The sequence below is a fragment of the uncultured Aggregatibacter sp. genome (genome assembly GCF_901873365.1).
Taxonomy (GTDB): Bacteria; Pseudomonadota; Gammaproteobacteria; order Enterobacterales; family Pasteurellaceae; genus Aggregatibacter.
Window position 1 is genome coordinate 1 of sequence record NZ_CABFLM010000082.1, and the last position, 97436, is coordinate 97436.

The 97436-nt window shown below is 42.7% G+C and carries 104 protein-coding genes and 2 pseudogenes; 52 read left to right on the forward strand and 54 right to left on the reverse strand.

Annotation, left to right across the window (positions count from 1 at the left end):
• The first annotated feature begins 157 nt into the window (after positions 1-157).
• From hybO to hybG, 7 genes are all read left to right on the forward strand, one after another.
• Positions 158-1306 (forward strand): hydrogenase 2 small subunit, encoded by a 1149-nt coding sequence (hybO, locus tag QZ106_RS07180; RefSeq protein ID WP_295975988.1) that lies wholly within the window; start codon positions 158-160, stop codon positions 1304-1306.
• A gap of 1 nt (position 1307) precedes the next feature.
• A complete protein-coding gene (hybA, locus tag QZ106_RS07185) occupies positions 1308-2348 on the forward strand; it encodes a hydrogenase 2 operon protein HybA (RefSeq protein ID WP_109103798.1) in 1041 nt (346 codons plus the stop codon).
• Entirely contained in the window at positions 2341-3567 is a 1227-nt protein-coding gene (hybB, locus tag QZ106_RS07190) for a Ni/Fe-hydrogenase cytochrome b subunit (protein ID WP_111294487.1), read from the forward strand. Before hybA ends, hybB begins: the two co-directional genes overlap by 8 nt.
• Positions 3567-5276, forward strand: coding sequence for a hydrogenase 2 large subunit (gene hybC, locus QZ106_RS07195; protein ID WP_295975990.1), 1710 nt, complete (start codon positions 3567-3569; stop codon positions 5274-5276). Before hybB ends, hybC begins: the two co-directional genes overlap by 1 nt.
• The gene (locus QZ106_RS07200; protein WP_295975991.1) at positions 5276-5755 is read left to right on the forward strand and encodes a HyaD/HybD family hydrogenase maturation endopeptidase; all 480 of its coding nucleotides are present in this window, start codon (positions 5276-5278) and stop codon (positions 5753-5755) included. The genes hybC and QZ106_RS07200 overlap by 1 nt, the downstream gene beginning before the upstream one ends.
• Before the next feature lie 232 nt (positions 5756-5987).
• Complete coding sequence (gene hybE, locus QZ106_RS07205) at positions 5988-6497, forward strand: hydrogenase-2 assembly chaperone (protein WP_295975993.1); 510 nt, start codon at positions 5988-5990, stop codon at positions 6495-6497.
• Between the two features lie 30 nt (positions 6498-6527).
• Entirely contained in the window at positions 6528-6803 is a 276-nt protein-coding gene (gene hybG, locus QZ106_RS07210) for a hydrogenase maturation factor HybG (protein WP_295975995.1), read from the forward strand.
• 640 nt (positions 6804-7443) lie between these two features.
• Here hybG and QZ106_RS07215 read toward each other — a convergent pair.
• The 4 genes from QZ106_RS07215 to QZ106_RS07230 all read right to left on the reverse strand — a co-directional run bounded on the left by QZ106_RS07215 (position 7444) and on the right by QZ106_RS07230 (position 10270).
• A complete protein-coding gene (locus QZ106_RS07215) occupies positions 7444-8037 on the reverse strand; it encodes an FMN-dependent NADH-azoreductase (protein ID WP_295975997.1) in 594 nt (197 codons plus the stop codon).
• Positions 8038-8262: 225 nt separating this feature from the next.
• Positions 8263-8586: a zinc ribbon domain-containing protein YjdM gene (locus tag QZ106_RS07220; RefSeq protein ID WP_295975999.1), complete on the reverse strand. Its 324-nt coding sequence runs from the start codon at positions 8584-8586 to the stop codon at positions 8263-8265.
• 93 nt (positions 8587-8679) lie between these two features.
• Positions 8680-9543 carry a DMT family transporter gene (locus tag QZ106_RS07225; protein ID WP_295976001.1) on the reverse strand — a complete coding sequence of 288 codons (864 nt, stop codon included), beginning with the start codon at positions 9541-9543 and terminating at the stop codon, positions 8680-8682.
• A 43-nt stretch (positions 9544-9586) separates the two neighbouring features.
• Complete coding sequence (locus QZ106_RS07230) at positions 9587-10270, reverse strand: TIGR01621 family pseudouridine synthase (RefSeq protein ID WP_295976003.1); 684 nt, start codon at positions 10268-10270, stop codon at positions 9587-9589.
• 133 nt (positions 10271-10403) lie between these two features.
• Between QZ106_RS07230 and QZ106_RS07235 the strand changes: the two genes are divergently transcribed.
• From QZ106_RS07235 to QZ106_RS07270, 8 genes are all read left to right on the forward strand, one after another.
• Positions 10404-11312 carry a lysine exporter LysO family protein gene (locus QZ106_RS07235; protein ID WP_295976156.1) on the forward strand — a complete coding sequence of 303 codons (909 nt, stop codon included), beginning with the start codon at positions 10404-10406 and terminating at the stop codon, positions 11310-11312.
• 15 nt (positions 11313-11327) lie between these two features.
• Positions 11328-12785, forward strand: coding sequence for a cardiolipin synthase (gene cls, locus QZ106_RS07240; protein ID WP_295976005.1), 1458 nt, complete (start codon positions 11328-11330; stop codon positions 12783-12785).
• A 90-nt stretch (positions 12786-12875) separates the two neighbouring features.
• Entirely contained in the window at positions 12876-13562 is a 687-nt protein-coding gene (gene can, locus QZ106_RS07245) for a carbonate dehydratase (protein WP_021615355.1), read from the forward strand.
• Between the two features lie 152 nt (positions 13563-13714).
• Entirely contained in the window at positions 13715-15403 is a 1689-nt protein-coding gene (locus QZ106_RS07250) for an ABC transporter substrate-binding protein (protein ID WP_295976009.1), read from the forward strand.
• Entirely contained in the window at positions 15403-16368 is a 966-nt protein-coding gene (locus tag QZ106_RS07255) for an ABC transporter permease subunit (RefSeq protein ID WP_295976011.1), read from the forward strand. Before QZ106_RS07250 ends, QZ106_RS07255 begins: the two co-directional genes overlap by 1 nt.
• Entirely contained in the window at positions 16358-17245 is an 888-nt protein-coding gene (locus tag QZ106_RS07260) for an ABC transporter permease subunit (RefSeq protein ID WP_295976012.1), read from the forward strand. The genes QZ106_RS07255 and QZ106_RS07260 overlap by 11 nt, the downstream gene beginning before the upstream one ends.
• Before the next feature lie 6 nt (positions 17246-17251).
• Positions 17252-18304 (forward strand): oligopeptide/dipeptide ABC transporter ATP-binding protein, encoded by a 1053-nt coding sequence (locus QZ106_RS07265; RefSeq protein ID WP_295976013.1) that lies wholly within the window; start codon positions 17252-17254, stop codon positions 18302-18304.
• Positions 18305-18313: 9 nt separating this feature from the next.
• Positions 18314-19126: an ABC transporter ATP-binding protein gene (locus tag QZ106_RS07270; protein WP_021615360.1), complete on the forward strand. Its 813-nt coding sequence runs from the start codon at positions 18314-18316 to the stop codon at positions 19124-19126.
• Positions 19127-19222: 96 nt separating this feature from the next.
• On the opposite strand, the gene rsmI is transcribed toward QZ106_RS07270, so the two are convergent.
• A complete protein-coding gene (gene rsmI / locus QZ106_RS07275) occupies positions 19223-20071 on the reverse strand; it encodes a 16S rRNA (cytidine(1402)-2'-O)-methyltransferase (RefSeq protein WP_295976014.1) in 849 nt (282 codons plus the stop codon).
• Positions 20072-20145: 74 nt separating this feature from the next.
• Here rsmI and QZ106_RS07280 point away from each other — a divergent pair, with 74 nt between their 5' ends.
• The 4 genes from QZ106_RS07280 to dolP all read left to right on the forward strand — a co-directional run bounded on the left by QZ106_RS07280 (position 20146) and on the right by dolP (position 23475).
• Positions 20146-21864, forward strand: coding sequence for a penicillin-binding protein activator (locus tag QZ106_RS07280; protein ID WP_295976015.1), 1719 nt, complete (start codon positions 20146-20148; stop codon positions 21862-21864).
• A gap of 7 nt (positions 21865-21871) precedes the next feature.
• Positions 21872-22231 (forward strand): YraN family protein, encoded by a 360-nt coding sequence (locus tag QZ106_RS07285; protein ID WP_295976016.1) that lies wholly within the window; start codon positions 21872-21874, stop codon positions 22229-22231.
• Positions 22232-22236: 5 nt separating this feature from the next.
• A complete protein-coding gene (locus tag QZ106_RS07290; protein ID WP_295976018.1) occupies positions 22237-22821 on the forward strand; it encodes an SIS domain-containing protein in 585 nt (194 codons plus the stop codon).
• A 66-nt stretch (positions 22822-22887) separates the two neighbouring features.
• Positions 22888-23475, forward strand: coding sequence for a division/outer membrane stress-associated lipid-binding lipoprotein (gene dolP, locus QZ106_RS07295; protein ID WP_295976019.1), 588 nt, complete (start codon positions 22888-22890; stop codon positions 23473-23475).
• 96 nt (positions 23476-23571) lie between these two features.
• Here dolP and folK read toward each other — a convergent pair whose 3' ends face one another.
• The 3 genes from folK to dksA form a co-directional block, all read right to left on the reverse strand.
• Positions 23572-24078 carry a 2-amino-4-hydroxy-6-hydroxymethyldihydropteridine diphosphokinase gene (gene folK, locus QZ106_RS07300; RefSeq protein ID WP_295976021.1) on the reverse strand — a complete coding sequence of 169 codons (507 nt, stop codon included), beginning with the start codon at positions 24076-24078 and terminating at the stop codon, positions 23572-23574.
• Complete coding sequence (gene pcnB, locus QZ106_RS07305) at positions 24071-25528, reverse strand: polynucleotide adenylyltransferase PcnB (RefSeq protein ID WP_295976023.1); 1458 nt, start codon at positions 25526-25528, stop codon at positions 24071-24073. The genes folK and pcnB overlap by 8 nt, the downstream gene beginning before the upstream one ends.
• Positions 25529-25643: 115 nt before the next feature.
• Positions 25644-26081, reverse strand: a complete 438-nt coding sequence (gene dksA / locus QZ106_RS07310; RefSeq protein ID WP_021615370.1) for an RNA polymerase-binding protein DksA — start codon at positions 26079-26081, stop codon at positions 25644-25646.
• A gap of 299 nt (positions 26082-26380) precedes the next feature.
• Here dksA and QZ106_RS07315 point away from each other — a divergent pair, with 299 nt between their 5' ends.
• From QZ106_RS07315 to QZ106_RS07350, 8 genes are all read left to right on the forward strand, one after another.
• Complete coding sequence (locus QZ106_RS07315; RefSeq protein WP_295976025.1) at positions 26381-28810, forward strand: DNA internalization-related competence protein ComEC/Rec2; 2430 nt, start codon at positions 26381-26383, stop codon at positions 28808-28810.
• A gap of 41 nt (positions 28811-28851) precedes the next feature.
• On the forward strand, positions 28852-30603 hold the full coding sequence (gene msbA, locus QZ106_RS07320) for a lipid A ABC transporter ATP-binding protein/permease MsbA (RefSeq protein WP_295976028.1): 1752 nt from the start codon (positions 28852-28854) through the stop codon (positions 30601-30603).
• Positions 30604-30621: 18 nt separating this feature from the next.
• On the forward strand, positions 30622-31602 hold the full coding sequence (gene lpxK / locus QZ106_RS07325) for a tetraacyldisaccharide 4'-kinase (protein ID WP_295976030.1): 981 nt from the start codon (positions 30622-30624) through the stop codon (positions 31600-31602).
• Positions 31603-31608: 6 nt separating this feature from the next.
• Positions 31609-31788 (forward strand): Trm112 family protein, encoded by a 180-nt coding sequence (locus QZ106_RS07330; RefSeq protein WP_006717924.1) that lies wholly within the window; start codon positions 31609-31611, stop codon positions 31786-31788.
• Between the two features lies 1 nt (position 31789).
• Positions 31790-32563: a 3-deoxy-manno-octulosonate cytidylyltransferase gene (gene kdsB, locus QZ106_RS07335; RefSeq protein ID WP_295976033.1), complete on the forward strand. Its 774-nt coding sequence runs from the start codon at positions 31790-31792 to the stop codon at positions 32561-32563.
• 234 nt (positions 32564-32797) lie between these two features.
• Positions 32798-34627, forward strand: coding sequence for an excinuclease ABC subunit UvrC (gene uvrC / locus QZ106_RS07340; protein ID WP_295976157.1), 1830 nt, complete (start codon positions 32798-32800; stop codon positions 34625-34627).
• A gap of 85 nt (positions 34628-34712) precedes the next feature.
• The gene (argR, locus tag QZ106_RS07345) at positions 34713-35186 is read left to right on the forward strand and encodes a transcriptional regulator ArgR (protein ID WP_295976035.1); all 474 of its coding nucleotides are present in this window, start codon (positions 34713-34715) and stop codon (positions 35184-35186) included.
• A gap of 6 nt (positions 35187-35192) precedes the next feature.
• Positions 35193-36083 (forward strand): TIGR01777 family oxidoreductase, encoded by an 891-nt coding sequence (locus QZ106_RS07350; protein WP_295976036.1) that lies wholly within the window; start codon positions 35193-35195, stop codon positions 36081-36083.
• Positions 36084-36654: 571 nt separating this feature from the next.
• Here QZ106_RS07350 and QZ106_RS07355 read toward each other — a convergent pair.
• The 5 genes from QZ106_RS07355 to greA form a co-directional block, all read right to left on the reverse strand.
• A complete protein-coding gene (locus QZ106_RS07355; protein ID WP_295976038.1) occupies positions 36655-37167 on the reverse strand; it encodes an NlpC/P60 family protein in 513 nt (170 codons plus the stop codon).
• A gap of 167 nt (positions 37168-37334) precedes the next feature.
• Positions 37335-38189 (reverse strand): 3-deoxy-8-phosphooctulonate synthase, encoded by an 855-nt coding sequence (gene kdsA, locus QZ106_RS07360; RefSeq protein ID WP_295976041.1) that lies wholly within the window; start codon positions 38187-38189, stop codon positions 37335-37337.
• Between the two features lie 9 nt (positions 38190-38198).
• Positions 38199-39098: a peptide chain release factor N(5)-glutamine methyltransferase gene (gene prmC, locus QZ106_RS07365; RefSeq protein ID WP_295976043.1), complete on the reverse strand. Its 900-nt coding sequence runs from the start codon at positions 39096-39098 to the stop codon at positions 38199-38201.
• 44 nt (positions 39099-39142) lie between these two features.
• Complete coding sequence (prfA, locus tag QZ106_RS07370; protein ID WP_295976045.1) at positions 39143-40225, reverse strand: peptide chain release factor 1; 1083 nt, start codon at positions 40223-40225, stop codon at positions 39143-39145.
• A 156-nt stretch (positions 40226-40381) separates the two neighbouring features.
• Positions 40382-40858 (reverse strand): transcription elongation factor GreA, encoded by a 477-nt coding sequence (greA, locus tag QZ106_RS07375; RefSeq protein ID WP_295976047.1) that lies wholly within the window; start codon positions 40856-40858, stop codon positions 40382-40384.
• A gap of 152 nt (positions 40859-41010) precedes the next feature.
• Between greA and dacB the strand changes: the two genes are divergently transcribed.
• The 5 genes from dacB to QZ106_RS07400 all read left to right on the forward strand — a co-directional run bounded on the left by dacB (position 41011) and on the right by QZ106_RS07400 (position 47259).
• Entirely contained in the window at positions 41011-42453 is a 1443-nt protein-coding gene (gene dacB, locus QZ106_RS07380; RefSeq protein ID WP_295976048.1) for a serine-type D-Ala-D-Ala carboxypeptidase, read from the forward strand.
• A 94-nt stretch (positions 42454-42547) separates the two neighbouring features.
• Entirely contained in the window at positions 42548-43417 is an 870-nt protein-coding gene (locus tag QZ106_RS07385) for a DMT family transporter (protein ID WP_295976049.1), read from the forward strand.
• Between the two features lie 527 nt (positions 43418-43944).
• A complete protein-coding gene (locus tag QZ106_RS07390; RefSeq protein ID WP_295976051.1) occupies positions 43945-44283 on the forward strand; it encodes a hypothetical protein in 339 nt (112 codons plus the stop codon).
• Positions 44284-44296: 13 nt separating this feature from the next.
• Positions 44297-45856 carry a glutamine-hydrolyzing GMP synthase gene (gene guaA, locus QZ106_RS07395; RefSeq protein WP_295976053.1) on the forward strand — a complete coding sequence of 520 codons (1560 nt, stop codon included), beginning with the start codon at positions 44297-44299 and terminating at the stop codon, positions 45854-45856.
• 203 nt (positions 45857-46059) lie between these two features.
• Positions 46060-47259, forward strand: coding sequence for a site-specific integrase (locus QZ106_RS07400; RefSeq protein WP_295976054.1), 1200 nt, complete (start codon positions 46060-46062; stop codon positions 47257-47259).
• A gap of 29 nt (positions 47260-47288) precedes the next feature.
• Here QZ106_RS07400 and QZ106_RS07405 read toward each other — a convergent pair whose 3' ends face one another.
• The 39 genes and pseudogenes from QZ106_RS07405 to QZ106_RS07595 form a co-directional block, all read right to left on the reverse strand.
• On the reverse strand, positions 47289-48059 hold the full coding sequence (locus QZ106_RS07405; protein ID WP_295976056.1) for a hypothetical protein: 771 nt from the start codon (positions 48057-48059) through the stop codon (positions 47289-47291).
• Between the two features lie 2 nt (positions 48060-48061).
• Positions 48062-48574: a hypothetical protein gene (locus QZ106_RS07410; protein WP_295976057.1), complete on the reverse strand. Its 513-nt coding sequence runs from the start codon at positions 48572-48574 to the stop codon at positions 48062-48064.
• A gap of 9 nt (positions 48575-48583) precedes the next feature.
• Positions 48584-49633: a hypothetical protein gene (locus QZ106_RS07415; protein WP_295976058.1), complete on the reverse strand. Its 1050-nt coding sequence runs from the start codon at positions 49631-49633 to the stop codon at positions 48584-48586.
• A gap of 32 nt (positions 49634-49665) precedes the next feature.
• On the reverse strand, positions 49666-50034 hold the full coding sequence (locus QZ106_RS07420) for a hypothetical protein (protein ID WP_295976060.1): 369 nt from the start codon (positions 50032-50034) through the stop codon (positions 49666-49668).
• A gap of 13 nt (positions 50035-50047) precedes the next feature.
• Positions 50048-51196 carry a hypothetical protein gene (locus QZ106_RS07425; RefSeq protein ID WP_295976061.1) on the reverse strand — a complete coding sequence of 383 codons (1149 nt, stop codon included), beginning with the start codon at positions 51194-51196 and terminating at the stop codon, positions 50048-50050.
• Between the two features lie 53 nt (positions 51197-51249).
• A complete protein-coding gene (locus tag QZ106_RS07430) occupies positions 51250-51711 on the reverse strand; it encodes an enoyl-CoA hydratase (protein WP_295976063.1) in 462 nt (153 codons plus the stop codon).
• Positions 51704-52327, reverse strand: a complete 624-nt coding sequence (locus QZ106_RS07435; RefSeq protein ID WP_295976064.1) for a hypothetical protein — start codon at positions 52325-52327, stop codon at positions 51704-51706. The genes QZ106_RS07430 and QZ106_RS07435 overlap by 8 nt, the downstream gene beginning before the upstream one ends.
• Positions 52327-54318 (reverse strand): tail fiber protein, encoded by a 1992-nt coding sequence (locus QZ106_RS07440; protein WP_367259975.1) that lies wholly within the window; start codon positions 54316-54318, stop codon positions 52327-52329. The genes QZ106_RS07435 and QZ106_RS07440 overlap by 1 nt, the downstream gene beginning before the upstream one ends.
• Positions 54311-56296: a hypothetical protein gene (locus tag QZ106_RS07445; RefSeq protein ID WP_295976066.1), complete on the reverse strand. Its 1986-nt coding sequence runs from the start codon at positions 56294-56296 to the stop codon at positions 54311-54313. The genes QZ106_RS07440 and QZ106_RS07445 overlap by 8 nt, the downstream gene beginning before the upstream one ends.
• The gene (locus QZ106_RS07450; protein WP_295976068.1) at positions 56297-56647 is read right to left on the reverse strand and encodes a hypothetical protein; all 351 of its coding nucleotides are present in this window, start codon (positions 56645-56647) and stop codon (positions 56297-56299) included. It abuts the gene before it with no gap.
• Positions 56648-56685: 38 nt separating this feature from the next.
• Positions 56686-57174: a hypothetical protein gene (locus tag QZ106_RS07455; protein ID WP_295976069.1), complete on the reverse strand. Its 489-nt coding sequence runs from the start codon at positions 57172-57174 to the stop codon at positions 56686-56688.
• Between the two features lie 53 nt (positions 57175-57227).
• On the reverse strand, positions 57228-58235 hold the full coding sequence (locus QZ106_RS07460; RefSeq protein ID WP_295976070.1) for a N4-gp56 family major capsid protein: 1008 nt from the start codon (positions 58233-58235) through the stop codon (positions 57228-57230).
• Between the two features lie 25 nt (positions 58236-58260).
• Positions 58261-59115, reverse strand: a complete 855-nt coding sequence (locus QZ106_RS07465) for a hypothetical protein (protein WP_295976071.1) — start codon at positions 59113-59115, stop codon at positions 58261-58263.
• Positions 59116-59191: 76 nt separating this feature from the next.
• Entirely contained in the window at positions 59192-59377 is a 186-nt protein-coding gene (locus QZ106_RS07470) for a hypothetical protein (RefSeq protein WP_295976074.1), read from the reverse strand.
• An 87-nt stretch (positions 59378-59464) separates the two neighbouring features.
• The gene (locus QZ106_RS07475) at positions 59465-68455 is read right to left on the reverse strand and encodes an LPD38 domain-containing protein (protein ID WP_295976075.1); all 8991 of its coding nucleotides are present in this window, start codon (positions 68453-68455) and stop codon (positions 59465-59467) included.
• Positions 68456-68513: 58 nt separating this feature from the next.
• Complete coding sequence (locus QZ106_RS07480) at positions 68514-70709, reverse strand: hypothetical protein (RefSeq protein ID WP_295976078.1); 2196 nt, start codon at positions 70707-70709, stop codon at positions 68514-68516.
• Positions 70710-70711: 2 nt separating this feature from the next.
• Complete coding sequence (locus tag QZ106_RS07485; protein ID WP_295976080.1) at positions 70712-72259, reverse strand: TerL; 1548 nt, start codon at positions 72257-72259, stop codon at positions 70712-70714.
• Positions 72249-73061, reverse strand: coding sequence for a terminase (locus QZ106_RS07490; protein WP_295976082.1), 813 nt, complete (start codon positions 73059-73061; stop codon positions 72249-72251). Before QZ106_RS07490 ends, QZ106_RS07485 begins: the two co-directional genes overlap by 11 nt.
• A gap of 53 nt (positions 73062-73114) precedes the next feature.
• Positions 73115-73378 (reverse strand): hypothetical protein, encoded by a 264-nt coding sequence (locus tag QZ106_RS07495; protein WP_295976083.1) that lies wholly within the window; start codon positions 73376-73378, stop codon positions 73115-73117.
• The gene (locus QZ106_RS07500; protein WP_295976085.1) at positions 73375-73659 is read right to left on the reverse strand and encodes a hypothetical protein; all 285 of its coding nucleotides are present in this window, start codon (positions 73657-73659) and stop codon (positions 73375-73377) included. Before QZ106_RS07500 ends, QZ106_RS07495 begins: the two co-directional genes overlap by 4 nt.
• Positions 73571-73918 (reverse strand): DUF2570 family protein, encoded by a 348-nt coding sequence (locus tag QZ106_RS07505; protein WP_295976087.1) that lies wholly within the window; start codon positions 73916-73918, stop codon positions 73571-73573. Before QZ106_RS07505 ends, QZ106_RS07500 begins: the two co-directional genes overlap by 89 nt.
• Complete coding sequence (locus QZ106_RS07510) at positions 73891-74433, reverse strand: lysozyme (protein ID WP_295976089.1); 543 nt, start codon at positions 74431-74433, stop codon at positions 73891-73893. The genes QZ106_RS07505 and QZ106_RS07510 overlap by 28 nt, the downstream gene beginning before the upstream one ends.
• Positions 74414-74671: a hypothetical protein gene (locus QZ106_RS07515; protein ID WP_126471394.1), complete on the reverse strand. Its 258-nt coding sequence runs from the start codon at positions 74669-74671 to the stop codon at positions 74414-74416. The genes QZ106_RS07510 and QZ106_RS07515 overlap by 20 nt, the downstream gene beginning before the upstream one ends.
• A 352-nt stretch (positions 74672-75023) precedes the next feature.
• Complete coding sequence (locus QZ106_RS07520) at positions 75024-75869, reverse strand: P22AR C-terminal domain-containing protein (protein ID WP_295976094.1); 846 nt, start codon at positions 75867-75869, stop codon at positions 75024-75026.
• A 313-nt stretch (positions 75870-76182) separates the two neighbouring features.
• Positions 76183-76524: a hypothetical protein gene (locus QZ106_RS07525; RefSeq protein ID WP_295976096.1), complete on the reverse strand. Its 342-nt coding sequence runs from the start codon at positions 76522-76524 to the stop codon at positions 76183-76185.
• A gap of 291 nt (positions 76525-76815) precedes the next feature.
• A complete protein-coding gene (locus QZ106_RS07530) occupies positions 76816-77109 on the reverse strand; it encodes a hypothetical protein (RefSeq protein WP_295976099.1) in 294 nt (97 codons plus the stop codon).
• A 30-nt stretch (positions 77110-77139) separates the two neighbouring features.
• Entirely contained in the window at positions 77140-77835 is a 696-nt protein-coding gene (locus QZ106_RS07535) for a hypothetical protein (protein ID WP_295976100.1), read from the reverse strand.
• A gap of 64 nt (positions 77836-77899) precedes the next feature.
• Positions 77900-78625 (reverse strand): TIGR02642 family protein, encoded by a 726-nt coding sequence (locus QZ106_RS07540; RefSeq protein ID WP_295976102.1) that lies wholly within the window; start codon positions 78623-78625, stop codon positions 77900-77902.
• Entirely contained in the window at positions 78622-79224 is a 603-nt protein-coding gene (locus QZ106_RS07545) for a recombination protein NinG (protein WP_295976104.1), read from the reverse strand. The genes QZ106_RS07540 and QZ106_RS07545 overlap by 4 nt, the downstream gene beginning before the upstream one ends.
• Positions 79225-79420: 196 nt before the next feature.
• A pseudogene (locus tag QZ106_RS07550) lies at positions 79421-79591 on the reverse strand (GTP-binding protein); the annotation flags it as partial.
• On the reverse strand, positions 79588-79791 hold the full coding sequence (locus tag QZ106_RS07555; protein ID WP_295976106.1) for a hypothetical protein: 204 nt from the start codon (positions 79789-79791) through the stop codon (positions 79588-79590). The gene QZ106_RS07555 and the pseudogene QZ106_RS07550, both read right to left, overlap by 4 nt.
• 76 nt (positions 79792-79867) lie before the next feature.
• Positions 79868-80293: a recombination protein NinB gene (locus tag QZ106_RS07560; RefSeq protein WP_295976108.1), complete on the reverse strand. Its 426-nt coding sequence runs from the start codon at positions 80291-80293 to the stop codon at positions 79868-79870.
• Entirely contained in the window at positions 80293-80898 is a 606-nt protein-coding gene (locus QZ106_RS07565) for an N-6 DNA methylase (RefSeq protein ID WP_295976109.1), read from the reverse strand. The genes QZ106_RS07560 and QZ106_RS07565 overlap by 1 nt, the downstream gene beginning before the upstream one ends.
• Positions 80899-81116: 218 nt before the next feature.
• The gene (locus QZ106_RS07570) at positions 81117-81650 is read right to left on the reverse strand and encodes a phage N-6-adenine-methyltransferase (protein ID WP_295976110.1); all 534 of its coding nucleotides are present in this window, start codon (positions 81648-81650) and stop codon (positions 81117-81119) included.
• On the reverse strand, positions 81647-82291 hold the full coding sequence (locus QZ106_RS07575; RefSeq protein WP_295976111.1) for a replication protein P: 645 nt from the start codon (positions 82289-82291) through the stop codon (positions 81647-81649). Before QZ106_RS07575 ends, QZ106_RS07570 begins: the two co-directional genes overlap by 4 nt.
• Positions 82288-83118: a hypothetical protein gene (locus QZ106_RS07580; RefSeq protein WP_295976113.1), complete on the reverse strand. Its 831-nt coding sequence runs from the start codon at positions 83116-83118 to the stop codon at positions 82288-82290. The genes QZ106_RS07575 and QZ106_RS07580 overlap by 4 nt, the downstream gene beginning before the upstream one ends.
• Positions 83118-83348 carry a helix-turn-helix domain-containing protein gene (locus tag QZ106_RS07585; protein WP_295976115.1) on the reverse strand — a complete coding sequence of 77 codons (231 nt, stop codon included), beginning with the start codon at positions 83346-83348 and terminating at the stop codon, positions 83118-83120. The genes QZ106_RS07580 and QZ106_RS07585 overlap by 1 nt, the downstream gene beginning before the upstream one ends.
• Positions 83349-83390: 42 nt before the next feature.
• Positions 83391-83666: a CII family transcriptional regulator gene (locus tag QZ106_RS07590; protein ID WP_295976117.1), complete on the reverse strand. Its 276-nt coding sequence runs from the start codon at positions 83664-83666 to the stop codon at positions 83391-83393.
• Between the two features lie 20 nt (positions 83667-83686).
• Positions 83687-83890, reverse strand: coding sequence for a YdaS family helix-turn-helix protein (locus tag QZ106_RS07595; protein WP_005651305.1), 204 nt, complete (start codon positions 83888-83890; stop codon positions 83687-83689).
• A gap of 123 nt (positions 83891-84013) precedes the next feature.
• Between QZ106_RS07595 and QZ106_RS07600 the strand changes: the two genes are divergently transcribed.
• Both QZ106_RS07600 and QZ106_RS07605 read left to right on the forward strand, forming a co-directional pair.
• Complete coding sequence (locus QZ106_RS07600) at positions 84014-84769, forward strand: S24 family peptidase (protein ID WP_295976119.1); 756 nt, start codon at positions 84014-84016, stop codon at positions 84767-84769.
• 18 nt (positions 84770-84787) lie between these two features.
• Positions 84788-85270 carry a helix-turn-helix transcriptional regulator gene (locus tag QZ106_RS07605; RefSeq protein WP_295976120.1) on the forward strand — a complete coding sequence of 161 codons (483 nt, stop codon included), beginning with the start codon at positions 84788-84790 and terminating at the stop codon, positions 85268-85270.
• A gap of 322 nt (positions 85271-85592) precedes the next feature.
• On the opposite strand, the gene QZ106_RS07610 is transcribed toward QZ106_RS07605, so the two are convergent.
• Positions 85593-85763: a DUF1508 domain-containing protein gene (locus QZ106_RS07610; protein ID WP_295976123.1), complete on the reverse strand. Its 171-nt coding sequence runs from the start codon at positions 85761-85763 to the stop codon at positions 85593-85595.
• A gap of 14 nt (positions 85764-85777) precedes the next feature.
• On the opposite strand from QZ106_RS07610, the gene QZ106_RS07615 reads away from it, so the two are divergent.
• From QZ106_RS07615 to QZ106_RS07700, 18 genes are all read left to right on the forward strand, one after another.
• Complete coding sequence (locus QZ106_RS07615) at positions 85778-85999, forward strand: hypothetical protein (RefSeq protein ID WP_295976126.1); 222 nt, start codon at positions 85778-85780, stop codon at positions 85997-85999.
• Positions 86000-86289: 290 nt separating this feature from the next.
• Positions 86290-86679: a hypothetical protein gene (locus QZ106_RS07620; RefSeq protein WP_295976128.1), complete on the forward strand. Its 390-nt coding sequence runs from the start codon at positions 86290-86292 to the stop codon at positions 86677-86679.
• Between the two features lie 334 nt (positions 86680-87013).
• Positions 87014-87301, forward strand: a complete 288-nt coding sequence (locus tag QZ106_RS07625; RefSeq protein WP_295976130.1) for a hypothetical protein — start codon at positions 87014-87016, stop codon at positions 87299-87301.
• Positions 87279-87443, forward strand: coding sequence for a hypothetical protein (locus tag QZ106_RS07630; RefSeq protein ID WP_295976133.1), 165 nt, complete (start codon positions 87279-87281; stop codon positions 87441-87443). Before QZ106_RS07625 ends, QZ106_RS07630 begins: the two co-directional genes overlap by 23 nt.
• Positions 87444-87445: 2 nt before the next feature.
• Positions 87446-88402 carry a hypothetical protein gene (locus tag QZ106_RS07635; protein WP_295976135.1) on the forward strand — a complete coding sequence of 319 codons (957 nt, stop codon included), beginning with the start codon at positions 87446-87448 and terminating at the stop codon, positions 88400-88402.
• Between the two features lie 6 nt (positions 88403-88408).
• A complete protein-coding gene (gene bet / locus QZ106_RS07640; protein WP_295976136.1) occupies positions 88409-89194 on the forward strand; it encodes a phage recombination protein Bet in 786 nt (261 codons plus the stop codon).
• Positions 89191-89802, forward strand: a complete 612-nt coding sequence (locus tag QZ106_RS07645; protein ID WP_295976137.1) for a YqaJ viral recombinase family protein — start codon at positions 89191-89193, stop codon at positions 89800-89802. Before bet ends, QZ106_RS07645 begins: the two co-directional genes overlap by 4 nt.
• Before the next feature lie 8 nt (positions 89803-89810).
• On the forward strand, positions 89811-90269 hold the full coding sequence (gene ssb / locus QZ106_RS07650) for a single-stranded DNA-binding protein (protein WP_295976139.1): 459 nt from the start codon (positions 89811-89813) through the stop codon (positions 90267-90269).
• Positions 90270-90286: 17 nt separating this feature from the next.
• On the forward strand, positions 90287-90469 hold the full coding sequence (locus tag QZ106_RS07655; protein ID WP_295976142.1) for a hypothetical protein: 183 nt from the start codon (positions 90287-90289) through the stop codon (positions 90467-90469).
• Positions 90470-90505: 36 nt separating this feature from the next.
• Positions 90506-91135 carry a polymer-forming cytoskeletal protein gene (locus tag QZ106_RS07660; protein ID WP_295976143.1) on the forward strand — a complete coding sequence of 210 codons (630 nt, stop codon included), beginning with the start codon at positions 90506-90508 and terminating at the stop codon, positions 91133-91135.
• Between the two features lie 317 nt (positions 91136-91452).
• A complete protein-coding gene (locus QZ106_RS07665; protein WP_295976144.1) occupies positions 91453-92736 on the forward strand; it encodes a DNA cytosine methyltransferase in 1284 nt (427 codons plus the stop codon).
• Positions 92733-93254, forward strand: coding sequence for a DUF551 domain-containing protein (locus tag QZ106_RS07670; RefSeq protein WP_295976146.1), 522 nt, complete (start codon positions 92733-92735; stop codon positions 93252-93254). Before QZ106_RS07665 ends, QZ106_RS07670 begins: the two co-directional genes overlap by 4 nt.
• 41 nt (positions 93255-93295) lie before the next feature.
• Positions 93296-93934, forward strand: coding sequence for a hypothetical protein (locus QZ106_RS07675; protein ID WP_295976148.1), 639 nt, complete (start codon positions 93296-93298; stop codon positions 93932-93934).
• Positions 93935-93981: 47 nt separating this feature from the next.
• Positions 93982-94398 carry a hypothetical protein gene (locus QZ106_RS07680; RefSeq protein ID WP_295976149.1) on the forward strand — a complete coding sequence of 139 codons (417 nt, stop codon included), beginning with the start codon at positions 93982-93984 and terminating at the stop codon, positions 94396-94398.
• Positions 94399-94470: 72 nt separating this feature from the next.
• Positions 94471-95340 (forward strand): SPFH domain-containing protein, encoded by an 870-nt coding sequence (locus QZ106_RS07685; RefSeq protein WP_295976150.1) that lies wholly within the window; start codon positions 94471-94473, stop codon positions 95338-95340.
• 232 nt (positions 95341-95572) lie between these two features.
• On the forward strand, positions 95573-95731 hold the full coding sequence (locus QZ106_RS07690; RefSeq protein WP_295976153.1) for a hypothetical protein: 159 nt from the start codon (positions 95573-95575) through the stop codon (positions 95729-95731).
• Positions 95732-95747: 16 nt separating this feature from the next.
• Positions 95748-95933, forward strand: coding sequence for a hypothetical protein (locus QZ106_RS07695; RefSeq protein ID WP_295976160.1), 186 nt, complete (start codon positions 95748-95750; stop codon positions 95931-95933).
• A gap of 5 nt (positions 95934-95938) precedes the next feature.
• Entirely contained in the window at positions 95939-96118 is a 180-nt protein-coding gene (locus QZ106_RS07700) for an AlpA family transcriptional regulator (protein WP_295976155.1), read from the forward strand.
• Positions 96119-96405: 287 nt separating this feature from the next.
• Here QZ106_RS07700 and QZ106_RS07705 read toward each other — a convergent pair.
• A pseudogene (locus tag QZ106_RS07705) lies at positions 96406-96930 on the reverse strand (NAD(P)H-dependent oxidoreductase).
• Positions 96931-97436: the final 506 nt, after the last annotated feature.

Sequence of the window (97436 nt, forward strand, 5' to 3'; positions counted from 1 at the left end):
AGAATAGCTCTCAATTAATCTGTAAAAACAAAAGGTTACATCTTATATTCAGATAAAAAATAGGGATATTCTTGATGACGATCAAATAATGTTCCACCTTATGAGCATATCATAGCACCGATAACCATATATAAAATGTGTGAATTGGAGTGAATATATGCAACGAAGCGATGGATTATTTTCTGCCTTAGCCGATGTTTCCCGCCGGGATTTCATGAAATTATGTACCGCACTTGCGGCAACAATGGGGCTAAGTAGTAAAGCCGGTGCGCAAATGACAGAAGCCTTGATGGCGCCTGCTCGTCCGCCGGTGTTATGGATTGGTGCACAAGAGTGTACGGGATGTACTGAATCTCTGCTACGTGCCACCCACCCAACAGTAGAAAACTTGGTATTGGAAATGATTTCCTTAGAATACCACGAAACGCTTTCTGCAGCCTTTGGGGAACAAGCTGAAGATAACAAACACAACGCCATGCATAAATATTATGGCAAATATGTTTTAGTCGTCGATGGTTCCATTCCGGTGAAAGACGGTGGTGTTTATTGTATGGTCGCCGGGAAACCGATTGTAGAACACATTCAAGAAGCGGCAAAAGGTGCTGCAGCCATTATTGCCATCGGTTCTTGTGCAGCATGGGGCGGTGTGCCATCTAGTGGTGGTAACCCAACCGGTGCAAGCAGCTTATCCGAAGTGTTACCTAAAGGCACGCCGGTCATTAATATTCCGGGTTGCCCGCCAAATCCACACAACTTCCTTGCAACTGTCGCTTACATTCTGACTTATAAGAAATTGCCGGCAATGGACAAACTTAATCGTCCGCTATTCGCTTACGATCGCTTAATTCACGAAAACTGCTATCGCAGACCGCACTTTGATGCAGGCCGCTTTGCCAAAGAATACGGTGATTACGGTCATCGCAACGGTTGGTGTTTATACCATCTTGGCTGTAAAGGTCCGGAAACTTACGGTAACTGCTCTACTTTAGAATTCTGTGATGTCGGTGGTAATAACTGGCCGGTCGGTATTGGGCACCCTTGCTATGGTTGTAACGAAAAAGGTGTGGGCTTTACTAAAGGCATTTTCCAATTAGCCGGTGTAGAAAACCCAACACCACGCGTTGAAAAACCAGATGTCAATAACACCGAAGGTTCAGGTGCAACCATGACCGCTATTGGTTTATTAGGCGGTGCCGCGGCAATACTCGCCGGCGTGAGTGTGGTGACTTTACGCGAATTAAGCATTCAACATAAAGCCCGTGTCGAAGCCAACGCGGCAGAGAAAGAACAACATACAGGTAAATAACATGGATAGACGAAAATTTCTAAAAGCCGGTGTGCTTGGCGGAATTGCTTCCACCTTGCCTGTGTCGAGTGCACAGGCATCGGAAGTGGTTGAGCCTATTCCCGGTGCGCTTGGAATGCTTTACGACTCTACCCTTTGTGTAGGTTGTCAGGCATGCGTGGCTGAATGTCAAAACGTGAACCATACACCGGTGAATCCAAAAGGCGATCAGACTTGGTCAAATAACGACAAACTCACGCCGTTTACCCGCAACATCATTCAAGTTTGGAGCGATGGCGACGGTAAAAACAAAGACCAATCGGAAAATGGCTATGCTTACGTGAAAAAACAATGTATGCATTGCGTTGACCCAAACTGTGTTGCGGTTTGCCCAGTTCAAGCCCTTACCAAAGATCCCAAAACCGGTATCGTGAAATACGATCCTGACATTTGTACCGGTTGCCGTTATTGCATGGTAGGTTGTCCTTTTGATGTACCAAAATACGACTATGACAATCCATTCGGTGAAATCAGCAAATGTGAACTCTGTAACCAAAAAGGTGTTGAACGCCTAGATAAAGGCGAATTGCCGGGTTGTTGCCATGTTTGCCCAACGGGTGCCATTATTTTCGGTACAAGAGAAGAATTATTGGCGGAGGCCAAACGCCGTTTAAGTTTATTACGCGGTACTGAATACGATTACCCGCGTCAACACGTCAATAGTACGGATAAATACCGCGCTACCGTGCCGGCATATCAATACCATATTTACGGTGAAAAAGAAGGCGGCGGAACACAAGTCCTAGCCTTAAGTGGAGTACCATTTGAAAATCTTGGCCTACCACCTTTAGATGAAGTGGCAACGGGAAGTCGTGCAGCGCATTTACAACATTTCTTGTATCGTGGTTTAGCGTTGCCGTTAGTGGCACTTGCCGGTCTTACCTTTATGACTTACAAAAATATGCATGGCGATAAAATTGCCGAGCGTATTGCAGCACAAAAAGAAGCCATGCGTCAGGCACGCAAGGAAATTGAAGAAGCGGAGGATGAGCATCATGAGTAATCCACGTCCGGTGGGCGGTCGCCTTGTTTCTGCCGCAATTCTCTTTTTTGCACCACTTGCCGTACTTTGCGTTTTATTAATTTTAAAACGTTTGGTTTTCGGTATCGGTTCCGTGACCGCACTTAATGGCGGTTATCCTTGGGGTTTATGGATTGCCTTTGACTTGCTTGTCGGTACAGGTTTTGCCTGTGGCGGTTGGGCATTAGCTTGGACTGTGTATATTTTCAATAAAGGGAAATATCACGCTCTTGTGCGCCCGGCATTGCTTGCCAGTCTCTTCGGCTATTCCCTTGGCGGTTTGTCCATTACCATTGATATGGGACGTTATTGGCATTTACCCTACTTCTACGTTCCGGGACAGTTCAATACCAATTCCGTGCTGTTTGAAACAGCATTTTGTATGACGGTGTATATCATTGTTGTCACCTTAGAATTTGCACCGGTGTGGCTTGGTTTCCTTGGTTTGAAGAAATGGTTTAATAAACTCAATAAAATCATGTTCTTCATTATTGCGTTGGGTGCCTTATTGCCAATGATGCACCAATCTTCAATGGGTTCCTTGATGATTGTAGCGGGACACAAAGTTCATCCGGTATGGCAAAGCTATGAAGTGTTACCGATTCTCTCCTTGCTTACTGCTTTCATTATGGGCTTCTCTATTGTGATTTTTGAGGGTTCTTTAGTTAAAGCGGGTCTTGCAGGAAAAACACCGGATGAACGTCATTTATTTACTCAATTAGCACGCGTTACCGCAGGATTAATTTTCTGTTTCTTAGCAGTGCGTTTTGGTGAGTTGATTTATCACGACAAACTGCAAATGGTTGTGGGTTTCGATAAATTAACTAAATTTGAAGCATGGATGTTCTGGATGGAAGTCTGGTTGATGGTATTACCGTTACTTACCCTCTTCCTCGGAGAGAAAAAATCAGATTCCCGTTGGTTATTTATTTCGGCATTAAGCATGTTACTCGGTGCAGCATTATGGCGTATGAACTACTCGCTTATCATGTATAATCCGGGCAACGGCTATCAGTATTTCCCATCTGCGGAGGAATTGCTTATTTCAATCGGCTTCGTTTCTATTGAAGTATGTGCCTATATTTTAATCATTCGTTTATTCCCTGTATTACCGGTATTTAAAGAAAAACATACCGAAGACTCAGAAAAAATTATTGCCGAAAAAGCGGCATTCAGCAAAAAAGTTAGCGGAGCAGAATAATGTCAGAAAAAAAACGTATCTCAATTGACCCAATTACCCGTATTGAGGGGCATTTACGTATTGATTGCGAAATTGAAAACGGCGTCGTCACCAATGCTTGGTCATCCGGTACCATGTGGCGCGGTATGGAAAATATCGTAAAAGGTGCCGATCCACGTGATGCATGGATGATTATGCAACGTATCTGTGGCGTATGTACCACAGTACACGCGATTATCAGCGTGCGTGCCGTAGAAGATGCCATCGGCGCTAAAGTGCCGGTGAACGCACAATATATTCGTAACATGATTCTTGCCGCACACACGATTCATGATCATATTGTGCATTTCTATCAACTCTCCGCCATGGACTGGGTAGATATCACTTCTGCCTTAAAAGCAGATCCGGAAAAAGCGGCTGATATGCTAAAAGGTGTCTCTACATGGTCATTAAACAGTGCCAATGAATTCCGCAATGTACAGAAAAAAATTCAAGCATTAGTAGATAGCGGACAACTTGGTATTTTTGCCAACGGCTATTTCGGTCATGCTGCAATGAAGTTGCCACCGGAAGTAAACCTTATTGCTGTGGCGCACTATTTACAGGCTCTTGAATGTCAACGTGATGCTAACCGTGTAGTAGCATTGCTCGGTAGTAAAACACCACACATTCAAAACTTGGCTATCGGTGGTGTGGCAAACCCAATTAATTTGGATTCACAAGCCGTACTTAACCATGAACGCCTCATGTTTGTGAAAGCCTGTATTGATCGTTTAGGCGACTTTATCAACCAAGTTTATAAAATCGATGCAGCTGTATTTGCGGCTTTCTATCCGGAATGGTTCAGCCTCGGTAAGACATCCGGCAACTACTTAGCCGTACCGGAATACCCGATTGATGCGGACAATTCTAAATTCATGTTGAAAGGTGGTTATGTAGAAAATGGTGATTTATCCACCATCCGCGTCATTGACCAACAAAAAGACGAATTTGTCGTAAAAGGCATTAAAGAAAGCGGTAAACACGCTTGGTATGAAGACGATGAGCCATTAGAGCCTTGGGCGGGTTTAACTCGTCCAAAATACACAGGCTGGCAAGACGACGGTAAATATTCTTGGGTAAAAGCACCAACGTTCTACGGCAAAGTTGTGGAAGTGGGGCCTCTCGCCTATTTAATCTGCGGATTAGCCTCTAATGACAAACCAACCGTTAAACATTTTAACGAAGTAAAAGACATTTACGAAAAATTAACCGGCAACACGTTAGCCACCGAGCAATTACACTCTACCCTTGGACGCATTATCGGTCGTACCGTACACTGCTGTACGCTAAATGACGTTTTAGGTACGCAATGGCAAATGCTCATTGATAACATTGCGAAAGGCGATACTACCGCTTATATCAAAACTGATATTCCGGCAAGCGGTGAATTCCGCGGTGTCGGTTTCGGTGAAGTACCACGCGGTATGCTTTCTCACTGGGTGGTGATCAAAGACGGTCGCATTGAAAACTATCAAGCAGTTGTACCATCTACATGGAATGCCGGTCCGCGTAATGAACAAGACCAAATGGGCCCTTATGAACTTTCCATTATTGGTACACCGGTGGCAGATCCAACTAAACCATTGGAAGTGGTTCGAACCATTCACTCTTTCGACCCTTGTATGTCTTGTGCCGTGCACGTAGTTAATACCGAAAATGGTGAAGTGACTGAAGTGAAGGTGTTGTAATGAAGCCATTAATTCTTGGCGTCGGCAATATTTTGTTAAGCGATGAAGGTGTCGGTGTGCGCGTGGTGCAGGAGCTTGAAAAACGCCCTGAAATTCAACCGCACTTTGACATCATCGATGGTGGCACTTGTGGCATGGAATTACTGGATGCGATGGCAAACCGCGAGCATTTGATTATTGTCGATGCCGTGCTTGCTAACAAACAGCCAGGCGAGATTATCGTGTTGCATGACGAACAAGTGCCTACCTTTTTCTCACGCAAAATCTCGCCACACCAACTCGGCATTTGTGATGTACTTTCCGCTCTCAAACTGACGGATGAATTTCCACAAAATCTTTGTCTCATCGGTATCCAGCCGGAATCATTAGAATCCGGAATTGGCTTGACGGAAACGATACAAAAAACATTACCGAATGTTTTTGTAGCCTTGAATCAAGTGATTACTGAATATGGTTTGAATCTAGACTCTCCTCTTTAGAAAAGAGGGACGGGGGAGATTTGACTTAATTAATAGAGACAAGTGTTAAATCTCCCCTAACCCCTCTTTACGAAAGAGGGGAACTTTCTTTAAAGTTTCGCTTGCTATGCTTTAATCTTATTGATATTGACAAACAACCCCTGATAGCGCGTCTCTCTGATACGTGCTTATTTTATTAATACTTCTGGCACACGTTATAGAACGCACGCCACTATTTTGTGAAAAGTTAACCATGTACCGACACGAAAAAACATCTGAAAATTCGACCGCACTTTTAAACTCTGTTTCTGGCTTTGAAGAAAATCCAACGGAGATTTTCCTTGCCAAAATGCAAAAAATTATTCCTGAAATGCAAGATCTCCCTTTCTTTCATAAAGGCATCGAGTGTTTCTGCCCTAAATTTGTTTTATTTGAAGATCAATGGATCGGCTCAGTGTTAACCCCATGGATGATTAGCGTCGTTATTCTGCCGGGCCCGCAACAAACGTGGGAACCGCGAGAGTTAGGGGATAAAATCACCGTTCAACTGCCTTACAAAGCCCTTACTTTCACAGTCAGTGGCATTGAAACAGTACCACAATATTTAAGCTGTTCCTTGCACTCCCCGCTTGATCCGAATCTTACCAATGAACAAGCCATCCAACTGACACAGGATTGCCTACGCATGATTTTATCCATGCCGACCAAACAAGCGACGTTTGATCCAGATCGCCGCAATTTATTTAAAGCAATGGTAAAATAAGCGAAAATTTTTAATCGGAGTAAATGAATTATGTGTTTAGGTGTGCCCGGTCAAATTGTCAAAATCGGCGACAGCGCATTACAACTTGCCACCGTGAATGTTTGCGGTGTGCAACGTGATGTGAATATTTCCCTTATCTGCAGTGATGACCCCAAACCTCTGCTTGGCAAATGGGTTCTCGTCCATGTTGGTTTCGCGATGAGCATCATTGATGAAGAAGAAGCCAAACAAACCCAAGAAGCCCTTCTTGCTATGAGTCAGCTGGAACATGAAGTGGGTGATTTTAGGGGATTGAATCAGGAGTGATTTAAGGGAAAGTGCGGTTGGGATTTTGAGTGTTTTTTAAAGTGAAAAATGGTTAGGAATTTGACCGCACTTTGTTAATCAATTAAAGAAGACCAAATCAGATAGCGCGCGTCTCCCGACGCGTGCTTGTAACTCCCTCCTACTGGCGCAAGCGTCCTTCGCTTGTGCTTTTTGATTTCTACAAATATATATTTTCAGCACAAGCGTGGACGCTTGCGCTATCGTATGGTCGTGTATCAAGAAGCGAACGCCATTTATAAGTTAATCCATATTAAAAATCCACCGCACTTTTTTAGTGCGGTGGATTTATTCTCTCTTTTTTAGATTTCGTGCAACAAGTTGCACGCTACGGTGATTTTTTCGTTTTTGTAGCGTGCATCTTGATGCACGAAGGGTTTTTAACCTCTCAATACCTCCCGCTGGCGCAAGCGTCCTTCGCTTGTGCCTTTTTGATTTCCTCAAATATATATTTTCAGCACAAGCGTGGACGCTTGCGCTATCGTATGGGTCGTGTATCAAGAAGCGAACGCTATTTATAAGTTAATCCATATTAAAAATCCACCGCACTTTTTTTAGTACGGTGGATTTTTCCTCTTTTTTAGATTTCGTGCAACAAGTTGCACGCTACGTTTTTTACTGATTAAAGTGCGGTCGCGATTTTATCAATTTCGGCTTTGGCGTGTGCCTGTGCTTTGGCAATCGAATCAGCGCCCAAGCCAATGCCTTCTGAATAAACGAATTGTACGTCGGTAATGCCAACAAAACCTAAAATGGTTTTTATGTATGCCGTAACATGATCCGTTGGTTGATTTTGATGGAAGCCACCAAATGCAGATAACACAATGGCTTTTTTACCTTTTAATAAACCTTCCGGGCCGTTTTCGGTATATTGAAATGTTACACGTGGACGCGCGATAAAATCAAAATAGCTTTTTAATTGTGTCGGGATGTTGAAATTATACATCGGCGCATTGATCACTACGATATCTGCCTTTTGAATTTCCGCCACCAATTCATCAGATAACGCCAATAAGGCATTTTCAGCTTCTGTACTTGGTTGACCACGAACGGCTGTGGCTGCCGTTGCATCAAAATGCGGTAATGCGTTTTTAGCAAGATCACGCACAACAATATTATTGTTATCGCCAAGCTTGCTAACCAAATAATCGGACAATTGATTGGTTTGTGAATTGTCTGCCAAAATACTGGATTTTAATACAAGAATATTGCGCATATTTTTTCCTCTTGAAATAGTGAATAAAAAGTGCGGTCATTTTAATGGGTATTTTCGAAAGATAAATAGGGCTTTTAGAAAAGCATTATTCATGATCCGTTAATAATCCGAATGACAATTTAAACGCTATCATTCCTTCATTTATCACGAAAACTCACCGCACTTTTAAAAGGATAGCGACCCTAAAAGATGACATCACACTATCGTGCTTAGCTCACCATTGGCTTATGCCTTTTTCAAAAACTCTGATTTCAGCATAATTTTGCCGCAATCCACGTTGTGATCGCCGCGGGCGAGGCTGATGCCTTTAAATTTAGTGCCTTTCTTTAATACTTCGGAAGATCCTTTAAGTTTTAAATCTTTGATGAGCAGCACATCGTCACCATCGGCGAGGAGATTGCCGTTACTGTCTTTGACGATGAGTTGATCGTCATCATGCTCCTCGGCTTCATTGCCGGTCCATTCATGGCCGCAGTCCGGGCAGACAAATTGGATGGAATCGTGATACGTATTTTCGCCTTTGCAAGATGGGCAAATTGGATAGTCCATGTGTTTCCTCATTATTTAACAGTAGAATAAAAATTGAAATGCGCGCTATTGTAACGGAACAACACGCATTTTGGGGAATTATTTAGCCCTGTTTTATCTGCGTATTTTTGCCAATAGGCTAACGGAAACAATAATGACCAACGAACCGATCCAGAAATTAAGCGTCGGCACGTTGTGCCAGAACAACCAGTCGCAAATGCTGGAGAAAATCACGCCGGTGAAAGCAAATGGTGTGATGACATTGGCCGGAGCATATTTGAAAGCGCGGGTCAGCAATAATTGGAAAATCAGGCCGAAACCGCCTACCAATAATAAAAGTACAAAACCCTGTGCGGAGGGGATTGTCCATTGTGTGGCGAAAAATAGCGGTAACAAAAGGGAACCCAATAAATGGAAGTAAAACACGATATTTTTCGGCGAATTGTGCTTGTTGAGCTCTTGTAGGCTAATAAATGCCATGGCGGCGAGAAATGCCGCGCCCAAGGCATAACCGATGTGTTGTAGTTCAAAATGCTTGGAAGAATCCGTCAGCATGATAATGGAGACGCCCGCAAAACCAAGGAAGCTACACGCCAGCACTTTTAGCGGGGTTCTTGTTCGTAACACAAACAACAATAAAGGGACAAATAACGCCGAGGTATTCATCAATAACACGGCGATAGAAATCGGTAAGTATTTGATGGCGTAGAACGTCAGCAACATACTGGCAATGCCTGCTAGGTTACGCATAACAAGAAACGGCCATTGGCTGAGTTCGACCTTAAAATCACCGTCACGAATCATAAACGGCAATAAAAAAATAAAGCCGATCAAAAAGCGGGAAAATAAAATTTCGCTGGATGGCAATTCATCGGAAGCATATTTTACAAATACGCCCATTAAAGCGATGCTGATATAAGCCAACACCATACAGATAATGGCTTTTTGATATGAAGTGGCAGTGAGTTTTTTCGACATGAAGACGTCCTCGCGATGATGGCTTAAAAGTGCGGGCAGATTTTCAAACGTTTTTTTCCTTATTGGTATGAACAACGGTTTCGATAGTTGCCCAAAAACGTTGAAAAAACTCACCGCACTTTTCTCTCTCTTGAAATTCGGGGCTGGTGCTAATTTGAACCGCCTTTCCGAAATAGTCAAATGATAATTGATAGGCGTGCAAATAGGTGCGGTCCGCCACCTCTCCGCCATATAATTCGTCACCTAAAATCGGACTCCCCAAACTTTTCATGGCAACGCGAATCTGATGGGTTTTACCGGTTTTAGGATACAGAATGAATAAACGCAAATTCGGTGCCAAGCTGTGTGAAACAAAATCGGTAATGGCGGGATTTTCTTTGCTTTGACAGAGTTTCCACGCACCACGACGGGCTTTTTGCATATCGCCGCTAATTCTGCCCTGCTTTTTCTTCGGTTTTTGGGTGGCTAGCGCTAAATAGGTTTTCTGAATCTGATGTTCGGCGAACTTACGCGACAACGTCATAGCCGCCTTTTCGTTTAGTGCCAATATCAACAAGCCGGACGTCACTTTGTCCAAACGATGAACCAACCAAACCTGCGGCACGCCCAATTGCTGCGCCACAAGCCGAGTTAACCCCACATCGGCATCATCTTTATGTACGCTTATTCCGTTAGGTTTATTTATTACAATAAAATCAGGATGTTGGAATACAATTTGAAATGTCATGACAGAAAAACCTCAAGAAATGATGCGCTGAATGATACCATGAAAGCAACGGCGGAAACTGCCTGCAATTAGGTGAGAAAACAGAAAAGTGCTATACTTCCCGCACTATACTCGTTTCATGCTGTCGTCAATTATGTTGGAAAGTTTGCTCATTATTTTAGTGCCGATGCTTATCGGCTACGCCTTTAAAATCAAAAATACAAAAATATTACAACAATTTGGCAAAATCACCATGCTACTGTTGTATATAATCTTGTTCATTATGGGCGTGTCCCTTGGGCAATTAGATAATTTGGCACAGCAATTGCCACAAATTGGTGTGTATGCCCTGACATTTATTGTTTTCATTCAAGGGCTAACCTTTCTCGGTTTATTTATCTATGACAAACTTTCCCCACTGCCTTTAACTAAAACAACGGAAAAAATGCCCTCCCGTTGGCGGATTGTGTTGGATTCGTTGAAATTATGTCTGGTAGTGATTGTTGGCTTTTTTATCGGGTTATGGGGCAAAGGTTGGGTGAGCCTGCCGTTTGGTTCCAGCACTTATGTGTTAGTCGTGTTGATTTTTTGCGTCGGTATACAATTACGCAATAACGGTATTTCTATTCGTTCCGTGTTTTTTAATCAACGCGGCATGATAACCGGTGCCATTTTTGTTTTAACGTCACTCCTTGGTGGCATTATCGGTGCGCAAGTGCTCAATGTCCCCATCGTGCAAGGGCTCGCGGTGTCTTCAGGGTTAGGCTGGTATTCCCTTTCCAGTGTCACCTTAAACAACGCATGGGGACCGATTTGGGGTAGCATTGCGTTTTTTAATGATTTATCCCGTGAATTGATGAGTTTATTTATTGTGCCGTTATTTATGCAACATTACCGCTCCACCGCAATAGGCTACACAGGTGCCACCGCCATTGATTGCACGTTGCCGATCATTCAAAAAGCCGGTGGCGTGGAAGTCTTACCATTGGCGTTTAGTTTTGGCTTTATTACCAATATTGCACCGCCTATTTTATTGGTCTTTTTTACCTCGGTTCCTTTATAGGGTTTTCATTTTTTTATGACAATTGAACAAATTCTCGCTTATATCATCCCCATTTTGGTTTGGATAGTCACCATCACCATCACCTTACGCTTAGTAATAAAAAAACAATCTGTCCCGACCATGCTCTCATGGTTGATTGTCATTTATGTGTTTCCTGTGGTGGGCATTATCGCCTATTTAATTTTTGGTGAAATCAATCTCGGCAAGCACCGGGCTGCCATGTTTGAGCAACTCAAGCCTAAATACATGGATTGGTTCAAACACCTTTCTCATTGTGATAATTTGATCAATACGCAAACCAACCTGCTCTACCGCCCGATTTTTGATCTTGCCAATCAACGCCTTGGCGTGCCTTGTCTTTTAGGCAATGAATTGCATATTTTGGATACGCCCGAAAGCATTATGCGAAGCATCATTCATGACATCAATCAGGCAGAAAAATCCATTAATATGGTGTTCTATATTTGGTCTGCTCAAGGCTTGGTAAATGAGGTAACACAGGCATTAATCAACGCTCGACAACGTGGCGTGGCAATTCATATATTGTTGGACTCGGTAGGCAGCCGCCCTTTCTTAAAAAGCGCCGAATGCCAAGCCATGCGTAATAACGGCATTGAAGTGACGGAAACCTTGCACGTGAATTTATTCCGTATGTTCTTTAATCGCATTGATTTACGCCAGCATCGCAAGATTATTGTCATCGACAATCAAATTTCTTACACCGGCAGTATGAACATGGTAGATCCGAAATTCTTCAAGAAAAATAGCAATGTTGGCGAATGGATTGACATTATGGTGCGCATTAACGGCCCGGTATCTTCGGTGCTAAACGGCTTACACGCATGGGATTGGGAAATTGAAACCGGAGCCAAACTTCCGTTAGATGTGCCTGATTGCCCGCTTTTGCCGTTGGAACAAAACAACTCTCATGCAGTACAAATTCTCGCCACCGGTCCTTGTTTTCCTGATGATTTAATGGCGCAATCACTGTCGATTGCGATTTTCTCGGCGCGTAAAAGCATTGTGATCACTTCGCCTTATTTTGTGCCAAGCCATAATATTGCGGAAGCTTTGCGTATTGCGGCTTTACGTGGTGTGGAAGTTTCCATCATTCTACCCAAAGAAAACGACTCCCTCATGGTGCATTGGGCAAGTCGTACCTTCTTCGATGACTTACTCGCTGCCGGCGTGAAAATTTATAATTTCAACAAGGGTTTACTGCATACCAAAAGTATGTTGATCGACAACCGATTGGCATTGGTCGGCACCGTGAACATGGATATGCGCAGTTTCCTGCTGAATTTTGAAGTCACCATGGTGGTGGAAGATCCGGCATTTGCGAACGAAATTTCTTTATTACATGAAAGTTATATTAAAAACTCGGAATTAGTCGATTATGTTACATGGAGCACGCGCTCCGTTTATCAGCGTATCATCGAAAAGCTCTTTTTCTTATTTAGCCCGCTTTTGTAAATATCGCGTCCAATATCACTTTATTCCGTCACCACGCATAATCTGCGCTATACTAAGCGCCTCTTTTGAGAAACAGGAGAAGAAAAAAGAATGAAAAGAATAGAACAACTCTTTGCAAACAACTATCAATGGGCGACACAAATGAAAGAGGAAAAATCCACCTACTTTCAAGAACTGGCCGAACATCAACAACCGCACTATTTATGGATTGGCTGTTCAGACAGCCGTGTGCCGGCAGAAAAATTAACCAACCTAGAACCCGGCGAACTCTTCGTACACCGCAATGTGGCAAACCAAGTCATTCACACGGATTTCAACTGCTTATCCGTTGTGCAATATGCGGTCGATGTTTTAAATATCGAGCATATCATCATTTGTGGGCATACCAATTGTGGTGGGATCCATGCGGCCATGAATGATCAAGATTTAGGATTAATTAACAACTGGTTATTACATATTCGTGACATTTGGTTTAAACACAGCCATTTACTGGGTAATTTATCACCGGAACGCCGAGCCGATATGCTCACAAAACTAAACGTGGCAGAACAAGTCTATAACCTCGGAAGAACATCCATCATTAAAAATGCGTGGAAAAGCGGGAAAAAACTGTCCTTGCACGGTTGGGTATATGACGTAAATGATGGATTTTTAGTGGATCAAGGCGTCATTGCCACCAGCCGAGAATCCTTAGAGATTTCCTACCGTAATGCCATTTCGCGATTACTCAAATTAAATGAAGATGAAATGCTGAAAAAGCAGCATGAACAAGAATAATCTCTGATTGGGCGGTCTTAGCACGGCTTAAAGTGCGGTCATTTTTCGAGGCAAATCGTGGCAAATTTCAAGAACGGGCATATTCGCTAGAATATCCCCGGAATATAGCTTAAAATTTAACGTTTATTTTCATCTTTTAACTCATGTTTATTATGCGGTATAAAAAACTCGTTATGTCTGTTTGTTGGTTCGCGTTTATGGTGAATACGGTTGTTGCCGCACCGCGCGTGCCTGAAGAACTGACGGATAACGGATTAATTTATTGCACTCACGCTTCCGGTTTTTCCTTCAATCCGCAAACCTCGGATGCCGGCACAAGCATGAATGTGGTAACTGAACAGATTTATAATAAACTTTTCGAGATATCCAATACGGCGATTCCAACGCCCATTTTGGCACAATCTTATTCTATTTCACCTGATGGCAAGATTATTACGATTTATCTGCGCAAAGGCATTAAATTTCATCATACCGATTGGTTTAAACCGACCCGTGATTTTAATGCCGATGATGTGGTGTTTTCATTAAATCGTGTGCTGGGCTATGAAACCTATTTGCCAACGCTGGAACAAAGTGCGGTGGATTATAAAAATCCGCAATATCGCATTTTTCATGAACAAGCGAAAAAAGTGCGTTTTCCTTATTTTGAAAGCATTAAGTTAAATCAAAAAATCGAATCGGTGAAAGCGTTAAATCCGCACACAGTGCAAATTACCTTATTTAAGCCGGATGCCTCCATTTTGTCTCACTTAGCCAGCCAATATGCCATCATTTTCTCGCAAGAATATGCTGTGCAACTTAATGCGGACGATAATTTAGTGCAACTTGATTTATTACCGGTCGGCACCGGCCCGTATAAAGTCAAAAATTATTTCCGGAATCAATATGTGCGGTTAGAAAAAAACGAGGATTATTGGAAAAAAGACGCCAAAATTAAAAATATTATTATTGATTTATCCACGGATCGTACTGGGCGCTTGGTAAAATTTTTTAATGGCGAATGCCAAATTGCGTCCTATCCTGAAGTCAGCCAATTAGGTTTATTGAAGGAAAACGACAAACGCTATTATGTCAAAAGTGCGGAGGGCATGAATTTAGCCTATTTAGCCTTTAATTTTCAAAATGCTGTCATTCAAGATGAACAGGTTCGCCGTGCTATCGCACAAGCCATTAATCGCCAACGCATTATCAAAACCATTTATCACAATACGGCAACTGTGGCGAATAACATTATTCCGAATATTTCTTGGGCATCCAGCGTAAATACGCCGGATTTTGCTTATGATTTTAATCCGAGCGAAGCCAAGAAAGTCTTACAAGATAAACAGCTCCATTTGAATATGTGGGTGTTAAATGAAGAGCAGGTTTACAATCCGGCGCCACTGAAAACTGCAGAATTGATTAAAGAAGATTTAAATAACGTTGGGGTGAACGTAACGATTCGTTCAGTAACGCGGACTTTTCTCATCGACCAGCTGAATAAAAAATCAGAAAACTACGACATGATTTTAACCGGTTGGTTAGCCGGAAACCTCGACCCTGATAGCTTTATGCGACCTATCTTAAGCTGTAACTCGGCCAGTGAAATGACGAACCTCTCCAATTGGTGTGATGAAGATTTTGATCAGTTGATGGATAAAGCATTAGACAGCCCTAATTTATGGGAGCGTGCCCACGCCTATAATCAAGCACAAGAACTTATTCTCTCCAAGCTGCCGATTGTCCCATTGGCGAATATGAAGCGGGTGCTGGTGGTAAATTCACGTGTTCGCCATATTGAAATGAATCCTTTCGGCAGTTTAAATTTCTCGACATTATCATTGCGTAAAGGAGAGAAATAATGTTGCATTCTTTTCTTCGACAAGGTGTTTTCCTGCTGTTAACGGCGTTTATGCTCTCTTTGCTAAGTTATGTGATTTTGATGCAAGATCCATTGAATGCCGAACTGGCTACGCCACACTTTTATCAGGGGTATATTCACTATTTAAACCGTCTTATGCACGGCGACCTTGGCATCAGTTATAACGGCGGTGATCCATTAAAATCCACCATTCTTACGGTGTTGCCGCCCACACTTGAGTTATGTTGTTGTGCGATTTTATTGGCCGTTATTTTTGGCATTCCCCTTGGGATACTGGGCGCTGCCTATCAAACGCATTTTATTGGAAAAACGATCCGCACTTTATCGGCTATTGGCACCGCCTTGCCGGTATTTTGGATAGCACCGATCTTATTGTATTTCTCCGCCATTAACGCTTGGCAAATTTCCGCCATCGGGCAATATAACCTCCTCTATGAAATCAAACTGCTGACCGGTTTCCCTCTGATTGATGTCTGGTTTGTTGATGCTCCGTATCGCATTAAAATGATTCAAAACGTCTTACAACATTTGGCACTGCCAACGTTAGTTCTCAGCATTTTACCTATGATGGAAATCGTACGTTTGGTGCAACAACGTGCCGAAATCGTGCTTCAACAAAATTATGTTAAAATCGTCACTACTCGGGGTTGGTCAAAATTGACCATATTGCGCAAATATGTGTTGCGTAATACGTTGCCCTTACTCATTCCACAAATGACTCGCCTGTTCACCTTGATCATCACGCAATGTATGCTGGTTGAAAATACCCTCGGTTGGCCGGGCATTGGGCGTTGGCTAATTGATGCGGTCACACAACAGGATTACAACAGCATTTCTGCCGGTATAATTACTATCGGGCTTTGTATTATTTTTATCAAAATTCTTTCGGAAACGCTTATTTTCATTGCTGATCCGTTAAATAAGAAGGGATGGTATGCGAAGTAAAGATCCAAAAGACTTTCGTGAAACGGGCACACTAAAACACATTTGGTCACTGTTCCGCCAAGATCGCATTGCGCTCTTTAGTTTCTACGCACTTTTGTTATTAATTTCGACCGCACTTTTGAGCCCGTTCATTGCGCCTTATTCTGCAGAGACGCAATTTATCGGACGAGAATTAATGCCACCCTCTTGGGCGGCAAACGGAGAAATCGCCTACTTCCTCGGCACAGACGATATTGGTCGCGATGTGCTAAGCCGTATTATCGTTGGAAGTACTTATACTGTGGGGGCATCACTCATTGTGATGATCACAACGGCAATTCTTGGCGGCGGATTAGGCATTTGGGCAGGGATGTCACAAGGAATACAATCACGCATTTTAGGCCATTTATTAGATACGTTTCTTACCATTCCCGTCCTTCTCGTCGCCATTATTATTGCGACATTAATGGAACCCGGTTTGCTCAATGCGATGCTTGCCATTACCTTAGCGCTACTGCCGTATTTTGTGCATGAAATTTACCGCAGTATTCAACTAGAATTAAAAAAAGAATATGTCTTAATGTTACGCTTAGACGGCATCTCAAAATGGGCTTTATTGAAAAGCACGATCTTGCCAAATATCGCCGTGCAATACATTCAAGAAACCTCTCGCGTCTTCACGATCGCCATTTTGGATATTAGCGCCTTAAGCTTTATCGCCTTGGGTGCTCAACGCCCGGCACCAGAATGGGGCGCAATGATCCGCGATTCTTTAGAATTGATTTATTTAGCACCATGGACGGTACTCCTTCCCGGTTTTGCGATTATTTTCAGTATTTTAATTGGCTTGATGTTTTCTAACGGATTATGTCGTGCCATTAGCAAATATTACGAGTAGGTCATTATGGTTCTTTTGGATATTCGCAATCTTCGGATTGATATTAAAACGTCAAACGGATTAATTCGCATCGTTGATAACGTCAGTTTCACACTGAACGAGGGCGAAATTTGTGGCTTAGTGGGTGAATCCGGCTCCGGCAAAAGCTTAATTGCCAAAGTCATTTGCAATGCCTTTAAAGATTCCTGGATTGTTACCGCCGATCGTTTCCGTTTTAACGACGTTGAACTGCTCAAACTCACGCCGACCCAACGCCGCCAAATTGTGGGCAAAGAAATTTCCATGGTTTTCCAAGATCCGCTCACCTGCCTCGATCCAAGCCAAAAAATCGGCAAGCAGCTGATTCAAAACATTCCGGGATGGACGTTCAAAGGGCATTGGTGGCAACGTTTATTCGGTTGGCGAAAACGCCGCGCTATAGAATTATTGCACCGTGTCGGCATTAAAGAACACAAAGACATCATGCGCAGTTATCCCCATGAGTTAACCGAAGGGGAAGGACAAAAAGTGATGATTGCCATTGCTGTGGCAAATCAACCGCGCTTGCTCATTGCTGATGAACCGGCCAATTCCGTGGAATCCATTACGCGCGTACAAATTTTCAAGCTATTATCCAGCATGAATCAAAACCAAGGCACATCCATTCTACTGGCCAGCAATGACATCAACAGCATTAGCGAATGGTGTGATGCGTTTGTGGTGCTTTACTGTGGGCAAAATTCAGAGTCCGGCCCCCGAGAAGCGATTTTAGAGAATCCTCATCATCCCTACACACAAGCGTTGCTACATTCGATCCCCGATTTTACGCAGCCGCTGCCTTTTAAGAGCCAGTTAGGCACGTTAAAAGGCTCGGTTCCGCTACTTGAAGAAATGCCGCTGGGTTGCCGCCTTGGTCCACGTTGTCCTTTTGCGCAAAAAAAATGTATTACGAAACCGACCGCACTTCGGGTGAAACAACATGAATTTTATTGCCACTTTCCGATTAATTTACGGGAAAAGAAAATAAAAGAAGCCGAAGTGCCGCAGCCATTAACGCTCAGCAATGACACGCAGGAATAAAAGAACGAAATGCACTTACTACACGTTGAAAACCTGACAAAAACCTTCAAAAAAGATCTTGACCTGTTTGGCGACGGTTACTTTCATGCCGTGGAAAATGTGAGCTTTACCTTGGATGCCGGAAAAACATTGGCCATTATCGGGCGTAACGGTTCAGGCAAATCCATGTTGGCTAAAATGATTGTCGGCATTACTGAACCCACTTCAGGCAAAATCTTATTTCAAAATCAGCCCTTGATTTTTGGTGATTATACTTACCGCGCCAAGCATATTCGTATGGTTTTCCAAGATCCTAATACCGCCTTTAATCCGCGGCTTAATGTTGGTCAAATACTCGATGCGCCGTTGCTGTTAACCACATCACTTAATGAGCAGCAACGTACTCAAAAGATTTTTGATATCTTAACCTTAGTCGGGATGCACCCTGATCACGTGACGATTAAAATCAATACGCTTTCTATTAGTCAGAAGCAGCGTATTGCCCTTGCCCGTGCGTTAATTCTGGATCCGCAAATTATCATTATTGACGATGCCCTTGGCTCATTGGATGCAACGGTCAAAACACAGCTCACCAACTTAATGTTATCGTTACAAGAAAAATTCGGACTAACCTATATTTATGTGGGGCAACATTTAGGCATCATCAAGCATATTGCCGATGAAGTGTTAGTAATGGAAGAGGGTAAGATGATTGAATATGGCGACACTTATTCTTTATTTACTTCACCGCAAAGTGATGTGACCAAACGCCTGATCGAAAGCCATTTTGGCAAAATTTTAGACGAAACCTCTTGGGGAGAGACGTTTTTACCGATGATCTAATCGCAAGGTGCGGTAGATTTTCACCGCACTTTCACTTGTGCCCAAGTTGCGACATCTTGCGCAAACTTAACCTTGCCAATACATCGCTTGCACGTATTAACGCAATAATTCCAAGCCAAACTGATAAAGCTGATTTTTCTTGTAGCCATACAATTCCGCCACAATGGCAGCGGCTTTTTTCAACGGCAATTCTTGGCTAATTAAGGTTAGCGCGTGCATGGCTTGCGAAGAGATCGCTTCTACTTCATCTTCCTTTGGCTCGCCTTCAACAATAACCACCATTTCGCCTTTGGTACGATTCGGATCTTGCGCCAACCAAGCGATTAAATCGGCTAATTTGTCGCCATAGATTGTTTCCCATGTTTTGGTAATTTCACGCGCCAACACCACATAACGCTCGCTGCCAAAGACACTTTGCATATCCGCCAGACTGTCTAAAATGCGATGTGTGGATTCATAAAAAATCAAAGTGCGGTCTTCTTTTGCCACGTTTTTTAATTTATCCACGCGGGCTTTGCTTTTTGCCGGTAAGAAGCCTTCAAAACAAAAACGATCGGAGGCAATCCCCGAAGCACATAACGCCGTAATCGCCGCACAGGCACCCGGCAATGGCACAACCTGAATCCCCGCTTGCCGGCATTGACGCACCACATGAAAACCGGGATCACTGATTAATGGTGTACCGGCATCAGAAATTAACGCAATATTCACGCCTTGTAAAAGTTTTTCGACTAACGCACCGGCTTTTTGCTGTTCATTATGATCATGTAAGGCAAAAAACGGCTTTTTAATACCGTAATGGGCTAATAATAAACCGCTGTGTCGGGTATCTTCTGCTGCAATGAGATCGACTTGTTGAAACGTTTCCAGCGCACGTTGTGTAATATCTTGTAAATTGCCGATAGGCGTTGCGACGATATATAAAATTCCGTTTGAATTGCTCATTTAAACTTCTTTTATTTGCTTTTAGTTAGGGAGATAAGTAAGATCGCTCCAACTGTTTAACCAATGGAGTAATTATGTCTATTCTATTACAACGCATTAATTTAAAAAATCGATTAATGCCTTTTTTGTTCACGCTAATTTTAGCCGGCTGTAATGCCAATTTTATGGGGAACAGCTTCACCAGTGAACTCAAAAAAGATGCGAATGCAAGTTCTGAATTTTATATGAATAAAATTGGGCAAACACAAAAAATCGAAGATCAACAAACCTACAAATTATTAGCCGCGCGTGTACTCGTGACGGAAAACAAAGTGCCTCAAGCCCAAGCGCTATTAAACGAATTAAGCACACTCAATCCAGATCAATTATTGGATAAATCACTTATTGAAGCGCATATCGCTGCCGTACAAGGCAACAATCAACACGCTGAAGATTTATTACGCCGTGTGGATTTAACGCAATTAAGCAGTTCCCAGGTTGGCCGTTATTATGCGGTGAAAGCGCGCATAGCGGAAAACAAAAACGCCATTATTGATGCGGTGAAAGCACGTATTCAAATGGATCAAGTGCTCACCGATGTACCTCGAAAACAAGAAAATAATGACCGCACTTGGGCGTTATTACGTCAAGCGAATCGCGGTTTATTAAATAATACGCCGGATGAAGGCAATTTAGCCTTAGCCGGCTGGTTGGCGCTCGCCCGTGCTTATAATGATAATTTAAGTCAGCCAACCCAATTAAGCCAAGCTTTGCAAAATTGGAAATCGGCTTATCCGAATCACTCTGCGTCTTATTTATTCCCAACGGAATTACAAGGCTTATTCAATTTCCAACAAACATCACTTTCTCAAGTCGCCTTGCTTTTACCGCTAAGTGGTAATGGTCAAATTCTCGGTAACACCATTAAATCCGGTTTTGATGCCGCCAAAGGCGACAATACCGCTGTTCAAGTGCAGGTTTATGATACCGTTGCGACCCCTATCAACGATATTATTGCGCAAGCTAAACAAGCCGGTGTTCGTGCGATTATCGGACCTTTGCTAAAACAAAACGTAGATAGCGTATTAAATAATCCGTCTGCTATTCAAGGCATGGACGTTCTTGCATTGAACTCTACACCAAATGCCCGTGCTATTGGTCAAGTTTGCTATTATGGCTTATCTCCTGAAGATGAAGCCGAATCGGCCGCCAATAAAATGTGGAAAGATGGCATTCAAGTGCCAATGGTTGCGGTGCCACAAAACGATTTAGGACAACGTACTGCGACAGCATTTAACATTCGTTGGCAACAACTTTCCGGTACTGATGCGAATATTAAATATTACAACCAAACCGGTGATGTCGGTGTCGCGTTACAAGGCCAAAACGTACAAGGCCTTTATGTTGTTGCAAAAAGTGAAGAGTTGGCTGATGTAAAATCGGTGATTGATAATAGCGGCAGCAATATCAAATTGTATGCCAGCTCACGCAGCAACTCCTCCAATAACGGACCAGAATACCGCTTGTTAATGAACGGGCTACAATTTAGTGATATTCCGTTCTTCAAAGACACGGATTCTGCGCAATATCAAAAAATTGCCACCAATACTAACGGCGACTACTCGTTAATGCGTTTATACGCCATGGGAGCTGACGCTTGGTTGTTAATTAGTCATTTCAATGAACTACGCCAAGTGCCGGGTTATCAAATTGACGGCTTAACCGGTAAATTAAGCGCAGGTCCGAACTGCAATATCGAACGTGATATGACTTGGTTCCAATATCAAAATGGTGGCATTCAAGTATTAAACTAAGTTAAAAGTGTTTTCTCTAAAACGTCAACAAGGGGCGAGATTTGAACACAAAGCTCGCCTCTTTTTAGAATCTCAAGGCTTAACTTTTCTCGCGGCTAATCAGAATTTCAAATGCGGTGAATTAGATCTCGTCATGTTAGATCAAGACACTATCGTGTTTGTCGAAGTCCGCCAACGTAAAAACGATCACTTCGGCTCTGCCATAGACAGTGTGGATTGGAAAAAACAACAGCGTTGGATGGACGCTGCTGCACTTTGGTTGGCACAGCGGAAACAAAGTTTAGAAGATACAGACTGCCGTTTTGACTTAGTCGCCTTCGGCAAATCCGACCAAGATATCCAATGGATCCCCAACTTTCTTGATTAATCACTATGCTAAATAAACTCAATGATTTATATGAGGAAAATATTAAAACTCATATTTACGCCAAAAGTCTGTTAAGTACACAAATTGTCGAGGCGGCACAACGCATGATCAGCTGTCTCTTGCAAGGCAATAAAGTGATTGTGTGCGGAGAGGGGCGTTCTTATATTAATGCCCAATGCTTAGTGGCGAATTTATTAAATCGTTACGAATTAAAACGCCCGAGCTTTCCTTCTGTTTTATTGAGCTTAGATAGTGCGGTCAGTTCTACCTTTATTTCTGATCTTGCCTTAGAAAAATTATATCAACACCAATTTAACGCCACTGCGAAAAAAGGCGATATGCTAGTGGCATTCGCACCTTTAGGTAATGAAAAGAACGTGCTCAATATTATTACGCATGCGGTCAATAAAGACATTACAACTCTTGTTTTAACCGGCAGCAGCCACGATCATATTCAAGGCATTTTGACCGAAAACGATTTACACATCGCGGTGCCAAGCGCAAAAGAAAGCCGATTGTTGGAAAATCACTTATTTATTATTAACAGTATTTGTGAACTTATTGATTTTAAACTCTTTTCTCATTCATAGCTTGACAAAAACCGTCCATTCAAGCCACACTAGCGCATAATTACCACACAGACAAAGGAGACAATGATGCTAACAAGTCCATTAAAAAAACTGGTTCTTGTGTTAACGACAGCCTGCTTACTACAAGGTTGTGTTGCCGCTGCGATTGGTGGTGCTGCGGTTGCCGGTGCGACAAAAGTTGCCACCGATCCTCGCACCATGGGAACGCAAATTGACGATGAAACGTTAGAACAACGCGTCTATTCCGCCATCAAAAAAGATCCTCAAATTAAATCGGAAGCGCGTATTAGTGTCACTGCGTATAGTGGTCGTATCTTATTAACCGGTCAAATACCAAATGAAAGTTTGCGCGACGTTGCCACAGGATTAGCCAAAGGCGTACAAAACGTCAACGATGTTTATAATGAAGTTCGTGTAGGAGAAAAAGTCAGTTTTACTCAAATGAGCAAAGATGCTTGGATTACCAGCCAAATTAAATCTAAAATGCTTGTTGATTCCAAAGTGAAAACCAGTGACATCAAAGTGGTAACAGAAAATAATGAAGCCTTCCTCATGGGCAATGTGACCCAAGATCAGGGCAATGCTGCCGCGGAAATTGCGCGTAATGTTTCGGGTGTAACCAAAGTTGTCAAAGTTTTTAATTACTTAAATTAACATTCAAGGCGACGCTTATACGCCACTGTTCTTATATGACAAAAAGGTGCATAGCGCACCTTTTTATTTGCCTTTGATTTACGTATTTAAGTGCGGTCAATTTTCGAGGTGAATTTCATTTTTGTGTTTCACAATCACCATATGATGATCCGCAAATTTCTGCGCAAGCATTTGGATTGATTGTCCATTTGGCAACACAAGATGCGGGGCGATCTCAACCAATGGAATGATCACAAACTCGCGCTGATGCATATCATAATGCGGCACGGTCAGGCGTTCTGACTGAATAATGTGATCAGCGTAAAGCAAAATATCCAAATCTAATGTACGCTCTCCCCAACGGCGCAGACGAACACGACCTTGCTCATGCTCAATGCGTTGCAATTCATCTAACAATGCCAGCGGCGCAAGTGAGGTTTCCAAACAGGCAACTGCATTCACATAATCCGGCTGATCTTGTGGCCCAAGTGGCTTACTTTGATAAAAAGAACTCACCGCCGTTAATCTTGAATCAGAAAGCTCATTTAACGCCTGCAATGCGGCTGTCAGTTGCGCCTGAGGATGTTCAAGATTACTCCCTAAGGCAATATACACCTTATTCATGACTCACCTTTTTCGCAGAATGATGTCGCTTACGACGATGATATTTCCGTTTTTTAGGCTGACTCGGTAACGCTTTTACCAAATCTTGTCGTTGGCTTTCGTTGCTAAATTGGTATTCATGCCACCATGCCGCCAATTCCACCGCTTCACCACCCTCAATTTCTGCGCGTATAACCAATAAATCAAAGCCGGCACGAAATTTTGCTTGCTCAATGGCACGTTGTACAGATTTTGGCGTACGTTTTAAAAACTGTAATTGCAATAACCAAATTTCACGAATAACGGCCGTATGGCGACGCGGTACGGCTAAACTTTTACACAATTGCTCAAGTACATCATTTGAGGCTAACGCATAAGCATCGTAATTATTCAGCCCCCCTTCATTTTTTAACACCTCAACCCGTTCGCGTAAGGGATACCAAAAAAAGGCGGCAAATAAAAATGCCGGATTGATGGGGAGTTTGTCCGCCACGCGCTCATCCGTTGAAGTTAGCGCACGCAAAATCATTTTTTCCGTCATGCTATCTTCATACTCAGTAAAATAGGGCGTTAATAATGGGAAAAGTGGCTCAAACAAACCGTATTGACGTAATAGCCGATAAGTTTTGACACCGTAGCCACTTTGCAATAGCTTCAAGCTTTCTTCAAATAAACGTGCCGGTGGAATATTTTTGAGCAAATGGGCAAGGGATTTAATCGGCGCATCACTGGGTTTATCCAAGAACATATCCAATTTCGCCATAAAGCGAATAGAACGCAACATCCGCACCGGATCTTCCTGATAACGGGTAACCGGATCACCAATTAAACGCAACTTTCCATTTTTTAAATCGTCAATACCGTTGAAATAATCTTTCAACGTGTTGTCTTGTGGATTGTAATACAGCGCGTTTACACTAAAATCACGGCGTTCCGCATCTTGCTCCAAGGTGCCATACACGTTATCACGCAACAGCATGCCTTCTTCGCTTTGCTTGGCAAGCTTCTCATTATGATGTTCTGCATGGCCGGCGCGAAATGTCGCCACCTCAATAATCTCACGTCCAAACATCACGTGCGCTAAGCGAAAACGTCGCCCCACTAAACGGCATTGACGCTGAAAAATCGCCTGAATCTGTTCCGGACGGGCATTGGTCGCCACATCAAAATCTTTCGGTTTTTTACCGAGCAATAAGTCACGCAAACAGCCACCGACCACATAGGCTTCATACCCTTGGCGTTGCAATTTTTCCACCACCGCCAATGCATTACGATTAAACATACGCGGCGTAATGCCATGCACGGATGCCTTAATGCTATGTTTGCAATCTTTTTTAGGAGTGTTTCTTTTATTGTGGGATGAACCCTGAACCTTGTTTTTTACAGGTTCAGTCACTGTGATAGAGGGTCTTTTAGGTGAGGTTTTAACATCATGTTGAGTAGCCGAATGTTTTTGGCTTTTCTTACTCAAAAGATTTTTAATATAGGTAAAAATAAGACATCTCCGTTTATCAGAAAAATAACGTGAAAGTGCGGTCGAAAAATAAGGTGTTTTTTGACCGCACTTTTATCTGTTTTGAGTCGAATTAACCGACCATTTGTTTTTCGCGAATTTCCGCTAATGTTTTACAGTCGATACACAAATCTGCCGTTGGGCGCGCCTCTAAGCGTTTAATCCCGATTTCTACGCCACAAGATTCGCAATAACCAAAATCGTCGTTATCTAATTTTTTTAAGGTACTTTCGATTTTTTTCATTAATTTACGCTCACGATCGCGAGTACGCAATTCCAAGCTAAATTCCTCTTCTTGCGTTGCTCTATCAGAGGGATCCGGAAAATTAGACGCCTCATCTTGCATATGCGCAACAGTTCGAGACGCTTCATCTCTAATTTGATCATGCCAAGCTTGAAGGATTTTTCTGAAATGCAGCACTTGCTGCTCATTCATATACTCTTCGCCTTTTTTCTCTTTGTACGGCTCAACACCGGCTAACGCTAATAAGCTCAAAGACGCTTTACTCATTTGTATCTCCTAATAAAAAACGCATCCATTTAACACGTCTAAAACGCCACTTATCTGTGTTGCTTTTACGGATTATCAAAGTAACACCAAAATTAAAACAGACCCTAGTTTTTGAAAGGCGTAATAAATAACAGAACTTCCTCAAATGATCAAATGAATTTACGTTTCATTTCATCGTTTTTACCTTAATTTTTCTAAATTTGCGATCTTGCACGCATTATTGATTCGCCGGTTTATCTCTCCCCTCGGTTTCCTTTCATATTACGCCTTGAGTTAAATAATAAAGTGCAGTTAAAAACGTGACTATTTCATTAGATAAATTCGCCGGTTGCCTGATTTTCAGCGGATTAACACTGCTCGTTTTACCGGATAATTGGCTTTTATCATGGGAAATGGGTGCCTATATCGCATTTCCGATATTACTTATAATGTTACTGTGTTATTGCCTTAAATTAACGCGTTTATCCACCTTCCTTACCTATTGTTTATTGTGTTTAGTGCAACTGGTTTATGTACATTACCCTGCCCTGTCACTTCTTCAACAAGCGGATAATATCGCCTATCTGCCGAACCCCCTTCACACCGAATTCACCGTGCAAGAAATATTACATCAACAAGATTTTCAAACACTGGTCATTGTCGCCAAACTCGCTGAGCATTTGCCGGAACAGCGAATTTATGCGCAATGTAAAGCGCCACACAAAGTAAAAATTGGTGAGCGCTATGCAGGAGATTTACGTCTGCGCCCCCTTTCTTCTCGTTTAAATATGCACGGCTTTGATCGCCAACAATGGTACTTTAGTAAACGCATCACTGCGTGGGCAGAAGTGAAAAGTGCGGTCAAAATAGATCACGTTTTTTCATGGAGGCAAAACGCACTTCATCATGCGCTCAAGCAAACAGAACTGTTATCTCAACAAGGGTTATTATTAGCGCTTGGTTTTGGCGAACGGGCATGGCTTAAAAACGCCACATGGCAAATTTATCAAAAAACTAACACAGCGCACTTGATCGCGATTTCAGGATTACATATCGGCTTGGCGATGATGTTAGGCTTTGCCTTGGCACACTTACTCCAATTTACGTTTCCAACCCATTACATCACCCCAACCTTTCCTATTTTCTGCGGCTTCATGTTAGCCCTGCTTTATAGTCAACTTGCAGGTCTGGCAATCCCCACGCTACGCGCCATCATTGCCCTTGCTTTGCTCTACGCTATTCAGCATTTAAGACTGCATTGGACGGTGTGGCAACTGTTATTACGAGTGGTCGCACTACTGATTTTTATCGATCCGCTCATGTTGCTTTCCACCAGTTTTTGGCTATCCGTGGGCGCGGTCACCTGTTTGATTATTTGGTATCAATGTTTCCCACTCTCCTTATTACACTGGCGCGGCAAACCACTCACGAGTTCCCCTTGGCGAAAAGTGCGGTACGTTTTCGGTTTATTTCATTTGCAACTCGGTTTGCTTTGGTTATTCACGCCGATTCAATTGTTCTTTTTTAACGGCATTTCCTTAAACAGTTTTATTGCCAATCTTATTGCCGTGCCACTTTATAGCTTCATTTTAGTGCCGTTGGTGCTGTTTGCTGTGCTCACCCAAGGAAGCTGGAATACATGGTGGCTTGCCAATGATCTGGCAGAAAAAATCACCGCACTTTTAGCCCCGTTGCAGGATCATTGGCTGGCTATTTCTCTTCCCCACAGTTTATGGATTACGCTTGTTTTAACCGGCCTGTTTTTAGGCTTTCTTCATTACGTTTATAAACCCCAGAAACCCCTTTCTTCTACATTGGAATTAGCAAAACTCACTCGTTTAAAGGGATTTCACCTCGCTGCTGAACGCACTTTGAGTTTACCGTTACAAAAGACAATTTATGGCTTAGGTTGCGGATTGATTGTGTTTTGCAGCACCACATTAGCGCACCACTACCTTTCCCGCCCAAATTGGCAATTGGATACCTTAGATGTGGGGCAAGGATTAGCCACCTTGATCGTGAAAGATGGCAAAGGCGTGCTATACGACACCGGCTCAAGTTGGGAAAGCGGCAGTATGGCGCAGTTAGAAATTCTGCCTTATTTACAGCGACAAGGCATTCAGTTGGAATGGCTGATTTTAAGCCATGATGACAACGATCATTCGGGCGGTGCTCGTGCGATGTTGAGCGCTTATCCCGACATTCAACTGACCACCGCTTCGCAAAAACGCTATGGCGAAAAAAACACGGCAGAAAACGACCGCACTTTTTGCCTTGCCGGCAAACAATGGGCATGGCAGGGCTTGCGCTTTACTGTACTCTCCCCCGATAACATCCTGCCCCGTGCGGAAAATCCCGATTCCTGTACGCTGCTCTTAACCGACGGCAAACACAATATTTTACTGACAGGCGATGCCGATCTCAGCGTGGAATACAACATTTTACCCAAGCTAGATAAAATCCACGTACTACAAGTAGGACACCACGGCAGCAAAACCTCAACAGGAGAAGCATTAGTGCGCCACACACAGCCGGATATTGCGCTAATTTCCAGTAGCCGTTGGAATCCTTGGCATTTTCCCCATCAAACGGTTGTTGACCGATTAACGCGACACCATGCTCAACTTTATAACACGGCAGAAGCCGGACAAATCCGCTTATTATTTGAAGAAAACGACATCAAAATTCAAACGGCACGGGCGGAATTTTCGCCATGGTATCGCAGATTAATTGGCTTGAAGGGTAAATAAAGGTACAATGCGCCATTATTTTTGACCCAACGACAGATATTATGACGCAAGATCAAGATCTTTCCACCCTGCAAACCTTCAAGCGATTATGGCCGACCATTAGCCCTTATAAAACCGGTCTTATTGCCGCCGGCATTGCATTGGTGCTCAATGCGTTAACCGATTCCGGTTTAATTTTCTTACTTAAACCCTTGTTAGACGAAGGCTTTGGCAAGGCAGATGCCTATTTCTTAAAGCAAATGTCGGTTTTTGTGGTATTGCTGATCATTTTTCGCGGTATTTCCGGTTTTATTTCTAACTATTGTTTAGCGTGGGTATCCGGCAAAGTGGTGATGACCATGCGTCGCCGTTTATTTAAACACTTAATGTTTATGCCGGTCGGTTTTTTTGATAAAAACGCGACCGGAAAACTCCTTTCCCGCATCACTTATGATTCTGAAGTGATAGCCAACGCCTCTTCAGGTTCCTTGGTGACCATTGTGCGCGAAGGCGTATATTTGATTTCCCTGTTAGGCATCATGCTTTATACCAGCTGGCAACTGTCGGTTGTATTGCTGATTATCGGCCCGATTATCGGCGTGTTAATCAGTTTAGTGTCGAAGAAATTCCGTAATCTTAGCCGTAATATGCAAAACTCCATGGGTGATTTAACCTCCACCACAGAGCAAATGTTAAAAGGGCATAAAGTGGTACTGTCTTTCGGCGGGCAAGTTATCGAGGAAGAACGTTTCAATCAAGTGAGCAACGATATGCGCCGTAAAGGCATGAAAATGGCGGCGGCCGATGCCATTGCCGATCCTGTGGTGCAAATCATTGCCTCCTTTGCCCTTGCCGCCGTGTTATACCTCGCGAGTTTCCCTTCCATCATGGATCAAAACTTAAGTGCGGGCACATTTACCGTTGTTTTCTCTTCCATGCTTGCCTTAATGCGCCCGTTAAAATCCTTAACGAACGTCAACGCCCAATTCCAACGCGGTATGGCAGCCTGTCAAACCTTGTTCGGTATTTTGGATATGGAAACGGAAAAAGACACGGGTACGCATAAAGCGGACAATGTGAAAGGCGACCTTGAATTTAAAAATGTCACCTTTCGCTATGAGGGCAAAGAAGAACTTGCCTTGGATAATATTTCTTTCCACATTCCTCATGGCAAAACGGTGGCATTGGTGGGGCGTTCCGGTTCCGGTAAATCTACCATCGCGAATTTAGTGACCCGCTTCTATGATGTGACTCAAGGTGAAATTCTATTAGACGGCGTGAATATTCAAGATTATCGCCTATCAGATTTACGCGAAAATTGCGCCGTTGTCTCCCAACAAGTGCACTTATTCAACGATACCATCGCCAATAACATCGCTTATGCAGCGAAAGATAAATATAGCCGTGAAGAAATCATCAACGCAGCAAAAGCGGCTCATGCCATGGAATTTATCGACCATTTAGAAAATGGTTTAGATACCGTTATCGGCGAAAATGGCGCCAGCTTATCCGGCGGTCAACGCCAACGTTTAGCCATTGCTCGTGCCTTATTACGGAATTCACCGGTGTTAATTTTAGATGAAGCGACCTCCGCTTTAGATACGGAATCCGAGCGTGCGATTCAAGCCGCATTGGAAGAAATTCAAAAAGATCGTACCGTTTTGGTGATCGCGCATCGTTTATCCACCATTGAAAAAGCGGACGAAATTCTTGTCATTGAAAACGGACAAATTAAAGAACGCGGCAACCACCAAGCCCTATTGGCACAAGGCGGTGCGTATAAACAATTACACGGCATGCAGTTCAGTCAATAATTAACCTAAGGAGAAAGTATGCAGTTTTGGTATTCCCGTTCGTGGATCACATGGCTACTCTGCCCTTTCTCTTTGTTATTTTGGCTGATTAGTACTCTTCGTCGAGCGCTCTTTCGCTTTCATGTCTTAAAATCCTATCGCGCACCGGTTCCCGTCGTGGTTGTCGGCAATTTATCTGTGGGCGGAAACGGAAAAACACCTGCGGTGATTTGGTTAGTTGAGGAACTCCGCAAGTGCGGTCTGAATGTTGGGGTGATTTCCCGTGGTTATGGTAGCCAAACGAAAACCTATCCTTTGTTGGTTACGCCGAGCAGTGATCCGGTACAAGCCGGTGATGAGCCGGTTTTAATTGCCACACGGACCCACGCCCCGGTTTGCATTTCACCAAATCGCCAACAAGCCATCGAATGTCTATTACAACATGCGTCTTGTGATGTCATCATTAGCGATGACGGCTTACAACATTACAAATTACAGCGTGATGTTGAAATCGTAATCATGGATGCTCAGCGTGGTCTAGGTAATGGTTTCTTGTTGCCGGCAGGCCCGCTACGCGAATTGCCGAGCCGTTTACAATCCGTCGATTTCATTATTACCAACGGCGCAGAAAATCAATACAGCGATGCGGTGATGCTGTTAAAACCACAATACGCCGTCAATTTAGTGACCAAAGCGCAACGTCCGTTAAATGAATTTAACCACGCCACCGCTATTGCCGGTATCGGCAATCCGCCACGCTTTTTTGCGATGTTAGAACAACAGGGAATCACCTTAAGCGAAACTCAAGCCTTCCAAGATCATCAGGCTTTTACCGCCTCTTTGTTTGATAAATTCGATAAAAATCAACCGCTCTTCATGACCGAAAAAGATGCGGTGAAGTGTCTCGCCTTTGCGCAAGAAAATTGGTGGTATGTGCTGGTAATCACGGAAATCCAAGGGGATAAAACACAGCTATTGATTCAAAAAATCGTGCAAAAGTGCGGTCAAAAATCAACGTAAAACACCATGAACAAACAATTATTGGATATCGTGGCTTGCCCAACTTGCCATGGACATTTGGAATACGATGAGCAACATCAACGTTTAATTTGTCGCATTGAAAAGCTTGCCTACCCGATCAAAAACGGTATTCCGATATTATTAGCAGAACAGGCAGAAACATTAAGCCAATCAGAGGAACAATAACATGACCCAATTCACCGTAATCATTCCCGCCCGTTACGCCTCCAGCCGTCTGCCGGGCAAACCGTTAGCAGACATTGCCGGCAAACCGATGATTCAACATGTTTTTGAACAAGCTAAGCAATCCGGCGCCAGCCGAATCATTATCGCGACCGACAATGAGCAGGTGGCAACCGCGGCTAAAAATTTTGGTGCGGAAGTGTGCATGACGGCAGAAAGCCACAATTCCGGTACAGAACGCTTGGCTGAAGTGGTGGAAAAACTGGCGATTCCCGACAACGAAATCATCGTGAATATTCAAGGCGATGAACCGCTTATTCCGCCGGTGATCGTCAAACAAGTGGCAGAAAATCTCGCCAAATACCCTGTTAACATGGCAAGCCTTGCGGTCAATATCGACGAGCCTGAGGAATTATTTAATCCCAACGTGGTGAAAGTGCTAACGGATAAAGACGGCTATGTGCTTTATTTCTCCCGTGCAGTGATTCCTTGGGATCGTGATCAATTCGCGCAAATGGATGGCGTGGCCAAATTGCAACTGAACACACAATACCTGCGCCACATCGGCATTTATGCTTATCGCGCCGGTTTCATTAAACAATATGTGCAATGGCAACCGACCGCATTAGAACACATCGAAAAACTGGAACAGCTACGCGTGCTTTGGAACGGCGAAAAAATTCATGTAGAACTCGCCAAAGAAGTACCTGCGGTGGGCGTGGATACCGCCGAAGATCTGGAAAAAGTGCGGTCGATTTTGATAAAGAAATCACATTAAAGAAAATACTCCCCTCTTTAGAAAAGAGGGGCTGGGGGAGATTTGACAGACGGAATTAACGGAGAAAATAATGTGTTTCTCAATGCAATTAAGCAATTTATAATTTTGTATTGCTATCAGGAATAACAAATCTCCCCTAACCCCTCTTTAGAAAAGAGGGGAATTTGCTTTAAAAAAGCAAAGACGATAATGTTTAAAATCATTTCAATATAAAATCCAACTTAATCATTCATGATGACTTTCGACGCTAAAAAATTCCTCGCTAACGTACCGCACTTACCGGGCGTTTATCGTATGTATGACGATAGCAACACGGTGATTTATGTGGGTAAGGCGAAAGATCTGAAAAAACGCTTATCCAGTTATTTTCGCAAGCAGTTAAACAGCAAGAAAACAGAGGCGTTAGTGGCATCAATTCATCATATTGAAACCACGATTACCACCTCGGAAACAGAAGCACTCCTGCTTGAGCACAATTACATCAAAACCTATCAGCCGCGTTATAACGTGTTGTTGCGCGACGATAAATCCTATCCGTATATTTTATTAACCAAAGAAACGCATCCTCGTATTACGTCTTATCGCGGCTCGAAAAAAATCCAGGGAGAATATTTCGGCCCTTATCCCAATGCCGGCGCGGTGCGTGAGACCTTGTCTTTGTTGCAAAAGCTGTTCCCTATTCGACAATGTGAAAACTCCGTATATAACAACCGCTCTCGCCCTTGTTTGCAATATCAAATCGGGCGTTGTCTTGCCCCCTGCGTAAAAGGTTATGTAACAGACGAAGCCTATGCACAGCAAGTGAATTTTGCCCGCTTGTTCTTACAGGGGAAAGATCAACAAGTGTTGGATCATTTGGTCAAACAAATGGAACAGGCAAGTCAGCAACTGAATTTTGAAGAAGCAGCGCGGATTCGCGATCAAATTCAGGCGGTGCGCGCGGTAATTGAAAAACAATTTGTCGCCAACGATCGCCATGATGATATTGATATTATCGCCATCGCCTACCAACTTGGCGTGGCTTGTGTTCAGGTGTTGTTTATTCGTCAGGGTAAGATTTTAGGGAATCGTAGTTACTTTCCGAAAGTACCAAGCAATACCAATCTGGCAGAACTCACTGAAACCTTTGTTGGGCAATTTTATCTACAGGCACACCAAGGCAGAACTATTCCGAATACCATTATCGTGGATCAAAAACTGGAAGAAAAAGCGGATTTGGAAACCTTGTTAAGCGACCAAGCGGGGCGAAAAGTTATCATTCAAGATCATGCCAAAGGTGATAAAAGCAAATACCTGCAACTTGCGCAAATGAATGCCAAAGCCGCGTTAGTGACCAAGTTAAAACAATCTACCTTGCAACATGATCGCTATGCCGCCCTGCAAGAATTACTCGGCATTGATGTTATCAAACGCATGGAATGTTTTGATATCAGCCACACGATGGGCGAACAAACTATCGCTTCCTGCGTGGTGTTCAATCAAGACGGGCCGCTAAAATCCGATTATCGTCGTTTCAACATCAGCGGCATCACCAAAGGCGATGACTACGCGGCTATGGAGCAAGCACTGTTAAAACGCTACGACAAAGATTTGGAAGAAGACAAAATCCCCGACATTATTTTTATTGACGGCGGCAAAGGGCAACTCAACCGTGCGCTACAAGTGTTTGAAAATCTCAAGGTAAAATGGAATAAAAACCGACCGCACTTAATTGGCGTTGCCAAAGGCGTCGATCGTCGTGCCGGCTTGGAAACCCTAATTTTAAGCAAATGGGATAAAGAATTGCATTTGCCATCGGACAGCCTCGCGCTCCATTTAATCCAACATATCCGCGATGAAAGCCACAACCACGCCATCAGCGGACACCGTAAGAAACGCCAACAACATTTCACCCAAAGTGGCTTAGAAAGCATCGAAGGCGTAGGCGCCAAACGCCGCCAAGCGCTCCTCAAATACCTTGGCGGCTTACAAGGCGTTAAAAATGCTACCCTCGATGAAATCGCCTCCGTCCCCGGCATTTCAAAAGCGTTGGCAGAAAAGATTTTTGAGACGTTGCAGCATTAAGACTTGCCACGCAAAATAAAGAATGATTTGCTAAAAAGATAATTTTTATGCAAAATCCGTTTATATTTATCTTGCTGGAATTCGTATGCTTAACAAACCTAACTCGCTTCTACAGGCGTTTAAAGACTTATTGCGTCAAGAAAAATTCGGCTCGCAGAGCGAAATTGTGGCTGAATTGCAAAAACTCGGATTTCATTCGATTAATCAATCGAAAGTCTCCCGAATGCTCACCAAAGTCGGGGCGGTACGCACGCGTAATACTCGCATGGAAATGGTGTATTGCCTTCCCACTGATCTCACCGTACCACAAGCCGCCAGTTCACTGAAAGATTTGGTGTTAGATATTGATCATAACAATATGCTGATAGTGATTCATACCAGCCCCGGCGCGGCACAACTCATTGCTCGTTTACTGGATTCGATCAGTAAAGCCGAAGGTATTTTAGGCAATATTGCCGGGGACGATACCATTTTTGTCACCCCAACCCGCGATACCGACATTCAGCGATTATTTGCCAAAATACAGGCATTATTTGATCATTCAAATGAATCCATTTAGACGCTTATGAGAATTCTTATTACCGGCGCAACCGGCTTTATTGGCTCGGCCCTCGTGCCGCAACTTTTGGCGCGAAATCATCACCTCACCGCATTCGTGCGCGATATTTCAACTGCGCAAGCCAAACTCCCCGCTTCTCCCAACATCGAATACATTAATACACTGGATTATTTTCAACATTTAGATCAGTTTGATGCCGTCATTAATCTGGCCGGTGAACCGATTTTTCACCGTCGTTGGACGGATGAACAAAAACACCGCCTAAAAGACAGTCGCGTTGCTTTAACGCAACAACTGGCGGACTTAATTAATCGCAGTACGACACCACCTTGTTTTATCTCAGGTTCCGCGACCGGTTATTATGGCGATGGTCAAGAGCAGGTTTTACATGAGAGAAGCGCACCGGCAATAAACTTTATCGGTGAATTATGCCAAGCTTGGGAAGCAGCGGCATTACAGGCTCGCACGCGCGTTTGTATTATGCGAACCGGCATGGTCCTTGGCAAACAAGGCGGGGCGTTGGCTAAAATGATACCGCTCTATTCTTGTTGTCTCGGTGCGAAACTAGGTTCCGGGCAGCAATATTGGGCATGGATCGCCCTTGAGGATATGGTAAACGCGATGTTATTTTTACTCGAACACGATACTTGCCAAGGCGTATTTAATCTCGTTGCGCCACACGCCATTCGTCAAAAAGACTTTCACGCTATGCTAGGACGTGCGATGAAACGTCCTCAACAGCCCTTTGCCGCACCGGCATTGATGTTGAAATGTCTTCTTGGGGAACGCGCCTCGCTATTACTGGACAGCCAGCATATTCAGCCTCAACATTTACTTGCGCAAGGCTTTCAATTCCGCTATCCGACATTGTCATCTTATTTGCCTGACCTGATTTAAGCGTTGCTTCAAACGTCATGGTGGATATTTATGGTCGCACAGTGGAAATTATCCCATTCCGCCAGAATACGCAGAGCCTATTATAGCGTGCAACTTGTTGCACGAAATCGTGAATGCCCGAAAGAGTTAAATAATGTTCCCTGTGTGGTGTGGTCGTGCATCAAGATGCACGCTACACACTGACCTGATTTAAGCGTTGCTTCAAACGTCATGGTGGATATTTATGGTCGCACAGTGGAAATTATCTCATTCCGTCAGAATACGCAGAGCCTATTGTAGCGTGCAACTTGTTGCACGAAATCGTGAATACCCGAAAGGGTTAAATAACGTTCCCTGTGTGGTTTAGTCGTGCATCAAGATGCACGCTACGCACTGACTTGATTTAAGTGTTGCTTCAAACGTCATGGTGGGTGTTTATGGTCTAACCGTGGACATTATCCCATTCCGTCCAAAGACACAGATCCTATTAGCAAAAGTGCGGTGAAAAATGAATATATTTCCTACCGCACTTTGTTGCTATATATAAAAACAGCCGCTTATTATCAAAGCGGCTGTTTACGTTATCTCTAAATTAAAGAACGCGACGAGATTGCGTGTATGTTTTTGCCCAGTAGCTATCATCTAGGGACTCAATGATCACACCACGGCTTGTGCTAGAATGCATAAATCGATTATTACCAATATACACACCTACATGATTATTTTTACGGAAGAAGACTAAATCGCCTACTTTTAATTCATGCTTCTGAATTTGCTTGCCAACATGGCGTTGTTCCGCAGTGGAACGTGGTAATGCTAAACCGTAGGCTTTAAGAAAGGTTGTTTGCATAAAACCGGAGCAGTCGATCCCGCCTTTAGTCAACCCGCCTAAACGATAACGTGTACCTGCCCATTCTTGGTAGATTTTCGCAAGTCGTTTATCGGTAATCTCCGAATATTGACGTGGTTTGTTGGTTTTTAGCGTGGTGCTAATGAGTTGATTTAATTGTTCTTCATCTTGTGCCGAGGCTGTTGAATTTTCAGATGTCGTAGAACAGGCCGTTAATACAAATAGCGGAAGAAGAATAAAAAATTTCTTAAACATAGGTAATCGTCGTTATTTTAAAAGTTATTTATACATAAAAATTCTCGGTGATCCTAGCGTAAAATAAAGAAGAAATCCAGAAAAAGTGCAATTTAATTTCATAAAATTCATGTTTTATCGCCTATATCGTGCATAAAAAGAATTTTATGCACGATATATTGAAGAGACTAGTTAGCTGTATCTAATTCTGGGAAAGATTTCACCAAATCATCCACGGCTTTCATTTGTGAAACAAAGGCTTCCAATTTATCTAACGGTAATGCTGACGGGCCATCACATTTTGCTTTGCTCGGTTCCGGGTGCGCCTCGAGGAATAGGCCAGCCAAACCAACCGCTAAACCGGCACGGGCAAGTTCGGTGACTTGCGCACGACGGCCACCGGAGGCAGCGCCAAACGGGTCACGACATTGCAATGAATGGGTCACATCAAAAATCACCGGACAACCTTGAGAGACGTTTTTCATCACGCTGAAACCCAACATATCAACAATTAAATTGTCATAGCCGAAATTCGTGCCACGATCACACAAAATCACTTTATCGTTGCCGCATTCAGCGATTTTTTCCACAATATTACCCATTTGTCCCGGACTTAAAAATTGCGGTTTTTTTACATTAATGATCGCACCGGTACGCGCCATCGCTTCGACTAAATCTGTTTGGCGAGCAAGAAATGCCGGTAACTGAATAATATCCGCCACCTCGGCAACCGGTTGGCATTGATAAATTTCATGTACATCCGTAATGATTTTTACGCCGAATGTTTGCTTTAACTCAGCAAAAATCTTCAATCCCTGCTCCATGCCCGGGCCGCGATAAGAATGAATGGAAGAACGGTTTGCCTTATCAAAAGAGGCTTTGAATACATAAGGCACACCCAATTTTTGCGTCACTTCCACATATTTTTCACACACTTGCATTGCCATATCGCGGCTTTCGAGCACATTCATGCCGCCAAATAAGACAAAGGGTTTATCGTTGGCAATTTGAATATCGCCTAATTGAATGAGTTTATTTTGCATACGTTTTCCTTATTTATTTTCAGTTTGCGCCCAACAACCTAATGTTACGCGCTCATTATTTCCGTAATCCCGTAAAGTTTCAATCGATGTCCAAAAATTCTCTTGGAAAATCGACCGCACTTTTTCCCCTTGTTGCCAACCATGTTCCACCAACAGATAACCGCCTGTCCGCATAAATTTCGGCGCATTGGAGATAATATGACGTAAGTCCGCATAGCCTTCTTCTTCCGCCACTAACGCCGACAAGGGCTCAAAGCGTACATCTCCTTGGGTTAAATGTTCATCCTTTGCATCAATATAAGGCGGATTACTCACAATCAAATCAAATGTGCCAGTCACCTTGTCAAACCAATGGCTTTGTAAAAAACTGACGTCTAACTGATTTTTTTCCGCATTAGATGTCGCCAAAGCCACCACATTCGGCATGACATCCACTCCGATAATTTCCGGTTGAATGTGTTTTTTTTGCGCAATGGGTTTCAGTTCAGAGGCTAACGCCAAGGCAATCGCCCCCGTGCCGGTACCTAGATCTAAAATACGAAAACATTGGGAATCTTGACCGCACTTTTGTAGCTTTTCAATGGCAATCGCTAGCGCTTTTTCCACCAGAATTTCGGTATCCGGACGCGGAATCAGCGTGCCTGCTGAGACATTTAATGGCAACGACCAAAACTCTTTTTCACCGAGAAGATAAGCGATGGGCTCACCTTGCAAACGACGAGATAAAAGTGCGGTCAGTTTTTCTTGTGTTTTTTCGTCCAACGTTGTCTCTCCAAAAGCCAAAATAAATGCACGCGATTTTTTTGTTACAAATTGCAATAACACTTGTGCATCAGTTCTGCCATTTTCCGTAGGATTCGCCTGATTTAACGCTTGCGCGGCTTGTTGCAGCCATTGTTGGTAGTTCATGTTTGTTCAATAAAAATGAACGAGCCGTTAAGCTCGTTCTCTCGTTAATTCTGTTCGGACAATGCCGCCAACTGATCCGCCTGATATTCGGTGATAATCGGCTGAATCAAATCGTCAATTTTACCATTCATCACTTCATCTAAGCGATAAATCGTCAAGTTAATGCGGTGATCAGTCACACGCCCTTGTGGGTAGTTGTAGGTACGAATCTTATCAGAACGGTCACCGGAACCCAAAAGGTTACGACGGGTATCCGCTTGCTCTTGCGCCAATTTTTCCTGTTCTTGTTGTACTAAACGGGAAGCCAGCACGGACAAGGCTTTGGCTTTATTTTTATGTTGTGAACGCTCATCCTGACACTCCACCACCATGCCGGTTGGAATATGCGTAATACGCACGGCAGAATCGGTTTTATTAATGTGCTGACCACCCGCACCGGAGGCTCGATAGGTATCAATACGCAAATCTGACGGGTTAATTTCCGGCATTTCTGATTCCGGCAATTCCGGCATCACCGCAACAGTACACGCAGAGGTATGAATACGCCCTTGAGACTCAGTTTTCGGTACACGTTGTACACGGTGACCGCCTGATTCAAATTTTAATTGACCATAGGCACCATCGCCGCTCACAAGGGCAATAATTTCTTTAAATCCGCCTTGCTCGCTTTCGTTTTCACTCAGCACTTCAATGCGCCAGCGTTTGGTTTCCGCATAACGGCTATACATACGGAAAAGATCGCCGGCGAAAATCCCAGCTTCATCACCACCTGTACCGGCGCGGATTTCAAGGTAGCAGTTATATTCGTCGTTCGGATCTTTCGGTAATAAGAGAATTTGTAAATGCTGCTCAACTTGTTCCAGTTCGGCTTTGGATTCTTCAATCTCCATTTGTGCCATTTCTTTCATTTCCGGATCGTCAAGCAGGAGCTGCGCTTCTTCTAAATTGGCATTGAGTTGATTCCAACGGCTAAAACTTTTCACCACGTCTTCAAGTTGCGAATATTCTTTGGAATAGGCTCTGAATTTATCTTGATCACTAATGACAGAAGCATCGCCTAGCAACGCTTCAAGCTCTTCATAACGTTCTTTTAAGCTATCTAATTTACTGATAATAGAGGGTTTCATTCTTTAACCTTCGAAGGAAAATGGACAGGGAAATAAAAAAATCGGGGCATTCTAGCACAGAATCGGCTGGTTGTTGAACTTTACAAATAAAGAAAGGCGCTGTTAATGAACATGAGCGCCTTCCAAAAGGGATTTTAAGCCTCTGTTTAGGCGAATTTACACATACTCTACGTCAATAATTTCAAATTCAACCACACCACCCGGTGTTGTGATATTCACCACATCATCCACTTCTTTGCCGACCAATCCCCGTGCAATCGGTGAATTCACCGAAATCAAGCCGTTTTTAATATCCGCTTCATCGTCGCCCACGATACGGTAAGTCACTTCATCTTCCGTATCGGTATTAACTAACACCACCGTCGCACCAAAAATCACTTTGCCGTTATTCGGGATTTTAGTGACATCAATAATTTGGCAGTTCGCAAGCTTGCCTTCAATTTCCTGAATTCGCCCCTCGCAGAATCCTTGCTGCTCACGGGCGGCATGATATTCCGCATTTTCTTTTAAGTCGCCGTGTTCGCGCGCTTCTGCAATGGCTTTGATGATTTCCGGGCGGCGTTCGTTCTTTAAATATTCCAGCTCTTTGCGTAAAAGTTCTGCACCTCGAACCGTCATGGGAATTTGTTGCATATAAGACTTTCCTTAATTTAGATAAAGAAAAACTGTGGGATCGTCATGATCCCCCAGTATAAATTAATCATGTTGCGAGAAAACTTTACTCTCGTCTATTCGAGTACTATTATTGTTCGTCTTATTAAAAATAGCAACAACAAGTCCGAATTATGTCTATGTTTTCACCACGCCGATACTTTTCAAAAACCGTTTTATGTCTCACCCTAACCGCCTCCGTACACAGCTTTGCTGATGTCGATTTAACGCCACATCTCGGCAACTTGCCTGAAGGCGCCAATCTCGCATTTATCGCTAAAAACCTACACCAAGATAAAATTGTCGCCGATTATCACGGGCAAACATTCATGTTGCCGGCCAGTACACAAAAAGTCTTCACCGCGTTAGCGGCAAAACTCGCCCTTGGCGATTCGTTTCAATTTCAGACCGCACTTTTAACCAACGGAGACATTCAAAACGGACAATTAAACGGCGATTTAATCGTCCGTTTCACCGGCGATCCCGATTTAACCAGTGGACAACTTTTTAATTTATTATCAGAACTGAAAAAGCAAAATATCAGTAAAATCACCGGCAATCTCATTTTAGATACCTCCGTATTCACCAGCCATGATCGCGGCTTAGGTTGGATTTGGAACGATTTAACCATGTGTTTTAATGCCCCACCGGCGGCCGTAAACATTGATAATAACTGCTTTTATGTAGATATTGACGCCAACCAACCGCCCGGTGAGCTGGTGAAATTTAACGTGCCGTCACAATATCCGATACAAGTGTTCGGACAGGTTTATGTGGCAGATAAAGACGAAGCGCCTTATTGCCAATTAGATGCCTTAGTGCATGACAACAATCGCTATCAAGTAAAAGGCTGTTTAGCACGCCAAGCGAAACCCTTCGGGTTAAGTTTTGCCGTGCAAGATCCTAATGCCTTTGCAGCAGCGATCATTGAACGTCAGCTCAAACGCCTTAACATTGAATTTAACGGACAAGTACAACAACCCTATCGCCAACAACAAGGGCAAGTATTAGCACAACATTTCTCCAAGCCGTTGCCCGATCTTATCAAAAAAATGATGAAAAAATCCGACAACCAAATTGCTGATGCCTTATTCCGCACGATTGCCTATCAGCAATACAAACGCCCGGCGTCTTTCCAGCTAGGCACATTAGCCATGAAACACGTCTTGGCACAAGTGGGGATTAAATTCGGCAACAGCATTATCGCCGACGGCTCAGGCTTATCCCGTCACAACCTCATCGCACCGCAAACCATGTTACAGGTGTTGGATTACATCGCGAAAAATGAAGAAACGTTGCATCTATTAGACAGCTTCCCTGTTGCCGGTGTGGACGGCACATTAAGTGGACGTGGCTCTTTAATCAATCCGCCATTAGTCAAAAACGTCATGGCTAAAACCGGCGCACTAAAAGGTGTTTATAATCTGGCAGGTTATCTCACCAACGCGCGTGGCGAAAAAATTGCCTTCGTTCAATTTATCAATGGCTACTCCACCGGCGATCTTGAAAGCAAAACCAAACGTGCGCCATTGGTACAATTTGAAAGCGGCGTATATAACGCCTTATATCAAGATTGATTTTGCCGAATCGAAGCAAGAAAAACACCGCAAAAAACCACCGCACTTTTGTTATAATTACACGCCCTACTTTCTTTAATCAGTTATAACATCCATGCAATCAAATCGTTTTGCGGCCAGTATGTTGGTTATCGGCTGTGTCTTATTTGGGCTCGGTAGCCTTATCGTTAAATTTGTTCCTGTTGGCGCCTACGCCATCGCCTTTTGGCGGTTGCTAATTGCATCAGGAATTTTTGGGCTTTTAATGAAGCTTTATCGTAAGCCCTTGCCAAAACAACCTAAGGCTTTATTTTGGGCAATCGCTTCAGGCATATTTCTCGCATTTGATTTAGCCTTTTGGCATGAAAGCATTTACGCTGTCGGACCGGGTATTTCCACTCTATTAAACAGCTTACAAATCTTCTTTTTAGCATTTATTGGTTGGCTGTTTTTTCAAGAACAGCAAAGTAAATTACAGCTTGCAAGCCTGCTTATCGCAATAGTCGGTGTAGTGCTTATTGCCAGTCCCGAACTTCAACATAATATCGAAGCGGGCTATGGTATTTTTATCGGATTACTTTCCGGCGCCTGCCTCGCCGCCTCCATGGCATCGATTCGCCAAGTACACCGCATTGAACCGATTTCCATTTTTCCACTCATGTGGCTTATCAGTATCAGTGGTACCATCACATTAACTCTGCCATCACTGATATTCAACGCCGATTCCCTTTATCCAACAACACTCACGGACATCAGTTTAATTCTGACTTACGGTGTTGTTATGCAATGCATCGCCTGGGGTATGATTGCCTACACAATCCCTTTGCTCAGTCTAGGCTTAACCGGATTATTGTTACTTTCCGAACCTGTCGCTGCACTCGTTATCGACGCATTTTTATTACACAAACCCATCAACGTATGGCAATGGTTCGGGGCCTTTATCACCTTAGTCGCCATTTATTTAGGGTCACTGAAAAATAAATGAAAAAAACACCGCACTTTATGTGGTAAGACAATCGCTAGCGTTTACGTTAGAGGGGGGAAATGATAGAATGCGCCACGGTTTTGTGATAGAACATCAACATCGTTAAAAGTGCGGTTAAAATCGGCAACGTTTTCGTATTGCGTTGCAATGCATTCGGCATATAATCTTCTCCATAATTAAATAAGGGAGAAAAAATTATGTTAGATAGCTCAGTGAATTTCCGTACTCAGACAGAGATTAAATAGCAAGCCTTTAATGTCATCAAAAGCTACTGTTTAACGCCTGCTCAAGTATTAAACATGTTTTAACCCAAAATCGCCAAAACCAATACCATTCTGCTCAGTTTAGATTATCAGCTGAATGAAACCACCTGTCGCGCAATGGAAGATTCTTTAAATGGAGAAGTGTTACATGTATTCCTTTGAAGAATTTCAAAATCAAATGCGGGATTTATGTAAATCCTAAAATGTTTGATCTTATCCTTTGTCCTAATTAAATAATATAACCAAAATCTAAATGAGATAAAAATGAGCCAATTAGATCTATTAAAGAATACTAAAAACAGACAACAACTAGAGGAATTTCTAAAAAATAATAATATTCCTGAAACGGAAAATTTTAAAGCGCAAATAAAAACTCTTAACCTTGATTTGAATGATGTTGAAATTAACATAGACAATAACCACCGTAAGGATTGGGGTGTTGTGAATATATATTGGGAAAATACAATATGTAATTACAAAGAATTAGGATTATATGGTTCATACCGTTCAGATTATTACCATATCAACTTTGACCTGAAAAATAATATTCTAATTATTTTCAGTGATAAAACTAAAATTCAAATTAGCTATACAACTAACTAAGGCTACTACAACCATGACCAACATTCACAACCATAAAATCCTCATCCTCGACTTTGGTTCCCAATACACCCAACTTATCGCCCGCCGTGTACGTGAAATCGGTGTGTATTGCGAGCTTTGGGCGTGGGATGTCACCGAACAACAAATCCGTGATTTCAACCCAACGGGGATTATCCTTTCCGGCGGTCCGGAAAGCACCACGGAAGAAAACAGCCCGCGTGCGCCAGAATATGTCTTTAGTGCCGGTGTTCCTGTGCTGGGCATTTGCTACGGTATGCAAACTATGGCAATGCAACTTGGCGGTTTAACCGAAACCTCTGATCACCGCGAGTTCGGCTATGCTTCCGTTTTAATGGAAAATACCACTGCACTTTTCGCTGATCTCAATGACGGCGATAACAAATTGGATGTGTGGATGAGCCATGGCGATAAAGTCACCCGCTTGCCACAAAACTTCCAAGTGACCGGCACAACACCAACTTGCCCGATTGCCGCGATGTCTGATGAAAGCCGCCATTTCTACGGCGTGCAATTCCACCCTGAAGTCACACACACTAAAAAAGGCTTGGAATTATTAACTAATTTCGTGGTGAACATTTGCGGTTGCGAAACCAAATGGACCGCCGAAAACATCATTGAAGACGCCGTTGCCCGCATTAAAGAGCAAGTAGGCGATGACGAAGTCATTTTAGGTTTATCCGGTGGCGTGGATTCCTCTGTGGTCGCGTTGTTATTACATCGTGCCATCGGCAAAAACTTACATTGCGTGTTTGTCGATAACGGTTTATTGCGTTTAAACGAAGGCGATCAAGTCATGGAAATGTTCGGCAATAAATTCGGCTTAAACATCACGCGTGTCGATGCAGAAAGCCGTTTTTTAGGCGAACTTGCCGGCGTATCAGATCCGGAAGCGAAACGTAAAATTATCGGCAAAGTGTTTGTGGACGTATTCGATGATGAATCTAAAAAACTCACCAACGTCAAATGGTTAGCACAAGGCACCATTTACCCTGACGTAATCGAATCTGCCGCCAGCAAAACCGGCAAAGCCCACGTCATCAAATCCCACCACAACGTAGGTGGCTTGCCGGATTATATGAAACTCGGCTTAGTCGAACCGTTGCGTGAATTGTTCAAAGATGAAGTGCGTAAAATCGGTCTAGCTTTAGGTTTACCGGCTGAAATGATCAACCGCCACCCATTCCCTGGCCCGGGTTTAGGCGTGCGTGTACTCGGTGAGGTGAAAAAAGAATACTGCGATTTATTACGCCGAGCCGATGCCATCTTTATCGAAGAATTACGCAACAGCGGTTGGTATGAAAAAACCAGCCAAGCCTTCAGCGTATTCTTACCAGTGAAATCTGTCGGTGTAATGGGTGACGGACGTAAATACGATTGGGTTATCTCACTACGTGCAGTAGAAACCATCGATTTTATGACCGCACATTGGGCACACCTGCCTTATGATTTACTCGGCAAAGTCTCCAACCGTATCATCAACGAAGTGAACGGCATTTCCCGCGTCGTGTACGACATTAGCGGCAAGCCACCAGCAACTATCGAATGGGAATAAAAAACCCGCTTTTCATAAAATAACATATCATTTCAAAAATAACCTTAAGCCCTGTATTTACAGGGCTTTTCTATTTCATCTTATTTCATTGTGTTTCGTGGTAGTTTATTTTTCTATCGGTAAATTTGACGGTAAAACCTTGAGCTTGTCAGAAAAAAGATCGAAAATACCGTCAAATTCATGACGGTAAAAGTGGACGTAAAATGCTAACAGATACAAAAATCAAATCTCTTAAACCTAAAGACAAAGTTTATAAAGTGGCAGACCGTGACGGGCTTTATGTGTCCGTCTCCACCGCCGGCACTATAACCTTTCGCTATGACTACCGAATCAACGGCAGACGGGAAACGCTAACCATCGGTAAATATGGTGCTGACGGTATAAATCTTGCAGAAGCCCGTGAGCGTTTAATGATCGCCCGCAAGCAAGTAAGCGAAGGAATATCCCCCGCCACTGAAAAACGTGCCGAACGAAATAAAATTCGTAATGCGGATCGCTTCTGTGTGTTCGCTGAAAAATATCTTGCTGATGTACAGCTTGCTGATAGCACTAAAGCTCTGCGTGTCGCTACGTACGAACGAGATATTAAAGATACATTTGGTAACCGCTTAATGACAGAAATCACAGCAGATGAAATTCGTAGTCACTGTGAAAAAATTAAAGAACGTGGTGCGCCATCTACAGCAATTTTTGTGCGTGATTTAATTGCTAACGTTTACCGCTATGCGATTCAGCGAGGCCATAAGTTCGCAAATCCAGCTGATGAAATTGCGAACTCTTCTATTGCGACATTTAAGAAACGTGAACGCGTTCTAACTCCAAGGGAAATAAAACTCTTCTTTAATACACTTGAAGAAACACAGTCGGATTTTGCGTTAAAAAAAGCAGTGAAATTTATCTTACTCACCATGGTTCGTAAAGGGGAATTGGTTAATGCCACATGGGATGAAGTGGACTTCAAAAATAAAGTGTGGACAATCCCAGCCGAGCGCATGAAAGCCAAACGTGCGCACAATGTGTATTTATCTGAACAAGCTATTGATTTGATCGTAGCATTTCAGATTTATTCGGAAGGCTCACCGTATCTTTTGCCTGGTAGGATTAATCGCAGACAGCCAATAGCAAATAGTTCATTAAACCGCGTGATTGCTAACTGTATTAAATTTATCAATAAAGACGAACAACGAATTGATGATTTCACTGTTCACGATTTACGCCGCACCGGCTCTACTCTACTACATGAAATGGGCTTTAATAGTGATTGGATTGAGAAGAGTTTAGCACATGAGCAACAAGGCGTGCGTGCTGTTTATAATAAAGCGGAATATGCCGAACAACGAAAAGAAATGATGCAACGGTGGGCGGATCAGGTTGATGAATGGATAAATGATAATAGTCTCTAAAAAAGATGGCGGAATTACCCGCCGTTTTATTAGAAAGTTCGTGGGGTAAATGTTGAAGGGGTGTATTGATTATGTTTTGCAGCCCACTCTTTTGCTTCTTCGGAAGCCTTAGCAAAATTCATTCGAGATTGTTCTTCCTGTTTTTGTTTAGCCAATTGAGCAACTTCTTTCGCGGAAAGGTTATTCATGTCAACTATGTTCCGCTGAGGTGGAGTTATTGTAGGTTTCACTTCTTGTACTTCCGGCACCTTTGGTTTTGGATTAAATAAATCCATATCCCCTCCGCTTGTCATGTAAAGCGCATTCCCCATCTGCTCTGCGCCTTTGAATGCAGCAATAGTATCAGGGCGTTTCAAGTAATTAGATCGCTCGTTGGCTAAGTTATTGATTCGCTCTGTAATGGCATCTTTCTGTGCTTTATCCTCTGTTACCGCCAGTTTTTCTTGAAGAGAATTTAACTGAGCATCATAAACCCCTAGGACTTGCATTGCCCCGGTTAAGTTCTTTTGCGCCTGAGAATTTCCATCACCTGAGTTGCTTCTAGAATATTGAGCAGAAATGCGCGCTCTTGCGGCAGCTTCGGAGATGGCATTGCGGGATCTGTGATCCTCCAATTCAAACTCATGTTGGAATTTTTTATCTTGCTGTTCAGCATCGAAAGCGCGTTGTTTATCAGATTCTTTTGTGCGCCAATCTAACATCTTGTCTGTTTCTTCGTTTTTCCAGCCTTGCTCCACATTTTTTACTATGCCGGTGCCGAGGCCTTGCGCCATTGCCGCCAAAATGCCACCAAAACCCATAACTACACCCCTTGCTGTTGCATTGTTTGTTGTCCGCCTTGCATTTGTGCTTGGCGTTGATTTTCCATTTCAGCCACTTTGTTGATCATGTCAACGTATTGCTGCTCTTCTTCCGGTGGCAAAATACCGTTTGTCGCTTCGCCGAATTCATCTAATGCATTCATCAAAATATCAATCAACACATCATCAATTTGTTCTTCAGGCACGCCGACTTGTTGCAATAATTGCATAGCCAAGTCTTTGGCCACCTGCATCATCACTTGCGGTGGAATGGTTTTGCCGTTTTGTTGAGCCGCTTGGAGGTTAGTAATCATCGCCGTTGCAACTAAATCTGCAATGCCGTCGACCGGTCCTTTTTGTTGAATGCGTTCTTGCGCCACATTTGCAATGGCATTCATGGAGTTTTCCATTAGCATTTGATACATTTGTGCCATGCTACCTTGTTGACTATTTTGATTTTGTTGCATTGCCTGTTGCGGTTGTGCTTGTTGTGTCATTGAATCTAAAATACCCATGTTTTACCTCTATTTAATGTAAACGTTTTTCCATAAATTGGTCAGTGTTGGAATGCCTTCAATGCGTTCTTCGTCATCCTGTTGTTTGGTTCGGGAATACATTGTATTAAGGATTCCTTTGTTATTTTCACTGCCTCCGGTCGTGTTGCGATTAAACTCTCTTTCTTTCTGCGCTTGTGCAATGCGCTCATCTCTTGCTGAGATTAATCCTTTCAACGTTTCACGACCGGGTTGTTTCGCCATATCTCGCAAAGCAGAGTTCACTTGATAATTCTCAATCCCATTATTGACCACTGCACCGACCGGCGACCCTGTTGCAAAAGAAAGTAATCCCCCAGTAACACTTCCTACCCCCCTCGTCCATTTGTTTCCTGTTGAGTTGTATTTATCACTGAGCTCATCCTCCAGTTTATTGATCTCATAGTTGTACACCATCTTGTCATCAATAGACGGGAGGGAATTAATGGTTTTACTTTTTACGTCATCAAACCGATTAACAATATTCCCTAGATTGCTTAGCGTTTTACCGGCGGCGGCCTTACCGAGGGTTTCTATAGCACTGCTTGCGGGCATTACGGTATCGGCAACATTTTTTACCATGTTTCCAATTCCGTTAAATGCCTGTTTTCTATTGGTTAACTCAAATAGATCTCTTTGAGCGGCACTCGCACCAACTTTTCCTGCGTTCACGGACTGTGCCGTATTTGTTGGCAGTGTTGATTCTTTTTTTACGCCATCAATGAAATTATTCCAGGTATCAGCATATGGGGAATTAATAAGCCCTGATTGTGCCAATGTATTATTTGTTAGAGAGCTATGTTTATTTGAGCCAAGAGAATTTCTTGTGTTGTTTACTGCACCACTGATTGCGCTCCTACTACCACCCCATCCATTCGTGTTTCTTTCGTTAAACTCATTAGTATATGCTTCATCCTTCCCGTATTTAGAAAGATGGCGATCCATCCTGTCCCTTGAGTTTTCATATCCACCGCCACTTTCATGTTCTGACCATCCTCCACCAAGATCACCGGATCGTTCATACCCGGCATTATCCATCATTTCACCGAAACTATCCGATATTCTGCCCATAACTAACCACCTTTCGCCTCAGTGAGTTTCTTCATTTCTGTCAAAATCCCGCCGTTCGCTAACCCTGGTGCTTCATCAACCGTTAGACTGCGATAGGATATATCTGTATCCGGTACAGTAGAGTATTTTGATTTCATTTGATCCTGCAGATTGAGTAATTCCCGTTGCTGTTTCATCAAATCTCTGCCGGCTTCTTTTTGTGCAAAATAACCACCGATTCCGGCAACCGCATTCCCTAATAAATTTGTTGCCGCTTTGTTTTTATCCATCCAATTAAGCGCATCGGTTGCCCAACCGTTTGATTTCGCGCCATCTGCGGTAGAATCAAATGCGCCTGTAATTGCGCTCCATGCAGTATCCCAAAATGCCATAATCAATTACCTCCTAATAAACACCTATGTTTGGCACACCCAAATTCGGGAATGACGACCAGTTCTGTCTTGTTGTCGGGATGCCTTGCATGAATCTCGACATGAAATTCATTTCAGAATCACGACTTTCTTTCAGCATATTGATTGCTTTCTTTTTATCTTCCTCCTTCATCGATGTGTTATTTAACACGGCAGCGATTTGTGCATCAAAGTTGTTCGTTATTTGTTGTGCAAAATCAATAGACTTTCCGATGGTATTTGCAGAGACTTCAGCATTGAGTCTCTGCATATTGTTGCTATGATTAATATTAGCCAAATCACGTTGATGAGTACGATCTAATCCTGCTTGTTCAGCCGTAAATTGGTTTTGTTGTTGGTTTAGCCTACTTTGGTTTTGGTAATTCAAGTCGGCTTGGAGTTGGGTTAAACCACGCTGATGAGTGCGATCTAATCCTGCTTGTTCAGCCGTAAATTGGTTTTGTTGTTGGTTTAGCCTACTTTGGTTTTGGTAATTCAAGTCGGCTTGGAGTTGGGTTAAACCACGCTGATGAGTGCGATCTAATCCTGCTTGTTCAGCCGTGAATTGGTTTTGTTGCTGATTCAACCTACTTTGGTTTTGGTAATTCAAGTCAGCTTGCAATTTAGCAAGATTAGTTTGTTGAGTACGATCTAATCCTGCCTGCTCTGCGCTGAATTTATTCTGCGCTTGGTTTAATCGACTTTGATTACTATAGGCTAAATCAGACTGTAACTGCGCCATACCACGCTGATGACCTCTGTCCAGTCCAGCTTGCTCAGCGGCAAATTGGTTTTGTTGTTGGTTAAGTTTACTTTGGTTTTGGTAATTCAAGTCAGCTTGCAAGCGTGTTTGCTTTTCGGTAAAAGCGTTCTGCGTATCTTGACTTGCAATCGGCATGGCAGCATCTAACATGGCACGCTGTGCAGCCTCTGCCCCGGCGGTTGAATTTTGTAATCCTCGGTTAGCCGCGATACGCTCGCCTTTGGCTGCGGCAGATCTCATTAATAACGAATTACTATTGAGGATGTTTGCCACATTGCTTGCCATAGTTTGTGAGTTATCTTGTGGCGGTGTTTGTGAAATGGTTGGCGCACGAGGTTGTTTTTTGTTTAGCGCCTCGGTCATTGAGCCTAGAATTGACATATATTCTCCTACAAAAAAAAGACCGCACTTCGGCGGTCTCTTGTTGAAAATTTTTAATGATTACTTACTTTGGTAAAAATAACCGAAAGCTGATTAGGGGTGAAATACCATCCGCTTTCACCACCATGAATAGCATTAAAACACCATTCGCTACAAAAATATTTACTACGCTTTTGCTTAACGCCTAACACAATCCCTAATGCGCCCCACCAGTCATATTTCGCACCGCAAGTGCGGTTGAAATAAGCTTTAATTTGATCTTCACTTACATCATCAAGTGATAGCAAATCCCATTTCGATGCGTCAGAGACATCAATTCGCTTACAACGCACACCGCCATCTTGCACTGATGATGAATAACAGTCATAACCATTCGAACCCCGTTCAACGGCAATTTCGCAGTGAGAATAGGTCCCTTTAGTGAAAAAGCGCGTTATTCGATCCGCAATGAACTTTATTGGCTCTTTAAGCCAACTACGCTGGTGTTTATAAAGTGCCAAATAAACTTTAGCCATTTTGGTAAGCCTCCATGAGTAGATCCATCTGCTTAACGATGTCATCATAAATTGACTGCAATTGCTCAAGTTTGAGATTTGGCCGCTTAAGTTCATACTTACGCATGCGTTGGTTGGCGAGCTCAACCTGCAATTTTTCAAGACCTGCCGCTTGCGTCAAAATTAAGTTTGTTGCGGCTTTATTATTAAGCCCCGCACGCCGCGCAAAATCAGTGATATAACGACTGCACTGACCCTCATAATTTGCGGATTTATACGCTTCCGCCGCCGCTTGGCGCTCACGATATTCACTTTCGAAACGTGTCCATGTGCTGTATATTGCCGCGGCGTGAGCATCAATGTTTGCAATAAGTTGGTTTTGAGTGTCCGATAAAAGCGCGGCCTGTTTTGAGGGCGAAATTTCCCACTGTAATGTGTCAAGATTCAATTCGTACGCCGCACTTGGTTGTGGATCGACTAATATAGGTTGACCAGATTTATCTTCGATGATTTGTTTCCCTTGGGATTGGCCTTCAAGCAATTCAAGATACTTATCTTCCCTGATCTCAACCGCACTTTCCGGCACATAACCACCATTTACATCATCAAAAAAACCATCTTTATAATAAATAGCCATTATTTCCATCTCCCTATTGCAAAAAATTGGAATCTGACATGAACAGGAAACGATACAACCCCATGTGTTGTTATGGCTCGGTTGTAATAACATACTCGGTTGTTGGATGTTACAAATATATTTGCGTAACAAGAGAGCGTTTCGTTTGATGACATAACCGTTTCAAAAATCAGAGGAGATCCTACAAATGCTTGTGCCCAGGTAAAAGATTTGTTCGATTTTGGTTGAATATCTTGATAGTCTCGCAAAGTTTCTTGCACAAAATAGGTTTGCCACATAGTCCCATCGGGGAACCGGTATATTTCAAAATTCCCAACCTTGGAATATTGGAAATCCTCCAAGAGTGCAAACGTCCCATTTTTGGTAGGTGTGTTGATGGCATAAAAATTACTGCCATTATTTTTATTGCGTCTAATTAAACTAAATCCGCCAATTTCATTCGATTCAACAAGTAATTCATCTTTCTTGCCAGGTCGATTTATTTTTAGACCACCATAAGTATCGGTCGATGTCTCAACATATCGGTCAGTTGTTTGATGCGATAAAGAGAGTTTTTTCCCGCTCTTTAATACGACATCCAAAGAGCGTACATTGCCGGAGGTATAAATGCCGGCAGAATCAATAGAAACCAAAAATTCATTTGAGTTTGGTCTGCCACCTAGGTGGATTGAGCCATTATTATTGAATCCTATCCCAGTTACTTCGTTGCCGATGAAAGCATCGCCGATAAATCTAATCGGCATACCCCACGAGTACCCTCCTATTTTGTAGCTTTCTGTCGAATCGGTAAATGATATGGTTCCTCTCATGCCGCCGCCATTTTTTAATACGACATCTTCTACATAAGCAATTGTGCCGTTTTTTTTGGGCAAAGATGCCACTGCGACGTTTTCGCCGTTTGGTTGGCGATATACGAATGTGAGCATATTACTACTGGATTTAGGATTGCCTTCTAGTCGTAGATAATAGTCATCATTGTTGTAAAAATTAATGCCGATGTAATCACCTTGTTTAAATGACAGATTGCCTGTCATCGTATCGCCTGATTTATCGACTCTGGTGTTTACGTTATCATTTGCTGAATTAGCAGTCCGTTGTGCATTGTCTGCAGCGTTTTTTGCTTCAACGCCCTTGTCGTAAGCTGTCTTTACTGCTTTTGATGTCGCTACATTATTTTCGTCATTACTATTAACTGATGATGAGCGTTTGTTAAGCGGGATATAGTTATTTAAAGCAAGTTGCACAACCGCAATCATTTGTGCGAGTTTCTTGCCAGCTCGTGCGGATAATCCTAGCTTATCACTGTCGATTCCGGTGTCATCGGTGAGCTGCACGATACCTGCCTGTGTACCGGATGCGCGAGGAACATTAAGGACTTTCTCATATTCAACTTCGCCATCAGCAATGCTTTTTGCTCTATCCGCTGATATTTTTGCTTCTTCCGCTTTTTGTACGGCGATGTTTGCGTTGGTTTTAGCAGATTGTTCTGCAGCAGATAAATTTTGGGCTGATGTGGCGGCTTTTGAAGCATAGTGATAGGCGGAATATTTATCGCCGGAAACAGGCTCATCAATCGGATTCGATGCCCATTTGCGGGCCCAATCTTCCGATTCATCGGCGGATTGACTACTTGTCGCCGCAGAGGTGGCAGATTGAGTGGCGGAGTTAGCCTGATTGATCGCGGTTTGTGTATTTGTTTCAACGGTCTGTGTGTTTTGTGCGACTTGTTTTGCTTTAGCTATGACATCATCACGTGCATTATTCACACTGGCTTCTGTTTCCGTTAGCATTTTAAATGGGACAGGGTGATTCGGATCGGTTGGCTCCGGAATTAATGGACTTACCGCAAAGCCTTTTCCATCATCACGCATTTCAGGAATTCTTTCAAAACTTGCCTGAATAGCATCAAATTCGTCTGATACGGCTTGCCCATCCGCTTTTGTGTATGGTGTGAATTGGTGTGTTCGCTTATACCATTTTTTTTTAGACACGATAGTTTCTCCGTGCAATGTAATTTAAAATAAGACCACTAATTTCAAACTGCGGTGAATAAATAGAGGAGCCTGAAAACGATAAGGCGATATTGCGGCTGTAGCCGGATAAGTGGAATGTCGGTGCCGAATAGTCTTCCGCAGACCAAAGGAAGTCGTTCCATAGGGAGTCGTTCCAACGCCCTCCTCCACCGGCAATTTGTAAATCTTTGCCAAGTGTTGCTGCGTGGTAATTGGAGTTATAGTCGAGATCAAAGCGATAACTTAACTTGGATTTCCCTTCGGTTGTCGCCTGTAGCTCTGCGCTATGCCAGCTCTTAATTAAAGTCGGAGAACCGCAATGATTAAATGCCATCTTCACAATCCAATCAATTTGCTTGCCCGAAAACGAATGACAATTATCAGACTGGCGATAAACCTTGCCGTCTTCAAATGCCATATAGACGTTATCGGGTGATTGCCATAAACCTTTGAGCGGTTCAGGGTAGGTGAAAAATGTGCTTCTTGTTGTGCCGTCAGGCTGAAACATAATACACAGATGATGACCTTCGGCAGAATAAAAGCGGATCTGATTGGACTTCGGTTTAGTAGAGGAATAAGCAATATTGTAATGTTGTTTATCAAAACCAAGTTTACGATTTGCATCTACTTCACTTAATCTAAAATCACCAAATTGTTCTGTCTGATCAATTCTTGTTAGGCCGTTCCGGCTAATAGCCAATGGCACGAAAGAGGTTTGCAGTGTGTTTTGGTGAATGCCGACAGGGGAAATATCTTTCAGTACCCAATCATCACGACCAGAACCATAGAGACCTGCCGTTTTATTTTGGCAACCCACGATAAGCACACCACCCACTGTCGATGCAAGTGCCGTGATTTCATCACCCAATCCAAATTGTTCAGAACCTAACAGCACAGACCATTGATTAGGATGACCAACAAGAGAGTGTCCTAATTGCCCACCCGGAAATGAAGCAAATAAATGGTTGCGATGTGCGCAAATATATTGTGGGTTATCATTGTTCACCAAAACGGGAACAATCACGCCATTTGGGCGCACTTCAATGACCTGCTCCCCATTACAACCGTAGGCGTAAAACGTATTCGATCCACCATAAAAATTATGGTAGATGATTTGCCAGCTTTTACCTTTTGAAAACGTTACAAGATCGCAAGTTTCCACTGTGGCAACGGTGATACCATTAACCTGTAATGGCTGATTAGCTGTAACGGATTGCGACAATACGGCATAGCCTGACGTGCTATCAGGCGATAATGTAACGGAGTAAATAACCCCTTTAACATTGCCGGAGGTAAAATTAGAGTTATCCAGTAAGTTTTCAGGCTTCACCAAATTTTTCAATTTTACGAGATAACTTGCTGGAACAGGCGACCAACCGTTATTTGAACTGATAAACGCACCGCACTTTTCGCCGTTATCACGAAAGGCGATCACCTCTCCATTAAGTTCAATCACGCCACGAATTTTATCCATTCCGGGAACTACCGAAACGGAATCTACACCGAACTGAAATGCCATACTTCGATAGCGCAAGTCATCTTCAAGTTCGCCATCAACGCCACTATTCACATAAGTGGCAGTGAGATTTACGCCGTTGACAGTGAGATTTACGCCGTTAGTAATGTTGATGGGTTTGAGAAAGGTGACCACAAAAGCATTATCCAGTACGTCAATAATCCGGTATTGCTTTCCTTCATATACGAATGCTTTGTTGCTAAACCTGTCTTTATCATGGATGTCCCCGACAATCAAAACTGCATAGCTCATTTCGGACGGTATCATTTTCCCATCAATACATTCATAGCCATCAATGCGAGAAAAACCACCGCCATAATTAGGCTGCACATTTAATGCACTGGTCGCTTCACTGTTTGCTTTTGCAATCGGTGGTGTGGTTAAATCCATACCCCCACTGATCGCAATAAACTGCGATTGGATTCGCGGAAGTTGTGCCATTTATTTGCCTAAAGATGGGGTTGGTAAGAATTGAGAGCAGAACAAATGAAGATATTTATCCCATTCATTCTGACCGCGCATGACTAATTCCTGCGCATTTTGAGATAAAGCCTTGCCTTGCATGGCATAGTACACAATCGCTATGTGAAAATGTTCAGGAATGAAAGGCGTATCGGAGGAAGTCTCTAACTGCTGTAAATGATCCGCAGAAAAGCCATCACTCCAAAACGATTCATTCCATGGACGCAAGGATTGAATATCTAACCACGCTTCACGAATTGCATCAACATACTCAAGGTTACGACCGGCTTGATTGGTAACGTTATACGGACCTTCGCCTGTATCGTTCATTTCACGGCGTAACCTTTGAGCAAGTTGTAGGAAATTCATTAGGCGTTACCCAAAAAATGAACGTTGTAATTCTGCACTACGGTTTTTGCGATTTCGCCTTCTTTAGTTTGTGATCCAACGATGCTTTTTGCATCCATCAACAACTGATAAACCGGCTCAGGAACCACCAATTCTTTTTCACGCTGCATTTGAAAAGATCGACCATTTAGCCATACAATCACGTCTTCTGCACCATCAAAACCAAGGCCAGTGCTGATTTTAATTCTAACTTTTGGGTAATCATCTAGGTTATCGCTTAATGCAACGGAAGTTTGCGCAGAATCTTCTTCGGATTGTGTTGTGAAAATTGATTTTGGTATTAGCTCAGCCGGACGCAATAGTCCGTTATTTTCTTCAAACTCCAAAATCGCATTAACTAAATCGTCTTTGCTATCTGAATCCTTCTTTTCCAAACCGCACTGCTCTTTTAAGTGATTAATTAAATCGCTTTTTTTGCTTTTGTCTAAATCGATAAATGGATAACTCATCTTTCTACCTTAAATAAAAAGCCCTGAATTAACAGGGCTTATTGGGTTACATTTTAAAGTTCAGAAGCCGCGCATTCGATACGCGCCAACCATGCTTGATTCAGGATTAGTGCCGCATGCCATGTTTTCCAGCCAACAGAACCGGTCTGGCCAAGTTCATCGCCATGTGACGGTGCCCCCGGATTACGCACTTTGATTTCTGCCGATTCCTTGCCTTTCAACGGCACAATACCAAATGCGTCTTGTGCTAACACAAGGATTTGATAAACGTCTGCATTTGTGCCAGAGGTAGACAACACTTTTTCACTACCTTTTGTTGCGCCGGCATCTGCCAACGGTGTAAAAAGCGGCGTCGTGATAAAGCGGATGTTTTCAACCGACCCAAATTCATATGGAGAGACTACAGATCGGCTACCATATTCAGCCACAGATTTAAACCCTGGTAATTGACGTAAATCCGGCTCTAGGTCAGTATGGCAGATTGCGACGAAAGAGGCTTCGATCGGTTTTGTTCCGATTTTGATAGACGCATCTAAAATGGATGTAATTTTTTTGGCACGGTTATTCATTAACGTGCGCACAGTTTGACGAAGTTTTGCTAATGAAATTGGTTTATTCACCGCATTACGTGCTACACCATTTGCATAGACAACATTAGTGCCACCTGTAATTGCACCAAAAGTCAAAAGTTCTACGGTTTCCGCGGCTTGTTCGCCAGAAAGTTTAGTTGCGTCTTTCAACACTTCATCTTCTTTAGTGTCTTGGATAACATCTGTGATTTCTGCCCATGCACCGTACTGTTTGAGGGTGGTTTCTACATCCTCATATTTAATTTTTTGGGATTCAGGGCGCACTCCCTCAGTTAATGGGGTGAGTGCTGGTTTAAACGGAACAGCACGACGGAATTTAATTTTTTGGCTAGCATTTTTCGGCATAGGTTTAACTTGTCCGAATTTGCTGATTACCAAAATTGGTTCGGCGTGTGCTAACAAATTAGCAATGGCATAGACGCCTGTCTTTTCTGAAATATCACCATATTTAGTGACATTGGTTGAAGGCATAAATCATTCTCCTCAAATGAACTAACTATCGCCGCTTGTCAAATTCAGCAGCTAATTGATTAAATAGCACATTCTCATCCACTTCACCGCCACCTTTCGGTGCAGCACGACCTGTCGGAAGTGACATGGCGGACAATTGTTGAGAGCGTTTATTACGTTGCTCAGTGATGGAGGATGTCGCACGTTTGTACTCGTTGAGTAAATAAATCGCATCTTGCGGATCGTCAGAGCTAAACATTGCTTTAACGCCATTTGGTTGCGTATCTACCCAACGATGGAACATTGGATCGCGCAAGATATTATCGGCATCAGGAACCGCTTGAGTGACTAAAGAGATTGAGCCGTCAAGTTGTTGCTGTGCAAAATCTTGCACGTTGGCATCCACCATTTGAGCAATCGGGGCAGAAATATCTTCAAGACGTTTGTTTTGACCGGCGACAAAGCGGGTCAAGAATTCAGCGACTTCGGGATAATCAGCACGCAAACTTTCAAGCTCACTATCAAAGGTAGTTTGATTTTGTTTGAGCTGTTCCAAAGCAGCTTGTGCCTGTTGATATTTCTTAGAGAGCGCGCCAACACGACCGCGTTGAGACTTAGCCATGTGTTCATAGCGCTCTTTATCTGCTTTCATTGAGCGGAAGTGTTCTTTCATTTCATCAGTGGCATTTTTCAACCATTCAGGTTCTTCCTCTTGCGCAACCGGCTGTTGCGGGGTGCTTTCTTGAGGAGGGTTTTCCTCACGCTGATCAGGCGTGGTCTGAACATTGTCATTTGCGACAGACGGCTCGTTGTTGGCAGTTAGTCCACCTGATTCAAGTTGATTAGCGGCTTCATCAAAAGCGGCGTCAGCATTAAATTCTACGGTGTCTTGATTTTCCATGTATTACCTCATTAAGCGGCATAAAGCGGCTTGTGATAATTCGTTGATAATAAAAAACCCGCTACGGTGAGCGGGTCTATGATTGATGATCCAGTTCTGAGACCAGATCTTGTAATTCTTTAATTTTGCCTCGGAGAATATTGTATTGTTGAGGAGTGAGTCCCTCCTCGCACAAGTCCTGCTTATATTCAATAATCCGGGTATTCAGATAAACAATCAGTGATTTTCTATCTGCTTCATTCTGCAATTTTAGCTTTTGCATAAAAACTCCAACAAAAAAGCCGAACTGCATTTCTACAATTCGGCTATTGTGGGAAATTCTACTGCAAATATTTTGTTTGTCAATAGATTAGTTTGTATTCAAACCCTCCATCATGCGGTATTTACGCAACATCTGAGCTTGTACTCTGCTCATGTCTTTATTGTAACGTTTAATGCCATTTTCATAGGCTACCGCACTAATTTGACCCGCTCGAAGTGCACGGGTAAGTTTTGCTTTCTCACTTTTCATTTTACCAACCACTGACGCGTCTTCTTCGTGGAATTTGATTAGCTTGCGTTTATCATCATCTAACCAATCACCAAGCTCGCCACGGGCTTTGCGTGATTCGTACTCTTTCGCTACATTCCCCGCCTCTCCGCTTGCCTCATAGTAACGGCTTTGAATTGAAAACTCGTTAGTGGTGCCAATAAACTGATTTATGAAAGGCATTCTTGTATTGCGTCCTAACTGTTCACGGTTAGGGTTTTCAATAAAGACAGTATTCAACTCTTTAAGGCTGCCGAACATTGAGCTATACCCATCAAACAAATTTTTAATTTGTTCCGGGTGCATATCGATGCCCAAGGTATCATTGAGATCTAACGCCACATCTTTCCAGAACTGCGCTGTCGTCGCCTTTGATTGCTCTGCTTTCAACTTGTCATCACGCACAAAGTTTGTCGTGATCTTGTTACCAAATGCCGAACGATTAAGAACATTCTGCATTAATGGTTGAAGAATTGTTGGTGTTGCGGTCAACGTCAATTTCTCCATCGGATATTTCGCTGCTGAAATTTCAGATGGAGACACCGGCGCAAAAGTCTTCAAGGAGTGCGCTAGCATATTCACTCCCGCTTCCGTTAATGAAATATCGCTCACCGCACCTTTTACGATATTCGTAGCAAAATTCCACGCCATCTGCGGCATACCAAAGCCAACAGGGAATTTAAAGTAATATCCATCACCAATTGGGAGTGGAATATAACGGGTAATATCGCCAAGCTGATCCATTTTGTTACCGCCCTCATCTTCATCGTCCATTGAACGCAATACAGTATAAAGCACGGTCATCCCGGCAAGATACGCCGCAAAACGATACTGCCCTTTACGGGTGGAGAGATAACGAATTAGGTTTGCCGCGCCCATCACGGTTGGTTGAGAGAACATATACAGTGCTTTGATGCCACGCATTTTGGAACCCGTCTTGCGGAAGTTGGTAAGCTCCAATGTTGTGGCCGCCGCCTGTTTTGAATCAATGCCGTTTTCCACTAAGGCTTTATAAGCCGCTAATGCAGAAACGGTATCGAACATTTTATTGTACCCCTCAAGCACCTTACCCGCTTTTTCGAGCTTGCTTGCGATAGGATTATTTTCTTTTTTCAAGCGCTTGATTAAATCGGTTTCGGATTTATCCAAATAAGTACCGTAGTTTGAAACACCGCCCTCTTTGAGCAACTGTTTAAGCATACGCTCTGCCGGCACACTATCACGCAATTCTTGACCAAAGCCAAGGCGCTTGGTGGCTTGCCATACTTCTTTGTCGGTAAAAGCATTCGCAATGGTTGCACGACCGATTTTATCCATCGTTTTGCTGTCCACTAAACGATTATTTTTGTCATAGAGTTTCTGCACCCGGATAAATTCTGATTTTTCCCAAGTATCACGCATCATGTTCCCCGGAGCGAACATCAATGTCCATTGCGTTACACCGCGCGCATACCATCCTGTCGGTTTAGAAAGTAATTTTAGAAAATCATTTGCGTGTTCTACATTATCATTGCGTAAGGCTTCCATTGCTTGTGCCGGCAATTCATATTCATAATATTGGCCACCTTCTTTACGAATTAGCACATTATCACTCGAACGTGTTAAACCTTGCATTTTACGTTTACTAATGCCTAAATTTGCCGTGGCTTGTTCCCTTGCTTGAGAATCGGAATAACCTTTCTCTTTCAGCATGGTTACTTCCGTTTCGTACAAGTCATCAATCTTGCCTTTAAACTCCGCGAAACCGGCATAGGTTGTAGATTTACCCACGGATTTCCACATTGCATCGATCGCATCTTCCGCTTCGGAACTTGTACGACCTTTTAGCGCTTTATCTCGTCCGATATTGACCGCACTTGAACCTGCACCTGAAATAATATCGGTATCAACATCAGCATTCGGATCGCCTGTTAATGGGACGTAATGGCGGTTCGCCTTGTACTCTTGATATTCTTTTTCAGTGTAGCGTCCACTTGCACGATCGATTTCCAAACGTGCTTGATTCAAGTCATAGACCATTTCAGCAACCGATTCTAAATCAGATTTACTAATATGTTGTTCAGTGTTCTTCAGAATCAATTCAGCTTCCGGGATTGACCAACCACCGGCAACACCCGCCTTGAAACGATTGCCTTTGTTTTTGTAGTCGGTGTTGTAAATGTCCGCTTTGCGATTATCGTACTGCTCTTTCGCTTTCAGGTAAGCATCATTCAAACGGCGCACTTCTGCAACGGTGCCGTTTTGTCTTGCGTTATCCAATAACTGTTTAGCATCGAGCATGACTTTTTCATCATTCCGCAATAAATCCAAGTTCTTCTCAATGGAATATTTAGCCGATATCCAGTTACCTACCATGCGCTTCATGGTGAGTTCATCAATCGGATTTTTGCTTTTCTTGGTCGCTTTAGAAAGTGCGGCAATCTTAGAGAGGATTGGTTTCAAATAGGCTTGTTCCAATTCGGAATTCATTGCGTCACGTTTCCCTTTGGCGGTGTACATGGCATCTTTCAAGCGGCGTTTCTCGTGGTCTCGACTACTCGTGTTCCCTGTTTGGTCTTCAAGGTGCATGGAATCAATCCAGTCATTCACCGGGCGCAGGCTATCAGCCAGCCATTCATCCACTTTACCCACTGCACGATTGAAACGTTCTTTAAAGCTTGAATAGTCTTTCGCTTTTAAATCATCCCAAAGACTTGGCTCGCTTTCAGCTTTGGCTGTCTGAGAAAGATCAAGGGCAGATTGAGCTGTGTTGGCGCGGGAGAAACGAATATCGGCGTTTTCTGAAGAAAAGTCCCCATTATTATTCGTTGCAGATTTAATCTGATGTGGCTCAAATACCACATATGCTACCCCATCTTTACCGCTTGCTTTGTCTTTCCCCGGCACAATGAAACCATCAATGCCTTCATTTTTAATAAAACGTTGCATACCTTCTGATTTATTATCAGGCAGCGCTATTGCAAAATCGGTCTTTTCGTTAAATCTTTTTGTGTCAGCTATGAATCCATCGACTAATTCCGCCGCCTGACGTTGAGCTTCGGCTTCATCAAATCCAAAAGAAAGGAATTCTTGTTTATTGGCTTCAATGGCTTGTTCGTGCGTTACATTGCGGAAATCTAATGGTTTTTCCATTTTAAGGTAAACTGCATAAGTATTTTCTTTGCCGCCACGTTCTTGCGTGCGACGGTTCGCATAACTGTTGGCAATGTCTTCACTTGAAAAATAAAATCCCGCACCGAGATTATCAATATCAATTTTGCTCTTATCAAAGATGGTAAAGTTAGCATTTGAACCGTGATAAACAACAAGCGGATTGCCATTTTCATCAACAACCTTACTGTTACCGAACCAACGTTTGAAATTAGCTGAATGAATTTGCTGATCGCTTTCACCCTGTGCATCTTGCAAAATTTGCAATAAGCGCTTATCATTGACTTCTGATAAAGGCGATTGATTAGAAATCTCCGCACTAGATAAGCGAGAGGTCATTTCTAAAAGATCGCCTTTTTCAATTTTCGTCAATTTATGGTCGTAGTATTTATCGCCAGTAGTGGCAATTCCTACTGAGGCTCTTACGGTGTAATCAGCTCCGCCAATATTTAGCCCGGCTATATAATACTCGTATTCTTTAATGTCAGGATTTTTGGCTAAATCTTCATTTGGCAAAGTATCAATATAAATTGAGTTTTCAATAATTTCAGGAATAGCCACAACACTTTGCAAGTGTTCGGGATTGCTGATATCGTGATGCAGTACTTCAGTTACTCCCGCTCTCCCTAATGAAATTTCACGACCGGTATCCTCATTAACATAAGAACCTCGCAGTGTTTTACCATATTCCATTGCATTACGACGATATTGTCTAAAATCTTCGCTTGGCTCAATTTCTCTTCCTGAAATTCGGATGGTTTCCGCCTCACGTAACTTTTCCAAACTTTCAGCTTTAGAGCGTAATTGTGCACGGCTAAAACGAATATCATCATTTTCTTTAGAGAATGCACCAGTGTTATCAGTGGCGGATTTGATTTGGTTGGAATCAAAGGCGACAATTTCTTGTCTGTTAGGATATAAAATGCCATCATAACCAGCATCTTTTAGTATTGAACTGAAAGCTCCAGCATATTGGCTTCTCACCGAAAATGAATTTCCTACATTGAAAATAAAAGGATCAACTGTGTAATCTTCGTAACCTTGTTCAGAGAGTTTATTTGTTAAATGCTCGGCGACTCCCTCAGCAGATGTAAAATCACTAGGTCTAAATGGATTCTTTAATGATACATACGCACCAATAATTTTTTCTCCATACGATTCTGAGGTTGCTCTATTTGGAGACAAGTAGAACCCTTTTCCTCTTAACCCTTTATCATTTCCTGCGCCCGCTTTATTCTTGTCAAATACATTAAATTCCTCACCTGTTCCGTGATAAACAACCAATGGCTCACCTGTTCGTTCATTCACCACTTTAGACGCATTTTCAGGATCGTTTTCCCAATCCCCGAACCATGCTTTAAATTCAGGCGATCTAACTTGTTTCCATTGATGGAATGTGAGTTCGGTTTCGCCATTTTCTTTGGCTTGGTTGTAGCGTTCTTCGGTTAATTCTTCATTACGGCTAAAGCGTACGTTACCGCTTTCATTAAAATTTCCTACCGCACTTTTCTTAATATCAGCGACAAGATTCAATACATCGTCATCAGAGAATTGCGCCGCACGTTCTAAGCCGAAGATTTTCGATAAGAATTCCTTGATTCGTTGTGCGGTCATCGCCAACCATGATTTAGCGGATTGGCGTTGCCCCTTCTTGATTTCAACGCCGTAACGTGTTTCAAGCTCATTCCATTTGCCAGTTTCATTAGCTGCCATGATTTCAGCAATAGCTTCTTCAATCGCCACAGTTCGATTGGTTGCGGCTAAGTCATCTGTGCCTTTGCGTTGATTCTGAATTGCATCGGCTATTTGACTTACGGCTTTATTCTTGCCGACTTCGGCCATAAGGTTGTCGTAAGAGCCTTTATAGCCCACGTTGATTCCACGGTGTGCCATTTCGTGCCATGCAACGAACTGTAAGCGTTCGTCTTTGGTCATGGTTTTTGTCGGCTTGATACTGTCGGCAACAATAGTGATTTTGCCTGTTTTCGGATTAAACCAACCTTCCACGTCAGAAGTGATTAAGTTCTTCACGTCTTTTGGTGGGTTAGCAAAGGTCGTAACTTCAATATGTTCTGCCGCTTTGCCAAAGGTTTGGCGTAAGATTTCTTGAGTGCGCTGAATATCAGGATTAGCTGTAGATTCCTGATTGTTTTTTGCGCTTTGGTATTGACTTAGGTCGGCTTCGGTTTTAATATCTCTCATAGAAAGGTTAGCGTCTGATGTAAGATCCCAATGCAATTGAAGCGGATGGGTTTTCAGAAATTGCGAGCCTTTTATGGAGTTAGTTTCTGATAATGGTGATCGCAATTGAAGCGTAAGATTATCTAAGAAATTGGCTCCTTTTTTCTTATTCCAATAAAGCAAGTCATTTTCTAATCCGCGTTGAATTTGCGAATTATTTCGTCCATATACACTAGCAATATTAATTAATTCAATTCCTTGTGAAGTTTGCTTTAAATGTAAGGCTGAAACAACAGGCTTGTTGATTCCATTCACACTTTCCATTAACTCTGTTAAAACCACATAACCATTTTGCTGTGTACTGGATTTCATTACAGCTACAGGATCATTAATTTGTTTTGGTAGCTGTTTTAATGTATCAGGTGTAACATTATGTTTTCCTAACATTACCTTTTTCAATACTGCACCACTGATCACCACATTAACATCAGGAAGACCCAGCATCTTCAATACGCTAGGAGTTGTGCCAACATCAATAATTTGCGATGAAAACTTGCCATTGGCTACATCATCCACCGCTTTCGCAAAATCAGAATCAGCCGATTCATTCAGACTTAATCGGATATCTTCATCAACATTCTTCGCTTGCTGCAATGATCCTAATTTATCGAATGCCACCTCACCAAACATACTGTCTTGTGATAGATTGCCATGTGTTTGAGCCTGATCGAAATATGCACCTAACACTTGCGCAATGCGCTTTCCACTACGGCGATTTTCATCAAAGATAGTTAAGATTTCTCTTGCTTCTGGCGATAAATCACCCACAAAATCATCCTGTGCAAGATAATCATTGATTTTGTAACCTTGCGCATTGAGTTGATTGTATTTTTCTACTGCCTGAATGATAGCATTAGAAATGCTGACATCAGAAAGCACGCCTGAATTAATATCTTGTTGAGTTTGAGCCACTTTAGGCGCAAGTGCGGTTAAGGCATTGAGTACGTTTTTAGCCCCTTGGTCGGTGTTCTCAATCAATCTTGATAAGGTTTGACTGTCTCCATAGGCTTGATACAACATTGCATTACGAATGCGTTGAACGCCTGTTTGACTTAAATTGCCTTTACCGTCCAATAACTCATTGCGCAAGTTTTCCGGCTGGTTTTGCACGAACTGACGAATGAACTGTTGATTATCCGGTGAATTAATATCGCCATTATCCCCTGCGATAAATGAATCCATACTCGGTAAACGGCGCGCATCCACTTTCGCCTGTTCTAAATCAGACATCCGCATTCCGCCTTGCTCATTGGAATTAATTGCGACTTGCGCAATATCTACCGGTGAAGTTAAGCGGCGAACAAGTACGGGATTTTCTACAGCATCTAATTGATCTGAATCAACACCAAAATGACCGGCATTATCTTTTAAGAATTGACGATAACCATCAGCGCCGCCCTCTTGATAGGCTTGACGGATTGCCATTGTACGACCATTACCGGCAATAATGGTTTTCCCGTCCAGTGCAAGCAAAGGTGCGCCCATATCCATGGTTGGACTTGCCGCCAATTTACGCGGATCTAAATTTCGTGCGATATTATTAATTTGCGATTGACTTGCGGTTCTGTCACGGTCACGGAATTGGTTATCATCTTTTTGTTGTGTAGGAGAAAGCATGGTCGCATCTACCACCTCATATTGGAAAGGTTGATAGTTTCCATTACCCACATCAATTTCATCATTTGCACCGCTGACTACACCACTTCGATTTTCTGGTGCAACATTGGCGGTAAATTGAAGATTACTTTCATGTGTTGGTCGTTGATTGTTTTCGTTGAATTCGCGCGCTTTGGCAATATAATCCTCAATCCATTGGCGCATGGCTTTACCATCTTTCGGGTTGAGTCCGTAGGCTTCTGCGATACTTTTTAATTCACCAAAACTTCGGTCGATAACAAATTGGCTTTTTGCGGCATTGTCGGCGAATACCATCGGATCGCTGATGAACTCATTTGCCCCAGCTAAATCCCCTTTTCTGAATTTCTCAATGGCTTTTGCTACATAAACCGCACGCTCCATTTGTGGGTCAATTGTAAATTCAGGCTGATTTGGTTGCGCTGTCTGCTCTTCACCAAAGAAATCTGATTCAAATTGTGCATTGGCTTGCTGTTGAACACGGGCATCTTCTTCCATTTGGCGGACGCGGGCATTCGCAATACCGGCATTATTCAATGCTTGAACACGGCTCGCAGAAACAAGATCGCCTAAATCGGCTGCGCCTTGGTTGAGCATGTCAACGTAATTTTTTAACTGACTATCAATTGCTTCATTGCCAGTGTTAATATGATTTAACAAGGTGCGTTTTTGGTTATTGAATGCGCGGCGGTCGGTGTATGTGTCTAATCCACCCATAGCAGAGCCGAACACACCACCAAGCACGGCGCCATTGATGGCGTTATCTGCCATGCCCTCAGTTAAATCTTTGTTCGGGTTGTAATTGTCTTGTTCAGCCTTGTTCAAAGCGTATTGTTCACCAACGCCTTGAATGGCTTCGGTGCCACCCTCAACCATTGCACCTTTAAGGAGCCCGCCTTTGATAGTTTTCGCCGGACTTCCAAGCCCCCAGAAACCGCCACCAAGACCGCTTACTGCATTTGTCGCTAAATCTGTTGCAATTGCCGCAGGATTTAACGCCGCATCACGACCGACTTTATCCGCAAAAGAAGCTTTGGCTAAATCATAAAGTTGCTCTACAGACTTCCCTTTTCCTTCCTCGCTGTCAGCAATTTCATAGTAAGCGTCCGAGAATTGAGGAATTTGTGATAGCTGCTCATTCGTCATCTGCATAACTTCGTCACGCTTTTGACTATACCGTCCACCACCGGACATGGCGGACATGGTGGCGGTAATCCCTACCATGTTCCAGTATTTTTGCGGAATACCCCGTTTAGCAGCTTGCTCTACGGCGACTTTGCCAACTTCTTCGGCCGCTTCTTTTTTCAGCAACATTTTACCGGCTTGTTTTACGCCGAATGTGGCCGCCTTGCCGGCACCAAGGGTTAAAACAGTATCAAGGTTTTGTCCGATCAGGGAGCCAAGATTGCCTGCCCACCAACGAACATTTCTAACTCCTTGCCCTTCTCCGTCAAACGCATTCTGATTCAATGCGGCTTTCATTTCATCGGACATTGTGGCAAGGTTTTCGTCCGCCCCTTCCCCAGCCCAATCACCAACCTTATGTAACCAATCTGCACCGGTTAACGCGCCTAAACCATGTGCAATATCACTTACGCCTTTCCACGCGCCCATTTGTACTGCATCAACCGTATCTGCAACAATACCCTGCTGTTTCGGCTCGGTGCTAGCTGACGGCATATCAATATAGGTACCGCCTGTATCATCACCTTTTCTCCCACCAGGATTGCCGCTGATAATACCAATCATCTCTTTATAGTCTTTGTCGGAAAGGTAAAAGCTCATGTTATTTGCCCTTAAAATTGAGTAATAAAAAAGACCGCACTTTTTAGGTTGCGGTCTGTTATTGGTCTAATCCGTAGTTTCCGTTCGGATTGGTGAGCGGTGTATTTTTCAACCGCACTTCGGTTTTGAATTTTTCCAAATCGATTGCTTGTTTACCGGTTTGTAATTGCAAGTCTGTGGTGAGTTTCGCTGTGCTTAATTTTTCATCCAGATTTAATCTCGCTTGTTGTGATTCTTGATTCATCTGCACTTCAAGCATTTTGATCTCCAGTTCTTTCTCTTTGATCTGTACTTTCATCTGCTCGATCTGTAACTGGTTCTGCATGCGCAACTGCTCTAACTGCATTTCATGTTGCTGTTTCTGTTGCGCAATCTGCATTTGCATTTGAACTTTGAGGATTTCCGGATCTTGCGGTTGCTGTGATTGTGCTTCCTGCATTTCTTGTAGCTTCTGTTCGTATTCCTCGCGTGGAATCAACATGGTTTGCGTTCCCATACTCATAGATTGCATTAAGGTTTTCGCGCCATCGTACCAATCAAAAGCGTGCATTAATTGTGGGTGTTGACCGAATTTCTGGAAAATATCAATAATTTGTGCTGTCTGTGTTTCTTTTACCAATAAAGCGGAAGTGCCACGAGCTACCACTTGCATATCGCCTTTAATGGAGGCATCTTCCGACATATTCATGTTGTATTCATAGAATCTGCGGATAAGTGGTTTAGTAACCGCATCATCCCACTCTTTCACTTGACGGCGACGAACAGCATTAGCCGCATTCATCAGCATGGACATACCGCCAAGCGTAGGCGTTACCTGTCCTTGTTCACCTTGAGCAATCATAGGAAGCCCTGATTCCTCATCCATAAATGACTTGGAAAGCTGAATAATATTAGCTAACTCTTGCTGACGACTACCAATATCAAAGATGCCAAAAGCACGCTGCGCTTCAAATTGCGCATTTGCTGTTGCCCGATCGTTGGTTTTCCATAGCTTGTAAGGCGATAATTCCCAGTTGCCATCCACCGGAGTGAGTACACTGCTATTTACAACAGCTTGTGGCCCGATACCTAAAACACCGTTATCAATCATGCCACGCCAAGCGGTGTTAAGGATTTCCTGCGCATCGCGGCAAAGGTAAGGGATGCCGAACCCGAATAAGCAACAAACATCCGGCTCACAGGTATAAACAGAATAAGGAAATTCAGCGGTTTCTAACGGGTTGAGATTCACGCTTAGGATTGTTCCATTGCCTGCCATCACGATCACGCCATCGATCTCTAAGTTCGCCGCGCGTGATTCTTCATCGTCAGGGATGACCAACCGATCATCTTCACCTAATTGGCTGTTTGCGCTTTCCAAAACGGTTAAAGGGATTCCGCCGTGGTACGTCCACAGTTCATAGCGATTGTCTTTGCTTTGCGTTTCAAGGCCTGAAAGCGTCCTTAATGTATCAATGTATCCATCCATATCGGAACTTGCGGTACGCGTATCGGAGCCTTCCAATTCACACAGTTGAAGCACGCTTTCTTTTAAGTAATACGGATTTTTAGCAAGGGCTTGTAACTGTTTCTTGGTGACATAACTACGCTCAAATACAAATTGACAATCTTTAATTGTTGGCGCAGTCATATCCGGCACAAAATCCCATGGCAGGACTAAATGTGCGGCAGGAATGGTTTTACTCACGATTTCACCAACCCAATTGCCTAACTCATCTTGATGCCAAGCCTTAGATTCCACCGTATCAATCACCGGTGCACGCAAGATTCCCGTTCCTAACACGGCGGCATAATGTAAGCATAAACGCGCCTCTGCCGCATAATCACACTCTAACAACTGGTCATCAATCAATTTCTCCATTGCTTCGGCACTTTCTTTCGCCTGTTGCATGATTGCACGGGCATTAGAGATTTGGGCGGCTTGTTCCGGATCGCTACTGTCAGGCTGTTTTGCGAGATTCGCAATATCCGGCATTGGCGTTGGTGAAATACCGTAGTTTTTATCGTCACTCGGGAAAAGCATATCTGTCATCTGCGCCGTCCATGAATCGGTTTTTGCGCGCGTATAACCGACAAATACTTTTGATTTGTTTGTTTTAATACCATCTTCATACTGATTGCGGTACTGATACATATCTTTTACCCAACGCTGGACAACCGGTTGGCGCTGTTTGATATGTTCTAAAAGTCTTGCGCGCAAATCTGACCCGAAAGCCGTGATGGCCTCCAGAAGTGCGGATTGTTCTTCTGCCATTTTTAATATCCTGTGACTGAGCTAATCGCTTGATGTGGTTTAACGTTGATGATTTGTTGTTTGAATAGGTCAGGCATAGCGCCTAAACATAAATATTGGTTTGCATCATGCGGATGTGAATAACGATTTTTATCCGGCGATTCTGTGTATTTTTCATCACTGCTGACGTTTAATTGTCGATAAGCGTAACCGGTTTCATAGCCTTTAATCAAAACTCGACAATGCGGGCTGATAATCATCGCAGGTTGCCCTTTTCCAACTAAGCGAGATAACCACCAACGCACAGCTTCAAGTCGCCCCGTGGTGTTGTTTGTGTCTGCTGGGCGTGCATTGAATCCGTTTTCTAACAAAATTTGAAAACAGGTTTTTTCATCGGTTTGCGCGCGCTGCACTCCGGCAGGGTCGCCAATGACTTCAACTTCACAGCCTGCATATTTAGATCGGATTAAAGGAGATAGCTGATCTTGAATAAATCGCTGAATCCCCATTCCGGTAGCAACTACTTCATCAGTAATTCGCAATTGACCGACTGGCGAAACTTGCCCAATGATAGCGGCTGGCGTTAAACCAAAATCAAGACCAATGAATGTAGGCCATCCTTTAACCGGGAGTAATTTATCTTTCGAGACGTGTAAATCTTTGTTGAAGTGATCCATATAGACGGGTTTACCTGTTTGAACAGTCGCAAATTCGTTGCAAATACGAGATTTAATCCAGCTCAATGTTTGCCCTTGAAGGTTATCAAACCAGTAGCCATAGCCTTTTTTATGGTTTTCTACGTTTTCCGCTAACGGATTAGCGACAAAACGGTGTCCGTGATAGTCCACGTATAAGCCGTTTTCGATATTCGCTTTGACTTCATCAGATAACGATTCAAACGGTATGCCGGTAACATCAATTAACGCGCCAGGTTGTGTGAAGAACGCCCAATTCTTAGGCGTAAGGCTTTCACCTGTTTCTTCATCGAGCGCCATTTCAAAGGTATGCCACCAGTGATCGTCATCAGGTGAGTTGGTGTCCATAATCATACCGTTCCACGTTGCACCATCGAATCCTTCCGAAACTCGCTTTTCAGGAAAACGACCAGTACGCGTCACCGCTTCCGTTACCAACATCACCGGTAAAAATTGTGCTTCGTTAATCCAAATTCCCGTCAGTTCCAAAGACATTAATTTTTTTACATCCTTTGGTTTATCCATCGACAAGAACATAAATTCCGCTTCTACCGTAGTTTTACCGTCAGGATGATTAATTTTCATCATTCCAGAAATCGGACTGTCGTATTTAATCGGGCAAATACTTTCAGGAATCCATGCTTGAAATGTCTTGATCACAGTGCCTTTTAATTCAGGATAAGTATTTCTCACGCAAGCCCAACGAGTACGGCGAACGCCATCAGAATTTGGCTCTTGGTTTAAGCAAATACGGAACATCTCCATTACACACCCAACTGATTTACCACTCCCAATCGGGCCACGAATCGCTTTAACCAACTCATTTGATTTATGCACTCTACGAAACGTGGCAGAAGCACGATAATTAATCTTCATCGCTACCTTCCTCGTCATCGTAGAAGTCGATGGCATACTCGACCTTGTGTTTGCTTGCCGCTTTTGCGCCGAGTTCTTGCGCTAATTTATCCGCTTTCAGCAAGGTTTCTTTCGTTTGCGCTTTTCTCAATTCGATTGTTTCAAGAGTAAGCGCAATATTGTTGTTTGTGCTATTCAGGCTTTCAATGCGCCCCACCGCTCTGTCTAGTGCAGCTTCCGCAGATTTGATTAGCTTAAATGTAATTTCCTTATCTTCTGCTGTAGTACACCGTGCTAAATCAGCAGTGAACTTCTCAATGCTTTCAATCGCCGAAATGGCCCGCTGGCGCATCAGGTCGATTTCGTCTTTGAGGGTAAAATCAACCACCTCATCAAAAGCAGATTTATCCTTAAAGTATTTAGCGTATCCACCATGCTTTATCATTTTTGCGGACTGTTTCACCTTTGTCGCAATTTCTTTCGCAGTTTCGCAGTTCACTTGTTCGGCTTTCGCAGTTTTGTTCGCAATTTCGCAATCAATTTCGCAGTTTTGCTCTAAATCTACTTTAGATTCAACAACTTCTGCCTCATCCATTTTGTTGGATGGATTCGCAGTTATTTTTTTGATAGCTTTTAGCTCTCTACTATCGCCTTTTTGGATTTCCCCTAACTGAGATATGGCTGTTTCAGGCTTTTTTATATACCGTTTAGCGGTGGCAAAATTCAATCCTTTCCGTCTGCACCACTCCATTACAGATACACCGGTTCTTGCATAAGTCTTGATGTACTCTATTTGTAATGCGTTCCAGTTTTTTTTTGCCATAAACGAGATATAAAAAAGCCCGTGGTTAGACGGGCTACTGTATTAATTCCTACTTACAACCCCCAAGTAATAGCTTTAACCGCCCACATTTGAGCATCGATGATACGTTTAACCGCCTCATCTAATAGCATCTCTTTATCTGCTGTTAGTGTACCTTGGTTAAATGCGTCATCTTTATGTGCTATTACTTGGTTAATAGCTTGCGCAAAGCGTTGTTTACACTCTGCAACATCACCGATGTTACCCGGGTTAAAGTCGATTCCGACTAACTTTTCTCCCGCGCTTTTATCGTTTGCGAATTTGATTTGGTCTGTCATTGTGATTTACCTTTTACTTGATTAATCCACTTATTGAGATTGTCTATTTGGCTTGCGCATTTATCTCGCTCTGCCGTTACCCTGACTAATTGCAACACTACATCGCCGTAAGTCTCCCCGGTAAATGCTGTCTTAGCACATGGTGTTGTGTAAGCTTGCGGTGGGTAAATGTATTCCGCCTTTGTTGTCACCTTACTTGTACAGGCGCTCAAGAGCAGACTGAGGGAGCTTAGTACGATAACAAGGTTGAGTTTTGATGATAGTTTTAACTGATTCGACATTTTCAAGTGCCACCCTTTCGATTTCTTCGTTTCGTTGTTGCTGCTCAATTACGGCTTCGCGCTCTTGTTGCAGCGCCACATTTAAGGCTTGATTAGCCTCTTCCTGCTGTTTAATGGTTTGGGCTTGCGTTTGATTCTCGGCTCTTAGGTCAATAATATTGCTGTGTTGGTACCGTGACCATATCCACAAGCCCAAAACTATAAGGACTAAAGCACCGATTAAGTAATTTTTTACTGTTTCGACAAATCGAGTAGGCATAATGCTTTCTCCTTTTCCCGGCGGATTACTAAGCCGGGTAATTTTGTTTTACCCGCATAAACCCACTTTGGATACTCATTGCAAGCGCCAATATAGTCTCCTGCATTGAGCTTGCGAAATAATGTTGATTTTTGGACGCGTCCACATCCAACGTTAAAGGTGATTGATACGGCGGCATCAAATACAGATTGAGGTAACGCCATACCGTTAGCAAATCTATTTACACATGATTCGGCGATCTTAATGTCATTTTTCCATCGCTCAGCGATCTCAAAATCGTTATAGCGCCGCTTTGGATCTATCGCCTCACCTCCTGCCTCTGTTGAGCCAATCCCAACAGTTAATACATCGGCAGGGCATTTATACGGGTCTCTACGGCACCCCTCGGCATTGCCGATAATCTCCGCGCCGGCAGGGCTTAATGCGATTTCATCGCCATACGAGGTGTACATCACTGCAATAATACTGATAACGGAGCAAACACCTAATGCACCTCTAGTCTTTGATAATTTCAATATTTAACCCCTGTTTTAATCTTGCCACCATCAGCGCGTGAATCTCTTCTTTGCGCTCTTCTTCGCGCTTCAGCAAGCGACCCTCCCAGAATTTGGAATACATATTCACAAGCGCGGTCAAAATACCAATCGCAAGACTAAGTAACATTAAATTATTCTGATCGCCAAGCCACGCCAAAAAGCCAGAAAAACCCGACCAGACATAGCTTTGATTTCCGGGATCTTTAAACATTCTCATACTCCACCCCGCTTATTTTCGAGGTAATAAAAAAGCCCAATCCGTTAAGATTGAGCCTATGGAATTCTTGCCAATAAAAAACCGAGATGTATTAATTTACACCTCGGCTATTGTTAGAAATAGTAATGCAAAATTAGGGTTAAGTCAATTTATAATCACTTTTGATGAGACTGTTCAACTTGGCAAATATACCCATCACAATCTTGATTTAAGTCTAAATGATAGGCGGCCCATAACAACGCCACTGCAAAGAAAATCTTGAACATAATTTGTCCTTTTTCGTGAATTTGAGGTGTAAAAACCCGCCGCACGGATTTCTTGGGGGAAAGTGCGGTCGGATTTTGCGGTGTTTTTAGAAGTCGATTTTGACGGCTTTCGGGTCAAACTGGCGCAAGTGTTGCAGTACTCGCCAGTTTGTCATTGGGTCAATCTCAAACTCTTTGGTAATGCGGTTTAAGATTTGGTTTGTTGAGCGTAGTACGCTTAAGTATTCGTAAGCCTGTCCGTAGATTTGCCCGCTCATGTTCGAGCCTAAAACGTTAAAGGCTCTTTCGATATGTTGGAAAGTGCCGACGCCACGTTTGAAAGCGAACCACAACCAAGCAAGCTGTTGAAGTTCATACTCGGTAAATTCAAAATTGAAACGATCATCTTTTTTCGGTTCAGTGATAAGCTCACCTTCAAGCACAATTCTATGCACATATTCCACCGCACTTTGTAATTTGTCGGCGGGAATGTCTTCAATGGTTTCGACGTTCATGTATTGGTGAACAAGATTATAGGCATCGGAATAAATCAAGCCTTTCTTACTCACCAACATATTTACGGCATTGCGTAAGCCTGTGCGATCGTCTGCCGTGGTTTTGCCTTCATACTTTCCTGTTTTACGGATTGCCGGTAAAACTTCTTCAAAGACCCAATTTTGGAATGTTTCTGCTTCTGGTTTATTAGACCGGAAAATCATTCGATAAAGATTAGGTTCATTAATGAAGATCATCTCTTGCAAACCACCATTTGAAGGGGTGGAAAGTTTTTCCACTCCTTTAGGATTGAATTTAAATTTGCTTACAGAACGATTTCCTAACCCTAAAATTGCAGCAACATCCACAAGACAGAAAAATGGATCTAAACCAATAACATTGATACGAACAGGTAATGAGTTGAAATTGAATGTGGAAAGTTGGGTTTGATTAGACATGAGTCTACTCCTTTGTTTTATTTTACGAAGTTTAGAATTGACCTTATAAGGTCGCCAAGAGGTTCGTAAACCGAAACAAAGAACGGCCGGGATTATTCCCCTTTCAGGTGTTGTATTCTCCGCCCTCTCGGCATAGATGAAATTGGATTTATGCGTGTTAAGTCTTAATGGCAATAAAACTAAACGAGAACACAAATTTTACGCATAAAAAAACCGCTATGCTGTCGGGTGCGGATTTCCGCTTTGTTTTAAGGTTACGAGCCTTGAAAAACATACTAATAAAAAAAGCCTGTGTTGTAAACAGGCTTTATTCTTATCTTAACAAATTTTTACACTTGCCTATGCCAATAGTCATGTTTGAACTGCCATTGGGATAAATTAATCGGCAAGACCCCTTACTTGAGTTATACTTGATTTCGTCAACTTCAAAGTTAATGTACTTTCCTCTATTTTTCCCTAAGAAGATAGCCTGAATAACCGAGCCTTCGGAAATAAACTGTGGAATTTGAACCTTTTCCTCATCACAAGAAGACAGAAATCCTCCAAACGAATCTTTGCACTCTGTGAACGTTCCTTTACCAGGAGTTTCTACTGTAATTGCAGATGCACTTACCGAAACCAGACCAAGGATAAACAAAAAACCAATCTTTCTCATGAAATACCTCAATTAATAATTCCGATAACTGTTATTATCGTAGATATTCCAACTATTCCCACGGTTATCACTACCACGGTATATGTCATTACCTATTTGATGCGTGGTTGACCGATAGCCATCAGATCCATTGGTGATATAGCTATTCCCAATCTGATGGGTGGTAGAGGTATAACCACTTGAATCACGACATATCTGAGTACTGCCGAAATCATTGCAGGTGGTGTAATTTGCCATAGCTGACGCCGATACAAAGAGCGAGCAAATAAATAACAATCTTTTCATTTCTTTTTACCTTTTGTTGATACAATAACTCACAGCTTCACTAAACCCCAATTTTGGTTCGGCTCGCGCGCAATTACAAACATGTTTAACGTATCCATCTAGCACGGACATGCTAAATTGATCATTATGTTCTTTTGCTTTTTTAATAAACGCCTGTCTTAATTCGCTTTCACAATTTGTTTGATTAATCTTTCCTCTCGGCTTGCTTGGGAAAATTGAGCCGTGATCAAAAAAATTAAACACAGCCCCAACCAAGAGGCAAAATACGAAAAATGATAAAAATTTCTTTATCTTATTCATTTGTTATCCCTAATTAATTTCATGATTTTTCTATTCTCCAATCAACTTACTAATATTCCAACGCTCAATATCAAAGTTTGATGGTATTTCAAAATTCACATTTGTCATCGAATAAGGCTTTGCGTTTACATCAACTCTGATTGTTATTTCGGGATGCTTCTCATCTAAATCAGATAAAAATTTATTTTTGGCCTCTAAATAAACCTGTTCAACAGGCTTTGTTTTGTCTCGGTCTGATATATCCCAATAAATATCTCTAAACGAACTATTTTCAGCCAACTGCTCATTTGATGCCGTTTTATACCGCGCTATATCCTCTGTTATAATTAACTCTATTTGTTGGATTTTTACATTCAATGGATTATAAAATCGAAGATTCATCCACTGATTTTCCCTAGGGTAAATTCTGGTAACCGTTCTCTTTCCGTTAACTGTATGTATTAACTCCTGATACTGATCATCAGTTAAAACATTACCGCTTTTCTTAGGACTTCCTTTACTTGGTCTATTCTGGAAATCCATTTCTAATTTATCATATTGAGCTTGCAATAAATCATACTTATATGACCACTCCCTAAATGAATCGGGTTTAACTTGCTCAAGCAACATTCTTGATTCTTTGGAAAATTTATTTACTTGCTCCACATTATTAATTTCGCTATTACTAAACCCAATGGATTGCATAGAAACAAAGCATAATGAAATTAATAATAAACTCTTTTTCATAAACAAAAACTCCTATAACTAAATTTCTTTAAATTATAGGAGTTTTTTTGGTCTTGTCTGTGATCTAATTCAAAGATTCGTTTTTTATTTGTCGCTTAATCACATTTTCCGCACCGCTCATTTCTTCGTAGCAATGGCGTTCAAAATCCACCACAAGCGCATTGAGGTAACGGTTAAAGTAGGCTTCGGTGCAATCAATAGACTTCATTAAGTGAATGATGTTCGCACGTAACTTCCCTTTTCCTCGGCATTCAGGGCATTCTCGTTTTTGTACTCTACCCACCTCGCCGGTGCCACGGCAGCGTGGGCAAACATTCGATTTACGGATTTCATTTAATTCACGGATTCGCAACTGTCTAGCCTCGACACTATTTGGGAGCAACCCATTTTCTTCGGCAATTTTGTTGGCTTTATCAATCACGGATAAGTGTGCATATTGCGACCGTAAATAGCGTTTTCTGAGGGAATTAAGGTGTTTTAATTGACTTGGTAAAGGTAAATCGCAAACCATATCCACAACGTATGATAGCGCTTCTGTAGCGTGTTCAGGCAATCCACATTCTTCGCACCAACTTTCTGCATAGCTGTTCACAAATTCGCGCGAAAACGGATCTTGCCGATATTTACACATCAATAAATGATACCCAAACATAAATTCCTTTTCGGCCTGAGCAAATGCAAAAACAATCTGCTCCTTATAAAGCAGACTTTTCCCACCTCTCCCTGCAGTCTCTGCACTCACGCATTTTGGATTGTGAAGTTTAACTAATAACTCAATGGATTTGCTCATTTAAGACCTCTACGCTTTTCAATTAATCGGCATTTTTTATTAAAAATCTGTTTAATTCTTTTCAAATCTTCTTTTGAGTAGTTTCTTATTCGTTGATCTGCTTCAACTTCCTCAACCTTCGCCAATCCAATTCGATCTATTAAACCAAGTCTGAATTGCTGATAATTTCCGCCTAAATATCGGTTGCATTTTTTGCATTGACCGAAAATGTTTAACGTATAGAATCGCAAATGTACCGCACTCCCACGACTACGATAATGCCCGGCATCAAAACCGCCGCCGAGCTGGTCGTTTGTAAGCGGTCTTCCGCAGGATATACAAGGCTTGTTTTCATCACGCAGACGAATATATCTATTCACCGCACTTTGCGCTTCTGACGTTAATTCTCCCTTGGTTTTAGCTTTTTCTTTAAGTACAGCCATTCTTTTACGAGATTCAATACGCTCTTGCTTATCTTTCTTTTCTCGCTCTTTGCGGGATTGTTCACGAGATAATTTAATTGCACATTCCGGCGAACAAACCTTTTGCGTACTACTGAACGTTTTTACAAAGTAGCTCCCACATACTTTGCATTTATGTTGTTTTGGTGCCTTAGTCATTAAAACACCCCTAACTTGTAAGCCATCCAGACCAAAAGGACAAAAATAGCTAAATCGCCATAACCCGTTCTCCCGTCGAAAAACAGCCCTAGAAACATTAAAAAACAAACAAACCAAATCACCGTCTCACCCCATTAATTACGATCTTGCCTTTACTGCCCGACTGTCTCCATTTGCGCCAGTCGTCACGCTCTTTTGTTAATCCGCGCGTTAGTTTTTCGTTTACATCATCAACCGATTTACGCGCTAAGTTAGCTGCTATTGCCGTTGCTACTGCTGCTGTGAGTTTTGTTTTTCCGTGATCGACATGACCTATAGTGCCAACATTCACAACCGGCTTTGTGCGTTCAAATTTCTCTTTGCTCATTTCCCCTCCAAAATCACCGTCAATCCCAATCCAACGCCTAGAGCAATCCACATCAAGCCACCTAAAACGCAACCGGTTAGGCAGTAAATAAAAATCTTACTTGCGTGTTTTCCGTGAACAAAAAATAACGCCCAGAACAACACAAAAACGGGCGTAAGTGATAGTGCTGCCAATACCGCAAAATAATAAGTCCAAATCATCCTTGACCACCATTAAACAACCAAAAAATAAATGCGGTAAAAATTAAATACGCAATCCAGTCCCAATCCATGTTTTTCATCGTCCATAAAATCCCCATCTGTCGTTAAATTTAACCCCATTAGCTACGCCGTAAGCCGTGACATATTCGATTAAGCTCGCCATTCGTGACACGCTCATTTTTGCCGAGCTTTCACGGATATTTACAAATTCACCCTCAAGACCTGGCACAACATCCGCTTTTTGATTAGTGGCGATTGCATGACCGGAGATAAACAAGACTTTCCACTGCTCCATTGAGAGTTTACGACCCATAAATTCCGCCTGATTTGCCACGTCTTGGCACATGGCGTGAAATTTCGCATTTTGCTCAAGGTTGCGTGTCATTGGTTGGATTTTGATAACCAACGGCTTTTTATCGTCCGTTGGCAAGTCCTGAATAAACGCTTGGCAATTTGACCGCACTTGTTCGTTGCGTAAGAAAAACGTTTGCTTGTCGGTCATTACAAACCCTCTCCCTCTAAAGTATCATTCGGATAAAAATCAAATACCTTGGGTAACAGCGTGGTATAGATAAGTATAGGCACGCCCCCTCCTGGTATTTCCAATGCATCAGAAAAGCGATAAATCGCCACCTTTAATTTCTCGTCTTCACGTTGGTGCGAACAGAGAAAAAATTCACCTTTCAACGTATCCCCGAGCACGATATTTTGTTTAAATACATTTTGCAGCACGCCCACGAAAGGTACTGGATTCACACCTAATATTCCGGTTAATTCCCGATAGCAAATATCAAACAATCGCTGACGGCACTCTTCAACGTTGTCCAATTGAATATCTACGCCATAAACTGATGAAGCACAGTCATAAATCAACCATTCAGCGGGCTCATTACCGTCATATTCTTCTCGCACTTTAGCCAATTTGCGTCTCAAAATTTCTGCAAGAAAATTACCATTGCCACAGCTTGGATCGAAGAATGTCGTTTTTGGCGAATAGTTACCCTTATCTAATAAATCCAGCATTTTTTTGACGATAGGAGATGGGGTAAATACCTCTGCAAAAGCTTTTACACGTTGCTTAGATTTAATGATTTTTTCAGTCGTCATCGCTGTACTCCACGCCTAAATCTTCTAAACCAAAATCACCGCATGATCTCGTTCTATTGTTCGGATGATCTGTACTGAGTTCGGGATATTTCCGAGGTTCAATAAGGTTTCCTAAGCAATGGAATCTACTTGAAGAAAATTTAGAAATAGCACGTGGGCTTTCACAATGAGGGAAATACCAGTCAAATACTGGTGCCTCACATATAGGGCATTTGTAATTACTTCCCATCGTAACCACCTACTTTTTTGATAAAATCAAGGCTCACGGAGCGTTGCACAAAGTCTTGCATTGCGGGATCAAAAACAACAATCATCTGCCCCTTGCTATTACCCTTGATTTCTTGATTTGTCGCCGGGTGGATAAATGCAATACGTCCGCCGACAATATCAATTACCTCATTTGCCACACCGTGGATGTGGTTTTGATACCACTGTGTAGATTTGTCGTTATTGAGCAACATCACGACTAAATGTCCGTCATTGCATAACGCCTTGGCACGCTTAATAAATGGCGTTACGTTAGAGTACGGAGGATTGACAAAAATAGACGCTCTAGACAAACCGCCTTTAAGTGCATCAAGGTTAAAATTTAAAAAATCATCAGCTAGTCCACCATCACCGAAATAAAGCTTAACAAGTGCATTATCTCCATTGGCACAACCATCAATATCGAACTTAAACCGCAGGTTAAGCCAGTGAAAAACATACTTCGGCGTTTGCCATGTGTTGCGATCAAATTGTTGCTCTGTCATGCCGCTTGTCCTCTTAATGCCGCCTTGCAGTTGGCAATGTGTGCTAATGTTTTTTCTTGTGGGAGATTTACGATTTTTTGCTCAATCATTTCCGGGATATTTTCAAACTCAAATCCCGACCGCACTTTTTCGGCGGCTTCGTCCAAAATTCTTGGTATGGCTTTCAGCGTGTCATCAAGCGGTTTATTCCAGTATTGGTTATAAATTGTCTTGAGTACCCAATATTCAGCCTTGGATTGATACTTGAATTCATGTTGGTTGAATCTCGCGTAACCCATGTAGTTTTTATAACGTTGGATTAGCTCTTCGGCAGTTGGTAAGCCCAAAGCGTGATAGTCTTCAAACTGGCACCAAGCAATGAATTGCCCTACACTCGGAAAAAACGGGCTTTCGGATTTTGCCGCTAAGTCCAATCCTCGTTTTAGGGATTGAGGATTCACTACGCCCGCTTTGAATAATTCTTCGAGCCAAACTTGCTTTGTTTCGTTGTACTCAATCTCGCTGTCAAATGCGTGTTTCCATGCCGGGAAGATGGATTTTAATCGCACAAACATCCGGTCAATTAAACGAACGGCGTTGCTGGGAATATCAGGCTTTGTGACCGCACTTTTTGCGGGTTCCGTTGGAATTACGTTTTTCATCTCAATTCCTCCGGAATGAGTTTAGGATCGATATTTAATTTTCTGCCAACAGCCCAAGAACCGTCATCGGCAAAAGTGCTTGTTTTTCGGGTGTTTGTAGCCGTTGCCATGTTGTCATCACGCCAATTCCATTCAGCTTTAAACCCTTGCCAATTGCGCTCGATGGATATTGTGATGGCTTCGGCAAGAGGTATTCCTGCTTTGTGCGCTTCTCGCTGATAGCCAACAAGTACGGTTTTTGTGATTGCTGCTCGTTTTGATTTTCGGTGGGCAATAAAATCTTCGGCAAGCTGACCTACAATTCCAAATTCAGCAAGCAAAGTGAGCGGTTTTTTTTGTGTAGTTTTTTTATTATTATGATCAGTAGTATTTTTATAATTAGTATTATTATTTGTCGGATTTATTTCCGAGTTATCTCGGATCTGTTTCCGAGTTATCTCGGATTTATTTCCGAGTTCATCCTCTAAACTCGGATTTATTTCCGAGTTATCTCGGATCTGTTCCGGCTTAAATTCATTCCAAGATTTCCCTTTTTCGGTTAATCGGATTAAATCCTTATCGCCGTGCTTACCTTGTTTTAGGTAAATGATTAATCCTTTCTCATCAAGATCAGAAAAGTGACGATAAACTGTGTCGCTTGTCTTATAAAATAACGGCAATTCCTCAAGCACTTTATTACGAGATACCCAGTAATAAACGACGCCATCAACGATGATTTCTTCTGCCCAAGATGAGGCTTGATTAAGTAAATCAAACAAAGCTGCCTGATTAGCATTTAAACCCCATTCGAGGGCTTTTTGATTGTTTATGTAAGTGCTAAATCTCATCACGCCTCCAACCAATACAGGGCAACACGTTTTCCGCTTGGCACGGTAATCATTTTGCTGATGATATTGTGTCCACGTTTTTTAAGGTCATAGATACGAGCGCCAAGACGTAAGCAGTTAAACCGTTTTTCCGCGTCTAAGTGCGTTAGTCTCTCGCCGTTTTTGAGTGCTTTTAAAATTTGCTCTGATTGTGTTTGACTTGTCGTCTCGTTTTGATTAATATTTTCCATGTTAATTTTTTCCTAAATTGCCACGGTTGCCGCCGTGGTTTTTTATTGCCCAAATTTCTCAATGCCTTTACTTGCGAAAAGTTTTAAGGCGTTGAGATCTTCTTCTGAAATCTGTCTCAATTCTTTATCCACCACGGTTAGTCCGAGGAAGTCCAAATAACCACAGAATTTATCTAGGTGATCGGCTTTAAATCGGCAAATTGTTGCAGCATCCACACCGATATAATCAGCGGCATGAGCGTCTTTCGTATTTGCCGATTTTTGCCGTATTAAGTCCGCATTTTTAATTGCGTCTTTGCTTAATTCATTGCGTGCCATTGCGCTTGCCTGTTGTTAAATTAAATTCCGTAAACATCCGGTAGGATTTCAGATTTTTTAACTTGTCTTTTCGTGGCTTTTTCAATCGCAACCGCCACGCTTGGAGGTGCTTTTGATTTGCCCGAAATGATTTGCGAAAGAAACGATGGGGCGATCCCAATTTTTCTTGCGAAATCAGCCTGAAATCCACGAGGTTTATCGGAAAAATATGCTTTTAAACTCATATAAATCTCGCTATTTAGTAAAAACTAAAGAGAGTTTAGTGATTGTTTAGTATTTTGTCAAGGGTGTTTAGTTTTTGCTTATTTAGTTATCACTAAATAAAATCAAAAAAAAACGGAGGGCGTATGAAACAAATAAGATCGCAAATGGCAGAAATAAGACGGGCAAACCTTAAAATATGGTTTTCCGACAAGCCGTTACCAGAAAAAGATAAGAGCTTTATATCTCAATTAATAAGCGGTAAAACGGAATCTTTTGGGGAAAAAGCGGCTAGACGATTAGAGCGAGATCATGGCATCCCTCCTTTATCTTTGGATAATCCGAACATAGCTAATACAGATTTGAGCAACGCAAAATTTAGCGGTGGCACTATATCAATTACGACCGCTAATAAAATCTCCCATGGTGGGCAGTTAATAGCGCAATCAGAACAAGACGGAAATCACAAGCACCGGATAGATTATTTAGATGTGCGTGCGGCAGCAGGGCTGGTTGGCTTTGAAAACTCAGACTATCCCGAAATTGTATCAAGCCTATTTTTGTCCGATGAGGGGATGTTGCAAATCATTGGGCGCAAGTCGGCCGCGGGAATTAAGATTGTCAACGTGCCAACAGACAGCATGGAGCCAACAATCCGTAAGGGCGATTGGGTGTTTTTGGATACTAATATTGATTATTACAACGGAGACGGCGTTTATGCTTTTGCAATAGACGGCGCGTTGTTTATCAAGCGTATCCAAAAACTTGTTGGTGGTGGGTATAGATTGCACTCAGACAACAAGGACTACGATCCACAAGATATAACAGATGAGATCTACCAAACTGCAAAATTTGTTGGTCGATTTATCAAAACAATCCATATTGATGTTGCAACGTTGTAAGCAATTAAAGAGGTAGTTATGCGCGCGGTAGCACGAAGAATAAAACAAGAGAGAGAAAGACAAGGTAAGTCAACTATTGAGATGGCGCACATTTTAAGCGTGCCGGAACAGGAGATAATCCGCATTGAAAACGGCGAATTACAGCTCACAATGCGAGATATAGACGATTTCGCACTTGCCCTTGATGTTGACAAGGACTATCTAAAATTTGGTGACAGATGGAGCCCTAATGCGTCTATTAGCCAATCCTACATAGACAATCCAACCTTTGACAGCTCCAATATTGCCACCAACACCGCAGCTAACATCACAAACAATTATTACTCAGACAACTCTATACAGTCGCAAATCGACCGCATAGAAAAAGCCGCTCATGCCGGGCGACTTGGCGCAACGTCTCAAATGGATCGCATTGAGGAGCAAAATAAACTAATCCTAGAGCGTATGGAGCATTTAAACGAAAAGATTGATTTTTTACTGACAGCCTACGATATAAAATAACCCATAATCACGCCACCTAAACCGCCTCACTGGCGGTTTTTTATTGCCTAAAATTCACAAACCACCTCAAAAAACGACCGCACTTTTCTTTTTCACTACCTTTTGATTAAAAAATAAGCAAATAAACACATTTCTTGAAAATTTATTTCTTTAAAAATCAACTAAATACTAAATTTTAGATAAATTTATTCAATTTTTACTAAATAAACTATTTACAAAACATTTAGCTTTTACTAAACTACCACCATCAAAACGAGATACACAATCTCAACGCTCTTTAAAAATTGTGATAAAAAAGCCCTGATGAACAGGGCTTGGGTTATTAGGCGTTATAAACAGGTGTCTTACGGTCAGTGTCCATTACAAGACCAATGCAATGTAAGCAATTATCTTTGGTTGTATAACCTTCGCTTACTGCAATGATCTCGTGATTGGCCGCTCTTAACCGCCAATACCACTGATTGTTTACGCCTTGAAAAATTTGAAAATACATAGAGGTAGCCCCTTATGCAAGATGAAATGAAACGCTATGCAATTTCTTATAACTTTAAAGGTTCCAGATGGAGTTCAGAAGTTTATGCCTCCTCTTTCGAAGAGGCAAAAGAAAAAGTCAAAGCAATGTCCCAAGCAACAGTTGATGGTGAAATCCATTATTCGATTTATATTCCCGTTAAGGAAAAATCGTGGTTTGCGAGGTTAATTATTAGAATAACCCAAAAATTCACTTAACTAAGTGATACTTATCACAATTTTAGACAATTAGGTTCAAAACACATTGATCGCCTAATGGTGAGCAGTTAGTAAAAGCTCGGACGGCAGATAGACCCGACACTGCAACAAAACGGAAGAAAGCCCGAATCGATTAGTGTGTTTAGCTTAAATATGCCGCGGGCAATGAATCCGCAATATTGAGCGAATTTTAAAGACGAGCAAACGCGGCTTAGGCGTGACATACCGGAGAGACGGTAAATTTCAAAGCGTACTCAGCAGAGAGTGAATCCAAGCGCGCAGAAACACAAATGCAAGACAGAGTGCGCTTTGAAATGGCAAACATAAAACAAACGAGGTTAAAAATGGAAAAACTAATAAATAAAAATGGTGAAGTAGCGGTGTTGTATTCCCCGGAGTACGGTGCGGGATGGGTTACATGGAATGTTAGATATCCGCAGATGGTTTTTGAACGCGAAATGGTTGAGGCTGTTTTAGAGTCAGAAAGGTTATGTCTAGGAGATGAAGCAAAAATTGAAAAATTGTTGCCTGTTGCAGAGCGACTATTTCCGGGTGCGTACTTAGGTGGAATTAATGGACTACGCGTTGATTGGGTAAGACAGGGATCTGTATTTAAAATCAGTGAGTTTGACGGGCGTGAAGCCATAGAATACTTAGGATTTGATGCTTTCTGCGCATAAGAAAACTCTATGGCTCTTGTTAGAGGGCTTTAGTCTTAACAAGGATTGTTAAGCTGGTCGAGCTGATTTAGTCACGGCTGACACCGCTCAAGACGAGCTTACGCACTTGGGATGACTACCTGTACTTTTGGTTACTGTCTTAGCCGAGCATGAGGGCTTAAAACTTATGCAACCTATAAAATTGGTTCCTTAGGTTTGCCCTCCGTAAAACGAGGGCTTTTTTTTGAGGTGAAAAATGAAAAACGTTATTGATTTTTTATTGTTTGTAATCGTTGTTGCAGCTTTTCTTCCTGCCGCAATGGCTTTGGTTTTACTTTAATCGAGGATCGAAAAAATGAAACAGTCACTAAAAACTTTAATTACCGCAGTTTTGGCATTTGCGCTTAGTTGTACCGCGTTATTTTGGCTCAACCCTGCTAACGCCGCCGAATATGTGACAGATTACAACGATGTTGAGGTAAGTGAGCAAATCAGCGCGGAAACCATTGCGAAAGCAAAAGCACAATGGATCGAAGAAAACGGCGAATGGCAACCGAATCTCGATGCCAGAACCGAAAAATACTTACGAAAAACTACCGCACTTTTACAGGAACAACGAAATGCGAAAAGTAAGACGCGGTAGCGTGTTTAGTTTCGATAATCCGGACGATTATTACGAATCGCTGGAAGAACGACCGCAACGTGACGAACCACCGGAAGATGACGAAGAGCCGGCGGACGATGATTGCGAATATTGGAAAAGTAATTGCTACGGCAGAGGTTAAAAATGGAAAAACAAGAACAAAAATTTGAATTAATTATCAGCACAGAAAGTAAAGTGCTGGCGTGTAATATCGCCGACTTTGAAAAAAAAACTGACCAATTTTTATCTACTCTCACGCAGTCCTTTGAAACGGACGAAGATTTCGGGCGCGCAAAGGAAGAAGTAAAAATCCTTAAAGAATTGGAAGATAAAACCCGCGCGGCGATTAAAAACGCACAGCAAGGCGATATTAACGAACTAATCGCACAAGCCGAAGCTATCGCAGAACGTTTTCGTCAAGAGCGATTGTCGCGCGATAAGTTGGTGAAAGAAAAAGAGGCATCGATTAAGGACAATATCGCAAACGCGGCGATAATCGAAATCCTCGATACTCGCAATTCAGCTTGCAGTGAAAGCACTATTTCGCTTGCACTTGAATTTACTATGCCAAAAGACACATTGAAAAAACGAATTAATGACGCGACGAAAAACAAACGCACCATTGACGGATTGACTAAAGCGGTAAACGCCGAAAAAGCGTTAGTGTTGGCTGAGTTAATGTCAGAAATCGCGCGCCTGCAATCACGCCTAAAACTTATCCCAATCTCGCACGAATATCTGTTCAGTGACGCGGTGAAACTGATCGCCGGCGAAGACGACTTAGAAGAAATCGTGGCGCAACGCATTGAAGAAGAAAAACAACGCGAAGAACAACGCAAAGCTGAAGCGGTAGCCGAGAAAGCCAAGCTGGAAGCGGAAGAACAGGCAAAAGTACAGGCGGAAGCGGCGGCAGTCGCGCAGGAAATGGAAACACAAACTCCACCTGCGGCACCGGCGCAAAGTGCGGTAGAAAATCACGGATTTGTTATCCAAATCACATTGCCGCCAATGCCGCAAGCTGACGCAGTAACTATCGCGCGCGAAGTTAAATCCGCGTACGGCGATCAGTACGAAGTAACACTAAAACCACTTAAAGGATAAATAAAAATGGCAACAGCACTCCAAACATTAACCGATAAACTGGCGAAACGCTTTGAAATCGCGGACGGTTCTGACCTGATGACGACATTAAAAAATACGGCATTCAAAGGCACTGTAAACGACAGCCAAATGACCGCACTTTTAATTGTTGCCAACCAATACGGATTAAATCCTTGGACAAAAGAAATCTATGCTTTTCCTGATAAAAGCAACGGCATTGTGCCGATTGTCGGTGTTGACGGCTGGGCGCGGATTTTGAACGAAAACCCACAATTTGACGGCATTGAGTTCGATCTTGACGATGAAAAATGCACTTGCCGAATTTACCGCAAAGACCGATCAAAACCGATTTCCGTCACCGAATATATGAGCGAATGTTACCGTGATATGGGACCGTGGAAAACCCACCCTAAACGAATGCTACGCCATAAGGCAATGATTCAGTGCGCGCGTCTTGCTTTCGGTTTTACGGGTATTTACGACCAAGACGAAGCAGATCGCATTGCCGAAGCGCAAAAAGAGCAAATCAACGTAACGCCGAAACAAAACGTAATTGATGTTAAGTCCGTAGAATTGATTACTGACGAACAGCTACAAACCTTGCAACAGCTGATCGACGTTACCGGCTCAAATGTTGAAAAAGCCCTTGCTTATTACGGCGTAGAAAGCATCGAAAAATTGCCGAAACAAAGTGCGGTCGATTTTATCGCTAAATTGAATCGCAAACTGGACGTGCGGGAAAACGCCGCCCAAAACAATGATGAAAATCTTGGAGATAATATCCCGCTATGATCGACGGATTAATAACCCTAGATTGCGAACAAGGCTCGGAAGAATGGCTGGCTGCAAGGTTAGGCATTCCGACCGCGACTGGTTTTGAAAATATCGTCACCGCTACCGGCAAGAAATCGGCAAGTTATATTAAATATATGGCGGAGCTGATCGAAGAAAGCATTTTAGGCGGTGGCGATACGTTTAAATCCGGTTTTATGGAGCGCGGCAATCAGTTAGAACCGCAGGCGCGCGCCGCTTACGAGTTTTTAACCGGCAATGACGTTATTCAGGTCGGCGGCGTGTATCTCAACGAAAACCGCGATGTAATAGTTAGCCCCGACGGATTAATTCCGTTACTCCAAAAAGGGCTTGAAATAAAATGCCCGAAAATGAGTACACACATCCGCTATTTGCTTGAGGGTGGCGTGCCGACTGAGTACGTTATACAGGTGCAAGCGAATTTGTGGGTGACCGGCTATGAAACATGGGATTTTGTGAGTTATTGCCCGGAATATCAAAAGCAAACGCTTTATTTGTTTACGGTTGAGCGTAATCCATTGCTTATGAGTGCGTTTGATAAATTAATCCCCCAATTTTTAAGTACATTAAGAGCTTACAAAAATTAGAGGTAAACATGGCAGGAATAAATAAAGTAATCCTTGTCGGCAACTTGGGAAACGACCCTGATGTCCGCACTATGCCGAATGGCGAATTGGTTGCCAACATTACCGTTGCCACCAGTGAAAGCTGGAATGATAAAAACACTGGCGAACGTCGTGAAGTGACCGAATGGCACCGCATTGTGTTCTATCGTCGTCAGGCGGAAGTCGCGGGCGAATATCTGCGCAAAGGCTCTAAAGTCTATGTTGAAGGGCGATTAAGAACCCGCAAATGGCAAGACCAAAATGGGCAAGATCGCTATACCACGGAGATTATTGGGGATGTATTGCAAATGTTAGATAGCCGACAAAGCGGCGAAAAGCAAGATAAACCGTCCACCAACAATAATGCTTACGCTAACGCTAAAAATGGCGTGAAACCGAAACAGCAGGCAGAAAGTGCGGATGATTTTAATGATGACATACCGTTCTGAGTTACAAAGGGGCAAAAATGGCTAAATTTATCAAGTTATCAACAATAAACAGCGTCATTTTCATAAACATGGATTTGATTGAAGGCATGTCAAGAGATGGCAGTATGACAAATTTATATTGTTCCGGGGATAGCAACTCACATTTTAGAGTGACGGAAACTCCGGAAGAAATTTTAGAAGCTATGAAAGCCACTGAATAAGTGGCTTTTTTATTATCCAAATTAATGAGGTTAAAAATGAGAGAACAACAAAAGAAATATGAGTTAACTGACGAATTTATTGAGCATTGGAGCGGTAAAAAACTATACCGAATTAGAGCGCTGGTTACATTTGGTACTGTTGTGGCGGGAGAGCTTGGTGGGTTTGTTGAGTCAGAAAAAAATTTAGATCAGTCATTGTCCGGTAACGCTTGGGTGTACGGTGACGCTCGGGTGTACGGTAACGCCCGGGTGTCCGGTGACGCTCGGGTGTCCGGTGACGCTTTGGTGTACGGTAACGCTCGGGTGTACGGTGACGCTTGGGTGTACGGTGACGCTCGGGTGTACGGTAACGCTCGGGTGTCCGGTGACGCTGAGGTGTCCGGTGACGCTTTGGTGTACGGTAACGCTCGGGTTAGATCTTATGCGGTAATTTCCGAGCGTAAAATGATTTTTTGGGCAACTAATGTCGGCTCGGGGAACGGTACGCTAACAGTATTTAACGGCAAAGACGGACTAATTGTAACGCGTGGTTGTTTTACCGGCACGGTTGATGAGTTTTTAGCAAAATCTGCCGAAGTGCATGATGATAAAACAAAAAATGAATACGAATTGCTAATTGAAGTAGCAAAAAGTCGAATCTTAGGTGTTAAAGATGAACGAAATTAATATAAGCATTCCCCACTCAAGATTTTCCGATATTTTCGGGTGCTATTTTTATGTGCGGATGAATAGCGGTGACCCATCGGCTGTTACACGTGCGTTAGATGACGCTAAATATAGTTGGCTTATGTTTGCTCTGAGTTGCGAAATGACATTATCCAGACGGCGGAATCAGCAAGCTATCCTGCGGTAGTTAATAACTACGTAAATAATTTTATTGAGTGGGCTAATACTCGATTTAACGACAAGCAAGACTACAACACAGCAAGACCACTGGTTAATGTGTTGCCGGTGGTTGATTTAAAGCCGTACGGGGATAAAAAATGCTGACATACGGTTCGGTTTGTTCGGGGATTGAGGCGGTAAGTGTAGCATGGCGAGGGTTGATGAGGCCGCTTTGGTTTTCCGAAATTGAGCCATTTCCATGCGCCGTGCTTGCTCATCATTACCCCGACACCCCAAATCTTGGCGACATGACCGCCTTACCTCAAAAAATTATAAACAGAGAAATCCCCGCCCCTGATGTGCTTGTTGGTGGTACGCCTTGCCAAGCGTTTTCGATCGCCGGTTTGCGAAACTCGTTAGATGATGAGCGCGGAAATCTCACGTTAACTTTAATACATATATTAGAGGCTATTGATTATGTTAGATGCCAAGACGGTAAGCAACCGTGCGTTTTGTTGTGGGAAAACGTTCCTGGTGTACTATCCACAAAGGACAACGCATTCGGACACTTTTTGGCTGGATTGGCTCAAGAGCGTGAGCCGTTACAACCAACAGGGGGCAAATGGTCAAACGCTGGTTATGTGCATTCAGCCCGCACTATCGCGTGGAGAATCCTCGATGCTCAATACTTCGGACTCGCCCAACGACGCAAAAGAGTGTTTGTTGTGGCAAGTGCTAGACAGCGCAGTGTCGCCCAAATACTCATTGAGCACAAAAGCCTGTGCGGGGATATTGAGACGAGCGAAACAGCGCGGGAAAGTATTACCACCTACACTGAGGGGAGCTTTGGAACATATCGCCAATCCGCATTGGGGGGGGTAGTAACTGCTAGCGGTGGTGCGCTTGGTGGCGGGTCGGAAACTCTTGTAGTACACGGCACACAAGATCCGATAATATCATCCACCACCGCGCATTGCTTAGGTCGTAACGGCGGGCAAGAAAATATCTTATTTGATATCGCTCACCGCTCCGACGTAGTACGCATACAAGATGATGATACTACGCCGACACTAACGGCGCGCATGGGGACTGGCGGTAATAATATCCCTTGTATTGCTCTTGCTGGCAACACTATCGGCAGACAACCGCATAACGGCGGAAATGGCAATGGATTTGATGACAGTGGAGTAAGTTACACATTAACAACTACAGATATTCACGGTGTTTTTAATGGCTTAACAGTCCGCAAACTTACACCATCAGAGTGCGAAAAACTACAAGGCTTTCCGCCAGGTTACACACAAATACCATATCGCAACAAACTGGTTAATGATTGCCCTGATAGTCCGCGTTATAAAGCAATTGGAAACAGTATGGCGGTGCCGGTTATTAAATGGATTGGAGAGAGAATGATTAACTATATCGGAGATGATACAAGATGAGTAAATACTTTAGTTATGACGCGATCGATGTGAATTTATATGTCCATGAAACCGCAGAGGAGGCTAAACAATCCGCGTTAGATATTGCCGAGGATGGATATAACTTAAGTTCAGGCTGGTGTGGCGGACTTTCAAAAGGTTCGGAGGATTTAATTAAAAGTATTTGTTATGGCGTAATCCTTGGCGGGATTGATTTACCTGTTCGCCAGCCTTCTGTTGAGCAAGATGGAGCGGATGCAGTGGCGAAATTTGAGTATATGGTGCAACCTCCGGTTATTGTTGAGTATGAGCAAAATAACGGCTGGATTAAGTGTAGTGATAGATTGCCTCCGGTCAACGAGGACGGCGAGAGTTGCTCTGTTTTGCTTTATGGTATGGATATACTTAGTGATTTTGGATCTCATCAGTTTATTGGGTACTTGATGGATGGTAAGTTTTATTGTGATGACGGACATAGTTCACATCAATGCTATTACGTCTCTCACTGGCAACCACTTCCGCCACCGCCAACCGAATAACCAACGACCGCAAAGTGCGGTCTTTTTTTTAAGGAGAATTTATGAAACCGTTTGATTTACAAGAGGCGCTGAATGGTGCGCCGGTGCAGTTACGCAACGGACAAAAAGTGTATGTAGTCGGTCTTAGCAAAATCGGCACAGAAGATAGCAATAGCTATATTGTTGGGGAGTATGGTCGCAATTTATGTAGTTGGAGCAAAGATGGCAAATACTGGCTAAACCGCGAAAGCGAATGGGATATTATCGGTATGTGGGAAGAACCCGAACTAACATCCGAACAGGTGTTGGAAAAGGCTTTTAATGAGGGTTTATTTGTCGTCCAATTCAAAAACGTAAATGTTAAATTAAAAGTGATTGCGAAAGCAAAAGATGGTGCTTTTATTTTGGAGGCAGATAACGGATTTATGAGTAAGTCAGGTGATGGAGAGTATGTGCTTTACAAAGACCCCGCACCAAAATCCGACACAATCACCGTTACACTGCCTAAGCCGTTTAAAGCCCAAAAAGGTGACAATTTTTGGTTTATTACAGAGGATTTAGATAGTAATCAACAGCTAAAAATTGACGTTGTCCTTGACAGTAATGGCGATTCTGCAAACTACAAGGATGGCAATTGTTTCCGCACGTTCGAAGATGCTCAAGCATGGCTTGATGCCATGAAAAACGCTTTAGATGATTAATTTAGACCGCACTTTAACAGGTGCGGTTATTTTTTTGGAGATAAATTATGAACTACACAAAAAGACCGGTAACAATTCAGGCGTGGCAATTAACGTTAAATAATGTTTCGAATGGCATTCCAGAATTATTCCAAAATGACGCTATTAAAATTCATTCTGATATTGCTTCTGTCAGCGCAATAATTCACACCCTTGAAGGGGACATGAAAGCGGATCATTTTGACTACATTATCCGTGGTGTAAACGGCGAATTCTACCCGTGCAAACCTGACATTTTCGAAAAAACTTATATGCCAGATCTAAATATTGAAGACTATATCGATCGTATTCGTGATCTTGCAAACAATCGAAATGTTGAGGGAACACATATTGAAGCTGATAAAATCTTGTGTGAAGTACTGAAAACTCTTGGGCAAGGTGAATTGGTCGAAGAATTTGAAAAATTAGAAAAATGGTATGCGTAATAACACAAAATGATATGACCGTCCGAAAGGGCGGTTTTTATTTTTTATTAACAACAAAGAGGAAAAATAAGAATGAAAAAATCAATCATTCATGTTGTGGCTGCAAGTGCTATCGCCGCGTCATTATCCGCCTGCTCACCATTTTCGGTGGATGAAGGGGAAATTGGCTTATTGACCCGCTATGGCGAAATCCAAGAAACGAAATCGGCAGGGCTACACTGGCGTAGCTGGCTTGAAGATGATGTTGTATTTAGCACGCGTGAGCAAAAAGTCACTATTGGAAAATTCGATGACGTTGGTGATATTACCTCGGGTATTTCCGCTTATACTCGGGACACACAAACCGTCACCACGGCGCTAACCATCACGTTCAAATTAACCGATCCAGTGGCAGTTTACAAAAACTACCGCAATACAGATAACATGATCAACCAACTTCTCGAGCCACGTAGTCGTCAAGCGTTGGAAATCGTGTTTTCACGCTATTCAGCACAGTTGGCGTTGGAAAATCGGGCACAATTAACCAATGATATTACGGCGCAAATCCGTGAGGCGGTGAAAGGATATCCTATTGAAATTACTGCGGTTCAAAGCGTGATCAACTTCAATAAAGAATATGAAAAACGTGTGGAAGAAAGTGTTCAAAAGAACGTCGCAATCCAAACCGAAGAGCGCAATTTGATTATTCAGCAGAAAAAAGCCGAAATTGCCCGTGTTGACGCACAAGCCAAAGCTGATGCTGAAGTAATCCAAGCTAAAGCCGATGCCGAAAAAGTGAGATTAGCCGGTGAGGCGGAAGCGGCCGCTATTCGCGCTAAAGGCGAGGCATTAAAAGAAAATCGTCAACTTGTGGACTTAACCGCAGCCGAAAAATGGAATGGTGTACTACCAACAACCATGACGCCAAGCGGAAGTGTGCCATTTGTTAAGGTTGGTCAATAATGCCGGGTTGGTTAGCTGGCGTTGTTTTAGGTGGGGTGGTATTAGCCATCCTTTTTATTATGTTTTATCTAGATAAAATGGAGTAACAAAATGTATTTCTTGGGAGTTCTTTCCGGAATTGCAATCGCATTTGCCGCGCAAGCTTTCTTCCGTCAGTACAAATTGACGGAAAGAAATAAAGAAGATTAATCATTGACACACCGCCCTTTTGGGCGGTTTTTTTGGAGTAAATATGGATGACACAATGTTTTGGATGTTTGTTTTTAGTCTTGGATTACTTTATTTGGCAATGTGGGCGGATAAATTATCCGGGCTATCCATGCGCGAAAAAGAAATGCTTTTTCAGATTCGGGTGTGGTGTTTGAAACAAGGTGGCACAGGTGTTTTTTAGAAACGAATTACAAGTAATGGACGGCAAGCGATATATCGTTATTGAGTGCGAATTTAAGCGTGAATGGACTGTAGTACGAGAATCAAAGCACACGGTCACACAAGGCGAAGCATTAGAAATCGTCCAATATTGGATTAAATACAAGAATGTAAAACCCGAACAGTTAAAAGTAATTGAAGTGCCCGACATATTGAAAGGATAGATATAATGGAACAACAACCAGCATTATTAAGCAAAGCTCAAGTGATTGAAATTACCACCTTGAGCCACACAACAATTTGGCGTATGATGAAAAAAGGAACATTTCCAAAAAGCGTAAAAGCGTCTATGGGTCGTGTAGCATGGCGCAAATCTGACATAGATAATTGGCTAGCCGAACGCACATAAGAGCACTTTCTTCTACTGACGGTAAAAATGACGGTAAAAACCAAATAGCGTTATCTTTACCCCTTTCTATTTCAATATGTTATCTTCTGAGTTAATAATCGAGTGGGAATAAAAAATCACTTTTTCAAATTTAAACGGCTTGTAACCCTGAGAAATCAGGGTTACTTTTCTATTGAGAGAGATTCTCTCATCGAACGAAAGACAGACAACAATGATCTGTCTACAAGTACTTATTAACCGAACACATTTTCCAAGTGAGTTTGGTAGTCTGCCAAATATTTTTCTACCTATGGATTTTTAATTACATCAGTACATAAAAATGTCGGCAAGCGACTCATACCAAGGAATTCATTGAGTTTATGGAAGTGCATATATAGCGCATCCACACCTTTGCCTTCGAAAAAGTCGCCTTCGCGAGTAAATGCTTCAAGTGGCGCATTCCAAGTGAGCGAAAGCATATGTTTTTTGCCCTGTAACAAGCCTCCGGTACCATAGCTCTCAGTTGGGTTAACACGATGGCGACCGTCACTTTAATAGAGTTTGCCATGCCCACTGGTCAATACTTCATCGATATATTTTTTCACTGTTCATGACTCATGCATCCACCAACCGGGCATCTGCCAAATCACGGCATCCATCCAGACAAATTTTTCAACTTCCGTTTCAATATCATATCCGACATCAATCACCGTTTCTTTGACATGATGCCCCAGCGCAGTCAATACCTCTTTCGCCTTTTGTTGAAGCGTATGATTCAACTTGCCATGGGAATGACCAAAATCTTTTCCACCGTCTAATAACAAAATGTTCACTTTTCCTCCTAAAATACAAATGATGTCTAAAAAGGAACGCTATTATGCCCTTTTACTTTGTATTTAAAAAACACAAAATCACAGAATACGCTTGCCATAAACATATGGCATAAAACTATCACTGCATCCAATGCGTTGTACGAATAATAAGCACGAATAAAAGGATTATTCACAAAAAGTGCGGTGATTTTGATGGGTGTTGTTATGTATTTAATCAATTTAGTGGGTTATATTTTCATTCATCAAAAGACACATCACGATCTCAACGTAGCGTGCAACTTGTTGCACGAATAAAAGGCGTTAATAAACTAATTTAGTTTGAAAAGTACGATGGTTTTGGTAGGTGTTTTTATGCGTTTAATGAATTTGGTGAGTTATATTTTCGTGCATCAAGATGCACGCTACGGTCTCTAATTTAGTTTAAAAAGTGCGGTGGTTTTTGTGGGTGTTTTTATACGTTTAATGAATTTAGTGAGTTATATTTTCGTACTACATAGATTTAAAAT

Bases quoted from the DNA above. Each gene is read 5' to 3' on its own strand.
- hybO (WP_295975988.1), top strand. From the start codon at position 158: ATGCAACGAAGCGATGGATTATTTTCTGCCTTAGCCGATGTTTCCCGC.
- hybA (WP_109103798.1), top strand. From the start codon at position 1,308: ATGGATAGACGAAAATTTCTAAAAGCCGGTGTGCTTGGCGGAATTGCT.
- hybB (WP_111294487.1), top strand. From the start codon at position 2,341: ATGAGTAATCCACGTCCGGTGGGCGGTCGCCTTGTTTCTGCCGCAATT.
- hybC (WP_295975990.1), top strand. From the start codon at position 3,567: ATGTCAGAAAAAAAACGTATCTCAATTGACCCAATTACCCGTATTGAG.
- QZ106_RS07200 (WP_295975991.1), top strand. From the start codon at position 5,276: ATGAAGCCATTAATTCTTGGCGTCGGCAATATTTTGTTAAGCGATGAA.
- hybE (WP_295975993.1), top strand. From the start codon at position 5,988: ATGTACCGACACGAAAAAACATCTGAAAATTCGACCGCACTTTTAAAC.
- hybG (WP_295975995.1), top strand. From the start codon at position 6,528: ATGTGTTTAGGTGTGCCCGGTCAAATTGTCAAAATCGGCGACAGCGCA.
- QZ106_RS07215 (WP_295975997.1), bottom strand. From the start codon at position 8,037: ATGCGCAATATTCTTGTATTAAAATCCAGTATTTTGGCAGACAATTCA.
- QZ106_RS07220 (WP_295975999.1), bottom strand. From the start codon at position 8,586: ATGGACTATCCAATTTGCCCATCTTGCAAAGGCGAAAATACGTATCAC.
- QZ106_RS07225 (WP_295976001.1), bottom strand. From the start codon at position 9,543: ATGTCGAAAAAACTCACTGCCACTTCATATCAAAAAGCCATTATCTGT.
- QZ106_RS07230 (WP_295976003.1), bottom strand. From the start codon at position 10,270: ATGACATTTCAAATTGTATTCCAACATCCTGATTTTATTGTAATAAAT.
- QZ106_RS07235 (WP_295976156.1), top strand. From the start codon at position 10,404: ATGTTGGAAAGTTTGCTCATTATTTTAGTGCCGATGCTTATCGGCTAC.
- cls (WP_295976005.1), top strand. From the start codon at position 11,328: ATGACAATTGAACAAATTCTCGCTTATATCATCCCCATTTTGGTTTGG.
- can (WP_021615355.1), top strand. From the start codon at position 12,876: ATGAAAAGAATAGAACAACTCTTTGCAAACAACTATCAATGGGCGACA.
- QZ106_RS07250 (WP_295976009.1), top strand. From the start codon at position 13,715: ATGCGGTATAAAAAACTCGTTATGTCTGTTTGTTGGTTCGCGTTTATG.
- QZ106_RS07255 (WP_295976011.1), top strand. From the start codon at position 15,403: ATGTTGCATTCTTTTCTTCGACAAGGTGTTTTCCTGCTGTTAACGGCG.
- QZ106_RS07260 (WP_295976012.1), top strand. From the start codon at position 16,358: ATGCGAAGTAAAGATCCAAAAGACTTTCGTGAAACGGGCACACTAAAA.
- QZ106_RS07265 (WP_295976013.1), top strand. From the start codon at position 17,252: ATGGTTCTTTTGGATATTCGCAATCTTCGGATTGATATTAAAACGTCA.
- QZ106_RS07270 (WP_021615360.1), top strand. From the start codon at position 18,314: ATGCACTTACTACACGTTGAAAACCTGACAAAAACCTTCAAAAAAGAT.
- rsmI (WP_295976014.1), bottom strand. From the start codon at position 20,071: ATGAGCAATTCAAACGGAATTTTATATATCGTCGCAACGCCTATCGGC.
- QZ106_RS07280 (WP_295976015.1), top strand. From the start codon at position 20,146: ATGTCTATTCTATTACAACGCATTAATTTAAAAAATCGATTAATGCCT.
- QZ106_RS07290 (WP_295976018.1), top strand. From the start codon at position 22,237: ATGCTAAATAAACTCAATGATTTATATGAGGAAAATATTAAAACTCAT.
- dolP (WP_295976019.1), top strand. From the start codon at position 22,888: ATGCTAACAAGTCCATTAAAAAAACTGGTTCTTGTGTTAACGACAGCC.
- folK (WP_295976021.1), bottom strand. From the start codon at position 24,078: ATGAATAAGGTGTATATTGCCTTAGGGAGTAATCTTGAACATCCTCAG.
- dksA (WP_021615370.1), bottom strand. From the start codon at position 26,081: ATGAGTAAAGCGTCTTTGAGCTTATTAGCGTTAGCCGGTGTTGAGCCG.
- msbA (WP_295976028.1), top strand. From the start codon at position 28,852: ATGACGCAAGATCAAGATCTTTCCACCCTGCAAACCTTCAAGCGATTA.
- lpxK (WP_295976030.1), top strand. From the start codon at position 30,622: ATGCAGTTTTGGTATTCCCGTTCGTGGATCACATGGCTACTCTGCCCT.
- QZ106_RS07330 (WP_006717924.1), top strand. From the start codon at position 31,609: ATGAACAAACAATTATTGGATATCGTGGCTTGCCCAACTTGCCATGGA.
- kdsB (WP_295976033.1), top strand. From the start codon at position 31,790: ATGACCCAATTCACCGTAATCATTCCCGCCCGTTACGCCTCCAGCCGT.
- uvrC (WP_295976157.1), top strand. From the start codon at position 32,798: ATGACTTTCGACGCTAAAAAATTCCTCGCTAACGTACCGCACTTACCG.
- argR (WP_295976035.1), top strand. From the start codon at position 34,713: ATGCTTAACAAACCTAACTCGCTTCTACAGGCGTTTAAAGACTTATTG.
- QZ106_RS07350 (WP_295976036.1), top strand. From the start codon at position 35,193: ATGAGAATTCTTATTACCGGCGCAACCGGCTTTATTGGCTCGGCCCTC.
- QZ106_RS07355 (WP_295976038.1), bottom strand. From the start codon at position 37,167: ATGTTTAAGAAATTTTTTATTCTTCTTCCGCTATTTGTATTAACGGCC.
- kdsA (WP_295976041.1), bottom strand. From the start codon at position 38,189: ATGCAAAATAAACTCATTCAATTAGGCGATATTCAAATTGCCAACGAT.
- prmC (WP_295976043.1), bottom strand. From the start codon at position 39,098: ATGAACTACCAACAATGGCTGCAACAAGCCGCGCAAGCGTTAAATCAG.
- prfA (WP_295976045.1), bottom strand. From the start codon at position 40,225: ATGAAACCCTCTATTATCAGTAAATTAGATAGCTTAAAAGAACGTTAT.
- greA (WP_295976047.1), bottom strand. From the start codon at position 40,858: ATGCAACAAATTCCCATGACGGTTCGAGGTGCAGAACTTTTACGCAAA.
- dacB (WP_295976048.1), top strand. From the start codon at position 41,011: ATGTCTATGTTTTCACCACGCCGATACTTTTCAAAAACCGTTTTATGT.
- QZ106_RS07385 (WP_295976049.1), top strand. From the start codon at position 42,548: ATGCAATCAAATCGTTTTGCGGCCAGTATGTTGGTTATCGGCTGTGTC.
- QZ106_RS07390 (WP_295976051.1), top strand. From the start codon at position 43,945: ATGAGCCAATTAGATCTATTAAAGAATACTAAAAACAGACAACAACTA.
- guaA (WP_295976053.1), top strand. From the start codon at position 44,297: ATGACCAACATTCACAACCATAAAATCCTCATCCTCGACTTTGGTTCC.
- QZ106_RS07400 (WP_295976054.1), top strand. From the start codon at position 46,060: ATGCTAACAGATACAAAAATCAAATCTCTTAAACCTAAAGACAAAGTT.
- QZ106_RS07405 (WP_295976056.1), bottom strand. From the start codon at position 48,059: ATGGGTTTTGGTGGCATTTTGGCGGCAATGGCGCAAGGCCTCGGCACC.
- QZ106_RS07410 (WP_295976057.1), bottom strand. From the start codon at position 48,574: ATGGGTATTTTAGATTCAATGACACAACAAGCACAACCGCAACAGGCA.
- QZ106_RS07415 (WP_295976058.1), bottom strand. From the start codon at position 49,633: ATGATGGATAATGCCGGGTATGAACGATCCGGTGATCTTGGTGGAGGA.
- QZ106_RS07420 (WP_295976060.1), bottom strand. From the start codon at position 50,034: ATGGCATTTTGGGATACTGCATGGAGCGCAATTACAGGCGCATTTGAT.
- QZ106_RS07425 (WP_295976061.1), bottom strand. From the start codon at position 51,196: ATGTCAATTCTAGGCTCAATGACCGAGGCGCTAAACAAAAAACAACCT.
- QZ106_RS07430 (WP_295976063.1), bottom strand. From the start codon at position 51,711: ATGGCTAAAGTTTATTTGGCACTTTATAAACACCAGCGTAGTTGGCTT.
- QZ106_RS07435 (WP_295976064.1), bottom strand. From the start codon at position 52,327: ATGGCTATTTATTATAAAGATGGTTTTTTTGATGATGTAAATGGTGGT.
- QZ106_RS07445 (WP_295976066.1), bottom strand. From the start codon at position 56,296: ATGGCACAACTTCCGCGAATCCAATCGCAGTTTATTGCGATCAGTGGG.
- QZ106_RS07450 (WP_295976068.1), bottom strand. From the start codon at position 56,647: ATGAACGATACAGGCGAAGGTCCGTATAACGTTACCAATCAAGCCGGT.
- QZ106_RS07455 (WP_295976069.1), bottom strand. From the start codon at position 57,174: ATGAGTTATCCATTTATCGATTTAGACAAAAGCAAAAAAAGCGATTTA.
- QZ106_RS07460 (WP_295976070.1), bottom strand. From the start codon at position 58,235: ATGCCTTCAACCAATGTCACTAAATATGGTGATATTTCAGAAAAGACA.
- QZ106_RS07465 (WP_295976071.1), bottom strand. From the start codon at position 59,115: ATGGAAAATCAAGACACCGTAGAATTTAATGCTGACGCCGCTTTTGAT.
- QZ106_RS07470 (WP_295976074.1), bottom strand. From the start codon at position 59,377: ATGCAAAAGCTAAAATTGCAGAATGAAGCAGATAGAAAATCACTGATT.
- QZ106_RS07475 (WP_295976075.1), bottom strand. From the start codon at position 68,455: ATGAGCTTTTACCTTTCCGACAAAGACTATAAAGAGATGATTGGTATT.
- QZ106_RS07480 (WP_295976078.1), bottom strand. From the start codon at position 70,709: ATGGCAGAAGAACAATCCGCACTTCTGGAGGCCATCACGGCTTTCGGG.
- QZ106_RS07485 (WP_295976080.1), bottom strand. From the start codon at position 72,259: ATGAAGATTAATTATCGTGCTTCTGCCACGTTTCGTAGAGTGCATAAA.
- QZ106_RS07490 (WP_295976082.1), bottom strand. From the start codon at position 73,061: ATGGCAAAAAAAAACTGGAACGCATTACAAATAGAGTACATCAAGACT.
- QZ106_RS07495 (WP_295976083.1), bottom strand. From the start codon at position 73,378: ATGACAGACCAAATCAAATTCGCAAACGATAAAAGCGCGGGAGAAAAG.
- QZ106_RS07500 (WP_295976085.1), bottom strand. From the start codon at position 73,659: ATGTCGAATCAGTTAAAACTATCATCAAAACTCAACCTTGTTATCGTA.
- QZ106_RS07505 (WP_295976087.1), bottom strand. From the start codon at position 73,918: ATGCCTACTCGATTTGTCGAAACAGTAAAAAATTACTTAATCGGTGCT.
- QZ106_RS07515 (WP_126471394.1), bottom strand. From the start codon at position 74,671: ATGAGAATGTTTAAAGATCCCGGAAATCAAAGCTATGTCTGGTCGGGT.
- QZ106_RS07520 (WP_295976094.1), bottom strand. From the start codon at position 75,869: ATGTCTAATCAAACCCAACTTTCCACATTCAATTTCAACTCATTACCT.
- QZ106_RS07525 (WP_295976096.1), bottom strand. From the start codon at position 76,524: ATGAGAAAGATTGGTTTTTTGTTTATCCTTGGTCTGGTTTCGGTAAGT.
- QZ106_RS07530 (WP_295976099.1), bottom strand. From the start codon at position 77,109: ATGAATAAGATAAAGAAATTTTTATCATTTTTCGTATTTTGCCTCTTG.
- QZ106_RS07535 (WP_295976100.1), bottom strand. From the start codon at position 77,835: ATGAAAAAGAGTTTATTATTAATTTCATTATGCTTTGTTTCTATGCAA.
- QZ106_RS07540 (WP_295976102.1), bottom strand. From the start codon at position 78,625: ATGAGCAAATCCATTGAGTTATTAGTTAAACTTCACAATCCAAAATGC.
- QZ106_RS07545 (WP_295976104.1), bottom strand. From the start codon at position 79,224: ATGACTAAGGCACCAAAACAACATAAATGCAAAGTATGTGGGAGCTAC.
- QZ106_RS07555 (WP_295976106.1), bottom strand. From the start codon at position 79,791: ATGATTTGGACTTATTATTTTGCGGTATTGGCAGCACTATCACTTACG.
- QZ106_RS07560 (WP_295976108.1), bottom strand. From the start codon at position 80,293: ATGACCGACAAGCAAACGTTTTTCTTACGCAACGAACAAGTGCGGTCA.
- QZ106_RS07565 (WP_295976109.1), bottom strand. From the start codon at position 80,898: ATGACGACTGAAAAAATCATTAAATCTAAGCAACGTGTAAAAGCTTTT.
- QZ106_RS07570 (WP_295976110.1), bottom strand. From the start codon at position 81,650: ATGACAGAGCAACAATTTGATCGCAACACATGGCAAACGCCGAAGTAT.
- QZ106_RS07575 (WP_295976111.1), bottom strand. From the start codon at position 82,291: ATGAAAAACGTAATTCCAACGGAACCCGCAAAAAGTGCGGTCACAAAG.
- QZ106_RS07580 (WP_295976113.1), bottom strand. From the start codon at position 83,118: ATGAGATTTAGCACTTACATAAACAATCAAAAAGCCCTCGAATGGGGT.
- QZ106_RS07585 (WP_295976115.1), bottom strand. From the start codon at position 83,348: ATGGAAAATATTAATCAAAACGAGACGACAAGTCAAACACAATCAGAG.
- QZ106_RS07590 (WP_295976117.1), bottom strand. From the start codon at position 83,666: ATGGCACGCAATGAATTAAGCAAAGACGCAATTAAAAATGCGGACTTA.
- QZ106_RS07595 (WP_005651305.1), bottom strand. From the start codon at position 83,890: ATGAGTTTAAAAGCATATTTTTCCGATAAACCTCGTGGATTTCAGGCT.
- QZ106_RS07600 (WP_295976119.1), top strand. From the start codon at position 84,014: ATGAAACAAATAAGATCGCAAATGGCAGAAATAAGACGGGCAAACCTT.
- QZ106_RS07605 (WP_295976120.1), top strand. From the start codon at position 84,788: ATGCGCGCGGTAGCACGAAGAATAAAACAAGAGAGAGAAAGACAAGGT.
- QZ106_RS07610 (WP_295976123.1), bottom strand. From the start codon at position 85,763: ATGTATTTTCAAATTTTTCAAGGCGTAAACAATCAGTGGTATTGGCGG.
- QZ106_RS07615 (WP_295976126.1), top strand. From the start codon at position 85,778: ATGCAAGATGAAATGAAACGCTATGCAATTTCTTATAACTTTAAAGGT.
- QZ106_RS07620 (WP_295976128.1), top strand. From the start codon at position 86,290: ATGCAAGACAGAGTGCGCTTTGAAATGGCAAACATAAAACAAACGAGG.
- QZ106_RS07625 (WP_295976130.1), top strand. From the start codon at position 87,014: ATGAAACAGTCACTAAAAACTTTAATTACCGCAGTTTTGGCATTTGCG.
- QZ106_RS07630 (WP_295976133.1), top strand. From the start codon at position 87,279: ATGCGAAAAGTAAGACGCGGTAGCGTGTTTAGTTTCGATAATCCGGAC.
- QZ106_RS07635 (WP_295976135.1), top strand. From the start codon at position 87,446: ATGGAAAAACAAGAACAAAAATTTGAATTAATTATCAGCACAGAAAGT.
- bet (WP_295976136.1), top strand. From the start codon at position 88,409: ATGGCAACAGCACTCCAAACATTAACCGATAAACTGGCGAAACGCTTT.
- QZ106_RS07645 (WP_295976137.1), top strand. From the start codon at position 89,191: ATGATCGACGGATTAATAACCCTAGATTGCGAACAAGGCTCGGAAGAA.
- ssb (WP_295976139.1), top strand. From the start codon at position 89,811: ATGGCAGGAATAAATAAAGTAATCCTTGTCGGCAACTTGGGAAACGAC.
- QZ106_RS07655 (WP_295976142.1), top strand. From the start codon at position 90,287: ATGGCTAAATTTATCAAGTTATCAACAATAAACAGCGTCATTTTCATA.
- QZ106_RS07660 (WP_295976143.1), top strand. From the start codon at position 90,506: ATGAGAGAACAACAAAAGAAATATGAGTTAACTGACGAATTTATTGAG.
- QZ106_RS07665 (WP_295976144.1), top strand. From the start codon at position 91,453: ATGCTGACATACGGTTCGGTTTGTTCGGGGATTGAGGCGGTAAGTGTA.
- QZ106_RS07670 (WP_295976146.1), top strand. From the start codon at position 92,733: ATGAGTAAATACTTTAGTTATGACGCGATCGATGTGAATTTATATGTC.
- QZ106_RS07675 (WP_295976148.1), top strand. From the start codon at position 93,296: ATGAAACCGTTTGATTTACAAGAGGCGCTGAATGGTGCGCCGGTGCAG.
- QZ106_RS07680 (WP_295976149.1), top strand. From the start codon at position 93,982: ATGAACTACACAAAAAGACCGGTAACAATTCAGGCGTGGCAATTAACG.
- QZ106_RS07685 (WP_295976150.1), top strand. From the start codon at position 94,471: ATGAAAAAATCAATCATTCATGTTGTGGCTGCAAGTGCTATCGCCGCG.
- QZ106_RS07690 (WP_295976153.1), top strand. From the start codon at position 95,573: ATGGATGACACAATGTTTTGGATGTTTGTTTTTAGTCTTGGATTACTT.
- QZ106_RS07695 (WP_295976160.1), top strand. From the start codon at position 95,748: ATGGACGGCAAGCGATATATCGTTATTGAGTGCGAATTTAAGCGTGAA.
- QZ106_RS07700 (WP_295976155.1), top strand. From the start codon at position 95,939: ATGGAACAACAACCAGCATTATTAAGCAAAGCTCAAGTGATTGAAATT.